Origin of the sequence: Achromobacter sp. RTa (genome assembly GCF_000757485.1) — a bacterium.
Taxonomy (GTDB): Bacteria; Pseudomonadota; Gammaproteobacteria; order Burkholderiales; family Burkholderiaceae_B; genus Achromobacter.
This window is the reverse complement of sequence record NZ_JPYO01000007.1, coordinates 1-111,697: the sequence shown is the minus strand read 5'-3', so window position 1 is coordinate 111,697 and position 111,697 is coordinate 1. Positions and strand designations below refer to the sequence as shown.

Genomic DNA, 111,697 nt, shown 5'->3' with positions numbered 1-111,697 from the left:
TTGTTTGCCGGGACGGCCCGGCGGCATGAACCCGAACAGGACGATTCCCATGAACGGCGAACATAGCTACCACGTTACGGTGGAGTGGACCGGCAACACCGGCACCGGCACATCCAGCTACGCGGCGTATTCCCGCGATCACCTGATACGGGCGCAGGGCAAGCCCGACGTGGCGGGATCGTCCGATCCCGCGTTCCGGGGCGATCCCGCGCGCTGGAATCCCGAGGACATGCTGGTGGCGTCGCTGTCCGCCTGTCACAAGCTCTGGTACCTGCATCTCTGCGCGGTCGAGGGCGTGACCGTGCTGGCCTACCGGGACGAGGCCGAAGGCGTGATGGCCGAAGACCGCGAGCGCGGCGGAGCGTTCTCCCGGGTCACGCTGCGGCCGGTGGTGACCATCGCCGCTGGCGGCGACGCGGCGCTGGCCGAGGAACTGCACGGCCGCGCGCACCATTTCTGCTTCATCGCCAACTCGGTGAACTTCCCCGTGCTTTGCGAACCCCGCGTCGCTCACGCGGACTGAGGCGCGGCGGGGCTGCGCCTGATAAGCTGCGCGTAATGGCGGCGTTGCCGCCCTCTGCACTGAACCGCAATGTTGCCGACCTTTGCCGATTGGCCCCACGATTATCCCGCCCTGGACGCGCCAGGCATGCGCCTGCGCGCCATGCGCGACGAGGATGCCGCCGACTGGTACGCCTATCTGCGGCGCGAGGAAGTGACGCGCCACACCAGTTGGCGCCTGGAGGGGGTTGAAACCTTGGCCGGCCTGATCCGGGCCTATGCGCAACCTGGCCAGTCGCACTGCATGCGGCTCGCCATCGTCGGCCAGGATGACCGGCTCGTCGGCACCATCGGCCTGAACGAGATCGCGCTGCCGCAGCGCCGCGCCGAGATCGCCTACGACATCGCGCCGGCCTGCTGGCGCCAGGGGCTGGCCACGAAGGCCTGTGCGGCGTTGACGGGTTGGGCGCTCGAAACGCTGGGGTTTGCGCGTATCCAGGCCACCGTGCTGGATTCGAACGTGGCTTCGGCGGGCGTGCTGGAGCGCTGCGGTTTCCGCCGGGAAGGCCTGCTGCATGCGTACCGGACGGTGCGTGGCGAGCCGCGCCATTTCTGGATGTACGCCCGCATCTGGCCGCGAGGTGACAGGCATGGATTCTGAGCTGCTTTCCCTGCTGGTCACGCGCACGATGCCCTTCGGCAAATACCAGGGCCGCCTGATCGCGGACCTTCCCGGGCCGTACCTGGCCTGGTTCGCGCGCAAGGGCTTTCCGCCTGGCGAACTGGGCCGCTTGCTGGCCCTGATGCACGAGCTGGATCACAACGGCCTGTCATCGCTGCTGGCGCCGCTGCGGCAGCCCGCCGGCAAGCCTGCCAGCAAGCGCTGAAGCGGCCTGGCGAGAAACCCCACGAAACAACTGTGGCGGATTGTGTAGCGTCGCCCGGCGGTAGGCGAGGATACGATAGGGCGGCGCGCGCCGGGCCGGGCCGCCACCGGCTCCTGGGGCCGGCGCGCTTGCTCATTGAAGAGAGGTCGCCATGAAGAAACTCCACATTTCCGCATTTCTGCTTGCCGCCTTGTGCGCAGGGGGCGCCGCGCAGGCGCAGAACGCCGCGCCCGTCACGCAGGAATACCAATATCCCAGCGTGCGTTCGAAGGACGGCAGCCTTTCGCCGCCTTCCACGCTGCGCATGACGGTCACGCCGGACCCCAACGCCGCGCCGGCCATCATCCGGGATACGCCGGAAAGCCAGGCCGAATACGCGCGTTGCCGCGAAGTCTCGGACCGCGCTGCGGTGTCGAATGCGCAGATGCAGGCTGGCGTGGAGCAATGCCTCAAAGAATTGGAGCAGCGCCGCCAGCAACAGTAGGGGCGCGGTGCCGGCTTTCCGTTTTGGTCAAACGGTAATAATATTCAATCTCATCAACTAGGCGGGGCGCCCCTCGCCCGCGACCGTGACCGCCCTCCACCCCGAACCCGACTGGACCGTATCGGCAGCCATGCCCGCGATGTCGCTGGCGGGCGGCACGCTGCGTTTTTGCCGCGACGAACGGGTGCAGGAACGCCTGGAGCCGGGGCTCAAGCTGGTGCTGGTGCTGGACGGCGAGCTTCGCTATAGCGTGTGCGGCGCGCCGGCCAGGCGGGTGAGCGGCCCGCTGCTGCACATGAGCCTCTGCCAGGACGCCATGGGCATGGAGCATGAATTCGGCGCGCACAAGGCGCTGCGGTTCATCTCTTTGCGCACCGGCCTGGAACACCTGGGCGACGCGCTTCGCATGGCGCCGGAGGAATTGGCCGCGCTGCTGCGCGCGCCCGGCGGTCAGGCTTACGCCGACGCCAATCTGCGGGTGGCTCCCGCCATGCAGGCGCTGGGCAATCAGATGCTGGCCTGCCCGGTGCAGGGCGCGCTCAGGCGCATGTACCTGTCGGGCAAGGCGCTGGAGTTGACGGCGCTGGCGCTGGGCGCGTTGCAACCCGCGCCCAGCGTGGCGCCGGCCCATGGCATGACGCGCGGCGACGTCGAGCGCCTGCATCATGCGCGCGACCTGGTCGCCGGCAATCTGCAGGACCCTCCGTCGCTGCCGGAGCTGGCGCGGCTGGCGGGCGTCAACGTCAACAAGCTCACCACGGGCTTTCGCAAGCTGTTCGGCACGAGCGTCTATGCCTACGTGCGCGAGCGGCGGATGGAGCAGGCCCACGCGCTGCTGGCCGCGGGCGAGCTCTCGGTTTCGGAGGCCGCCTACGCCTGCGGCTACACCGACTCGCATTTCACCAAGGTCTTCCAGCGCCGCTACGGCACGCTGCCCAGCAGCTTCGCGCCGCGCGGCTGAGCCCGCGCGCCTGCCGCGCCGGCGAAACTTCCGCAATCGCCAGCAAGACTTCCGCGATCGCCAGCGGCCGCCAGCCGTCCTCTCTAGAATTATTTGAGAATAATTCTCAGTAACAAGAAAGAGGGATAGCGGTGCAGAAAAAGTTGAAACCCCGGGCGGGCAGGACGCTCAGGAATGCGGCGCGCGCATTGCAGTGGCCGCTATGGCTCGCGGCGGCGGCGGGGCCGGCGCACGCGCAGGAGGCGCAATCGCTGCCGGCGGTGACGGTCACCGGCGAGGGCATCGCGCCGGGCACGGCGACGCTGGGCAAGCTGCCTCTGTCTGTGCGAGAGATCCCGCAATCGGTCACGGTGATCGGGCTGGAGCGTATGCAGGAGCAGAACCTGCAAAGCCTGGACGAGGTCATGCAGCACGCCACCGGCATCACCGTGCAGCCGTACCAGCTGCTGACCACGGCGTACTACTCGCGCGGCTTCAAGGTCGATTCCTTCGAGCAGGACGGCGTGCCGGTCCTGATGGGCAACATGGCGGCGTCGCCGCAGGACATGGCCGTATACGAGCGCGTGGAAATCCTGCGCGGCGCCAACGGCCTGCTGCACGGCGCGGGCAACCCTGCGGCCACCGTTAACCTGGTGCGCAAGCGGCCGCAGCGCGAGTTCGCATTCAATGGCACGGTCAGCGCGGGCAGCTGGGACCGCTACCGCGCCGAGGCGGATCTGGGCGGTCCCTTGAACGCCAGCGGCAGCGTGCGCGGACGCATCGTCGGCGCGGTCGAAGACCGCGGCTATTTCTACGACGTGGCGGATCAGCAGTCGGCGCTCTTCTACGGCATAGGCGAGGTGGACCTGGGGCCGCGGACGGTGCTGTCCGCCGGGTTGCAATACCAGCGCATCCGTTCCACCACCAACATGGCGGGCGTGCCGCGCTACAAGGACGGCGGCGACATCGGGCTATCGCGCTCGACCTATCTGGATGCCGCGTGGGACCGCTTCAACTGGGACACGACGCGTGTGTTCGCCGACCTTGAACACGGTTTCGGCGAGGGCTGGACGGCCAAGATCAGTGCCAACTACCTGACGGCCGACAGCAATCTGAAGTACGCCGGCGCGTATGGCGCCATCGACCGCGAAACCGGCATGGGGTCGAGGCTGATGGGCGGCGCCTACAAATTCGACAACACGCAGGCCAGCGTGGACGCCTACGTGAGCGGGCCCGTGCAGTGGTTCGGCCGCCGCCATGAACTGCTGCTGGGCGGCAACGCGCAGCGCACTACGTCAGAGCAGTACACGGGCATGCTGAGGCCGGCGCTGAACGTGCCGGTGAACGTTTTCGACTGGGATCCGCATAGCGTGCCCGAACCCGGCGTGGGGCCTTATTCTTCGCCGGGCGAAACGCGGCTGAAGCAGCAAGGCGTCTATGCCATGGGCCGCTTCTCGCTGGCCGACCCGGTGACCCTGGTGCTGGGCGGCCGCGTGAGCTGGTGGAACCAGAGCGCGCCGTCTGCGCGCCAGCGTATCGACCCCGAGTTCACGCCCTACGGCGGGCTGATCGTCGACCTGGATAAGCAGTGGTCCGTCTATGGCAGCTATGCGCAGGTGTTCCAGCCGCAAAGCCAGCTGACCCGAGAGGGCAAGCCGCTGGATCCGGTCACCGGCACCAACTACGAGGCCGGCGTGAAGGGCGAGCTGGCGGACGGCGCTTTGAACGTGTCGCTGGCGGTGTTCCAGATCCAGCAGAAGAACCGCGCGCAGCAGGATCCCGATTGGCCTTGCGTGGGCAGCAACTGCTACTACATCTCGGGCGGCGAAGTCCGCAGCCGCGGCTTCGAGGCCGAGGCCAGCGGGCAGGTCACGCCGTATTGGACGGTGGCGGCGGGCTATACGTTCAACACCAGCAAATACCTGTCCGACTCGGTCTCCAACGGCCAGCCTTTCGCCAGCTTCACGCCCAAGCACATCTTCCGTCTCTGGACGAACTACGCGCTGCCCGTCATGGAGCGCCGGTTGAGCGTGGGCGGCGGCGTGCAGATGCAGTCGGGCTACTCGACGGTCTCGGGCCCCGTCACGCTGCGCCAGGGCGGCTACACGCTGGTGGACCTGCGCATGGCCTACCGGCTGGACAAGCACCTGACCGCGGCGCTGAACGTCAACAACCTGTTCGACCGCCGCTACTACCAGAGCCTGTCGGGCACGGCATGGAACAACCGCTACGGCGAACCCCGCAACGTCATGCTGACGCTGCGCGCCCAGTACTGAACGACAGCGGCGGGCGTGGCGCCCGCCGCCACCCCAAGGAGGCATTCCGATGAAGACAGAACACCATCCGATACCGCCGGTCTTCGACTGGCTCGACCATTTCATGGCGCTGGGCAACGACGGCGCCCTGCGCGAGATCGGCAGGCGCCGGAGCCTGTCGCCCGGCGAAGGCTGGCTGGTCGGCGTCAAGGCCGTGACCAGCGATGCCGACGTGCACGGCGACGTGTGGGAGCGCCACCCGGCCGGCGAGGAAATGCTGTGCGTGCTGGAAGGCCGCGTGGTGCTGACGCTCGCGGACGAGGGCGGGGCGGAAACCGACGTGTTGCTGGACACCCGGCGCTGCGCCGTGGTGCCGCGCGGCGTGTGGCACCGCCTGCACATTGCCTGTCCCGGAAAAATCCTGTTCGTGACGCCGGGCCACGGCAGCGAACATCGCCGCGCGGCGGCGCAACCGCAACTGGAATCCTGACGATGCACCCCAAGGCAAACGGACGCTTGTTCCTGATGATCACCGCCCTGTATTTTTCACAGGGCATTCCTCTGGGCGTTGCGATGGAGGCTTTGCCCACGCTGCTGCGCCGCGACGGCGCGGACCTGCATGCGCTGGCCTGGCTGCCGCTGGTGGGCCTGCCATGGGTCCTGAAGTTCCTGTGGGCGCCGGTGGTGGACAACCGCTGGAATCCGGCGATGGGGCGGCGGCGCAGCTGGATCGTTCCGCTGCAGACGGTCGTGCTGGCCTGCCTGTCGGGCTTGGCGCTGCTGGGCATCTCGTCGGCGAGCGCGGCCTGGGTGGTTGCCTTGATGGCCGTGGCTTCGCTGGCCAGCGCCACCCAGGACATCGCCACCGACGGCCTGACCGCGGAGCGTTTCGAAGGCCAGGCCCTGGCGCGGGCGAATGCGGCGCAAGTAGGCGGCACGATGATGGGCTTCTTCTTTGGCGGCCCGGGCTGCCTGATCATGACGGGCTACATCGGCCAGACGGGCGCCGTCGCCGTGCTCGCCGCCGCCGTCGCGTTCAGCCTGCTGCTGGCCTCGGCCTGGCGCGAGACGGAAGCCGCCGCGCCGTCCGCCCGGCCGCGCGCCACGCTGGCGGGATTCATCCGCCGGCCGGGCGCCTGGGCGCTGGCGGCGGCCGCTTTCCTGTCGGCCATGACGGCGGTGGCGGGCTACGGCCTGTCCAAGCTGTTCCTGGTGGACGCCGGCTGGCGGGTCGAAGACGTGGGCCGCATCGGCATGGCGGGCGGGGTCGTCACCGTGCTGCTGGGCTGCGGCGGGGGCGCGTGGCTGATCGGCAGACTGGGCGCGCGCGCCGCGTTGGCGCTGGGCCTGGCGGCCTCCGGCGCGGCCGCGCTGGGCTGGCTGGCGCAGGCGCAGGGCTGGGCGCCCGGGCAGGCGGGGCTGGCCTACGCGGCGCAGGCGCTGGGCTCTTTCGGCGCGGGGGCGGCGTCGGTGGCCTTGATGACGTTGGCCATGCGTTTCGCGCGCCGCGGGGAGCAGGCGGGAACCGACATGACCGCAGTCCAGAGCGCGCGGGACCTGGGCGAGATCCTGACTTCGTCCCTGATGACGGGGCTGGCGGCCTACGCGGGCTATGCCGGGGGCTTCGCGGCCGGCCTGGCGGTGGCGGCGCTGACCCTGGCCTTTACCGCCAAGGCGCTGGCGCGGCCCGCGGGGTAGGGGCGGCGGGGCCTCGCAAGGGGCGGGAGCCGAAGCGGGTACACTTGTGCGCCGTTTTGCTTCAGTTCCAGAGTTTCCATGATTTCCACCGCATGCGGCGTCGATTTCGGCACGTCCAATTCCACCGTGGGCTGGAGCCGTGCCGGCCAACCCGCGCTCCTCGCCCTGGAAGACGGCAAGACCACCTTGCCCTCGGCCATTTTCTTCCACGACGAAGACGCCGAGGTCAGCTATGGCCGCGCGGCCATCTCCGATTACCTGGCGGGTTACGACGGGCGCCTGATGCGTTCGATGAAAAGCCTGCTGGGCAGCTCGCTCATCGACGGCTCGACGGAAGTCCAGGGCCGTTCGATTCCATTCCGCGTCCTGTTGACCCGGTTCATCGCCGAACTGAAGCAACGCGCCGAGACCGCCGCGGGCCGGGGTTTCACCCGCGCGGTGCTGGGCCGGCCGGTGTTTTTCGTGGACGACAACCCCGCCGCCGACCAGACGGCGCAGGATACGCTGGGCGAGATCGCCCGCAGCGTCGGCTTCACCGACATCGAATTCCAGTTCGAGCCCCTGGCCGCGGCGTTCGATTATGAATCGCAGATCGACCGTGAAGAGCTGGTGCTGGTCATCGACATCGGCGGCGGCACCTCGGACTTCTCGTTGATCCGCCTGGGGCCCGGCCGGGCTGCCAAGGCCGACCGGCGCGACGATATCCTGGCCTATGGCGGCGTGCACATCGGCGGGGTGGATTTCGACAAGCAGCTCAGCCTGGGTCACGTGATGCCCTTGCTCGGGCTGGGCAGCCAGCTGCGCAGCGGCAAGGACGTGCCGTCCACGCAATATGGCAACCTGGCTTGCTGGCACACCATCAACCAGGCGTACACCCGCAAGGCGGCCGAGCACTTCGCCTTCATCCGGGCCGAGGCCGGCGACCGCGAGAAAATCGATCTGCTGCTCAATCTCGTCAAGGAGCGCGCCGGCCACTGGGTGGCGGTGCAGGTGGAAGAAGCCAAGATCGCTCTGTCGGAAACGTCCGCCGCGCGGATCGATCTGTCGCGCGTTGCGCCCGACCTGGGCGTGGATGTGACGCGGCCGTCGTTCGACGCCTGCGTGGGCCGCCTGATCGAGAAGGTCGAATCCACGGTGGGCGCGCTGATGCGCGACGCCGGCGTGGCGACGGCGGACGTGGACACCGTGTTCTTCACCGGGGGCTCGAGCCGCGTGCCGCGCCTGCGCGAGGCGGTGTCGGCGCTGGTGCCGGACGCGCGCAGCGTCGAGGGCGACCTGTTCGGCAGCATCGGGGCCGGCCTGGCGCTGGATGCCCGCCGCAAGTTCGGCTGAGGCGTCATCGCGGCGATGGTAAGCTGCATGATCCTCGCGGGCCCACGCGGCCCGCGCGTTGCGCCAGGCCCAGGAACCCGTCATGACCGACAAACCCGATTCCCATCTCGTTGAAAAACTCGTCGCCAGCGAGGCGCCTTACGACGGCAGCTTCCTGAAGGTCCGCCGCGACACGGTGAGCCTGCCCAATGGCAATACGGCAATACGCGAATACGTGGTGCATCCGGGGGCCGTCGTGGTGATCCCGCTGCTGGACGACGGCCGGGTCCTGCTCGAACGGCAATACCGCTACCCCATCGGACGCGTCATGACGGAGTTCCCCGCGGGCAAGCTCGACCCGGGCGAAGACCCGCTCGTGTGCGGCAAGCGCGAACTGCTCGAGGAAACGGGCTATACGGCCGGCCAGTGGGCGCATGCCGGCGTCTTGCACCTGGCCATCGCCTATTCCACGGAAATCATTCACATCTTTTTCGCGCGAGACTTGCGCCCCGGCCCCCGCCAGCTGGACCAGGACGAATTCCTGGACGTGGCCAGCGCGCGCCCCGAAGAGCTGGTCGAGGCGTGCCGCAAGGGCGAAGTCACCGACGCCAAGACCCTGACCTGCGTGCTGTGGATGCAGAACGTGCTGTCCGGCGCATGGCAGCTCGACTGGCAGGGCAACGCCGCCTGAGGCGCGCCGTCCTTTCGCCATGTCCAAGTCTTTTCCGGTCCTGCTGCAGCCTTCCGGCATGCGCTTCGATGCGCCAGCCGGCACGTCCGTGCTGTTGGCGGCGCAGGCCGCGGGCATCAAGCTGCCAAGCTCTTGCCGCAACGGCACCTGCCGCGCCTGCATGTGTCTGATGCTGGACGGATCCGTCGTGTACGGCATCGAATGGCCGGGGCTGTCACGCGACGAGAAGGAAGACGGCTGGATCCTGCCATGCGTGGCCCAGCCCGCTTCCGCGCTGGAAATCCAGGTCCCGCTGGCTGTGCCGCTCGAGCCCGCCGCGCCCGCGCCGCGCCCATTGACCGGCGCGCGGCGCTAACCCCGGCAGGCCCTAAGGCGAGCCTACCGCCGGCAGCGCGACGGCCATGCCGGCCGCCATTCCCGCCACCATGCCGGCAAACGGCGCAACGCCCAGCGGCAGGGCCGCCAGCATGCCCAGCTGCGCGCCGGCGAGCATGCCTACGCTCATGGATACCGCGCAGGCCAGGCGTGCCCCGAGCGCGGGAGCGCGCGGCCAGGGCGCCAGCGCCGCGGCCAGCATGGCGATGCTGCTTGCCGGCATCAGCGACGCATGCCGCCACGCCATTTCCGCCAGGCTGGCCGGGGCCGCGCATTCGCTCGCGAGCAAGGCGGCGGGCGTGCGCAGCGTGTCGATCCACAACCCCGCCGCCATCGCCGCCATGCAGGCCAGCCACAGGCCGGCCGCACCGGCGCCGGCGCGTGGCGCGGCGTCAGCCGCAGGCGTGGCAGGCCTGCCGCGCGTTGTCGTAGCGGTCATGGTGCCGGACCCAGTCGCCCAGGTTGAAGTGGGGGCCGTTTTCGTTGCGGCCCAGCGGCGCCAGCTCCAGGTAGTTGTACGCGCCCGCCAGCCGTTCGACGCCGCGTTCGAAGGTCGAATAGGTGTGGAAGATCTCGCCGTCCGGATCGCGGAAGAAGGCGCTGGCGCCCGAGCGTTCCTCGACGCCGCCGTCGGCCTTGGGCACCGAGGCCCGCAGGTCGAAATTGAAATCGCCGCCATGGGACGAATACCAATCGAAGCGCCAGCCCATCCGCCTCTTGAACGCGTCCAGCTTGACGTAGGGCGCGCGTGAAACGGCCGCCACCGTCACGTCGTGCCGGCGCAGGTGCATCAGGGCGCCCTCCATATGGTCCGCCAGGAACGAGCAACCCACGCAGCCTTCCTCCCAGTCCGGGTCGAACATGAAGTGGTAGACGATGAGTTGGCGCCGTCCCTGGAACAGGTCGGCCAGGGCGAGGGGACCGTCCGGGCCCTTGAAACGGTACGGCTTTTCCACCTTGACCCAGGGCAGGGCCAGCCGGTCGCGCGCCAGCGCGTCCTGGGCCCGGGTCAGTTCTTTCTCGCGGCGCAGGAACGCCTCGCGCGCGGCGTCCCATTGCGCCTGGGATACGACAGGATGATCGGTTTGCATCTGCGGCTCCTCTGGTGCGGGCCTGGCGGCCCGGTAGGGCGGACCGGCTCAAGCCGTGTCCGCCAGGTGGCCCGCCAGCCGCTCCATCGCGCCCGACCAGCCATGGTCGTGGCTGTCGCGGGTGGCCTGGTCGACGAACGGGGTCTGCAGGAAGGCAAGCTCGGTGCCGCCGCCCGCAGGGGTGAATTCCAGGGTGATCAGGGAAACCTCGGCGGGCGTGTCGCGCCAGGCCCAGGTGAAGACCAGCCGGCGTTGCGGCTCGACTTCGCGGTAGTGGCCGCTGGCGTGATGTTCCAGCCCGTCCTCGGTGGAGAATCCGACCACGTAGGCGCCGCCCACGCGCACGTCGGTTTCGGCCACCAGCACCCGCCGGGTCTCGGCGGGGCCGAACCAGCGCATCAGCGCTTGCGGGTCCGTCCAGGCGCGCCAGACGCGTTCGACGGGGGCGTCGAAGCGCCGCTTGAGCCGGAGCTCGATGGGGGCGGCTGCTTGCGGGGTGTGTCGGTCTTCCATGGATGGATCTCCTCCTCGTGGTACAGGTACCGCGCCAGCGAATCCAGCTGCCCGTTCCAGAACCTTTCGTAGCGGGCCAGCCAGTCGGACGCGGCCTGCATCGGTTCCGGCGACAGGGTGCAATTCACCACGCGGCCATCCTTGGCGCGCGCGATCAGGCCGGCGTCTTCCAGCACCCGCAGGTGTTTCATGAACGCGGGCAGGGACATGGCGTGCGGGCGGGCCAGCTCGCTGACCGAAGCCGCGCCTTGTTCCAGGTCGGCCAGCACCCGGCGCCGCGTGCCGTCGGCCAGCGCCGCGAAGATGCCGTCGAGCGTGTCGTCGTTAAAGTTAACCATATGGTTAAGTATTAAGCCGGCGCGGCTGGCGTGTCAAGCGAAAAATCAGCTGTTTCCCGTGGGCCTGCCGTTGGAGGGGGCGAGCGGCGGCCTTACTTTGCGCGCGGCTTGACGGCCTCGCAGGGCGCCGCGCCATCGGCCGTCCTGGCGTCTTCGCCCAGCAGCGCGCGCGCGCCGCAGACCGAGCCGAACATGCCTTTGTTGTCGTGTCCGACGCCCGTGACTTCGTAGGCGCGCCGGTGCAGCGGCACGGGCTTGGCGCCGCGTCCGGCCAGCAGGTATTCGTATTGCGCGTAGCCCACACCGCGGGCTAGCCGCGTCGCGCCCTGGGCTTCGGCCCCGCAGGTCTTGTCGAGCAGGCGATGCTCGGGGTTGTTGTCCGCGCCGCCCAGCAGATAGGTGACGTCGCGGGCCGCGTAGCGCACGAACAGGCGCGATTCGTCGGTTTCGCGCGTGTAGGAGGGCAGCTTGTCGGGGCCGTACTTGTACTGGTTGTACGTCGGGCAGATGCCGCGTTCGTAGGGCGCGTAACCCTTGCCGTCGGGGCGCGGACGTTCGTTGGTCAGGTACAGGTAGGACGAGGGATTGGCGATGACGTAGCGCAGCGCCAGCCCGTCGCGCCGCAGCGGCCCGTCGACATTGTTCAGCACGGCGTAGCGCTGCACCAGTTGCGCGCCGGCCGAATGCCCGGCCAGCACGATGCCCGCCAGGGCAGGCAGGCGCTTGCGGTCGTCCAGGCTGCGCAGCAGGTCGTCGAGCACCTGGAAGGAACTGACCGGCGCGGGCCGTCCGGCGGCCTGCACGCTGTCTTCGCCGTCTTCCCAGCTGGCCTTGCGCCATGCCGCCATGCCGCCGAAACCCGAGTCGATCGCGCCTGAATAGCGGGGCGCCAGGATCAGCGTGTCGCGCGCGCGCTGCGGATTGCGCCCGAGCAGTTCGTCGATGGTTTCGTAGTAGCGGTCGGCGTCGCGCTTGACGCCGTGGATCACGACGATGATGTGCTTGATGCCGCGCAGGTCGTCGCGGTCGAGCTTGCGGTTGGCGTAGACCGGCATCTTGTACCGGTGTCCGGCCTTGCCCAGCTCCACGGCCTGCCAGCGCAACGGCGCCGCGCGCTTGGGCGCGGGCACGGTTTCGTCGTAGTCGTACGGGTCGGGCAGGGGAGTCTGGGCGCGGGCCGCCATCGGGGCCAGCCAGGCCGCCAGGGCGAGCGTCGCGGCGAGGCGGCGCGCCGCGACGGCGGCCCGGCCCGGCCGCGCCTGGCGCATGGGGGAAGCGGGCGCGCGGCGCATGGCGCGGCGGGCGGTCAGCAGCCTTCTTGGCCCAGCAGCTGCTTGAGCGCGGGCAGATCCAGGATGCGAACTTCGCGCTGGTTGATCTTGATCAGGCCGTCGCGCGCGAAGCGCGAGAACAGCCGGCTGACCGTTTCCAGGGTCAGGCCGAGATAGTTGCCGATCTCTTCGCGGCTCATGCGCAGCACGAACTCGGTGGACGAATAGCCCAGCGAGGCGTAGCGCTGCGACAGATTGAGCAGGAACGCGGCCAGGCGCTGTTCAGAGCGCATGGAGCCCAGCGACGCCAGCATCTGGTGCGAGCGATTGATCTCGCGGCTCATCAGGCGGCGGAACTGCTGCTGCAGGGACGGCAGGTGCGTGGCGACGCGGTCGATGTCCGACAGGCGGATCACGCAAACCTCGGAATCTTCCAGCGCCACGGCGGTCGAGACGTGCTTGCCGTCGAGCATGCCGTCCATGCCGACGATTTCGCCGGGCAGGTGAAAGCCGGTGACCTGGATTTGGCCGGTGGCGTCTTCGAGCTGCGTCTTGAGGCTGCCGAACCGCACGCTGTAGACCGCGTCCAGCGGATGGTTCAGCGAATAGAGCGGCTTGCCTTTTTCAAGGCGCACGCGCTCCTTGACCAGTTCGTCGAGCTTTTCCACTTCAGCGGCAGCCATGCCGACGGGCACGCACACGTGGCCCAGCATGCATGTGGAACAGTGGGCGGCATCAGGGGCAACGGGAACCCGTTTTTGCATACGATGACCTTTATAGTGCCCATTGCTCGGACCAGCGCCGGAATGGGTGTAAAGCGGGAAGACAAATTCCATTGTAGTCTGTTGTTACTACGGGCGTCTTACCGGCCTGGCGGGGCCGGCCGCGCGCGCCGGTAACTGACCCAGTCGTCGGCTTCGATATCCACCGCCGCGCCGCGCAGGGCCGGATCTATTGGATAGTACTGGCAAGCGAGATATCGCGCCTCGGCGGCCGGCGCCCGCCCTTTTGCGGAGGCCTCCAGGCGGGCGGCGACCTCGCGCCGCACGAAGCAGCCGGGTTTTTCGGGGTCGTACTCCTCGATTTCATCCATCAGGGCGAGCAGCGCCGGTTCCACCCCGAAAACATCGCCCCGCACGCGCCGGCCATCCTCCACGGGAATCAGGCCCGGCCACTCGCCGAAGTCCACCAGGCGGCCCGGCACGCTGGCCGGGCCCACGTAGCGCGCGGCAGGGAGCCCCCGTCCGGCGGCGGCCCGGGCCAGGTCGTTGATTTCGCCGGCGCGTAGCGTGCCGTAGACAAAAACGTATATGCTCATGAATCAGATCGTTGCTGCACGTCGAAAAAACCATGGCGCGGGCAGGGTGTTGAAATTTTCTCATCCGGCCGCATATTCAGCTTATCGAGCCCGCCGGCACGTATCGGTCAGGCTCCTCAACAAGCCAAATGACCATTATGCGATTCGACAAACTGACAACCAAGTTCCAGCAAGCCCTGGCCGACGCTCAGAGTCTGGCCGCCCGCAATGATCACCCCTACATCGAGCCGCTCCACGTGCTCTCCGCCTTGCTGTCGGATCCCGACAGCGGCGCGGGCAGCCTGCTGGCGCGCGCCGGCGTGGCGGTCAACCGCCTGCAGCCGGCGATCGAAAGCGCGCTGAAGTCCTTGCCGCAGGTGCAGGGCGACGACAACGTGCAGGTCGGCCGCGACCTCCAGGGCGTGCTTACGCGCACCGACAAGGAAGCCGCGCGCCGCGGCGACACCTATATCGCCAGCGAGCTCTTCCTGCTGGCGCTGGCCGACGACAAGGGTCCGGCCGGCCGCATCCTGCAAGAGGCCGGCCTGCAGAAAAAGGCGCTGGAAGCCGCGATCGACGCCGTGCGCGGCGGCGAGAACGTGTCCGGCGCCGAAGGCGAATCCAACCGCGAAGCCCTGTCCAAATACACGATGGACCTGACCGAGCGCGCCCGCCAGGGCAAGCTCGACCCGGTGATCGGCCGCGACGATGAAATCCGCCGCACCATCCAGATCCTGCAGCGCCGCACGAAGAACAACCCGGTGCTGATCGGCGAACCCGGCGTGGGCAAGACCGCCATCGTCGAAGGCCTGGCGCAGCGCATCGTCAACGACGAAGTGCCCGAGACCCTGCGCGGCAAGCGCGTGCTGTCGCTGGACCTGGCGGCGCTGCTGGCCGGCGCCAAGTTCCGCGGCGAGTTCGAGGAACGCCTGAAAGCCGTGCTGAAGGAACTGTCCCAGGACGACGGCAGCAACATCGTCTTCATCGACGAACTGCACACCATGGTGGGCGCGGGCAAGGCCGAAGGCGCGATGGACGCCGGCAACATGCTCAAGCCGGCGCTGGCGCGCGGCGAGCTGCATTGCATCGGCGCGACCACGCTGGACGAATACCGCAAGTACATCGAGAAGGACGCCGCGCTGGAGCGCCGCTTCCAGAAGGTGCTGGTCGACGAACCCGACGTCGAGTCCACCATCGCCATCCTGCGCGGCCTGCAAGAGCGCTACGAGATCCACCACGGCGTCGAGATCACCGACCCGGCCATCGTGGCCGCGGCCGAGCTTTCGCACCGCTACATCACCGACCGCTTCCTGCCCGACAAGGCCATCGACCTGATCGACGAGGCGGGCGCGCGCATCCGCATGGAGATCGATTCCAAGCCGGAAGTGATGGACAAGCTGGATCGCCGCATCATCCAGCTCAAGATCGAGCGCGAGGCCGTCAAGAAAGAGTCCGACGATGCTTCGAAGCGCCGCCTGGGCGTGATCGAGGACGAGCTGGAAAAGCTGCAACGCGAGTACAACGATTTCGAGGAAATCTGGAAGGCGGAAAAGGCCGCCGTCCAGGGCACGCAGGCCATCAAGGAAGAGATCGACAGCGTGCGCGCCGAAATGGCTGAATTGCAGCGCAAGGGCCAGTTCGACAAGCTGGCCGAGCTGCAGTACGGCAAACTGCCGGACCTGGAGGCGCGCCTGAAGGCGGCCGAAGTCGGCGCGGCCGAAGCAGCCGAGGAAGCCGAGGGCGGCGAAGGGCGCCCGCGCCTGCTGCGCACCCGCGTGGGCGCCGAGGAAATCGCCGAAGTCGTGTCGCGCGCCACCGGCATCCCCGTATCGAAAATGATGCAGGGCGAACGCGACAAGCTGCTCCACATGGAGGAATACCTGCACAAGCGGGTGGTGGGCCAGGATGAGGCCGTGCGTCTCGTGTCCGACGCGATCCGGCGTTCGCGCGCGGGGCTGGCGGATCCCTCTCGCCCCTACGGGTCGTTCCTGTTCCTGGGCCCCACCGGCGTGGGCAAGACCGAACTCACGCGCGCGCTGGCGGAATTCCTGTTCGACTCCGAAGAGCACATGATCCGCATCGACATGAGCGAGTTCATGGAGAAGCATTCGGTGGCGCGGCTGATCGGCGCGCCGCCCGGATACGTGGGCTACGAAGAGGGCGGCTACCTGACCGAGGCTGTGCGCCGCAAGCCGTACAGCGTGGTGTTGCTGGACGAAGTGGAGAAAGCGCATCCGGACGTTTTCAACGTGCTGCTGCAAGTGCTGGACGACGGCCGCCTGACCGACGGCCAGGGCCGCACTGTGGACTTCCGCAACACGGTGATCGTAATGACTTCCAACCTGGGTTCGCAGCACATCCAGACCCTGGCCGGCAAACCGTACGAAGTGGTCAAGGAAGTGGTATGGGACGAGCTGAAGCAGACGCTGCGCCCCGAGTTCCTGAACCGCATCGACGAGGTCGTCGTGTTCCACGGCCTGGAAGCCCAGCACATCGAGTCGATCGCCCGCATCCAGCTGCGCCGCCTCGGCGAGCGCCTGGAACGGCAGGAGATGCGCCTCGAAGTGAGCGAGCCCGCGCTGGCGGAACTGGCCCGTTCCGGCTTCGATCCGGTGTTCGGCGCGCGCCCCTTGAAGCGCGCGATCCAGCAGCAGATCGAAAACCCGGTGGCGCGCCTCATCCTGGAGGGCCGTTTCGGCCCGAGGGACGTGGTGCCGGTGGATTGGCAGGACGGAGAGTTCGTCTTCACGCGAACGCTGCAGTAAGGCGATTATCGCTAAGCATCAAGCGCTGGCCGCACCGGAAAGCTCCTCGAATGTTCGAGGAGCTTTTTTTTGCCCGCGATTCCCGTTCCCGCATGCTTTTGTCAGCATTAATGTTTTTTTAATGTACTAAATTTTCATGAAACCTAGGGTTTATACGGGTAATTTACCGGGAAATTTCATTCTATAAACGCATCATTGTTTTTTTTATGTATTTATAGAAATGAAAATTGCGCTGTTGGGTTGTGGCGAGGTCGGTTCCTGCTACGCGCAGGCATGGGGCGCCGCCGGGCACATGGTGACCGGCATCTGCGAGCTGCGGCAAGACGAGGAAATGGCAGGGCGCGCGCGCAGCCATGGCGCCGTGCTGCATGCGGAGCCCGGCCCCTGGCTGGGCGAGGCAGACATCGTCGTTTCCGCCGTCTATGGCCACGCGGCGCTGGAGGTGGCGCGGCAGAGCTTTCCGCACATGCGCCAGGACGCGGTCTACGCCGACTTCACCACGGCCAGCGCGCCCGATATGCAGGCGGCCGCAGCGGCCGCCGCCGAGCGCAACATTGCTTTCACCGACGTGGCGATCATGGGCGCGATCGCCCTGCTGGCGGAGCGCACGCCGTTGCTCTGCGCGGGAAGCGGCACGGACGCGGTGCTGCGTTTGGCCGAGAGCGGCGGGGCGCCGGCACGCGTCATTCCGGGGGCGGCCGGAGACGCCGTGCGCCTGAAGCTGCTGCGCAGCATCATGACCAAAGGCATGGAAAGCCTGGCCGTCGAATGCCTGGTCGCGGCCGAGTCCATGGGCCTGCGCGCCCCGCTTTACGAAGTGCTGGCGGACATCGACAGGACGCCGCTCACGGCGTTCATGGATTCGTTCGTCCGTTCGCATGTGCTGCACGCCCAGCGCCGGCAGGCCGAAGTCTGCGAGGCCAGGGCACAACTGGTCGAGGCCGGGCTGGAACCGCTGGTTCTCGACGGCGTGGAACGGCTGTTCGACCGGACCAGCCGGGGTATCCAGGCGGCGCGGGCCGGCGGGGATTTCGACGTGCCCGATTCGGTCGACGCGCGCCTGGCCTGGCTGGCGTCATTGGCGCGCCGGCGCTGAGCGCGCCGCTGCGCCGCAATGTATCGCGTATCAAACAAAACCAACTGTGTGAGGAAGACGATGAAACTCTTGAAGAACCTCCTGGCCGCCACGCTCGTGCTGGGCTGCGCCGCGGCGCACGCGGCCGATCTGGGCAATGCGCCCATCACGCTTATTTCCCCGTTCCCGCCAGGAGGCGGCACCGACACGCTGACGCGCATGATCGGAAGCGCGGTCAGCCAGGACAAGGGCTGGAACATCGTGGTGGAAAACAAGCCGGGCGCCGGGGGGAACCTGGCGCTGGACGCCACCGCCCGAGCCCGGCCGGACGGCCACACGCTGGTGATGGCCCAGACCGACAACATCGTGCTGAATCCCTGGCTCTACAACAAGCTCAGCTACGACACGTTCAAGGATTTCAAGCCGGTCGGCCCGGTGGCGACTTCGCCGAGCGTCTTCGTGGTCTTGCCCGGGTCCCCGTTCAAGACGATCGACGACGTCGTCAAGGCGGCGCAGGCCCGTCCGGGCCAGGTCTCGCTGGGCATCCCGGGTATCGGCGGCACGGGCGACCTGACCGGCTACCTCTGGCGCAAGGCGGCGAACATGGAGTTGATGCACGTGCCGTACCGGGGCTGGGGCCAGGCCTTCCCGGACTTGGCCAGCGGCCGCATCGACATGTATGTGGGCTCCGTGGCCTCGCTGTTGCCGCAGATCCGCGGCGGCAAGGTCCGCGCGCTTGCCGTGGTCGCCAAGGAGCGCTCGCCCGCCTTGCCCGACGTGCCCACGTTCGCGGAAAACGGATTCAAGACGATCGACCAGTCGATCTGGTGGGGCCTGATGGCGCCCGCGAAGACGCCCGACGACGTGATCGCCACGTTGAATAAGGCGCTGCAGGATGTCCAGTCCAACCCCGAGTTGGTGAAAAAGCTGGAAGACGCCGGCTACAGCGTGCTCAAGGGCACGCCCGAGGATCTGGCCAGGCAGCACCGCTCGGACCACGACATCTTCGGCAAGGTCGTGCAGGAAGCCGGCATCCCCAAGCAGTAACGGCAAAGAACCCATTTTTCCGACAGGAGCAAAGATGATCGGCTTTCAGATCCACCCCCGGGCGCGCGCGGTAAGCAAGGAAACCGTCGACAAGTTCAACGGCATTCCGGTGGCCAACATCAGCGACTGCATGTCGCGCATGACGGCGGGCGGCGCGCACTTGCTGCCCATGCACGACGGCAGTCCGCTGGCCGGCCCGGCGCTGACCGTGCGCACCCGTCCCGGCGACAACCTGCTGGTGCACAAGGCGCTGGACCTGGCGCAGCCCGGCGATGTGATTGTGGTGGACGCGGGCGGCGACCTGACCAACGCCATCATCGGCGAGATCATGACCAGCTATGCGCAGTCGCGCGGCATCGCGGGCATCGTGATCAACGGCGCGATCCGCGATAGCGGCGCGATACGCAGCGGGTCGTTCCCCGTCTATGCGGCCGGCGTGACCCACCGGGGCCCATACAAGGACGGACCGGGCGAGATCAATTGCGTCATCGCCCTGGACGGCATGACGATTGCGCCGGGGGACCTGGTCCTGGGCGATGAAGACGGCCTGCTGTCGATCCCGTTCGAGCAAACGGAAGCGCTTTATCAGGCGGCTTCGTCCAAGCACGAGCTGGAAACCAGAATGCTGGCGGATATCGCGGCGGGCACGCTGGACACGTCCTGGGTCGATGCCAGGCTCAAGCTGCTGGGCTGCGTGGAGACGCAAGCGTGAACGCGGCGGTGCGGCTCCAGGACAAGATGCGCGTCGTCCGGCTGGGTCTCTGGATCGACCCCGTGTTCGACGCGAGCATCGAGCGCGAGCAGGCCTTGAGCCTGGAGGTGCTGCCCGTGCATGGCGACGCGGTCACGGCGGCTGGACTGGCTGGCGCGCAGGCCTATCACGTCAGCGCGGCCAAGGACGAGGTTCCGGCGCGCTGGTGGGTATCGGAGAGCCTGCTGGCCCAATGTCCGGAACTGCTTTGCGTGTCCTCGGGCGGGGCGGGCTACGACACGGTGGACGTGGCGGCCTGCACGCGGGCCGGGGTGGCCGTGGTGAACCAGGCCGGCGCCAATGCCGCGTCGGTGGCGGAAATGACCTTCGCTTTGCTGCTGTCGCTGGTCAAGCGCCTGCGTGAATCCCAGGCCGCCCTGCAAGCGGGAACCGCCGCATCGCGCGAGGCGCTGATGGGCCGCGAAATCGAAGGGCGCGTGCTCGGCATCGTGGGCATCGGCGAGATCGGGCGGAGAGTGGCCCGCGCTGCCGCGGGTTTCGGGATGCGGGTCATTGCCTTCGATCCGCTGTTGACGCCCGATGAAATCCGCGGCCGGGGAGCCGAGCCGGCCAGCTTCGCGGCGCTGCTCGAAGAGGCCGACGTGGTGAGCCTGCACTGCCCCTTGAATGGCGATACGCGAGGCATGCTGGGGGCCGAGGCGTTCGGCAGGATGAAACCCGGCGCGCTGTTCATCTCGACCGCGCGCGGCGGCATTCACGACGAGGATGCGCTGCTTTCCGCCCTGGAGCAGGGGCGGCTGGCGGGAGCCGGGCTGGACGTATGGAGCCAGGAGCCGCCGCCGCCCGGAAACGGGCTGTTGCTGCGCCCAGATGTTGTCGCGGCCTACCATACGGGCGGCGTCACGCACGAAGGCCGGCGCAAGGTGGCGCAGGGATCCGCCGCCCAGATCGCGGACATGCTGGCAGGCCGCCGTCCGCCGCGGTTGCTGAATCCGGAAGTCTGGCCCAGGTTCCTGGAACGGCTCGCGCAGCGCCGCCGTTGACGCCGCCATCGCCGCTACGCGGGGAAAGGCTTCCGGTATAGTTCGAAAACCCAAGTCTGGAGCCATGCGCCATCATGTCTAGCGCCCGCGATTACGTATATGGAGAGTTGCGCCGACGCCTGATGGCGGGCTCTTTCATGCCGGGCGAGCGGCTGCGCGAAGAGCACATCGCGGCCGAGCTTTCCGTGAGCCGCACGCCGGTGCGCAGCGCCATCGAACGCCTGGTGACGGACGGCCTGGTCAAGCACGAAGGCCGGCGTGGCGCCGTGGTGCTGGGCTGGCAGGACCGCGATATCGACGAAGCGTTCGAGCTGCGCATGCTGCTCGAACCGTATTCCGCCAAGGCGGCCGCCGAACGGGCCAGCCCGGAGCAGATACTCGAGCTCGAGCGCATCAACGAGAGCATGCTCGATGCGATCAACGCCGACGCTCCCGACAGCGTCGCGCGCGTGCAGCACTTCAATAATCAGTTCCACCACGCCTTGCTCGAGGCCGCGCAATCCGCGCGGGTGCGTTCCATGGTGGAAAGCCTGCTCGACATGCCCATCATCATCGGCTCGTTCTACTTCTACACCAAGGACGACATGCTGCGCAGCGTGGAGCATCATCGCCAGATCATCGCTGCCCTGAAGGCGCGCGACGCGGAGTGCGCCCAGATCGCGATGCGCTTCCATCTGGCGTCCACGCACCTGCTTTTTCGCAGCCACCGCAAGTCGGGAAAATAGCGGGGCGGCGCTATTCCTTTCCGGGCGCGGCCTCGGCCAGCGCCTGCTTGATGATGGCGTTGGCCGTCCAGCGCGCCACCTCGGTGAGTTCTGGAAGCTCCAGCTTCCAGATGTCCTTCAGGACCAGGAACACTTCGGTCCCGTAGACCAATGACAGGGCCTGCGCCACGCGGTCCAGCTGCGCAGGCGCGAGGTCGGCCGCCAGCGGCGCGATGGCGCGCCTCAGGATGTCGACCCGGTGGCCGCGCACCAGCCGCGGCTCGGCGCCTGCCTTGCCGGCGCTGGCTTCGGCGTGCTGCTGCAGGGACACCATGATGGCGGCGCGCAGCGGCGCTTCGTGCGATTCGAGCCTGGGATAGGCGAAGCGCAGCAGTTCATCGACCCGGGCGGAGGCGTCGGGGGCGCTTGAGTCCCACGCCAGGATCGGGCCCAGGCTTTCATCGACCACCGCCGCGATCAGGGCGCTCTGGCTGGGGAAGTAGCGATAGGCCGTCGCGCGCGAAACCTGGGCGTGCTCGGCCAGTTCAGCGACCGAGGGCGTAATGCCTTGCGCCATGAGGCGCTGGGCGGCGTCCAGCAGGGTTTTGCGCATGCGCGCCCGGGGGCCGTGCGGCGGCTCGCCGCTGGCCGCGGCCTGAGGGCTGGCGGGCGCGATGAGCCTCGCCGCGCCGGCGCTCGCCGGGGCGTTCTTGGCGGGGGAACGGGTTTGACGTGAGACAGGTGTCTCAGTATGATTCTTTCGTCTCATTTCTAGATTCTACAGGCCTCGCGGCCCCACATATCGAGGCGCGCACCGAGTGTAGCCGCCCGCGGAGGAGTCATGACGCATTCGAACCGGCGGGTCTACGTGGCCGCCACTTACGACACGAAGGGCCAGGAGGCCGAGTACGTGGTGGGCCTGCTCAAACGGGAAGGGCTGGACGCCGTTTCGGTGGACGTGTCCACCTCGGGCGCGGCCAGCGCGGCCCAGGTCCAGGCGCGCGAGGTGGCGGCATGCCATCCCCAGGGCGCGGATGCCGTCTTCACCGGCGACCGGGGCACCGCCATCGCCGCGATGGCGCAGGCCTTCGAACGCTACGCCGCGGGCAACGCGGGCATCGGCGCCTTGCTGGGCCTGGGCGGCTCGGGCGGCACCGCCCTGATCACCCCCGCGATGCGGGCGCTTCCGATCGGCACGCCCAAGCTGATGGTCTCCACGATGGCCTCGGGCAATGTCGCGCCCTATGTCGGGCCGTCAGATATCGCCATGATGTATTCGGTGACCGACGTCGCGGGCCTGAACCGCATTTCGCGCCGCGTGCTGGCCAATGCCGCCGGCATGATCGGCGGGGCCTTCCGGCAGGCCTCCAGCGCGGCCGAGGACGATGGCCGGCCCGCCGTGGGCATCACCATGTTCGGCGTCACCACGCCTTGCGTGCAGCAGGTCGCCCCGCTGCTCGAATCCCGCTACGACTGCCTGGTGTTCCACGCCACGGGCACGGGCGGCCAGTCGATGGAGAAGCTGCTGGACAGCCATCTGCTCGCCGGCGTGCTGGACCTGACCACCACCGAAGTCTGCGACTTTCTTTTCGGCGGCGTGCTGGCCTGCACGGAAGACCGCTTCGACGCCGTGGCCCGCACGGGCGCGCCTTACGTGGGTTCCTGCGGCGCGCTGGACATGGTGAATTTCGGCGCCATGGACACCATCCCGGAGCGCTATCGGGGCCGCAAGTTCTACCCGCACAACCCGCAGGTGACGCTGATGCGCACCACCGCTGAAGAGAATGCCCGGCAGGGCGAATGGATCGCCGCCAGGCTGAACCGCTGCCAGGGCCCGGTGCGCTTCCTGATCCCCGAAGGCGGCGTGTCCGCGCTGGATGCGCCAGACCAGGCGTTCTGGGATCCGGAGGCCGACGCCGCCCTGTACGCGGCATTGGAGGCGAATGTGCAGCAGACGGCCGACCGCCGCCTGGTGCGCGTGCCGTGCCACATCAACGATCCGCTGTTCGCCAAGACGGCGGTCGATCACTATCTTGAAATCGCTACACACTGAGGATTACCGCCATGCCGCGTTTTGACCGCAACGAGCTACTGGACAAGTTCCGCGCCATGGTGCGCGCGCGCACGCCGATCGTGGGCGGCGGCGCGGGCACGGGCCTGTCTGCCAAGTGCGAGGAAGCTGGCGGCATCGACCTGATCGTGATCTACAACTCGGGCCGCTACCGCATGGCGGGCCGCGGCTCGCTGGCCGGCCTGCTGGCCTACGGCAACGCCAACGAGATCGTGGTCGACATGGGCCGCGAAGTGCTGCCGGTGGTGAAGAGGACCCCCGTGTTGGCTGGTGTGAACGGCACCGATCCGTTCTGCGACTTCGACGTGTTCCTGGACGACCTCAAGCGCCAGGGCTTTGCCGGCGTGCAGAACTTCCCCACCGTGGGTCTCATCGACGGCAATTTCCGCGCCAACCTGGAAGAGACCGGCATGGGCTATGCCCTGGAAGTGGACATGATCCGCCTGGCGCACAAGAAGGGCATGCTGACCACGCCCTACGTGTTCAACGAGGATGATGCCGTGGCCATGGCGCGCGCCGGCGCCGACATCATCGTGGCCCACATGGGTCTGACCACCGGCGGCTCCATCGGCGCCGAAACGGCGCTGTCGCTGGACGATTGCGTGGCCGCCATCGACCGCATCGCCGAGGCGGCGCTGGCCGTGCGGCCGGACGTCATCGTGCTGTGCCACGGCGGCCCCATCGCCACGCCCGAGGACGCCGCGCACGTGTTGCGGGCATGCAAGCACTGCCACGGTTTCTACGGCGCCAGCTCGATGGAGCGCCTGCCCACCGAACAGGCCCTGACCGCCGCCACCCGCGAGTTCAAGAGCCTGACCTTCTGAATCCATTCCCGCCGTTTCCTTTTCCAGGGCCGCGCGCCCGCAGGAGTCCGTATGACGCACACCGTACATGTCAGCGCCGTCGTCCACGCCCCGCTGCAGGAAGTCTGGGCCCGGTTCCGCGATTTCGACGGGTTGGCGGGCTGGCATCCCGGCATTGAGCAGAGCCGCCTGGAAGAGGGCGGCCGCCATGACGCCGTGGGTTCGGTGCGTCACCTGACGCTCAAGCCCGCCGGATTCGTCCGCGAGCGCCTGCTGATGCTGGACGATCCGGGCACTGCGCTGCGCTATTCCATCATCGAGACCGACCTACCCATGCGCGACTACGTCGCCGGCGTGTCGCTGCACCCCATCACCGAAAGCGGCCATACGCTGGTGCAATGGTGGGCGGACTTCCGAGTCGAGGGCGCGGAACTCAGCGACGTGGCGAACGCCGTGGGCAAGGGCGTATTCGCCGCCGGCCTCGCGGCGCTGGACGAGAAGCTGCGCCGCGCCTGACCGCAAGCCGCGTAGGATGGGTAGAGCGCGAGAGTTCTTAAGCTAGAACGCCGCTGTCGAACGCGCGTAACCCATGCAGTCATGGGCAGATTGTTTTTCGGCCGATGCGGGACGCTGTCTGCCCACGGCCGCATGGGTTGCGCGCGCTGGGCAATTGCGTTCTTGGACAGAGGGTCTCGCGCTTTACCCATCCTACGCGGCTTGCGGCGTTGAGGGGAGGCGCTTGCAGCCGGGCGGCAGGTCCGCCGTGCGCAGGTAGCCGCGGATGGCGCCGATGAGCGCCTGGGCGGCGGGGCTTAGCGGGTATTCCTTGTGCCGGATGATGCAGACCGTGCGGACGACGGTCGGGCGTGCCAGCAGCGCGTAGCGCAGCCCCGGCTCCAGCACGCGTTGCGCGGCCAGCGCAGGCAGCAGCGCCACCCCCAGCCCCGCCTTCACCAGCGCGGCTTGCGACGTGGTGCTGGACGCTTCGTAGAAGGGCGCGGCGGCTTCGATCGGCAGGTCGGCGCGCGCGCGCAGCAGCGCCATGATGCCGGTCTCGTCCACGACGCCCACCAGCTTGCGCTGCGCCAGGTCCGACCAGCGCATCGCGCCGTCCCGGCCCGCGCGCAGGTCCGGGTCGTCTTCGCGGTACAGCACGCCGAATCGGTCTTCGAGCAAGGCGTCGAAACGCAGCCCCGGCGCGTCCGCCCAGCGGCTGGTCAGGCCGAAATCCACTTCGCGCGCCGCGACCTTGCGCTGGATGCGGCCGGAGTTGTCGTCGCTGAGATACAGCCGCACGCCCGGGTGTTGGGCCGAAAAGGCCGCGGCGGCGGGCGCGATGATCTGCGTGATGGCCGACGGCGCCGCCGCCACGCCCACGCGGCCCCGTTCCAGCGCGCCGAAGCGCACCACGTCCTCGATCACGCCGTCGAAGTCCGCCAGCAGCCGCATCACGCGGGGCAGGAATTCCTCGCCCGCGGCCGTCAGCAGCACGCGGCGGCTGGTGCGCGCGAACAGCTGGGTGGCAAGAGCGTCCTCCAGCTGGCGCACCAGGCTGGTCACGGACGATTGCGTCTGGAACAGGCGCTTGGCCGCATGCGTGAAACTGGATTCCTGGGCCACCGCCACGAAGGCGGTCAGGTGTTTCAGGGTAACGTGCTTGGGCAGCCGATTCATTTCAAATCACGATAGATAGATCAACAAAAACAATTTTCCCAGATTGATCGCCGCGACGATACTACGCCTTTTCAGCATCCTCCGGCCCCCGCGGCCGGATTTAGGCGGAAGCAATGCGGCAGCAAACTCTGGACCTCATCATTGAAGGCGGCTGGGTCGTCGACGGGCTGGGTGGCCCCCGGCGGCGCGCCGACGTGGGCGTGGCGGGCGAGCGCATCGCCGCCATCGGCGATCTGGCAGGCGCCGCCGCGGCGCGGCGCGTGGATGCCCGCGGCAAGATCGTGGCGCCGGGCTTTATCGACGTGCACGGCCATGACGACCTGATGTTCGTGGAGCGCCCCGGCCTGGAATGGAAGACCAGCCAGGGCATCACCTCGGTCGTGGTGGGCAATTGCGGCGTCAGCGGCGCGCCCGCGCCCCTGCCCGGCAATACGGCGGCGGCGCTGGCCCTGCTGGGGGAAACGCCGTTGTTCGCCGACATGGGCGCGTATTTCGACGAGCTGCGCGCCCAGCGGCCCATGATCAACGTGGCGGCCCTGGTGGGGCATGCCAACCTGCGCCTGGCAGCCATGCGCGACCCCGCCGCGCAGCCCTCGGACGAAGAGCAGGAGGCCATGCAGCGCATGCTGGACGACGCGCTGGCCGCCGGCGCGGTGGGGTTCAGCACGGGCCTGGCCTACCAGCCGGGCGGCGCAGCGCGGCCGGCGGAGCTGGAGGGCCTGGCGAAGGTGGCGGCGGCGCGCGGCGCCATGCACACCAGCCACATCCGCAACGAAGGCGACGACGTCGAGGCCGCGGTGGACGAGGTGCTGTCCGTGGGGCGCAATACCGGCTGCGCCACGGTGCTGTCGCACCACAAATGCATGTTGCCGCGCAATTGGGGCAAGAGCCGGGCCACGCTGGCCGACATCGACCGCGCCCGCGCGCAGGGCGTGGACGTGGCCCTCGACATCTATCCGTATCCGGGCAGCTCCACCATCCTGATCCCGGAGCGCGCCGAGATCATCGACGATATCCGCATCACCTGGTCCACCCCGCACCCCGAATGCGGCGGCGAATACCTGAGCGATATCGCGGCGCGCTGGGGCTGCGACAAGACCACGGCGGCGCGCCGCCTGTGCCCGGCGGGCGCCATCTATTTCGCGATGGACGAGTCGGAGGTGCAGCGCATTTTCCAGCATGAGCGCTGCATGGTCGGCTCAGACGGGCTGCCCAACGACGCGCATCCCCACCCGCGCCTGTGGGGCAGCTTCACGCGCGTGCTGGGACGCTATGTGCGCGAGGCCCAGTTGCTTACGCTGGAGGCGGCGGTCGCCAAGATGACCGCCTTGCCGGCGCGCGTGTTCGGCCTGGCGGGACGCGGCCAGCTCACCGAAGGCGCGTGGGCGGATATCGTGGTGTTCGACGCCGACACCGTCGAGGACCGCGCCACCTGGGAAGCGCCGACCCTGGCCTCGGCGGGCGTCGAGCACGTGCTGGTCAACGGAAGCCAGGTATTCCCGGCGGCGGCGGGCATGCCGCGGCCCGGCAGGATCCTGCGGCGCGAGGCCATGGCGGCCGATGCCGCGGGCTCCATTCAATAAAACACATCCCATTCCTACAGGAGACAAACATCATGATGCGCAAGACTTGCATCGCCCTGGCGCTGGCCGCCGCGCTGCCCGCCGCCCACGCGGCCTTTCCGGACCGCCCCATCACCCTGATCGTGCCGTTCCCGGCGGGCGGCCCGACCGACATCGTCGGCCGCGTGGCCGCCGCCAAGGCAGGCGAGATCCTGGGCCAGCAGATCGTGGTCGAAAACCGCACGGGCGCGTCCGGCACGATCGGCATGACGGCCACGGCCCGCGCCAAGCCCGACGGCTACACCGTGGGACTGGCCACCGTCAGCACGCACGGCACGGCGCCGCACCTATTCCCCAACCTGGCCTACGATCCCGTCAAGGATTTCACGCCGGTCAGCAACCTCGTCACCAGCCCCAACATCCTCAGCGTGAATCCGCAGTTTCCCGCCAAGACGCTGGCGGAATTCGTGACGCACGTGCGCGCCAACCCCAACAAGGACGGCTACGCCAACGCGGGCGCGGGCGGCGTGAACGACCTGGGCATGATCTGGTTCCTGCAGCTCATCGGCGGCAAGATGAACAGCATTTCGTACCGGGGTTCGGCGCCCGCGCTGACCGACACGGTGGGCGGGGTGGTTCCGGTGATCTTCGACAACTTCCCGTCCTCGCTGCCCTACCTGAAGAGCAACCACTTGCGCGCCCTGGCCATCACGGGCACCGAGCGCAACCCGCGCCTGCCGGACGTGCCGACCTTCGCCGAGCAGGGCTACAAGGACTACGACGTGACGGCATGGTATGGCGTGGTGGGCCCGGCGGGCATGCCGGCCGATGTGCGCGACAAGCTGGCCCAGGCCTTCGCCCAGGCGGTGCGCGATCCGGCCACCGCCGCCAAGATGGAAGAGACCGGCGCCTTCCCCCTGGGCAACACGCCCGCCGAATTCGGCGAGCAGATCCGCGCCGAGCGCGACCGCTGGAAATCGGTGATCGACAAGGCGCAGATCAAGCTGCAGTGATGGCGGGGGCGGCGGCGCGGCCGCCCGCTCAGTACACGTCGCGGCGGTAGCGCCCCTCGTGCTGCATGACTTGCAGGCGCGCGTCGCCCAGGATGTCCTGCAGGGCGGCGTCGACGCCGCCCGCCATGCCTTGCAGGCTGCCGCAGACGTAGATGGCCGCGCCATCGTCGACCCAGGCGCGCACGGTATCCGCCTGTTCGCGCAAATGATGCTGTACGTAGCGGCGCTCGGGCTGGTCGCGCGAGAACACCGCGTCCAGGCGCTCCAGCGTGCCGTCGCCATGCCAGGCGGCGATGTCATTCTTGCAGAACCAATCGTGCGCCGCGTTGCGCTCGCCGAACACCAGCCAGTTGCGCCGGTGGCCGGCCGCGCGGCGCGCCTTGATCAGGGCGCGCAGGCCCGCCAGGCCCGTGCCGTTGCCCACCAGGATCAGCGGACGGCCGTCGGCCGGAGCATGGAAATTCCGGTTCACGCGCACGCGCAGGTCTATCGCGTCGCCGGGCTGCGCAATGTGGGTCAGCCAGCCGCTGCCCAGCCCCAGGGCGCCGTCCGCGCCGCGCATCTGGCGCACGAGCAGCTGGATGGCCCCGTCCGCGGGCAGCGAGGCGATGGAGTATTCGCGGTGCGCATGCAGCGGGCCGCCGGCTTCCCGGCGCGGGCCTATCTCGGCGATGTCGCCGGCCTGCCAGCCAGCGCCCGCGTCCGCGTCCGCGGGAGGCGTCAGGGTCAGCAGATAGCACGGGCCGCCCTGGCTGCCAGGGTTGAGCCGTTCGCGCGCGGCCAGGCGCCAGGATTGGTAAGCGGGCGCCTGCCAGTCGGGCAGGTCGCTGCGTCCAGCCAGCAGGCCCAGGTGGTGCTGCCAGTGCCGCAGCGCCGCGGGATCGCCATTGTCGACCTCCACCAGGTCGAATAGCGGCGCGGCGCCCTGCGCATGCAGCCATTCGCCGAGGCGGTGGCCGAAGCCGCAGAAGTTCGCGTATTCGCTGTCGCCCAGCGCGAGCACCGCGTATTGCGATCCGGCAAGCGGGGGCAGGCCGCGCCTGCCCGCATCCGGCGCGGCGGGAAGCATCTGGTCGGAGAACGCGGCGGCGGTGTCGGGCGGGTCGCCTTCGCCATAGGTGCTGGCCACGAACAGCATGCGGCGGTAGCCCGCCAGGCGCGCCAGGTCCAGCTGGCCCAGCGCGGCGACGCGCACCGTCAGACCGCCCGCCCGCAGCGATTCCGCGGTCTGTTCGGCCAGCGATTCGGCGTAGCCGGTTTGCGTCGCGTAGGCGACCAGCAAGGTGTCTTCGGGAACGGGGGCCTCCAGGGCCTGCTGTGCCAGCGCGAGCTGCGTTTCCTGGCGCTGGGCGCGGCGCCGGGCCCAGAGACACAGGAGCAGCCACAGGCCCACCACGCACGCCGCCGCGATCAACCGGGTAGGGGCCATGGTTTCAGCGGGGGAGGGCCAGCGCCTGGAACGCCGGGGTGGCGGCGACGCGGTAGGCGCCGGGGCCGCGAACGATGAACAGGGCCGCCAGGCCGTGCCGGCGGGCATAGGCCAGGCCGTCGTCCAGGCCCAGCACCGTCAGGGCGGTGGCCAGCGCGTCGGCCTGCATGCAGCCCGGGTGGACCACGGTGACCGAGGCCAGTTTGTTGCGCACGGGCTGGCCGCTGCGCGGATCGATGGTGTGGGCGTAGCGTTCGTCGCCGCGGCCCGCGTGGCGCCGGTAGTCGCCAGAGGTGGCGATGCTGCATTCCTCCAGCGGCAGCGCCAGCGCGTGGCCGTCGCTGGCGTCGGGCACTTCGACGGCCACGCGCCAGGGCTGGCCGTCGGGCCGCTTGCCGCGCGCGCGCAATTCGCCGCCCACTTCCACCAGGTACTGTGTGACGCCCAGGGCGTCGAGCGCCATCGCGGCGCAATCCACGCCATAGCCCTTGGCGATGGAGGACAGGTCCAGATAGGTGCCGCCTTCCTGCAGCGCCGCGCGCCTGGCGGCGTCGAGCCGGACGCGGCGCCAGCCGCAGCGCTTGCGGGCGGCTTCGATGGCGGCGGGCGAGGGCGGCTCGAACGCGCGCTGGTGCGGGCCGAAGCCCCAGGCGTTCACCAGCGGCCCTACGGTCGGGTCGTAGGCGCCGCCGGTATCCTCGGCCAGCGCCAGCGCATGGTCCAGCACGTGGAAGAATCCCGCGGGCAGGGTTTGCCAGCCGGGGCCGGCCTGGTTGTAGCGCGTGATGTCGGAGTCCGCTTCCCAGGTGCTCATCTGGGCCACCACTTCGTCCAGCGCGGCCTGGATGGCCTGCCGCGCGGCGGCTTCGGTGCGCCCGGCCGGCAGGGCCATGCGCGCCGACCAGGTGGTGCCCATGGTCGCTCCGGCCAGCGCCGCCGGCCGGGCCGGCATGGCGCCATAGGCGACGCGCGGCGCGGCGACCGCCGCGCCGCGCGGGGCGTAGGAAGGAGGATTCGCCATGCGGCCGCGCCGGCTTAGGGCTGCAGCACTTCGACCGTGCCCGCGTAGGACAGGCGGCGCTTCTTGGCCTGCGGCACGCTGACCTTGGCGTCTTCCATGCCGGCCTCGATCCAGTACAGGCCGGGCTGCGGCCATTTCACCGAGAACTTGCCGTCCTTGTCGGTCTTCAGCTGGATTTCGCCGACCTTGTCGCGATAGCGGCTGCCGCCGGGCACGACGTTGACTTCCAGTTCCGCAGCGGGCTTGCCGTCCAGCAGCATCTGGAAGGTGGCGGATTCGTCCGTGAACAGGTCGTTCGGATGGCTGACGGGAGCCAGCTCCAGGCCGCGGCCGACGGGCTTGACGGCCGAGGGCTTGCCGGCGGTGACGAAGGTTTCGATGCGGCCCAGGCTCTGGGAGATCTCCAGGCCCTCGGCCTTGGCGGGCACGGCCTGGGCCAGGCCTTCGGCCTTGCCGAAGTAGCGCTTGTTCTTGCCGTCTTCCTTCCAGCGAGCGAACACGCCGTCGTTGACGACGGCCACGCGATACGTGCCGCTCTGCTTGAGCTGCAGGTCGAAGGTGCTGCGCAGCTTGCCGCGGTTGAGGTTCTCGGCTTCGGCGGCGCTGCCGTCGGGCGCGGTCACGGCCAGGCCGTCCAGGCGCAGCGGCGCGTGGTTGAAATAGAACTTGTCGTTGCCCACGGCGGCGTCGACCGTGATCCAGCTGTCGGTGCCGGACAGCACCGTCGAGGACGGCACGATCCAGACGTCATGCGCGTGGGCGGCGAAAGGCAGGCAGAGCGCCAGGGCGGCGGCCAGTTTGGCGGCGGATTTCATCGTTGCGTTCCTAGTCAGGGTTTCAGGTCGAGCGCGACGGCGCCCAGTTCGTGTTCGCCGCGGGCCGTCAACTGCTCGGCCTTTTGCGGCGGCCATTGGAAGGGGATGCGCAGCAGTTCGCGGCCGCCGACTTCGCGCGCCGCTTCCACCACCACCGCGTACTGGCCGGGCTTGAGCTGCGACAGGGGCTTGCTGGCCGCGTCGAAGCTCAGCGCGTGCTTGCCCACGGGCTTGGTCGCGCCGCTCACGCCGTCCACCGGGAACTGCTGGTTGCGGCCGCTGCGGCGCCACCACTGGCGCATGTCCTTGAGCCATTCGGTGCCTTCGTTGTTCTTCTTGGCCACGTCGTACCAGACCGCGAGGTCGGTGGCGACGCTCTGGTCGGGATTCTCGATCCAGATCGCCACGTAGGGGCGGTGGTATTCCGCGACATCAAGGCGCGGGACCTCGATGGACAGGCCGATGTCGGCCGCTTGGGCCGTTCGGGCGATCAGGCCGGCCAACAGGGCCGACAGCAACAGCTTGCGCATGGAAGTCTCCAGGGCGGATCGATGGGATCAATGAATGAAGAGCAGGGCCAGCACGACCGGGATCACGACGCCGAGCCCGACCATGGGCCAGGTCGCGCTGCGGTTGCCGGCGTGCATTTTCAGCAGCACCAGCCCAGTCAGCGAAAAGACCAGACAGGCGGCGGCGAAAATGTCCAGGAACCAGCTCCAGGCCAGGCCGGTGTTGCGGCCCTTGTGCAGATCGTTCAGGTACGAGATCCAGCCGCGGTCTGTGCGTTCGTATTCGACGTCGCCGCTGGCCAGGTCTATGGACAGCCAGGCGTCGCCGCCAGCGCGCGGCAGCGACAGGTAGATCTCGTCGGCGGACCATTCGGCGGGCCTGCCGGCCGCCCCGGCGTCCAGCGTGTCGTCCAGCCACAGCGCGACGGAGGCCGGCAGCGGCGCTTTTTTCTGCGCGGGCGGAGGGGACAATTGCGCCAGAACGGCGGCGGGCAGCGTGGCTTCGCGGCTGGTCACCACCGCCTTGGCCTCGATGTGCGAGGCGTTGTTCAAGGTCAGCCCCGTAATGGCGAACAGCAACATTCCCAGCAGGCACAGCGCCGAGCTGATCCAGTGCCATTGGTGCAGCGTCTTGAGCCAATAGGCCCGGCGGCGAGGAGTGGGTTGACTGTCCATGGGGTATTGGGTGAAAGCCCGCGGATTCTAACACTTAATGAGAATGACTCTTATAAATGCCGCGATCGAGCCCGGAAGGAGATTTCAATCGATTTCGGGGCCAAGTCCCGGGCGGGCCGGGGCGCGGCGTGGCGCCTGCGCCCCGGCGGCGATAAGATAGGCCACCCGTTACAAACACCGGAGGTCGTCATGCTTGAACAGCAAGTCGCGGATCGCATCGGTCGTCATTGGGGGTGGGTGGCACTGCGCGGCGTCGTAGCCATCCTGTTCGGCCTCATGGCCATGTCCATGCCAGCCATCACACTGTCCGCCCTGGTGCTGGTGTGGGGCGCCTTCGCGCTGGCCGACGGCGTGCTGGCGCTGATCGCCGGCGTGCGCATCCGGGACAACGGCAAGCCGCTGTGGGCGCTCATCGTGGTGGGCCTGCTGGGCGTCGCGGCGGGGATCGTCACCTTTCTCTGGCCCGGCCTGACCGCGCTGATCCTGCTGTACATCATCGCGATCTGGGCGCTGGTGTCGGGCGTGTTCCAGATCATCGCCGCCATCCGCTTCCGCAAGGAAATCCGGAACGAGTGGCTGCTCGGCCTGTCGGGGCTGGTATCCGTGCTGTTCGGCGGCATGCTCATCATGCAGCCCGGCGCGGGCGCGCTGGCGCTGGTCTGGATCATTGGCATCTACGCCGTGTTTTTCGGCATACTTCTGCTGGTTTTCTCCTTCCGCCTCAGACAGCACAAGGCGTCCTGATTCCCGATGTCCGCATACCAGACCCTGATCCCCCTGAATTTCCTCGCCGTGGGCGTGGGCGCCGCGTTCGGCGCCTGGGTCCGGTGGCTGGTCGGCCTCTGGCTGAACGTCGAGTCCTGGCCGTGGGGGACTTTCGCGGTGAACCTCGCGGGGGGCTATCTGGTGGGGCTGGTGCTGGCCCTGGTGGCCGGCCATCCCGAGTGGCCGGCCTGGGTGCGGCTGGGCGCGATCACGGGTTTCATGGGCGGATTGACCACGTTTTCGACCTTCTCGGCGGAAACGGTGGCCATGCTGGAACGAGGCGCCTACGGCACCGCGATCGGCTACGCGGGCTTCAGCCTGGCGGGTTCGCTGCTGCTGACGGCGGCGGGCCTGGCCACAGCCAGCCTGCTGCGTTAGCCGGCCAGCGGGGCCAGCACCCGCGCGGCCTGTAGGCCGCTGCGCACCGCGCCTTCCAGCACGCCGGGGTAGCCGGTGTCGGTCCAGTCGCCGGCAAGCGCCAGCGTGGGCCAGGGCGTGGAATTAAGCGGGCGGGTCAGGCCCGGCACCGCGGCGAAGGTCGCGCGTTTCTCGATGAAGAGTTCCGCCGCCGTCACTTCCGGCATGGAGGGCAGGCGCGCGGGATGGCGCGAGGCCTGTTCGGCCACCTGGTCGATCAGTTCCTCGATGACCTGCTGGCGGTTGCGGTCCGCGATGCCGGCGGCGGCGCTGGCCACCACGGCCAGTTCGCCGGCCCGGGTGTCGCCGGCCAGTTGCGCGCGGTCGAACAGCCATTGGCCGATGTGGCCCCGGGCGGATTCCTCGCGCAGCATCATCATGGGCTCGGGCAGGCGCCAGGGCTCCGCCAGCCGCAGGTTGAGCGTGGCGATGGGCAGGTAGTCGAAGGCCTTCAGGGCTTCAAGCAGGCCGGCGGCGCCGGCCTCCCGCAGCGGGGCGTCCAGCAGCCGGGCGGCGAAGGTGGGCGGCACGGCCAGCACCGCCGCGTCGAAGCGTTCCTGGTTGATGTCGATGCCTTCGGCGGACGGGCGTATCTGGCGCACCGTGCTGCCATAACGCATGGTCACCTGGCGCGCGGCGGCGTCGGGCCACAGCGCCGAGAGGTCGGTGCAGGGCAGCAGCATGTCGCTGTCCTCGCGGCTGCCCGCCAGGCTGTCGCGCAGCACGCGGGCGAACAGCGCGGCGCTGGCCGTGGCCATCGGCGTGTTCAGCGCGGCCAGGCAGAGCGGTTCCCAGAGCTGGCGGATCAGCGCGTCGGATTGGCCGTGGTAGTGCAGCAGGTGCAGCACGGTCCAGTCGCGCGGAGGCGTCCAGGACATGGTTTTCAGCCCGCGCATGAGGCGCAGGGTGGCCAGCCGGTCGGCCCAGGACAGCCCGCGCGCGCGCAGGATGGCGATGGCCATGTGCAGCGGGGCCGGCAGGCGCGGGGCCGACAGGCGGAAACGGCCGTCCAGGCTGGCCAGTTGCAGGGGGCGCCGCATCAGCAGGGCGTCCGGATTGCGGCCCACCCGGCGCATCAGCGCCAGCGTGTGCTTATAGGCGCCCGAAAGCAGGTGCTGGCCGTTGTCCAGCGGCGCTTCGAATTCAGTGTGGAAGACACGGCGGGCGCGCCCGCCGGGGGTATGGCCGGCTTCGAACACGGTGACTTTCGCGCCCGCCTCGCGCAGGGCCACGCTGGCCGCCAGCCCGGCCCAGCCCGCGCCGATGACCGCGGCCTTCACCTCGCCAACCGGCGGACGAGTCCGCGTCCGCCGCCCACCCAGGTCTTCCAGGCCAGCCACAGCTTGCGCAGGGGCGTGAGCGAGATCCGCTGATGCAGCACCTGCCAGTTGTCGCGCTCGATCTCGTCGAGCAGCGCGTGGTAGATGGCGGCCATCATCAGCCCGGGCCGCTGCGAGCGGCGGTCGGCCTCGGGCAGGTTGCTCATCGCTTCGCGGTACAGGCCGCGCGCGCGGTCGGCCTGGAACTTCATCAGCGCGCTGAAGCGCTCGGAGTACTGGCCGTTCAGGATGTCCGAGGCCTTGACCTCGAATTGCTGCATATCGTTGACCGGCAGGTAGATGCGGCCGCGGCGGGCGTCGTCGCCCACGTCGCGGATGATGTTCGTCATCTGGAACGCCAGGCCCAGCTTTTCCGCGTAGACCAGGGTTTTGGGATCGGAGTAGCCGAAGATGCCGGCGGACAGCTCGCCCACCACGCCCGCGGCGTGCCAGCAATACTTGCGCAGGCCGGGCCAGTCCAGGTAGCGGGTCTGGTCCAGGTCCATTTCCATGCCGTCGACCACGGCCAGCAGGCGTTCGCGGGTGATCGAACAGCTTTCGAGGTGCGGCTGCAGGGCGCGCGTCACGGGGTGGTCCGGCGTGCCGTCGAACATCTGGTCGATCTGGGTGCGCCACCAGGCCAGCTTGACGCGGGCGAGCGACGGGTCGGTGCATTCGTCCACCACGTCGTCGACTTCGCGGCAATAGGCGTACAGCGCCGTGATGGCGCGCCGCCGCTCGGGCGGCAGGAACAGGAAGGCGTAGTAGAAGCTCGAACCGCTTTTGGCGGCCTTTTCCTGGCAATATTCGTCAGGGGTCATATCAGGTAATTGCGCGCCACAACATGATGGCCCAGTCCTTGGCGCCCAATTCGGGGCGATTCATGAATACATCGTAGCCGCTCGCCTCGATACGCTCCAGCACGCGCAGCCCGCCTTGCACCACCAGGCGCAGCTCCAGGCCCATGCGGCCCGGCAGGCGGCGCGCCAGCGGAGCGCCGAAGTGTAGCAGTGCGCGGGCGCGTTCCACCTCGAAAGCCATCAGGTCGCGCCATGCGGGCGTCAGCCGGCAGGCGGCCAGATCGTCGTCGGTCACGCCATGGCGGCGCAGGTCTTCCTGCGGCAGGTAGACGCGGTGCTTGCGCCAGTCCACCCGCACGTCCTGCCAGAAGTTCACGAGCTGCAGGCCGGTGCAGATCGCGTCCGCTTCGTCCACATTCTGCGGGTTGGTGGCTTCGAACAGGTGCAGCATCAGCCGGCCCACCGGATTGGCGGAGCGGGTGCAGTAGTCGGCCAGGGTGGCGTAGTCTTCGTAGCGCTTGACGCTGATGTCCTGCTCGAAGGCGGACAGCAGGTCGTAGAAAGGGGTGATCGGCAACTGGTGGCGGGCGATCGTGGCCGCCAGCGGCCTGAAAATGCCGGCCAGTTCGGGCGAGCCGGGTTCCGGCGTCGAGCCCGGCTCGGCGCCGATGCGATGCAGTTCGGCGCGGAACGCGGCCAGCTGATTCAGCCGTTCCTCGTCCGTGGCGCTGCCTTCGTCGGCGATGTCGTCCGCGGCGCGGGCGAACCGGTAGATATCGGTCACGGCGCCGCGCAGCCTGCGCGGCAGCAGCAGCGAGGCGACGGGGAAGTTCTCGTAGTGATCGATGGACATAAAGCGGGTTTGCGATGCGGCCCGGGGGCCCTGACGAACCCATTTTAAGGTGAACGAGCCCCGGCCGTTTTACCCGGGCATGGGGCGATGCCGCGGGGGCAAGGATCAGTTAGACTTAAGCGCCACAGGATTGCACACCATGCCGCGCCCAATTTCAGCCTCCGTCTCCGTTTCCGCCCTTGCGCACAACCTTGCCGCCGTGCGCCGCCATCTCGACCAGACCGCGGCCGCCGCGTCCGGCCTGCCGCCCTCGATCTGGGCGGTCATCAAGGCCAACGCCTACGGGCATGGCATCGAGCAGGCGGTGGCCGGTTTCTCCAAGGCGCAGGGCCTGGCGATGCTGGACCTGGACGAAGCCGTGCGCTGCCGCGAGGCGGGGTGGGGCGGGCCGATCCTGCTGCTGGAAGGGTTTTTCAACCCGTCCGACCTGGACATCGTCGACCGCTACCACCTGAGCTCCACGGTGCACAACCGCGAGCAGCTGGACATGCTGGCGCGGGCGCGCCTGTCGCGCCGGGTTGACATCATGCTCAAGCTCAACACCGGCATGAACCGCCTGGGCTTCAGCCCGGCCGCCTACGCCGCGGCGCACGAACGCGCCATGCTGCTGCAACAGCAGGGCACCCTGGGCTCGGTGGGCAAGATGACCCACTTCGCCTGCGCCGACGGCCCCCAGGGCGTGAATGAACAGCTGGGCCTCTTCAATTCGGTGACGCATAAGCTGCCCGGCGCCATCAGCGTCTGCAATTCGGCGGCCACGCTGCGCTTCGCCGAGATCGCGGTCGGCTCGGAAACGCAGTCGCACTGGGTGCGCCCCGGCATCTGCCTTTACGGGGCTTCGCCGTTCGCCGACGCCGAGGCCGTCTCCTTCGGCCTGAAGCCGGCCATGTCGCTGCGCTCGGAAATCATTGCCGTGCAGGACCTGAAGGCGGGCGATTCCGTCGGCTACGGCGCCATTTTCCGCGCGGAGCGCTCCATGCGCATCGGCATCGTGGCCTGCGGCTACGCCGACGGCTACCCGCGCCACGCCGCGACCGGCACGCCGGTGGTCGTGGCCGGCATCCGCACCCAGCTGGTGGGCCGCGTGTCCATGGACATGCTGATCGTCGACCTGGGCCCCATTCCCGCGGCCGGCGTGGGCACGCCCGTCTCGCTCTGGGGCGAGGACGGCCCTTCCGTGGACGAGGTCGCCCAGGCCGCCGGCACCATCGGCTACGAGCTTCTGTGCGCGCTCGCGCCGCGCGTCCCGGTTGCGCGGGACGCCTGAGCCGGCCGTCCGGCGTGCAAGAATTGCTACGCAATTTACAAGACAGGTGGCGCCGGATGGTGTCTACTTGGAAGACCGGGCGCTCAAGCGCCCGTTTTTGACCAAGAAAACAGACGACGAGGTTTCAATCCATGAAGGACAAATGCGTACTCATCACGGGCGCCACCAAAGGCATAGGCTGGGCCCTTACGCAGCGGCTGTCCGACATGGGCTGTCATGTGGTGGGCATTGCCCGCAACACCACCGACGTGGATTTTCCCGGCTATCTCTACGCCTGTGACCTGGCCGACGCCGGCCGCACCGAGGAAGTGCTGCGCGAAATCCGCGAGAAATTCCCCGTCGACGCCGTGGTCAACAACGTGGGCATCGTCTCGCCCCAGCCGCTGGGCGAAATCGATCTTGCCACCCTGTACAACGTGCTCGACCTGAACGTCCGCGTGGCGGTGCAGGTCACCCAGGCTTTCATCGAATCCATGAAGGTGCGCCGCGCCGGGCGCATCGTCAACGTGGTCAGCCGCGCCATCCATGGCGGCATGGAGCGCACTGCCTATTCGGCCGCCAAGAGCGCGCTGGTGGGCTGCACCCGCAGCTGGGCGCTGGAGTTGGCCGAATACGGCGTCACCGCCAACGCGGTCGCGCCCGGCCCGATCGAAACGGAAATGTTCCGCGCCACGCGTCCCGCAGGCAGCGAGGGCGAAAAGCGCGCCCTGGCTTCCGTGCCCATGAAGCGCCTGGGCACCCCCGCCGAGGTGGCGGCCGCCATCGCCTTCCTGCTGTCCGATGACGCCGGCTTCATTACCGGCCAGGTGCTGGGCGTGGACGGCGGCGGCAGCCTGGCCGGGCGTTCGTAACCCTTAAACGCCCTTAACGCGCGGCGTCAGCCGCGCACCGCGCTCCGGAAGGCCGCTGAAAGGGCAGTGAGCGCATCGCGAGCCCGGCCGTCCTTGACCCGGGTGTGCAGCAAGACCGGCAACTGCGGTATGGCCGGCAGCCCCAGTTTGGGGCCTGCATCCACCGCGCCGAACGGCAGCATGCGCGGCGATAGCGCCGCAACGCCGAGCCCCGCCATCACGGCGGCCGTGACGGCCATTACGCCGCCGCCGACGAATACTTCAGTCCAGGGTATGCCCGCCGCATCCAGCAGCTGGCCGGCGAGCGCGCGCACGCCGCAAGGCTGCGCCATAGTGGCCAGCGGCAGCGGTTCGCCTGCGCGGTGCTGCCAGCCCGGGGCCGCGAACCAGCCGAATTTCTCTTGGGTGATGATTTTCCCGTCGCTGCGGCCGGCATGCAGGCGGACGATCACCGTGTCCAGGTCCCGCCGGTCGAAGCTCTGGAGCAGGTCTGCCGACGAAGCAATCCGGATTTCGATCAACAGCTGGGGATTCTGGGCGTTCATGCGCGCGATCAGCGCCGGTAGCTCGGGGCCGGCGACATGGTCGCTGATGCCGATGGCGAGGCGCTGCCTGGCTTCGGCCACGGCGGACAGCGCGCGATCGTGCACGGCCAGGAGTTCGCGCGCGTGTTCCAGAAAGCCGGCGCCTCGCGCCGAAAGCTCCACATAACGGGGCGTCCGTTCGATCAGGCGGAAGCCGAGCCTTTCTTCCAGCCGCTTCAGTTTCAAGCTGACCGCGGCCTGAGTGGCGCCCGTGGCTTCCGCGGCCTGAGTGAAACTGCCTAGCTCGGCAATGCGGACGAAGGCCTTGACGGCATCGAGGTCCAGCGCGCGTTCAGTCATTTCAAATATTTATCTCTGATATATGCACAGATAGCGTATCAGAATAGATAACATGAAGCGGCATTCTATGGAGAACCCACCATGCCGCTCGTTCACATCTCATTGCGCGCCGGAAAGACGGAAGCCTATCGCCAGGCCATTTTCGATGGCGTCTACCAGGCGTTGCGCGAAACATTCAACGTACCCGACGACGACCAGTTCATGGCCATGACCGAGCATGACGCCGCGAACTTCCGTTATGGCGCAACCTATCTCGATGTTGCGCGCAGCGACGACCTCGTGTTCATCCAGATCACGGCGAGCAATACCCGCAGCGCGGAGCAGAAGAAGGCGCTGTTCCGGCGGATCGCCGAACGCCTGGGCGCCAGCCCGGGCATGCGCTCGGAGGACGTGTTCGTGAGTCTGGTGGAGGTGGCGAAAGAGAACTGGTCGCTCGGCCGCGGCCTCGCCCAGTATGCGTGAGGCCGCCAGGCGTAGGCTTTATTCGCCCAGCGCGCTGGCCTCCAGGCGCAACGCGTCCAGAAAGCGCAGCAGCGCCGGCGCCGCGTCGACCTGTGCCCGCTGCACCACGCCGACGGGCGGCAGGGTCCAGTCGGGGCGGAACCTCAGGATGGCCAGCACGCCCATGGCGGCATAGTGCTGGGCCACCGCGCGCGGCATGGCCGACAGCAAATCGCTGCTGCGCAACAGCACCTCGTTGGCAAGCAGCGATACCGATTCGGCCATGGGCGCGCGCAAGGTCAGCCCCTGTTCGGTGAAGTAGGCGTCGATGCGTTGGCGCAGCGGCGCTTGCGGCGGTGGCAGTATCCAGTCCTGCCGCGCCAGCGCGGCGGCGGTAATGCGGGTGGATGCCGCCAGCGGATGGCCGATGCGCGCCACCACGCATATCGGTTCTTCGTACAGCACCTCGGTGCGGAACACGGGCTGGGTCGCGTCCAGCATGAGCCGCCCCAGCACGCAGTCGAATTCGCCGCGGGCCAGGCCCGCCAGGAGCATGTCGTGCGCGCCTTCCTGCAGCATGACGGTGACGCCGGCATGATCGGCGCGCAAGCGCTGCAGGGCCCGCGGCACCAGGACGGGCAGCGCTACCTGTTGCACGCCGACTCGGATACGCCCGCTGGCGCCCGCGGCCAGGGCGGCGATCTCGTTGCGCGCGCCGGACAGGTCGGACCAGAGCACGTCCGCTTTGCGCGCCAGCGCGTGCCCGAATCCGGTGGGCGTGATGCCGCGGCGCGTGCGCTGGAACAGCGGCACGCCGAACATGTCTTCCAGTTCCAGCAGCTGCTTGCTGGCGGCGGGCTGGGTCATGCCGAGCTCGGCGGCGGCCTTGTGCACGCTGCCCTGCGCGTACAGCGCCCGCAGCAGGTCGAGATGGCGCATGCGCAAACGGCCGCCGATGTGGCGAAGCTCGGGAATCCGCGGCGTCGATGGCATGGTTTTTAAGATTCCGATTGGTTATCACAGCATTCTAATAATTGATTAGATTGTATGCACCCCGTACCTATACTGGATCGCAGTTCAACCGTGCTGCGAAAAAGGGGAAACCATGAAGATCACGATGCTGGGCACCGGCGCCGCGCTGCCCGATCCCGACCGGGGCCAATCCGCCATCCTGCTGACGCTGGATGACGATACGCACTACCTGTTCGATTGCGGCGAGGGCGCCACGCGCCAGATGGTGCGCGCCAATGTCGACCCTGCGAAGGTCGGCTTCGTGTTCCTGACGCACCTGCACCACGACCATATCTGCGACTACCCCTATTTCGTGATCTCCAGCTGGATGCTGAACAGGCAGGGCGCGCCGCTGGTGCTGGGGCCGAAGGGCACGCGCCACTTCGTCGACCACCTGTTCGAGAACGGCGCGTACCAGACGGATTTCCGGGCGCGCAGCGCCTATCCGGTGCGCCAGGCCAATATCGAGGCAGCCCGGCCCGAGGTGCGCGAAGTCAGCCCGGGCGTGGTCTTCGAGGACGGCAAGGTCCGCATTTCGGTGGACTGGGTCGAGCACATCCCGCGCGAGGTCTGTGAGTGCTTCGGCGTGCGCGTGGAGGCGGAAGGCAAGGTCATCGCGTTCAGCGGCGACACCGCGCCTTGCGAGGCCATGGTGCGCCTGGCCCGGGACGCGGACCTGCTCATCCACGAGTGCACGTTTCCCGAATCGTTCATCGCCCATCGCGCCAAGACTGGCGTGGGCACGTACGCGCACACGAGCCCGACCGATCTTGGCAAGATCGCGCGCGAGGCCAATGTGAAGAGCCTGGTGGCCACGCACTTCGGGCACTTCGATTCCACCAGCCCCGTGCTCAAGCGCGCCGCGGCCAAGCACCTGCCGGTGGACCTGATGGGCCCGCACCTGATGGACGAGATCGTGGCCGACATCCGCAAGAACTACTCCGGCCCGCTGCGGCTGGCCCACGACCTGATGCGCATCGATCTCTAGCCTGCGCGGGGAACAAGAACCGGCCTTCGGGACGGCGTGCCGCGGGCCCGCAGCCCGCCGGCCAGGGAGAACACCATGACGTACCGGACTTGCGCCGTATCCGTTTTGCTTGCCTTGGGCGCGGCGGTCTCGCCGCCCGCCGCCCGGGCGCAGTATCCCGATCATCCCATCCGCATCGTGCTGCCCTACGCGCCGGGCGCGGCGGGCGACGTCGCCATGCGGCAGATCCAGCCCTTGCTGGAGAAGCGCCTGGGCCAGCCCGTGGTGGTGGATTACAAGACGGGCGCCGGCGGCAATATCGGCGCGCAGGAAGTCGCGCGCGCGAAGCCGGACGGCTACACGCTGGTGCTGGGCGCGACCAACAATTTCGTCATCAACCAGTTCCTGTACCGGAAGCTGGGCTTCGATCCCCTGGCGGACCTGGAGCCCGTGGGCAAGCTGGCGGACGTGCCGGCCTTCGTCTACGTCGGCTCGCAGGTCCCGGCGGCGGACTACCCGCACTTCGAGCAGTATGCGCGCGCGCAGAAGGGCAAGCTGAACTACGGTTCGCCGGGCATGGGCACCACGCCCCACCTGTCGGCCTACCGCCTGTCCAAGGCGATGGGCGCCGGCATGACGCACATCGCCTACCGCGGTTCGACGCCGGGCGTGCAGGCCCTGCTGGCGAACGAGATCCAGATGTATGTCGGGGGCTACAGCATAGCGGCCGCCTACATGCCGCAGGGCAGGGTCCGGGCGTTGGCCGTGGCGGCGCCACAGCGCTTCGCCGGCTTGCCCGACGTGCCCACCGCCGCCGAGGCCGGCATGCCGGACGTGGTGCAGGGCAACTGGTGGGGGTTTGCCGCGCCCAAGGGCACGCCGGCCGACCGCGTCGCGCGTTTTGCCGGCGCCTTGCGCGAGGTGCTGGACCTGCCCGAGGTGCGCCAGGCCTATCTTGCCAACGGCTTCGTGCCCGGACGGGACTCGCCGGCGTCGTTCGCCGAGGAATGGCGGAACGAAGCCCGCCAATGGCAGGCCGTGGTGCGCGAGTCCGGCGTGGTGCTGGACAACTGAGGAGGGCGCCATGGAATTCGAACGCCGAGGCTCGGGCCGGCCGTTGTTCCTGCTGCATGGCTTCTGCTCGTCGTCCGCGATCTGGCGGGACCTGATGGCGGAGCTGGCGGACACGCGCGACGTGATCGCGCCGGATTGGCCCGGCTTCGGGCGCGCCTCGCGGGCGGAGCCGCTGCGGGGCTTGCCCGCCTATGCGCGGGCGCTGCTGGCGCTGGCCGACGATCTGGGCTTCTCCAGCTTCGACGTCCTGGGCCATTCATTCAGCGGCTTCGTCGTGCAGCAGCTGCTTTGCGATGCGCCGGCCCGGGTCGGGCGCGCGGTGCTGTACGGTTCGGGCTTGCGGATGGATCCCGCCGCGCGCTTCGAATCCATCGAGCAGACCCTGGCGCGTCTGCGCGCGGATGGCCCGGGGGCCACGGCCCGCCGCGTGCTGGCGACCTGGTTCAGGGAGGGAGAACGGCATCCGGCCTACGCAGCGTGCCTGGAGGACGGCGCGTCCATGAGCGCGGCAGGCGGGGCGGCGATGATCGAGGCCGCACAGGGCGTGGATTTCAGCCAGCGCCTGCGCATGGCCCAAGCGCCGGCGCTGGTGATCCTGGGCGAGCATGAGCGCAGCCATCCGCTGGCCTCGGCGCTGGCCCTGCGGGCGGCGCTGGACCAGGGCAGCCTGTGCGTCCTGCCGGACAGCGGACACGCCGCGCACCTGGAATGTCCGCTTCTGTTCAATGCGGCACTGCGGGCATTTCTCGGCGCGGCCAGGGCCGCGTAGCGCTCGGTACGCTCAGTAGGGGCCCTTCGAGGCGGCGGGCGCGGCGACGTTCTTGAACTGGCCCGCCAGTTGTTCGGCCGCGCGCGCCAGCAGGATGGCGTCCACGCCCACGGCGACGAAGGTGGCGCCCAACGACAGGTAGTGCCTGGCCTGTTCGATGCCGCTGTGCAGGATGCCGGCGGCCTTGCCGGAACGGACGATGCGCTTGATCACGTCGTCGATTGCCTTGGTGACTTCCGGGTGGTCCGGCTGGCCCAGGTATCCCATGCTGGCCGACAGGTCGGCCGGCCCGATGAAGGCGCCGTCCACCCCGTCCACGGCAAGGATTTCGTCGAGCGCTTCGACGCTGCGCGGGGTTTCGATCTGCACCAGCACGCACATTTCGTCGTTGGCGCGTTCCAGGTAGTTGGGGATGCGGTTCCAGCGCGACGAGCGGGCCAGCGCGCTGCCTACGCCGCGGATGCCTTGCGGCGGATAGCGCACCGCCGCGACGGCGGCCTCGGCTTCCTCGGCGGATTGCACCATGGGCACCAGCAGCGTCTGCGCGCCCGCGTCCAGGATCTGCTTGATCAGGACGGCATCGTTCCAGGCGGGCCGCACCACCGGGGCCGCCGGATAGGCCGCCATCGATTGCAGCTGCGCAAGCGTGGTCTGCAGCGTGTTGGGTGAATGCTCGCCGTCGATCACCAGCCAGTCGAAGCCGGCGCCCGCGACGATCTCGATGGAGTAGGCGTTGCACAGGCCGGCCCACAGGCCGATCTGGGGTTTGCCGTCTTGCAGGGCGCGCTTGAAGGTATTGGTCAGGATGTCCATGGGCGGCAGATCGCTCAAATGAAATGGCAGTTGACGGAGCCGAGCGCGCCGTAGTCGACGTTGAAGGTGTCGCCGGCGCGGGCGGCCACCGGCCGGGTGAAGGAGCCCGACAGGACGATCTCGCCCGCTTCCAGCGCCACGTCATGGGCGGCCAGCTTGTTAGCCAGCCATACTACGCCATTGGCGGGATGGTTCAAGACGCCGGCGGCCACGCCCGTTTCTTCGATCACGGCGTTGCGCGACAGGATGGCGCCGATCCAGCGCAGGTCCAGGTCGCCGATTTTCACGGGCCGTCCGCCCATCACCACGCCCGCGTTGGCCGCGTTGTCGGCGATGGTGTCGAACACCTTGCGGGGGCGCTTGGTGTCGGGATCGATGCCATGCGAGCGCGCGTCGATGATCTCCAGCGCGGGGATCACGTAGTCCACGGCGTCGTATACCTGGAACAGCGTGACGCCGGGGCCCTGCAGGCGCTTGCCCAGCACGAAGGCAAGTTCGACCTCCAGCCGCGGCAGAATGAACCGGCCGGCCGGTATGTCGGCGCCGTCGTCGAAGAACATATCGTCCAGCAGCATGCCGAAATCCGGCTCGTCGATCTGGGAGGCCTGCTGCATGGCGCGCGAGGTCAGCCCGATCTTGTGGCCCCGCTTGACGCGGCCTTCGACCAGCTTGATGTCCATCCAGGCGCGCTGGATGGCGTAGGCGTCGGCGATATCGATGTCGGGGTGTTCGAGCGAGACCTGGCGGATCTGCCGTCGGGCGCGTTCGGCGTCGTGCAGGCGCGCGGCGATGGCGCGCACGGTGTGGGTGTCCAGCATGCGGATTCCTGATGGGTGGGGATTCAAGTCGGGTAGGGGACCAGCGTGTTGACCAGCCGGCCGATGCCTTCGATTTCGGTCACGACCTCGTCGCCGGGCTGGACGTTGACGACGCCGTCGGGCGTGCCCGTCAGGATCAGGTCGCCGGGCGAGAGCGTCATGAAGCTGCTGAAGTACTCGATCAGCGCGGGCACGTCGAACACCATGTCGCGCGTGTTGCCGCGCTGCGTTTCGACGCCGTTGACGGTGGTGCGCAGGTTCAGGTTCATGGGGTCCGGGACGTCGTCCCGGTCCACCAGCCAAGGCCCCAGGGGCGTGCAGGTGTCGCGGCTTTTCACGCGTAGGTTGGGGCGGTACCAGTTTTCCAGGTAATCGCGCAGCGCGTAGTCGTTGGCCACCGTGTAGCCGGCCACGTAGCCGTAGGCCTGGTCGCGGCCGACCTTGCTGGCCGTCTTGCCGATCACCACGGCCAGCTCGCATTCATAGTGCATGAAGGCGACGTCGGCGGGGCGCAAGGTCTGCGAGCGGTGGCCGATGAACGTGTTGGCGGCCTTCAGGAAGCCCAGCGGCTCCTCGGGCGCCTTGAACGCCAGCTCCTTGGCGTGGTCGGCGTAATTGATGGCCAGCGTGAACGTCGTGCGGGGCTCGATGGGCGGCAGCCACGTCACCGCGTCTTCGGGCAGTTCGCGGCCATCGGCCAGCCGGACGCGACCCGGGCCGGCTTCGGTCGCGGCATGGATGGCGCCGTCCAGGGAAATGCGGGCATGTTTCATCGCGAGGCTCCTTCGGTCACAGGCCGGCGCGCTGCGCCGCCAGGGTATTGGCCAGCGTGCCGACCTGCGCGATGCGGATGTCGTAGCGCTGGCCGGCGCGCGCGCGCGGCGCGCCCGGCGGGGCGCCGACCAGCAGGATGTCGCCCGCCTCCAGGCTCATGAACCGGGTCACGTCGGCGATCAGGCGGGCCACCGGCCGGATCAGGCCCGCCGTGCTGGCGCGCTGCGCCACCACGCCGTCGATCCGCACCTCGATGTCCAGCGCGTCGGGATCGGCGATGGACGCGGCGGGCGCGAATTCCGCGCCGATGGGGCAGAAGCCGTCGCGGCACTTCTGCTTGAGCGCGGGGCGGAAGTAGCTGGCGTGCGGCACGGACAGGTCGGCGACGACGCGGTAGCCCGCCACGTAGTCCAGCGCCTCGGCTTCGTCGACGCGGGTGGCGCGGCGCGAGAACACGACGCCCAGGCAGGCCCCTATCTCCACTTCGTCCACGTCGGCAGGCAGCGTGATGGCGGCGCCATCGCGCGCATAAGTGTTGGCGGGCTTGATGTAGAGCACGGGCGCCTTGGGAGCGCCCTTGTAGGGCGCGGCGTCGATGGCCTCGCCCAGCGCGGCCAGCGCCTCGGGCGTATTGAGGGCCGCGCCCACCACCGTCCTGGGCATGGGCGTGGCCGCCCGAGCGGCGCGCGCCGCGAGGTAATCGCGGTAGTTGTTGAGCTTGTAGTTCAGCACCGGGTCGGCCTCTTCGATCTGCATCGAAATGCCGAGAGGGCGCGAGGCCATCGCCGGGGCCAGCTCCGCCGTCAGCGCCCGGAACACGCGCTCGCCCAGCGCGGCTTTCTGCGCATCGCTGCGGCCGTGGCCGATGCGCAGCACCACGTGGACAAAGGCGTTGTCGGGATGGCCGTCGACGATCAGGCAGTCGTCCACGCGCAGGGCCCGGGTGCGCGCGCCTGCCAGCGGGAACAGGCTGCCGTCGCCCACGGCGGCATCCTGCACCGTCCGCATCAGCTTGGCGGTATCCAGGGCCAGGTTGCCCGAATACTCAATCCAGATATGGGGCATGGCACGCTCCACACAAAGTAATTAGCATGTTAATTAGTTTAGCGAAAAGGGCCGGCAGTGACAATGCGCGGGTAGACCCGTCCGGTTCGGGGTTTCCCGCCGTTGACAGTGGGGGCGGGCCAGCATAATGTTAACGTGTTAATTATATCTGCCCGGACGGTTCCGGCGCAGACCCAGGCCAAGGAGCCGAGCGTGAGCATCAAACACTGGATCAACGGCAGGCAGGTCGACAGCCCGGACCGCTTCATCACCTACAACCCGGCCACGGGCGAGGCCATCGGCGAAGTGGCCGCGGGCGGCCAGGCGGAAATCGATGCGGCCGTAGCCGCCGCGGCCGAGGCCTTTCCCAAGTGGGCCGGCACTCCCGCAAAGGAACGCGCCCGCCTGATGCGCAGGCTGGGCGAGCTGATCGACCAGAACGTGCCGGCGCTGGCCGAACTGGAAACGCGCGATACCGGCCTTCCTATTTCACAGACCCGCAAGCAGCTGATCCCGCGCGCCTCCGAGAATTTCAATTTCTTCGCCGAGGTGTGCACCCGAATGAACGGCCACACCTATCCGGTGGACGACCAGATGCTCAACTACACGCTGTACCAGCCCGTGGGCGTGTGCGCGCTGGTATCGCCATGGAACGTTCCGTTCATGACGGCCACCTGGAAGACGGCCCCTTGCCTGGCGCTGGGCAACACCGCCGTGCTGAAAATGTCCGAGCTGTCGCCGCTGACGGCCGACCAACTGGGCATGCTGGCGCTGGAGGCCGGCATTCCGGCCGGCGTGCTGAACGTGGTGCAGGGCTATGGCGCCACGGCGGGCGACGCGCTGGTGCGGCATCCCGGCGTGCGCGCAATCTCGTTCACGGGCGGCACGGCCACGGGCAAGAAGATCCTGGCCAGCGCGGGCGGCGTCAAGAAGTACTCCATGGAGCTGGGCGGCAAGTCCCCCGTGCTGGTCTTCGACGATGCGGACGTGGAGCGCGCGCTGGACGCGGCCCTGTTCACCATCTTTTCGCTCAACGGCGAACGCTGCACCGCCGGTTCGCGGATTTTCGTGCAGCGGACCATCTATGACGATTTCGTGCGGAGGTTCGCGGAGCGGGCGCGCCGGCTGGCCGTGGGCGACCCGACCGACGAAAAGACCCACGTGGGCGCAATGATCTCGCGCGCGCACTGGGAAAAGGTCACGGGCTACATCCGCCTGGCCGAGCAGGAAGGCGCGCGCATCCTCGCGGGCGGCGCCGGCCGTCCCGCGGGCCTGCCGGCCAGTCTTGCGGGCGGAAACTTCGTCAGCCCCACGGTGCTGGCCGACGTCGACAACCGCATGCGCTGCGCGCAGGAAGAGATCTTCGGCCCCGTCGCCTGCCTGTTGCCGTTCGAGGACGAGGCCGAAGGCCTGGCGCTGGCCAACGACGTGAAGTACGGCCTGGCGTCGTATGTCTGGACCAGCGATATCGGCCGCGCGCATCGCCTTGCCCGTGGCATCGAAGCCGGCATGGTGTTCATCAACAGCCAGAACGTGCGCGACCTGCGCCAGCCCTTCGGCGGCACCAAGGAATCCGGCACGGGGCGCGAAGGCGGCGAATACAGCTACGAAGTCTTCGCCGAGATCAAGAACGTGTGCCTGTCGATGGGCAGCCACCACATTCCGAAATGGGGCGTCTGAGCCCGCTGCAATTCACGAGAACGAAGGAGACCAGATCATGGGCAAGCTCGCGCTGGCGGCCAAGGTGACGCATGTGCCGTCCATGTACCTGTCGGAGCTTCCCGGCAAACACCAGGGCTGCCGGGAAGCCGCGATCCAAGGGCACCGCATCATCGGCCAGCGGTGCCGGGACCTGGACGTGGACACCCTTGTCGTGCTGGACGTGCACTGGCTGGTCAACGCCGGCTACCACGTCAATTGCAATGCGGGTTTCAAAGGCCGCTACACCAGCAACGAACTGCCGCATTTCATCAAAGACATGGATTACGCCTATCGCGGCAATCCGCAACTGGGCCGCCGCATCGCCGAATGCGCGAACGCAGCCGGCGTGGGCGCCAGATCGCACGAAATCGACAGCCTGGAGCTGGAATACGGCACGCTGGTGCCGATGCGCTACATGAACGGGGACGGCCGCTTCAACGTGGTGTCCGTGGCGGCCTGGTGCGCCTGGCACGCGCTGGATGAAAGCCGGCGCTTCGGGGCCGCGCTGCGCCAGGCCATCGAAGAAAGCGACAGCCGCGTGGCGGTGCTGGCCAGCGGCTCGCTGTCGCACCGCTTCAACGACAACGGCAGCCCCGAAGCCGCGATGCATCAGATCAGCCGGGAGTTCTTCCGGCAGGTGGACCTGCGCGTGGTGGAGCTGTGGCGCCAGGGCGACTGGAAAGCCTTCTGCGCCATGCTGCCCGACTACGCCGAGCTGTGCGTGGGCGAGGGCGGCATGCACGACACGGCCATGCTGCTGGGCCTGCTGGGCTGGGATGGATACGACAAGCCGGTGGAGATCGTCACCGACTACTTCGCCAGTTCCGGAACGGGTCAGATCAACGCGATCTTCCCCGTGCCGGATTGATCAGGCCTCGTCGGGCGCGCGCGGCGCGTCGGAGTCGCGCTTGATCAGGTCGACCATCGTGTCCACGTCGCGGTAGAGCCGTTCCAGCAACTCCTTGCCGATCCTGGCCTCGATCTCCTGGTACTTCGCGTCTACTTGGGGGCGCATGCGGTCGATGAGCTTGTTGCTCTTGGGCGTAAGCGAGATTTCCTGGCGCCGCTGGTCGGCGCTGGAGCGCACGCGCTTGATCAAGCCCTGTTCCTCCATGCCGGCCAGCATGCGGGTCAGGCTGGGGCTGAGGATCTGACAGCTGCGCGCGATCTGGTTGGGTTCCATGGCGCCCACTTCGCTCAAGGTGCGCAAGACCCGCCATTGCTGTTCGGTGACGCCCGCCTCGTGCAGGATGGGGCGGAAATGCGCCATCAGCGTTTCGCGCGCGTACAGCAGCAGATGGGGAAGGTTGCGGTGGTGGAAGCTCGGGCTCATGCGGGTATGTTAGCAAGAAGCCGCGCGGTTCCTGCCCGGTGTGCCCAGTGCGCGGACACCGGACCCGCCGGGCAGGCGGGCTCCGATGCCGGGGCCGGATGGCGGGTTCAGGCGGGGTTCTGGTCGGCCAGTTCCTGCAGGTCGTCGGGCAGCGCCAGATCGGGGGCGCCCTCTTGCAATTCGCGCAGCGCCTGCACGGCGTCGTCCTGCTGGTCGGCCTGCATCAGGGAGCGGATATGGGCCACGCGGGCATCGATGTCCTGCTCGCTGAACGGGGCCGTTTGCTCGGCGGCGGCTTCGCCTTGCGGCGTTTCGGCCGCTTGCTGACCGGCGGCTGGCGCCGCTTCCTGAGCCGGCACGGCCTGGGGCGGAGACGCATCGCCCTGGGGGGCGGCTTCACGCAGGGCGGCGGGCGAGGGCTGCGCGGCGGGCGCTTCCGCCTGGACGGGCGGAGCGGCGGACCGATCCGGGCTCGACGCGGATTCGTGCGGGGCGATCAGTTGCGCGGCCTGGTCGGCCAGGTCCTGCTGTGCCTCGCGCATGTCGGTCCATGCGAACAGCCCGATGACCATCGCGGCGCAGGCGGCCGCGCCCCAGGCCGGATGCCAGCTATGGCCAGGATGCCAGCTGCGGCGCACCGCCGCGTCCAGTTCGGGGCTGGATCCGGGGCCGGGCCGACGGTACAGGGCGCGCAGATCCCGTTCATCGTCTTCGTCGAAAGGGGGGCGGTAGGTAATGCTCATGCGCGTACTCCTCGCGCATGCGCCTGGTGGCAGGGCGCATCCGCGTTTGACCTCCGCGTGCGCCGCGCCGGTTCGTCCGGCGGTCTCGTTGCAGCTCGGGTCCTGTTCCGGTTTAGGCGGCTTCCTGGAAAGCCGCGGGTGAATGCGCCGCGATTCCCACTGCTGCGCCCTGGCGGGCGTGCGGCTGCGGGTATGCCGCCCTGGACCGGGCGGTTCGACAATGCGCTGCACTTGTCGATTATGCGCGATTTGAAGAAATCCGGCAGGAAATTTCTTGAGTTTGCATCATGTAACTTCGCTGCGGCCCTTTTTCTGGAAGCAAAACGAAAGCCCGATGCGCCAAAGCGGTGCGTGAAGACGGAGCCAGCGCGCTCAATGGCCGCGCTCTTCCGGGCGGCCGCAAGTGGATGCCGGTAAACTTTCGCGCATGGCCAAATCCCGAACCGTATATGTCTGCGCCGATTGCGGCGGCACCACCCCGAAGTGGCAGGGCAAATGCCCGCATTGCAACGCCTGGAACACGCTGGAAGAAACGGTCGAGTCCTCGACTCCGGCCGCTTCCGCCCACCGCTACGCGCCGCTTGCCTCGAGCAGCCCGGTGCGCAGCCTGTCCGAAATCGAAGCCCGCGAAACGCCGCGCCAGCCCACCGGGCTGGACGAATTCGACCGCGTGCTCGGCGGGGGCTTGGTGGCAGGCGCCGTGGTGCTGATCGGGGGCGATCCCGGGATCGGCAAGTCGACGCTGCTGCTGCAGGCGCTGGCCTCCCTATCCACGACCACCAACGTGCTGTACGTCACCGGCGAGGAATCCGCCGAGCAGGTGGCGCTGCGCGCGCGCCGCCTGGGCCTGCAGACCGGCAACGTCAACCTGCTGGCGGAAATCCGGCTGGAAGCCATCCAGGCCGCCGTGTCCGAACAGAAGCCGACCGTGGCCGTGATCGACTCGATCCAGACGCTGTACAGCGGCGAGCTGAGCGCCGCGCCGGGCTCGGTGTCGCAGGTGCGGGAGTGCGCGGCGCAGCTTACCCGCCTGGCCAAGCAGACGGGCATCGCCATCGTCATGATCGGCCACGTCACCAAGGACGGCGCGCTGGCGGGGCCGCGCGTGCTCGAGCACATCGTGGATACCGTGCTGTATTTCGAGGGCGACACGCATTCGTCGTTCCGTCTGGTGCGCGCCTTCAAGAACCGCTTCGGCGCGGTCAACGAGCTGGGCGTCTTCGCCATGACGGACCGCGGGCTGCGCGGCGTGGCCAACCCTTCCGCCCTGTTCCTGTCGCAGCACGAGCAGCAGGTGGCCGGGTCCTGCGTGATGGCCACGCAAGAGGGCACGCGCCCGCTGCTGGTGGAAATCCAGGCCCTGGTGGATTCTTCGCACGCGCCCAATCCGCGCCGGCTGACGGTCGGCCTGGAAGGCAACCGGCTGGCGATGCTGCTGGCCGTGCTGCACCGGCATGCGGGCGTGTCTACGTTCGACCAGGACGTGTTCGTCAACGCGGTGGGCGGCGTGCGCATCACGGAGCCGGCGGCCGACCTGCCGGTGCTGCTGGCCATCATGTCCTCGCTGCGCGACAAGCCGCTGCCGCGCGGCCTGATCGCGTTCGGCGAAGTGGGGCTTGCCGGGGAGATCCGGCCCGCGCCGCGCGGCCAGGAACGCCTGCGCGAAGCGGCCAAGCTGGGATTCTCGATCGCCCTGATCCCGAAGGCCAACGCCCCGCGCCAAGCGATCGAAGGGCTGGAAATCTGGGCCGTGGACCGCCTGGACGCCGCGCTGGACAAACTGCGTTGACGCCGCCGCCCGGCATGGGCTGCGGCGGTTCGAACATCCGTATTCTGTTTGCCCGCCCATGATGGGCGGCGCCTGCTGGAGCAAGACTTGAGTCTGTTAGTTATCGCGGCCTGCCTGGCCGCCGGAGGCCTGATCGGTTTCATGGGGGGCGTGCTGGGCATCGGCGGCGGCCTGATCGCTATTCCCGCGCTGGTGCTGTTGATGGGCATGTCGCAGCAGCTGGCCCAGGGAACGGCGCTCATCATGGTCCTGCCCACCATCATGATGGCGGTGCGCAAGTACAACCAGCAGGTTCGCATCGACAAGCGCGTGGCGCTGGCGGGCGCGGCGGGCGCCGTCGTGTTCACCTGGGTGGGCGCGCGGCTGGCGCTGGGCATCGATTCCGGCATCCTGCGCCGCAGCTTCGCGGTCTTTCTGTTTTTCATCGCGCTTTTCTACGTATGGCAGACGTGGCGCGCATCGCGCCCCGCCGCCGCGCGCAAGCCGTCGGCCAAGGGCGAGGCGCCCGTCTTCACGCCGCGCCGCGCCAGCGTGCTGGGCATCCTGTGCGGCACCCTGGGAGGTTTCTTCGGCGTGGGCGGAGCGGTGCTGGCCGTGCCCATCATCACCACGGTGTTCCGCCTGTCCCAGACCACCGCGCAGGCGCTGGCCCTGAGCATGGTGATCCCCGGATCCACCATTGCGCTGATCACCTACACGTGGGCCGGGCAGGCCGACTGGCTGGTTGGGGCGCCCCTGGCGATAGGCAGCCTGTTGTTCGTGCCGGTGGGCGTCAAGCTTGCGTACCGGCTTCCTGAACGCAAGCTGAGAGCCTGCTTCGCGCTTATGCTCTTCGCCACCGTCGCGCTGCTGGCGTTCGAGAGCTGATTCTTGCGAAGTCATTTCGAACCCATTTCGAACCGTTAGCGGCAGAAATTTTCTGGTTCCGCGCTGAACCTTCCACGGGTGTCATGCTCCAACCCGATACGGGTTCAGCGGTGATGTTGCCGCCCCGTGTTGGAAAAGGCCCAGGCCTTTATACATTCTGGAGGTCATGAAATGACGACTCACTCCCGTATCGCTGCGTTCCTGTCCACCTCGGCCCTGTGCCTCGGTCTTGCCGCTGCGCCAAGCGCGTTTGCGGCTGGCGCCGATGCCTCGGCCAAGACGGGCGAAAGCAAGACCCAGGCGCAGCACAAGCATCACAAGTCCGACAAAACCTCCGCCAAGCACGAGGCGGGCAAGTCGGGCGGAGCCGCGAAGATGGACAAGTCCGGAGCCGCGACGCCGGCCAAGTAATCGCGGCGGGCCGCGAGGCCCGGGTTCCTTTGCGCAAACGACTTCCGATTCCCGCGGGGGCCGGAAAGTCGAAAGCCTCTCGGTATGGGCGCCGAGAGGCTTTTTCGTTTGGGTGTCCGGTTCGGGCGTCCGGTCGGGCCGCCCGCGGGCGGCGCGCTACTCCGCCGGCGTGATCACGCGGCCGGTCTCGAAGTACGCTTGCAGGTTCTCCAGCATGAGGTTCTCCATGCTCATGCGTGTCTCCAGCGTGGCGCTGCCGATATGCGGCAGGACCACGGCCTTGTCGCTGGTGATCAGCGCTTCGGGCACCTTGGGCTCGTGCTCGAACACATCCAGCGCGGCGCAGCCGAGCTTGCCGGCCTGCAGCGCGTCGACCAGCGCGGCTTCGTCGATGACGGGGCCGCGCGCGATGTTGACGATGATGCCGGTGGGGCCCAGCGCTTCCAGCACTTCGCGGTTCACCAAGTGGCGCGTGCCGGCGCCGCCGACCGTCGCCACGATGAGGAAATCCGCCCATTCGGCCAGGCCGGTGAGGGTGGCCTCGTAGCCGTACTGCACGTCGTCGCGCTTGCGGCGGTTGTGGTAGCGGACGTCCATGTCGAAGCCCGCGCCGCGGCGCGCGATGGCCTCGCCGATGCGGCCCAGGCCGACGATGCCCAGCTTCTTGCCGCTGACGCGCTGGCCCAGCGGGATGCTGCCGTGCACCTGGCCCCAGTGGCCCGCGCGGACGAATCGTTCGCCCTGGCCCATGCGGCGCGCGCCGGCGATCAGCAGGCCCCAGGCCAGGTCCGCCACGCAGTCGGTCAGCACGTCGGGGGTATTGCTGACTTGCACGCCGCGTTGCCTGGCGGCCTGGATGTCGATGGTTTCATAGCCGACGCCCCAGCTGCAGATGGCTTTCAGGTCCGGCAGGGCGTTGATCAGTTCGGCGTCGGCGCCGTAGTTGGCGGAGGTGACGACCGCGGTGATGCCTTTGCCGTGCTCGGCCAGCGCGGCCTTGCGGTCGGGGTATTTCCACAGCTCGACGACGTCGTAGCGCTCTGCGAGGCTCTGGTTGGCGGAAGGAGAACCGGCCAGCGAGCCGACCTGGATGATGCGATGCTTGGTGGTCATGTTGTCGTACAGGTGGGTGGCAAAATACCGATGCTACTTGATCCGGGCGCGGATAAGGCCGGGAATGCCCGCGAGGGGCATCCCGGCAAGGGCATTCCCGGAGTCACTCCAGCTGGATGTTGGCCTGCTTGATGACTTCCTTCCAGCGCTTGACCTCGGCCTGCTGGAACGCGGTGAACTGCTGCGGCGTGTTCGCCACGACCTCGAAGCCCAGCCCTTGCAGCGTTTTCTCGGTCTGGGGCTCGCGCAGGGCGGTCTGCAGCGCCTTCGACAATTGCTGGACGATGGGCGCCGGGGTGCCCTTGGGCACGGCGAAGCCTTGCCAGGAATACACCACCATGTCCTTGATGCCAGCTTCGGCCAGGGTCGGCACGTCCGGCAGGTCGGCGGCGCGCGCGTCGCCGGTGATCGCCAGCGCCTTGAGCTTGCCCGCCTTGATGTGGGTCTGGACGGCGCCCAGGTTCTGGAACGACACGTTGACCTGCCCGCCGATCAGGTCGGCGATGGCTGCGCCGCCGCCGCGGTAGGGCACGTCCACGCCCGTGCTTTGGGTGCGCTGGCGGAACAGCACGGCGGACAGGTGGTCGGAGGAGCCCGTGCCGGACGAGGCATACGACACCTTGCCCGGGTTCTTCTTCGCGTAGTCCACCAGTTCCGCGACGGTGGCGGCGGGGAAATTGGGCGCGGCGACGAGCACGTTGGGGTTGCGCACCGCCTGCGTCAGGTATTCGAAGTCCTTGCTGGGGTTGTAGGACAGGGTCTTGTAGAGAGCCTCGTTGATGGCGAATGTGCCGATCGAGCCCACCATCATGGTGTAGCCGTCGGGAGTGGAGCGGGCCAGCGCCTGGGCGCCGATCGCGCTGTTCGCTCCAGGCTTGTTCTCGACCACGAAGGTCTGTCCGAGGAGTTTCGTGAGCGCGGGGGTGACCGAACGCGCGGTGATGTCGGACGAGCCGCCCGGCACGAAGGGAACGATCATCGTGACGGGCTTGTCGGGATAGCCGGCCGCGTGCGCGGCCGGCGCGCCAAGCAGGACGGCGCCCGCCGCGGCAGCGGCCGCCGCGGCTACGGCGCTCAGTAGTTTGTTCATGGTGTCTCCAGGTTCGCGTGATGCTGTGATGAGCCCGCCGCCCACGCGTTGCGGACGGGCCCGGATCGGCGCAGGGTCAATCGACCTTGGCGCCGGATTTCTTCACGACCTCAGCCCATTTGGCGGATTCCTGCGCCATGAACTGCTTGAATTCGCTGGGGGTGTTGCCGGACGGCGTCGCGCCCTGGGCCTGCAGCTGCGCTCGCACGGCGGGCAGTCGCAGCGCGGCCGCCACGTCGCGCTGGACCTTGTCGACCACCGCCGCCGGCGTGCCGGCGGGCGCCAGCAGGCCGAACCAGCTGGACGCGTCGTAGCCCTTCACGCCGGCTTCCGCCATCGTGGGCACGTCGGGCAGGGCGGGGGAACGCTGGGCGCTCGTGACGGCCAGCGGGCGCAGCTTGCCGCTCTTGAGAAAGCCCATGGAAGAGGGCAGGTTGTCGAAAATCAGGTCCGCCGAGCCTGCCATCACGTCGGTCAGCGCGGGGCTGCTGCCCTTGTAGGGCACGTGCGTCATGCGCGTGCCCGTCATGTTCTGGAACAGCTCGCCGGACAAGTGCGTGGAGGTGCCGTTGCCGGTGGACGCCATGTTGACGCTGCCGGGGTTGGCCTTCAGGTACTTGATCAGGTCCGCGACGTTACGGATACCGTGCTTGTCGGCGAACTTGGGGTTCAGCTCGAGGATGTTGGGCACGGGGATGACGAGCGTCACCGGCACGAAATCCTTGACCGGATCGTAGGGCAGCTTGGCGTAGACGGACTGGTTGATCGCGTGGGTGCTGACGGTGCCCATCAGCAGGGTGTAGCCGTCCGGCGCGGCGCGCGCGGCCTCGGCCGTGCCGACGTTGCCGCCCGCGCCTGCCTTGTTGTCGACGACGACGGGCTTGTTCCAGGCCTTGCCGAGTTCCGCGGCGACCACGCGCGCCGCGATGTCGGTCGTGCCGCCGGCGGGGAAGGGCACGATGATCCGGACTTCGCGTTCCGGGTACTCGGCCAGGGCCGGGGCGGCCGGCAGGACGGCGGCGGCCAGGGTGGCGGCGAACAGGGCGGCCGTGACGGACCGGCCTCGCACGGGGGCTGCATGCATGGAATTCGTCTCCTCGGTGTGCGCGTGGCCGCGCATCGTTGATGGGGTATTCCGCCCCGGGCATCACCCGCGGCGCCTTGCATTTATGCTGCCGGTCTACTTGTAAAACAAATATATGTATTGAGGTTATGCTTGTCAACCAAGTATACTTTTTTCACCTAGTCATCCGACCGTCAGCCAGGAGCCCCATCCATGAAAACTTCCCCGGTCACCGCGCAGGATCTTCAGCGTTCGGTCATCGCCGTGCCGCCGCTGGCGCGCCACGACGATCTGTCCTTGAACGTGAAGGCCAACCAGGCCCTGCTCGGCCACCTGGAAGCGGGCGGCGTGCGCAACGTCATGTATGGCGGCAACGCCAACTTCTATAACGTGGGCGTGAGCGAGTACGCGCGCATCGTCGACATGCTGGCCGAGCTGGCCGGGGCCGATACCTGGATCCTCCCTTCGGTGGGGCCCGACTTCGGCAAGATGATGGACCAGGCCGCGATCCTGCGTTCGCGCGCGTTTCCCACGGCCATGCTGCTGCCCATGTCCTTCCCCTACACCGATGCGGGGCTGGCCGAAGGCGTGCGGCGCTTCACGGACGCCCTGGGCAAGCCCGCCGTGATCTATCTCAAATCGGCCGACTACCTGGCGCCCGCCACCGCGGCCAGGCTGATCGAGGAAGGCCGCATCGTGGCGTTCAAGTACGCGGTCGTGCGCGACGACCCCTCGCGGGACGCGTACCTGTCGTCCCTGTTGCAGGCCGTGGATTCGCGCTGGATCGTCAGCGGCATCGGCGAGCGTCCGGCCATCGTGCACTATCGCGACTTCGGGCTGAAGAGCTTTACTTCCGGATCGGTCTGCGTGGCGCCGCGCGGTTCCATGCGCCTGTTGCATCTGCTGCGCGACGGCCGCTACGAGGAGGCCGAGGCGGTGCGCGAAAACTACCTGGCGCTGGAAGACTGCCGCGACGGCATCAGCCCGATCCGGGTGCTGCACGATGCGGTGACGTTGTCGGGCGTTGCGGACATGGGGCCGATGCTGCCGCTGCTGACGGGGCTCTCCAGCGCCGAGCGCGAACGCGTGGCGCCGGCCGCGCGCGCCTTGGCCGCCTGGGATCGGGAAACCGCCCAAGCCTGATCATGCGCCGCAGGGTGGACGCGGGCAGGCGCATCGATCCGCGCATTGACGGTACGATGAGCGCTGTTCCGTAGTATCGAGGAGGTTCCGTGGCCCGACCCAAAGCTTCACCCCCGCCCGCGCCCCATGCGTCCGCCGAACCCGACGCGCATGGCGCGTTGGTGCTCGAGCGTGGGCACCGGGTGCGGCTGGCGGACCAGCTCTACGGGCAGATCTTCGAGCAGATCGTGTCCGGCGGGCTGAATGTCGGCGATAAGCTGCCCTCCGAAAATGAAATATCCGAACGCTTCGGCGTGTCGCGGCCCGTCGTGCGCGAAGCCCTGCTGCGCCTGCGCGCGGACGGCCTGATTACCGCGCACCAGGGCTTGGGCACTTTCGTCAGCCATCAGCCCGCGCCGCGCCTGAAGACCTTCAACGACGTGCAGAACGTCAGCGCCTACCTGCGGGCGCAGGAGGTCCGCGTGGCGCTGGAAGGCGATGCCGCGCGCCTGGCGGCGCTGCGCCGCACGGACGAGCAGCTCAGGAAGATCGAGGATGCGCACGCGGCCTTCACGGACAGCCTGGCGCGCGGCCAGGTATCCGCCGAGGCGGACCTGGCGTTTCACGCCAGCATCGCCGAGGCCAGCGGCAACGACTTCTATCTGGGCGTGCTGGAGAGCATCCACGAATCCATCAGCGGCTTCATGAGGCTGACCCTGAACCTCACCCGCACCGGCTCGCGCCAGCGCGCGCAGCGCGTCGTGGACGAGCACGCCGCCATCCTCGACGCCATCCGCGAGCAGGACAGCGAGCGCGCCCGCGTCGCCATGCAATTCCACCTGGGCCAGGCCCGCCACCGGCTGGTGGACCGGGATCGCGACTGATCCCGCCTTTCCGCCCGCCGCCACCCGCCAACGACAAGAGGAGACCAGAGAGTGCGAGGGAATGGAGCGACAGCAACGGACGTGCCGGTGGAGCAGGTCCGGGAACAGATACTGCGGGTGTTGCAGGCCTGGGGCATGGCGGAGGACCTGGCGCGCACCACGGCCGGGCTGATGGCCGGCACGGACCTGCTGGGCATCGATTCGCACGGCATCTCGATGCTGCCGGCCTATGAAGAAAAATGGCGCGCGGGATCCCTGCGGCTGGACGCGCGCGCCCGCATCGTGCGCGACGGCGGCGCCAGCGCGCTGATCGACGGCATGGGCGGGCTGGGCTACCCCGTTGCCGCGCAGGCCATGCACCTCGCCGTGGACAAGGCGCTGGAGCATGGCGTGGGCGCGGTGTCGGTCTGCAATTCCCATCACTTCGGCGCGGCCGGAATCTATGCGCGCATCGCTGTAGAGCGCGGCGTGGTCGGGCTGGCGACGAGCAGCGCCAACGGGGTGATCATGGTGCCCACGCGCGGCGCCATGCCCATGCTGGGCACGAACCCCATCGCCTTCGGCGCGCCAGCCGCCTACAACGAGCCCTTCCTGCTGGACATGGCCACCACCACCGTCGCGGCCAACAAGGTCAAGGTGTACGACTTCCTGGACAAGCCGCTGCCGCCAGGCTGGGCGGTGGATGGACAGGGCGGCGCGGTCACCGACGCGGACGCCGCCATGCAGTTCATCTTCAAGCACCCCGAGGGCGGGCTGACGCCGCTGGGCGGCACGGCCGCCATGAGCAGCCACAAGGGCTACGGGCTGGCGATGATGGCGCAGATACTGGGCGGCACGCTGAGCGGCAGCGCGTTCGCCGCGCGCCGCGCCCCGACGCGCCGGCCGGGCGAGCCCGACGACGTGGGGCATTTCTTCCTGGCGCTCAATCCCGACGCATTCCGCGCCGCCGGATCGTTCGAGTCCGACATGGACGACATGATCGACGCCATGCACGACACGCCGCCCGCCAACCCGGACGAACCGGTGCTGGTGGCGGGCGAGCCCGAAGCCGCCGAGCGCGCGCGCCGGCTGCGCGAGGGCATCCCCATACCCGCCGCGCTGGCCGAACGCCTGCGCGCCATCTGCGCGCGCGCAGGCACGCCTTACCTGCTGGACCCGGCGTAATTCCGTTTTCCCTATAAACCCTTGCCCAAGAGCACAGGAACAGAGACATGAGCAATTCAGACAAGCGCAAGAAGCCCGAAGAGCTGCGCAGCCATCGCTGGTATGGCGTGCGCGACCTGCGGTCTTTCGGGCATCGCTCGCGCACCGCGCAGATGGGCTATCACCGCTCGGACTACGCCGGCAAGCCGGTGATCGCCATCATCAATACCTGGAGCGACATCAACCCCTGTCACAGCCACTTCAAGCAGCGCGTGGAAGAGGTCAAGCGCGGCATCTGGCAGGCGGGCGGCTTTCCGGTGGAAATGCCGGCCATGAGCCTGTCCGAGCCCTTCCAGAAGCCCACCACCATGCTTTACCGGAACCTGCTGGCGATGGAAACGGAAGAGCTGCTGCGCTCCTATCCGGCGGACGGCTGTGTGCTGATGGGCGGCTGCGACAAGACCACGCCGGCGCTCATCATGGGCGCGGTATCCATGGACCTGCCGACGATCTTCGTTCCGGCCGGCCCGATGCTGCGCGGAAACTGGAACGGCAATACCCTGGGCTCGGGATCGGATACCTGGAAGTACTGGGCGGAATTGCGCGCCGGCAACATCACCGAGGAAGACTGGCAGGGCGTCGAGGACGGCATCGCGCGCTCGCCCGGGCACTGCATGACGATGGGCACCGCGTCCACCATGACGGGCGCGGTCGAGGCGCTGGGCCTGTGCCTGTCGGGCGCGTCGTCCATTCCGGCGCCCGATTCGCGGCACGCGCAGATGGCCAGCCTGACGGGCAAGCGCATCGTCGAGATGGTGTGGGAAGACCTGAAGCCGTCCGACCTGCTGACCGCGGCGTCCTACGACAACGCGGTGCGCGCGGTGCTGGCGCTGTCGGGCTCCACCAATTCCGTCGTGCACCTGATAGCCATGGCCCGCCGCAGCGGCTTCAACCTCGACCTGGACCGCTTCGATCACCTCGCGCGCACGACCCCGGTGCTGGCCAATCTGAGGCCCGCGGGCAAGTACCTGATGGAGGACTTCTACTACGCGGGCGGCCTGCGCGCGATGCTGGTGCAGCTGGGCGATCTGCTGGACACCACCCAGCGCACCGTGGACGGCCGCACGCTCGGCGAAAACATCGCCGGCGCGCGCATCTTCAATGAAGACGTCATCCGCACGCGCTCGCAGGCGCTGATCGAGCGCGACGGGCTGGCGGTGCTGCGCGGCAATCTGGCCCCGGACGGCGCGGTGATCAAGCCGCCCGCCATGGAAGAGCGCCTGCAGGTGCATACCGGCCGCGCCGTGGTCTTCAAGGACTACAACGATATGGCGGCGCGCATCGACGATCCGGACCTGGACGTGGATGCCGATAGCGTCATCGTGCTGCAGAACGCAGGGCCGCAGGGCGCGCCCGGCATGCCGGAGTGGGGCCAGTTGCCCATCCCGCAGAAGCTGCTCAAGCAGGGCGTGCGCGACATGGTGCGGATATCTGATGCGCGCATGAGCGGCACCAGCTACGGCGCCTGTGTGCTGCACGTGGCGCCCGAGGCCTACGTGGGCGGTCCGCTGGCCCTGGTGCGGGACGGCGACCGCATCGCGCTGGACGTGCCGGCGCGGCGGCTGGAGCTGCTGGTATCCGACGAGGAGCTGGCCGCGCGCCGCGCCGCCTGGCAGGCGCCGCCGCCGCGTTTCGAGCGCGGCTACGGCGTGCTCTACCTGAAGCACATCGGGCAGGCCGACACGGGCTGCGATTTTGATTTTCTTCAGACTGAAACGCGTGCTTCGGCCGCAGGCGAGCCTGAGATCCATTGATGTAAGTGTCTGACACCTCAGTGTCTGACACCCATGCGAAACGTTCTTGCGAGCCGAAGCAGGCCTTCCCGGGTGTCAGACACCAACCATCGCACAGGTGTCAGCCACCAATCGCCCCAGATGGTGTCTGACACCCGGGAAATGGCGAGGCAAATCGAAGAGCCGCTCGTACGGGTGTCAGTGTCTGACACCCGGGAAATGGCGAGGCAAATCGAAGAGGCGCTCGTACGGGTGTCAGACACAAGCCAGCGGTTGACACCAACCATACTCAAAAAAGCCACAGAGGAGACGACAACCATGCACCACCCCAACAAAACCCATGCGCGCAGACGCTTCTTCGCCCTGGCCGCCATGGCGGCAGGCGCGCTGACCTTCCTGCCCGTCGCCGCAATCGCGCAGTCCGATGCCTGGCCGGCCAGACAATTGAAGCTGGTGGTGCCGTTCCCGGCGGGCGGCAGCACCGACTCGGTGGGCAGGCTGCTCGCCGCCGAGCTGTCCAAGGAACTGGGGCAGACCGTCGTCGTCGAGAACAAGGGCGGCGCCAACGGCAACATCGGTTCCGACATGGTCGCCAAGGCGGAGCCCGACGGCTACACGCTGCTGCTCTCCGGCGTGGGGTCCAACGCCATCAGCTATGCGGTTTACCAGAACATGCCGTACCGCAACGGCGATTTCGCCCACATCTCGCTCCTGGCCACCGGGCCCAACGTGCTGGTGGCCAACAACGACTTTCCGGGCAAGACCTTCGCGGACTTCATCAAGCTGGCGCGCGAGAATCCCGGCAAGTACACGCACGCCAGTTCCGGCAGCGGTTCCTCGGGCCACCTGGCCATGGAAATGCTGAAACAGGACGCCAAGATCGATCTGGTGCATGTGCCCTACAAGGGCGGGGCGGCGGCCATCACGGACACCATCGGCGGGCGCGTGTCGGTACTGTTCCTGAACCAGGACGCGCTGCTGCCGCAGGTCAAGTCAGGCAAGGTCCGCGCCCTGGCCGTCGCCAGCGCCAAGCGCAATCCCGCCTATCCCGATACGCCCACGGTGGCCGAATCGGGCTTTCCGGGGTTCGCCGCGGAGTCCTGGTTCGGCCTGTCCGCGCCCGCCAAGACGCCGCCCGCGGTGATCCAGAAACTGAACCAGGCGACGGTGAAGGCCTTGTCCTCGCCCGAGATACGGCAGAAGCTGGAAAGCGTGGGATTCGTGGTGGTGGCGAACGATCCGAAGTCCTTCTCGGCTTTCGTCGACGCCGAGATCGCCAAGTGGGGCAAGGCGGCCAAGGCGTCCGGCGCGAAACTGGATTGATCTTCCGCGGACGGCTGGGCCGGGCATCGAGCCTGCGCGCACCCGTCCGCGGCGGCTGGCATGATTTCTATTTTTTTGAACAAGAAGGCAGCAATGAATTCACCCTTACCCAACCGCTTCCGGCAACGCATCCTGGCCCGTGAACGGCTCATCGGTTTCTGGATGTGCATGTCCAGCCATATCACGGCCGAGCTCGTGGGGCTGGCGGACTTCGACTGGCTGCTGCTGGACGGCGAACATTCGCCCAACGAGGTGCCGATGTTCCTGCAGCAGCTGCAGGCCCTGCAAGGCAGCGCCAGCGCCGCGGTGGGCCGGCCGTCCTGGAACGATCCGGTCGAGATCAAGCGCCTGCTCGATATCGGCTTCTACAACCTGCTGATTCCGTTCATCGAATCGGAGGAAGACGCGCGCCGCGCCGTGGCGGCCACGCGCTATCCGCCGCAGGGCATGCGCGGCGTGGCGGGCGCGCAGCGCAGCAACCGCTACGGCACGGTGCCGGACTACCTGCACACCATCAACGACAACATCTGCGTGCTGCTTCAGATCGAAAGCCGCCCCGGCATCGATGCCGTGGACGAGATCGCGTCGGTGGAGGGCGTGGACGGCGTGTTCATCGGCCCCTCCGACCTGGCCGCCGCGCTGGGCCACATCGGCAACCCCGGCCATCCCGAAGTCCAGGAAACCATCCGCCACCTGTACCAGCGCGTCTCGGCCCAGGGCAAGGCGGTGGGCATCCTGGCGCCGGTGCATGCCGACGCGCGGCGCTACCTGGACATGGGCATGCACTTCGTGGCCGTGGGCACCGACCTGGGGGTGTTCAAGCAGGCGGTGTTCGCCGCGAGGGAGGCGTTCCCCACGTGATCCGCCAGTGTCTGACACCCGTACGAAATGGACTTTGCGGTGAAACGATGGCCCCGGGTGTCTGACACTAATCGTGCGGGGACGGCCATTCAAAGTCAGCCGGTGTCAGACACCCGGGAGGGGGACTTTCAGTGGGACGGGTGTCTCGTAAGGGTGTCTGACACACGGGTATAGGGCAGGGTGTCTGACACACGGAGCATCGGCAGCCAGTGTCTGACACCCGTACGAAATGGACTTTGCGGTGAAACGATGGCCCCGGGTGTCTGACACTAATCTTGTAGGGACGGCCATTCAAAGTCAGCCGGTGTCAGACACCCGGGAGGGGGGCTTTCAGTGGGACGGGTGGCTCGTAAGGGTGTCTGACACACGGGGTATCGGGAAGGGTTACTCTTCCAGCGCCAGTAATTCCGCGATCGTCTGGCGCCGGCGGATGAGGCGGGCCTTGCCGTTGTCGAGCAGCACTTCGGGCGCCAGCGGGCGGCTGTTGTAGTTCGAGGACATGGACGAGCCGTACGCGCCCGCGCTGTGGAAGACGAGGAAATCGCCGATCCGCGGCCGGGGCAGCAACTGGTCGGACACGACGCCGCCCGCGTCCTGGGTGAAGACGTCGCCCGATTCGCAAAGCGGGCCGGCCACCGCGATGCGGGCTTCAGGCGTGCCCTGCGGCTGGCCGCCGTCCGGCGCATGCACCGAAATGCGGTGGTAGCTGCCGTACATGGCCGGACGCATCAGGTCGTTGAACCCCGCGTCCACCAGCGCGAAGTCGCGTTCGGGGCGGCGGTTGATGGAATGCACCTCGGCCACCAGCGCGCCGGCCTCGGCCACCAGAAAGCGGCCCGGCTCGATTTCCAGGCGGACTTCATGGCCCAGGCGTTCGGCAATGCGCTTGCGCGCCGCGTCCCATTGCTCGAAATAGTGGTCGCAGTCGATGCGCGGTTCGCCGTCGCGGTACGGAATGGACAGGCCGCCGCCCGCCGAAATGGCTTCGATGTCGTGATCCAGAGACGCCACGACGTCCACCATGGCGTTGCACACGCTCGACAAGTGCGCGTAGTCCACGCCCGAGCCGATGTGCATGTGGATGCCGACCAATTTCAGGCCGTGGCGGCGCACGATGGACATGGCTTCGGCGAGGTCGCCGATCCAGATGCCGTGCTTGCTTTGCGGGCCGCCGGTGTTGGTCTTGTTGCTGTGGCCGTGGCCGAATCCCGGATTGATGCGCAGCCAGACGCGATGGCCGGGCGAGGCCTGGCCGACGCGGGCCAGCATGTCCAGCGAGCCCGCGTTCACGGTGATGCCATGCTTGAGCACGGCGGCCAGCGTGGCGTGGTCGATCAGGTCCGCGGTGAACACGATGCCTTCCGGCTCGCCTTGCGGCTGGAAGCCGGCCGCGAGGCTGCGCTCGATCTCGCCGAGGGACACGGCATCCACTACCGCGCCCTCCGCCCGCATCAGTCGCAGGATGTGCAGGTTCGAGCAGGCTTTCTGCGCATAACGGATGGTGTCGAAGCGGCGCAGTTGCGCGATGCGTTCACGGATGATGGCGGCGTCGTAGACCCATAACGGCGTGCCGTGTTCGGCGGCGAGCTGGGTGAGTTGGCGCGGATCGAATGCCATGGCTGGCGTAACCTCAGGGGAGTGAAACCAGGCGGCATGATGCCCGGGTTCCGTCATCCAGTAAAATGCCTGGATTTCCTTCATCTATTCATTATGGATATGGGCCAGGCATGCTGACACATCGGCATATCGAAGTCTTCCGCGCCGTGATGATCGCCGGCAGCGTGACGAAGGCGGCCGAGCTGCTGGGTTCGTCCCAGCCCACGGTGAGCCGGGAGCTTGCGCGCATGGAGCAGGGCATCGGCTTTGCCCTGTTCGAGCGGGTAGGAGGGCGCCTGCGGCCCACCATGCCGGGCCTGGCGCTGTTCGACGAGGTCCGGCAGTCCTACGCCGGGCTGGAGCGGGTGGCGTCCGCCGCGGCGCGCCTGCGGGCGTTCAAGGGTGGGCAGTTGTCGGTCATCGCCTTGCCCGTGTTCTCCCATTCGATCCTGCCCGATGCGTTCCGGCGGTTCCATGAGCGGCATGAAGGCGTGAGCCTGGCCGTGGAAACGCAGGAGTCGCCCGTGCTGGAGGAATGGCTGACGGCGCAGCGCTACGATCTCGGCCTCACCGAGCACGACGCGGCGCCTGCCGGCACGCGCGTGGAGCTGTTGTTGCAAGTCGATGAAGTGTGCGTGTTGCCCGACAGCCACCCATTGCTGGCGCGCTCGCGGATCGAGCTGCCGGACTTCGAGGCGGAGACCTTCGTCAGCCTGTCTTCCAGCGATCCCTACCGGATCCTGATCGACGAGGCCTTTGCCGAGGCGGGCGTATTGCGGCGGTCCATCGTGGAGACGCCCGCTGCCGCATCCGTCTGCGCCTTCGTGCGCCAGGGGCTGGGCCTGGCCATCGTGAATCCGCTGACCGCTTTGGATTTCGTGGGCCGCGGGCTGCACATCCGTCCCTTGGCCCGCTCCTTTCCGTTCCGCGTCAGCGTCGTGTTTCCGGAGCACCGCCCGGGCAATCCGCTGGTGGGCGCGTTCATGGCGTCGCTGCGCGAAGCGGCCGGGGCGATCGAGATGCGTCTGGCGTCCGGCCTGGACTGAGGGGCACCGGGTCGGGAGCAGGCAAGTTTGCTGCCCTCCAGGGGGGCGTTTTTGTCTTGGGGCGGCCCGGCGACAAAAAAATGCCCCCACGCTGCACCCGCTTCGCGAGTTTGCTGCCCCCCAGGGGGGGCGTTTTTGTCTTGGGGCGGCCCGGCGACAAAAAAGAATGCCCGTGGGCATCCTTTTCTATTTGCCGTATTCGTGACGCCCCGGAAAACCGGGGCGGCAGAATGGCTTAGGCCAGCGCCTTGATGGCGGCAGCCAGGCGGCTCTTGTGGCGAGCGGCCTTGTTCTTGTGGATGATGTTCTTGTCAGCCACGCGATCGATCACGCTGGTGGCCTTCTGGAACACTTCGCCTGCCGCAGCCTTGTCGCCAGCGGCGATGGATTGGCGAACGCGCTTGATGGCGGTGCGCAGCATCGAGCGCAGGCTGGAGTTGTGCTTGTTGCGCTCAACGGATTGGCGAGCGCGCTTGCGGGCTTGGGCGGTATTGGCCATGTTGCTATATAAGTTGAATTCGGCAAAGTCGAACATTGTAGCAAGTCCCTATGGGATTGCAAGCTTTTAATGTCAAGTCTACCGATGGAGCGCCCGTCAACCGGGCGGGGGGCGCTAGGAGAAAAATTCCTGGGCTGGAGAACCCTTGCGGATGATCCTCGAAAAAGCCCGGAGGAAATCCGGCCTGAAGGAGAATCCGCGGCGCCTACTGGATAAAAACACCGTGATAAGTATACAACGAAGCGGGTCCGGCGGCACGGCGCGGACGCGAAGGCGTTGTCACGCGGCGACGTTGATCGACACGAACCAGGGCGTGAAGCGGCGGACCTGGATCGGCATCATGTCGCGGAGCGTGTCCAGCGCGGCGTCGGTATCGTCCAGCGGGAAATGGCCCGAGACGGGGAGGCCGCCGGCCGCCATGGAAACGCGCAGGGTGCCGCTGCGGTACGGGCGCAGGGCGGCGATCACCTCGGCCAGCGGACGGCCCCGGGCCTCGACCCAGCCCGCTTCCCAGGCGGCTTCGGCCATGAGCTCGGCGCGCGGGGTATCCATGCGGGACGCATCGAAACGGGCGCCGGTGCCGGCGCGGACGGCGCCGTGGGCGCCGGACATGGTTTCGACCTCGACCTCGTGTTCATGAACCACCACGACCGTGCGCTGGGCCTGCTGCCGCACCATGTAGCGAGTGCCCAGGGCGCGGACCGTGCCTTGGGCGGTCTGGACGAGGAAGGGGCGGCGGGCGTCGGGAGCGACCGATACCGTGACGGCGCCATCCAGCAGGCGGACCTGCCGGTAGGCCGGCGTGAAATCCAGGTTGACGCGGCTGCGGGCGTCAAGCAGGAGCTGGCTGCCGTCAGACAGGACGTAGCGGCGGCGTTCGCCGGTGGCCGTGGCGGCGTCCGCCGCGACGTTGCTCAAGGGATAGAATGCATTGCCCACATAGGCCGCGCAGGCGCCGGTACCCGCGAGCGCCAGCGCGCCGGTCAGGAAGCGGCGGCGGCCAGGCACGATGACCTGGGGCGGTGCGGACAGGGACTGCGGCGGCGGCGCCGAGCCGGCGGTGGCGTACCCCGCAGGGTAGGCGTCGCCCAGCCGGCCGAACGTCGACCCTTCCAATGAGCCTGTCAACTGTTGCCAGGCGTTCTCATGGGCAGGGTCGGCTGCGCGCCAAGCCAGAAAGTCGTTGTAGTCTTGCGCTGTTGCCTTGCCTGAGCGCAACAGCAGCAGCCAATTGATGACCTGGTCCGCCATGGGTTGTCCTTGGGCGTACTTCACTTCATGTCCCCGCATATGTTCCCGGGGGGGATCCTTTCGTTGGCAACTTGTAAATAATAAAGGTTTTTTACCAAAGATTACCGGGTTATTGTCAATTCTTGACGGATCTAGTGCAAAAAAAGCCAGCACTAGGCCGGCTTTCCGAGTGAATCCCGGCAGAATTGCCGAATTTAACGTGCGGGGCGTCGCCCGAAATCCCGAGGGCGGAAGCCAAACAGTAACAACATTCCGAAGTAGACCGCCCCGCTGGCGGCCAGCACGCCGGCCAGCCACGCCACGCGCAGGCCGGGATGGGCCTGCAGGGCGATCCAGTCGATCCGGCCGTCCACATACCAGAGCAGCGCGGCCAGCGCGGCCAGCGCGGGCAGCAGCCGCAGGGCGAACGCCGCCCAGCCCGGCCCGGGCTGGTAGACGCCGCGGCGCCGCAGTCCGAAGAGCAGCGCCAGCGCGTTCAGGCAGGCTCCCAGCCCGATGGCGAGCGCCAGGCCGGCATGCGCCATCAGGGGCACCAGCGCCAGGTTCAGCAGCTGCGTCACGATCAGCACGCCGATAGCGATTTTCACGGGGGTGCGGATATCCTGCTTGGCGTAGAAGCCGGGGGCCAGGATCTTGACCGCCAGCAGGCCGATCAGCCCCGCGGAGTAAGAGATGACGGCGAGCCGGGTCTGGGCGACGTCCTGCGCGCCGAAAGCGCCGTAGTGGAACAGCGTGGCGACCAGCCCGTCCGACAGCAGCGCCATGCCGACCGCGGCCGGCAGGCCCAGCAGCAGCACCAGGCGCAGGCCCCAGTCCAGCAGCGCGCTGTAGCCGCCGTGATCGTCGCTGGCATGCGCCGCCGACAGGCTGGGCAGGAGCACGGTGCCCAGCGCAACGCCCAGCAAGGCGGTGGGGAATTCCATCAGGCGGTCGGCAAAGGACAGCCAGGTCACGCTGCCCGGCGTAAGCCAGGTGGCGATATTGGTGTTGATCAGCAGGGAGAGCTGGGCCACGGACACGCCCAGCGTGGCGGGCGCCATCTGCCTGAGAATGCGCTGCACCGTCGGGTCGCGCCGGGCTTCGCCGAACCGGAGCGTGAGTCGCGGGGTCAGGCCCAGCCGCGCCAGGGCGGCCCATTGCACCGCCAATTGCGCCACGCCGCCGATCATTACGCCGATGGCCAGCGCATAGATGGGCACGTCCACGCGCGGGGCCAGCCAGAGGCAGGCGGCGATCATGGCAAGATTGAGCAGCACCGGCGTGAAGGCCGGCACGGCGAAACGGCGCCAGGTGTTGAGCACGCCCGAGGCGAAGGCCACCAGTGACATGCAGAAGATGTACGGGAACATCATCCGCGTCATCCAGACGGCGGCGCCGAATTCGGTGTCGCGGTCCGCGCCGCGCAGGCCGCTGGCCATGGCGGACACCACCCAGGGCGCCGCGACGATGCCTGCCAGCGTAATCAGCATCAGCGCCGCCGTCAGCAGCAACGCGACGCGGTCGAGCAGCGTGCGGACCTCTTCCGGCGAACGGTTGTTGCGCGCCGCGCCCAGGATGGGCACGAAGGCCTGCGCGAAGGCGCCCTCCGCGAACAGCCGGCGCAGCAGATTGGGAATGCGGAACGCGACCCAGAAGGCGTCAGTGATAGGGCCGGCGCCAAAGGCGCGGGCTACCAGGATGTCGCGGACCAGGCCGGAAATGCGGGACAGCAGCGTAAAACTGCTGACCGTGGCCGCCGAACGAAACAGGCTCATGGGAAGGCTATGTAATGAAAAAGGGGCCGACTGGCCCCGCAATGCAGGATATTCGCCCGAAAGGCGCCGCGCCCGCAAGAATGTCCGATACCTAGAACGGCCCGCGTCGAGGCTGCAAGAATAGACGCGGGCACCGATAGCTGTCTTGACGATCTACGCAAAAATAGCCGCGCCGCCGCCGCCGGGCCGCCCCAAGGCGGGCCAGCCCCCTCGGGGGGCAGCAAGCACACGAAGTGTGCGCGGCGTGGGGGCCCAATCACTTCGGAGGCATGCGGATCGCGCCATCGAGACGGATGGTTTCACCATTCAGCATATCGTTCGTGATGATGCTGTGGACCAGCTTGGCGTAGTCTTCCGGACGGCCGAGGCGGGCGGGGAAGGGGATGCTGGCGGCCAGGGAGTCCTGCACTTCCTGCGGCATGCCGAAAATCATGGGGGTGCCGAAGATGCCCGGGGCGATGGTCATGCAGCGGATGCCGGTCTTGGCCAGGTCGCGGGCGATCGGCAGGGTCATGCCGGCCACGCCCGCCTTGGAGGCGGCGTAGGCCGCCTGGCCGATCTGGCCGTCGAAGGCGGCGACGGAGGCGGTGTTGATCATCACGCCGCGCTCGCCGGTGGATTCCGGCGCGTTGGCGCTCATGGCCTCGGCGGCCAGGCGCATCATGTTGAAGCTGCCGATCAGGTTGATCGACACGACCTTCTGGAACAGGTCCAGCGGATGGGCGCCGTTCTTGCCGACGATCTTGGCGGCGGGAGCCACGCCGGCGCAGTTCACCAGGCCGAAGAGGGCGCCCAGTTCCTTGGCCGCGGCGACGGCGTTCTTGCCGTCGGTTTCTTGCGTCACGTCGCAATGCACGTAGCGCTGGCCCAGTTCCTTGGCCAAGGCTTCGCCCGGCTCGTCCTGGACGTCGGCGATGACGACCTTGGCGCCGTTCTGCACCAGCATGCGCACGGTGCCAGCGCCCAGTCCGGACGCGCCACCCGTAACGATGAATACCTTGTTCGCGATTTCCATGTCTCTGCCACCAGATAAATTCAAGGGATGAAAACGGCGCGGCAGGCGCCGAATATGACAAAGCCTTCGGGCCGGGACCGGAACGCGTTGCGTCCGGCCGGCGCCGAAGGCCTTCATTTAAGCCAAGGCGCCGGTCAGCTCTTGACGGCCTCGAACAGGCGCGACTTGATTTCGTCGACCGCGCCCACGCCCGAAATCTTGCGGTACTTCGGCGCGCCGGCCGCATCCTGCTGCGCCCAGGTCGAGTAGTAGTCGACCAGGGGGCGAGTCTGCTCGCGGTACACGGACAGGCGGTTGCGCACGGTTTCCTCGCGGTCGTCGTCGCGCTGGATCAGTTCTTCGCCGGTGATGTCGTCACGGCCTTCCACCTTGGGCGGGTTGAAGCGCACGTGGTAGCTGCGGCCGCTGGGCTGGTGCACGCGGCGTCCGCTCATGCGTTCGATGATGTCTTCTTCGGGGACTTCGATTTCCACCACGTAGTCCAGCTTGACCCCGGCGCTCTTCAGCGCGTCGGCCTGCGGGATGGTGCGGGGGAAGCCGTCGAAGAGGTAGCCATTGGCGCAGTCGGCCTGCTTCAGGCGGTCCTGCACGAGGCCAATGATGATCTCGTCGGAGACCAGGCCGCCGGCGTCCATGACCTTCTTGGCTTCGATACCTAGTGGCGTGCCCGCCTTCACCGCCGCGCGCAGCATGTCGCCGGTGGAGATCTGGGGAATGCCGAAGTGCTGGGTAAGAAACGCGGCCTGGGTGCCTTTGCCGGCGCCGGGGGGTCCGAGCAAGATGAGACGCATGAGTGCTCCTGAAGGGGTTTATTTTTTGTGATCCGGGGAATTATGCCGCAATGCAGCAGCCGATGCGGCGCCACGCTATAGGAAATAACCCTTATGTCTGTCTGGCGTAGACCTGCCGGACGCGTTCCAGGTCCGCGGGGGTATCTACGCCCGCGGCAGGAGGGTGGGAGGCCAGATGGACGACGATGACATGCCCATGCTCCATGGCCCGGAGCTGTTCCAAAGACTCGAAACGCTCCAGCGCGCCCTGGGGCAAGGCGGGGTAGCGGCGCAGGAACGACACGCGATAGGCGTAAAGGCCGATGTGGTGCCAGGCGGGCAGGCCGTCGGCCAGCACGCGCTCGCCGGCGGCAAGGGCGTCGCGGGCCCACGGGATGGGAGCGCGCGAGAAATACAGGGCGCGGTCGTCCGCGGCGCAGACCAGTTTCACCACGTTGGGGTTGAACAGCGCTTCGGCGTCGGCCAGAGGGCAGGCGCAGGTGGCGATGTCGGCTTCCGGGCAGGCCTGGAGCTTGGCGGCGACGGCGTCGATGAGGCCGGGCTCGATCAGCGGTTCGTCACCCTGGACGTTCACCACGATGGCGTCATCGGGCAGGCCGAGCTGGTCCACGGCTTCGGCGAGCCGGTCGGTGCCGGTGGGATGGTCGCCGCGGGTCATCAAGGCCTCCAGGCCATGGGCCTGCGCGGCCTGCTGGACGCGCACGTCGTCGGTGGCGACGTAGACGCGCTCGGCGCCGGACTGCGCGGCGCGCTCGGCCGTGCGCACCACCATGGGCTTGCCGGCGATGTCGGCCAGCGGCTTGTCGGGCAGCCGGGTCGAGGCCGTGCGCGCCGGAATCAGGGCGATGAAACTCATGCGGCGGCGGTTCAGTGGGAGGCGGGGGCGGCGTCGTCGAGCGCGCGGGCTTCCGACTCCAGCATGACGGGGATGCCGTCGCGCACGGGGAAGGCCAGGCGATCGGCGCGGCAAACCAGTTCGGCCTGCTGCCGGTCGTGTTCGAGGCGGCCCTTGCAAAGAGGGCAGACGAGGATGTCGAGAAGGCGGGATTCCATGAGCGGAATTCTAAAGCAGTTTGCCCCGTGCCGGACCGACCCTGGAGGCGCGTGCGGGAGGGCCGCGCAGTCGGGGACGGCCGTGATTTTTGTTCATTTGTTAATTAATGTCATGTTTTGAATTGTGTGTTGCGAATTGCGGGACGGATGGTCGCTATCATCCGCCGCGATTCCAAGCAGAGGAAAAACATGGATGCCAACACCCTCAAGCTGGGCCTGATGATCATCGTGTTGGTCTGGACGGTGGTCAGCGGGGTCACCTACATGGTCCGGCGCAGCGACAACAAGGGCGCGCTGCGGGACCTGAAGCGGGAAGGCCGGCCCTTGCGGCGAATGAGCGCGGCGGAACGCGAGATGCTGCAGCCCTTCCTGATCCATCCGGCAGGCCTCAAGAAGGCGGGGAAGCTGGTGAACGACGGAATTTTCCCGCTGCGCGGCGCATTCGTGCGCCACGGCATTTCGTCGAACCAGGGCGGCTCGACCATGCACGACACGCTGGGCGGGGTGGACGTGGTGCTGCCCTACGATGCCCGCGGCTTTCTGCGCGCAGACAACGTGGCGGAAGTGGCGATGACGGAGAAGTACGCCATCGTCGTCGCCCTGAACGGAGAGTTCGACCTGGCCGGCGGGCGCGAGCGCGAGCAGCGCCGCCACCGGAAGGACCAGCAATGGACCGCCGGCAAGGCCGGGGCCATGCAGAATGTGGTCGATCCGCAGACGCAGGCGTCCGACGCATCGGATGCCGGGCAGCGGGAGCAGAGCGAGCGCGAGCTGGCCGAGGCGATGCGCGTCGAGATCCTGGGCCAGCGCGATGAAACGCCCGCGGAGGTCGCGGCCCGCCAGCATCCGGGCATCGGGTTCTGGATCTCGGTGCTGTGGGCGCTGGCCTTCACGGGCCTGGCCGCGGCGGGGGTGGGCGGCGGCGCGGCATTCGCCGGCGGGGCCGCCGCGCTGGCCGCGTTGGCGCTGTGGCTGACCTGGGGCAGGCGCGGATCGCGCGCGCCCTGGAAAGTGAACCGCGCCAGGGGCGAGCTCCACGCCATCGTGCTGACCAATCCGGACAATGCGCAGGCCGTGTCCACCCAGCTGTTCCTGGGCGACAAGCTGCCCGTCAAGCTGCCGGACCATTGGCGCTCCACGCTGGAGCTGCCGGAGGACGGGCGCGTCGATGTGGACGTGCGCGTGGAGGATTATTCGGTCGTCCGCCTGGGCGCGAGCCATTCGGTGGACGAAGAGCAGCGCCTGTACCCGCGCGTGTTCTGGGGGCGCCACGCCACGCTGGCGCTGGTCGGGGCGCTGGCCGGGTGGGCGCTTTGCGCATCCGCGGACAATCTCGAGGGCGATGCGGCGCTGGCAGGCGCCTGGCTGCGGGGCGCGCAGCCGCGCGTCTACGCCTCGGCCGCCGAACTGGCCCAGGATCCGCCGGGCTTCGGCGTTCCGGTTTCGCTGGAGGGCCGCGCGCGCTGCGAACTGCGGCGCGACGACGATGCCGGCCGGACGGCTTTCGATTGCAGCCGCCTGCGCTGGGGCGGCGAGGCGCCCCAGCCCGCCCGCCTGGAAGTGAACGAAGCGGTCCGGCAGCTGTATTCGGGCGATTTCCTGAAGACCCGGTCCAATCCGATGCTGGACGTGCTGGTGGCCAGCCAGGTCTACAGCCGCATGCGCGCCGATCCCATGGCGGCCTACAACGCGCGCGGCGTTTCGGCCAGTAGTGTGGTCGGCCTGAGCGAGACGGTTGCCACCATCGAGGAAGCCTGCGGACAGGCTTCGGGGGAATCGATTTCCCGGTGCGACCGGTTGAAGCGGGAATTCGCCTCCAATATCCTGCTGGCGCAGGAGCAGCCCGGCAGTTGGCTGGAGCTCTACAAGCTGGCGGAGGGCGGCGCGTTCAAGGCCAAGGGTCGCAACGACGAGGGCGTGATGTTCTCGCGCTATGTCGAAGACATGCGCAGGCTGGCCCGGTCCAGCATGAGCGGGGTGCTGGAGGCCGCCGTGGAGCGCGCTTCCCGCAGCACGATGGACACGCAGCGCGGCGGCGTGGTGCTGCAGGTGCTGCCCGGCCCGCGTACGGCGCTGCCCAGCGTGCCGGGCGTAGGGGCCGAAGGCCAATTGGCAGCGTGGAATCAACGGCTGAAGTACCTGTCGCCCGAGGGAGTGATGCCGTTCAAGGTCGGCGGCCTGGCCGCGGGCACGGGCAGCGATGCCTCCGGCGCGCCGGAGGTCGTCGTGGACGCGGAGCGCAGCCTGGACGAACCCCTTCCGTCGCTGGCGCGCATGGCCTGGCTGCTGCTGGCGGGCCTGCTGGTGCTGGCGCACCTGCCGCTGGCCGTCGTCCGCTGGCGCCAGGCCTCCGCCCGCAAGCGCGGACTGCGGGAGTACGACGCGCGCCGCGCCGCGGCCAAGCCAGCGTTTTTCTAGTTTCCGCTCGCGGCGGGCTGGCGCAGCGCCTGCGCCAGCCAATCGAACAGTTCCGGGTCGGAGAAGCCGGCGCGCACTGGCACCTCCCACAGGCGGACGTCGCCCAGGGCGGGGCACTTGATGGCGTCCTTGGAGGTGACCAGTATGGCGTCGGCCTTCAGCGCCCGGAAGGGCGATTCGGCGTAGTCGTGATGGTCCGGCAGGGCCAGCGTGGTTTCCGGCGCGATGCCGGCTGCCCGCAGCGTGGCGAAGAACCGCTCAGGATTGCCGATGCCGGCCGCCGCCGCGATGCGCGGCTGCCCGGCGAAGGCCGCCAGCGGACGCCTGCCCCCGCCTTCGATCTGCCGGGCGTCTCCGGGTTCCAGCCACATGCGCACCTGGCGCGGACGGCCCGCGGCGGCGTCCTGCGGCCGGCCGTCGGGCGCGCCGATATTCGTCACCACGGCGTCCACTTCGCGCAGCCGGCTGGCCGGCTCGCGCAGGGGGCCGGCCGGCAGCAGGCGGCCGTTGCCCACGCCGCGTTCATCCTGCACCACGATCTCGATATCCCGCGCCAGCGCCAGGTGCTGCAGGCCGTCGTCGGAGACGATCACGTCCACCTCGGGGTGCGCCTGCAGCAGGGCCTGGGCGGCCAGGGCGCGCCTGGGGTGGACCGATACCGGAGCGCCGGTTGCGCGCGCGATCAGCGCCGGCTCGTCGCCGTAGTGGGCCGCCTCCAGCGCGCCGGTCCCGACGCGGGCGTGCGGGCCGACCTTGACGCCGTAGCCGCGGCTGACCACCCCCGGCGTATAGCCGCGGGCGCGCAGGCTTTCCACTGTGGCGATGACCATCGGCGTCTTGCCGGTGCCGCCAACATAGACGTTGCCGATCACCACCACGGGCACGGGAGCCCGATAGGCCGGGCGCGAGCCGTCCAGATAGCGTGCGCGCTTGCGCGCCACCGCCCAGGCGGTCAGCGCGGACAAGGGGCAAAGCAGGGTGGACAGCCAGCCGCCGTGCTGCCATTGGCGCGCCAGCAGCGTCGAAGCGCGCTTCGCGGTCACCGGGCTGTCTGCGCGGCGAAGTTGACGCGGCCGATGCCGGCCAGCCGTGCGGCTTCCATGACGTTGATCACGGATTGGTGGGTGGCCTGGGCGTCGGCGTTGATGACGACGAGCGGTTCCGTCTTGCCCGCAGCGGCCTGGCGCAGGGCGTCGGCGATCTCGGGCGCGGTGGAGACGTCGATGAGCGTGCCGTTGAGCGCGTAGCGCCCGTCCTGGCTGATGGCCACTTCCAGGGCCGGCGGCGTGTCTTGTTCCATCGAGGCCTGGGGCAGGGTGACCTTAAGCTGGGTGAAGCGCGCGAACGAGGTGGTCGCGGCGAGGAAAATCAGGATGACCAGCAGGACGTCGATGAGCGGGATCAGGTTGATGTCCAGCTCATCGCGGTCGCCCCGGGATCCGCGGAAATTCATGAACGGCCCTCGCGGGAATGGACGGAGTGGGACGATACGGCGCGGACCAGGCGCGACGCGGCCTGTTCCATGGCGCTGAGGTAGCCGTCCACGCGGCCGCGCAGGTAGCGGTGGGCGATCATGGCGGGAATGGCGATGAGGATGCCGAAACCGGTGTTGTAGAGCGCGATCGAGATGCCGCGCGCCAGCTGCGCCGGGTCGCCGCCGCCGGGAGTGTAGGAGCCGAAGATCTCGATCATGCCGACCACCGTGCCGAACAGGCCCATCAAGGGCGCGATGACGGCGATGGTGCCGATGGCGGATATGTAGCGGCTGAGGTCATGGGCGACGGCGCGGCCGGCGTCCTCGACCACGTTGCGCAGCTCTTCGCGCGGCAGGTGGCGATGCCGCATCACCTCGGCCAGCACACGGCCCAGCGGCGAATTGCGTTCTAGGCGGTTGATCGATTCGGGGGTGTCCTGGCGGTTGCGCAGCATTTCCGCGACCTGTTCGTTCAGGCCGCGCGGCATGACCAGCCCGCGCCGCAGCGAGAGGAAGCGCTCGAAGATCAGCGCCAAGCCCAGGACAGATGTCGCCAGCAGGGGCCAGATAGGCCAGCCGGCCTCGCGCAAGATGGAAAGCAAAGCGTTCAACTCCCGGGGAGCGCCATGCGCGCAGGGGGCGGGCGCAGGGCAACTGATCAAGCCGAAACTGTAACGGGGCGGCCGGGGCGTGGCAAGTCGGAACGACCCCAAAGCTATCCACAGATCTTGTGGATAATTCTGTGTAAAACTTGGCCGGAATGCTTGTGGGCACAGGGCTTGCACTTGTTTGCTTCAATTTCGATCAGCCCGATTTTCATAAAAAATCCATATAAATCAATGGTTTGATTCGAATTTGCTGGCTATCGGGCCGATTGGGGCAAACAAGCGGGGACGCGGTATGATGGCGGCCCGCTACGCGTGCCCTGTGGACAGGTTATGCATCGGAAAGCCTCATGACAATTGAATTTGCAGTCACAAACAACGCATTTGCGCGGGATATCCTGACGGTTGCCCAGTTGAACCAAGCAGTAGGGCAGTTGTTGGAGCGCAGCATTCCGGCGCTATGGGTGCGCGGAGAGATTTCCAACTTCACGGCCGCGGCTTCCGGGCATTGGTATTTCACGCTCAAGGACAGCCGGGCTTCCGTGCGCGCCGTCATGTTCCGGAGCCGCGCCAGCGCGGTGGGGTTCATGCCCAGGGCGGGCGACCAGGTCGAGATCCGGGCGCGGGTATCCCTGTACGAGCCCCGCGGCGACTACCAGTTGCAGGCCGACGCCATGCGCCGCGCCGGGGTCGGCAATCTTTATGAAGCGTTCCTGCGGCTGAAGGAGCAGCTGGCCTCCGAGGGCCTGTTCGATCCTGCCCGCAAGCGCGAACCCGTGCGCCTGCCCCGAGCGATCGGCGTCATCACCTCCCTGCATGCCGCGGCGTTGCGGGATGTGCTTTCGGCCCTGGCCCGGCGCGCCCCGCAAGTGCCCGTGATCATCTATCCGGCTCCCGTCCAGGGGGCGGATGCGGCCGGGCGCCTGGCGGCCCAGTTGCGGCTGGCCAATGAACGCGCCGAAGTGGACACCTTGCTGCTGGTGCGGGGCGGGGGCAGCATCGAGGATCTGTGGAGCTTCAACGACGAGGGCCTGGCGCGCCTGGTCGCGGCCAGCGAGATTCCGGTCATCAGCGGCGTGGGGCACGAAACGGATTTCACGATCGCCGACTTCGTGGCCGACGTGCGCGCGCCCACGCCGACGGCGGCCGCCGAACTGGCTTGCGTGCCGCGTTCCGAACTGCTGGGCCGCGTCATGCATGCGGGCCAGGCGATGGCGCGGGGGCAGCAGCGCAGGCTCGAACGCGCGGCCCAGAGGCTGGACCGCGCCGCCGCGCAGCTCGTGTCTCCGGCGCAGCGGCTGGAGCACCAGCGCGAACGTCTCAACAGCCTGCGCTTCCGCCTGGCGTCCGCCTGGGCGGGGCCGCAGGCCCGCCGCTCGGCGCGGGTCAACCTGCTGACGCAGCGGCTGGCGCACCGCGTGCCCGACACCGGCCGCGCCGCCGACCGCCTGAACGGCGCGCTGCGCCAGCTGGGCCAGGCGCATGCGCGGATGCTGGCGCAGCGTCGCGACAGGCTGGCGGCCGCAACGGCGCAACTGCGCGCGCTGGATCCCGGCAATACGCTGGCCCGCGGCTATTCCATCGCCCGCGATGCGGAAGGCCGCATCGTGCGCGACGCGGCGGCGTTGGCGGCGGGGCAGGCGCTGGATCTCAGCTTTGCGCAAGGCGGCGCCCGCGTCGAGGTCACGCATACGCGCAACACGCGCGACGCCGCCTGAGCCGCGTTTCGCGGCCGGCGCGCTTGAGGCGCGGCGCAAGCGTCCGTTAACCCCGCGCCAGGGCGGGGTTAACGCGGTATCCTCATGAGTTGCCGATACAATTGAACGGCTTGATCGTGCACTCAACAGAAGGAACTTTCACATGGCACATACTCTTCCCCCCCTGCCTTACGAACTGGACGCGCTGGCGCCGCACATCTCCAAGGAAACGCTGGAGTTCCACTACGGCAAGCATCATCAGACCTACGTCACGAACCTGAACAACCTGATCCCGGGCACGGAATTCGAATCGCTGTCGCTGGAAGACATCGTGAAGAAGTCCTCGGGTGGCATCTTCAACAACGCCGCCCAGATCTGGAACCACACGTTCTACTGGAACAGCCTGGCCCCCAAGGCGGGCGGAGCTCCCACCGGCAAGCTGGCTGACGCCATCAACGCCAAGTGGGGCAGCTTCGACGCTTTCAAGGAAGCGTTCAACAAGTCGGCCGCCGGCAACTTCGGTTCGGGCTGGACCTGGCTGGTCAAGAAGGCCGACGGCTCGGTCGACATCGTCAACACCAGCAACGCCGCCACCCCCCTGACCACGGCCGACAAGCCGCTGCTCACCTGTGATGTGTGGGAACACGCCTACTACATCGACTACCGCAACGCCCGTCCCAAGTACCTGGAGAACTTCTGGGCGCTGGTGAACTGGGAATTCGCGGCCAAGAACTTCGCCTGATCCGCAAGGCCAGGCTGACGGGCCGGCCCGTGCCGGCTCCGAAGAAACCCCTCGCCAATCCGAGGGGTTTTTTTTCGTCTTCAGCCGGTATTTTTCTTGTCGATTGTCGACTTCATTGCGGCGAAATGACGCGCAAACAGCCTTTTTCTCAGGGTTATCCCTAGGAAATCCAACCGCTATCGTTGCCCCCGGTCTGCGACTGAACCACGGGGCCCATGACCGCGGCACGCCCGCCATAAACCGGGGTAATCACAGGGAAGGGAAGCATGTTGCGGTTTTTTTCGGGAATGCGCATCGGCACGCGCCTGTCGGGCGCGTTTTTGCTGGTCGCGGTAGTAGGCGGCGCGATCGGCGCTTTCGGGGTTTGGGGCCTCGCGCGCATCGACGCAATGAATGACCGGCTTTACGACACCGAGCTGCGAGGCATCTCGGATCTCAAGGAAGCCAATATCAACCTGATTTACGCGGGCCGGGCCCGCAACGCGTATCTGGCCGTCTCGAGCGAGCAGGAGCGCCAGGCCCTGCGCAAGCAGTTCGACGACGCCATCAGGAACATGGATGCGCTGCGCGAGAAGGCCAGCGCCAACTTCTACTCGGAAGACAACAAGCGCCTGCTCGCGCAGTTCGCGGAGATCGAGCAGGTCTGGAAGCGCGAATCGGCGGCATTCTTCGCCGCGGCCCAGTCGCAGCCGCTGACCCAGGCCGATCCGCGCGTGGCCGAGATCGAGGCGCGCGTGATCTCGGCGTCGGAGAAGCTGGACGACCTGATGACGACGCTGGCGCAGGGCAAGGAGGGCGCTGCCGCGCAAACGGTGAAGGACGGTACGGAACTGTACGGCACGGTGCGCGCCGTCATGATCGCCCTGGCGGTCATGGGCGTGGCGATCGGCATGCTGCTGGGCTGGCTGGTCACACGCGGCATCGTGCGTCCGCTGGAGCAGGCCGTGAAGGCCGCGCGGCAGGTGGCGGCGGGCGATCTGACGACCGATATCCAGGTGGCCTCGCGCGACGAGACCGGAGAGCTGATGGGCGCGCTCAAGGCCATGAACGAAAGCCTGGCCCGGATAGTGAAGGACGTGCGCGACGGCTGTGAGAACATCGCCTCGGCGTCCTCGCAGATCGCGCAGGGCAACGCCGACCTGTCGCAGCGCACCGAAGAGCAGGCTTCCTCGCTGGAGGAGACCGCCGCGTCGATGGAGGAGCTGACCAGCACCGTGCAGCAGAATGCGAACAATGCCGGCGAAGCGGACCGGCTGGTCGGCCTGGCCTCCCGCGTGGCCGTCCGGGGCGGAGAGGTGGTCGATGGCGTGGTCCAGACCATGGGCGCCATTTCCGACAGTTCGCGCCGCATCGCCGAGATCACGGGCGTGATCGATGGGATCGCCTTCCAGACCAACATCCTGGCGCTCAACGCGGCGGTGGAGGCGGCCCGGGCGGGCGAGCAGGGCCGCGGCTTCGCGGTGGTGGCGGGCGAGGTGCGCACGCTGGCGCAGCGGTCGGCGGTGGCGGCCAAGGAGATTAAGGCCTTGATCGACGAATCCGCGGCTCGCGTGGAAGGCGGGACGCGCCAGGTCGACGAGGCCGGCCGCACGATGCGTGAAGTCGTGGACAGCGTCGGCCAGGTCGCGGCCTTGGTGCGCGAAATCGCCAGCGCTTCCGAGGAGCAGTCCGCGGGCATCGGCCAGGTCAACCAGGCCGTGGCGCAGATGGATACCGTGACTCAGCAGAACGCGGCCCTGGTGGAAGAGGCCGCGGCCGCCGCGGCCAGCATGCAGGAGCAGGCCGGACGCCTGGCGCAGGAAGTGCGCCGTTTCAAGGTCGAGGCGGGCGGCTCGTCATTCTGACCCCATGGCGCGGGCGGCAGTGGTAAGGTGGGCGGCTTTCCATCCCCGCTCGCCACGCCCATGACCCAGCCCGATTCCTTGCGCCGGATACTGGCCGCTCCCCGCCATTGGGCGCACCGCAAGGTGCGCCAGATCAATCGCCTATCGCGCAAGAGCGTGCAGATGGGGTTGCTGCTGGGCGGCGCGGGCCTGGTGGCGCTGATGTCGCTGGGCTTTGCATACCTGGCCGACAAGGCGCTGGAATGGAACCGCGCCTGGGTGTCCCACAACGGCTGGCTGGCCGTGCTGGTGCTGCCGCTGGGCCTGGCCGCTTTGCGCTGGCTTACGCTGCGCTACGCGCCCAACGCCTCCGGCAGCGGCATTCCCCAAGTCATCGGCGCCTTGTCGCTGCCGCCCGGAGCCAGCCAGAACAGCCTGGTGTCGCTCGGGCAGACGCTCTGGAAGATTCCCCTGGCGTTTTTCGGCATGCTGGCCGGCGCCTCGATCGGCCGCGAGGGCCCCTCGGTGCAGGTCGGCGCGGCGCTCATGCTGGCCTGGGGGGACTTCTGGAAGCGGCGCGGCGTGCAGCTGCGTGGGTTCCATGCCAACGAACTGATCGCCGCCGGCGCCGCGGGCGGCCTCGCCGCCGCCTTCAATGCGCCGCTGGCCGGCGTCATTTTCGCCATCGAGGAACTCGGGCGCGGCACGGTGCTGCGCTGGCAGCGCCTGGTGCTGATCGGCGTGCTGGCCTCCGGCTTCCTGGTCGTGGCCGTGGTGGGCAACAACCCGTATTTCGGCGTCTTCGGCGGCGCGCCGCTGGCGCATGGCATGGTGACCTGGGTGGTCATCTGCGCCGCGCTCAACGGCGCGCTGGGCGGTATTTTCGCGCGCCTGCTCGGCAAGGGCGTCACGGGCTGCGCGCCGCGCCCCTGGCGCGCGTGGATCCGCGCGCATCCGATCTGGGTGGCCTTCGCGATGGGGCTGCTCCTGGCGGCCATCGGCCTCGCGACGGCCGGCAGCGTGTACGGCACGGGGTATGGCGTGGCGGCGGACCTGCTGTCGGGCCACGACACCGCGCCGGCGAGTTTCGGCCTGGCCAAGCTGTCGGCCACCGTCGTTTCGTACTGGGCGGGCATACCGGGCGGCATTTTCACGCCGGCGCTGACCACGGGGGCGGGCATCGGCCACCATATCTGGCAGCTGGCGGGCGAGGGCGTGGACCACCGCGTGCTGGTGCTGATCTCCATGGCCGCCTTCCTGGCCGCCGCCACCCAGGCGCCGCTGACCGCCAGCGTGGTGGTGATGGAAATGACCGGCAGCCAGCCCATGCTGTTCTGGCTGCTGGTGGCGTCATTGCTGGCTTCGGTCGTGTCGCGCCAGTTCTGCCCGCAACCGTTCTATCACCTGGCCGCGGGGCGTTTCCGCCGGCAGGCGATTGTGGAGACGGCGCGCGCGGCCCGGCCGCCCGCGGCATGAGCGGCGCCGCTCCGTGTCCGCGCGCCGGCGCCGAGGTGAACATCCATTGGACACTGTCCGTGCAGCGGACATCCCGCCTATGCGCCAGTATGGTGCGAGGGGCCTGCGTTAAGATCGTCCGATCCGGTTTTTTCTCACTTACTTCGAGCCTCCCATGACCGTGCATGCTTATATCTGTGATGCGATTCGCACCCCCTTCGGCCGCTATGGCGGCGCGCTGGCTTCCGTGCGCCCCGACGATCTTGCAGCCGTAGCCATCAAGGCGCTCGTGGCGCGCAACCCCGGCGTGCGCTGGGAAGAACTGGACGACGCCATCATGGGCTGCGCGAACCAGGCAGGCGAAGACAACCGCAACGTGGCGCGCATGGCCACCCTGCTGGCCGGCCTGCCGATCGAAGTGCCCGGCGCCACCCTCAACCGCCTGTGCGGCTCGGGCCTGGACGCCATCGGCACCGCCGCCCGCGCCATCCGCGCCGGCGAAGCCGGCCTGATGCTGGCCGGCGGCGTGGAAAGCATGAGCCGCGCCCCGTTCGTCATGGGCAAGGCAGACAGCGCCTTCTCGCGCAGCGCCGCCATCTACGACACCACCATCGGCTGGCGTTTCATCAACAAGCTGATGAAGGCGCAGTACGGGGTGGATTCGATGCCCGAAACGGCCGAGAACGTCGCGGACGACTTCAAGATCAACCGCGAAGACCAGGATCTGTTCGCGCTGGCCAGCCAGCAGAAGACCGCGCGTGCGCAGAAGGAAGGCTTCTTCGACGCCGAGATCGTGCCGGTGTCGATTGCCCAGAAGAAGGGCGATCCCATCGTCGTGAGCAAGGACGAGCACCCGCGTGAAACCAGCCTGGAATCGCTGGCCAAGCTGAAGGGCGTGGTCCGCGAAGGGGGCACCGTCACCGCCGGCAACGCGTCGGGTGTGAACGACGGCGCCGCCGCGCTGCTGCTGGCCGACGAAAAGGCCGCCGCCCGCCACGGCCTGACCCCGCGCGCCCGCGTGGTCGGCATGGCCACGGCCGGCGTGGCCCCGCGCATCATGGGCATCGGCCCGGCGCCGGCCACCCAGAAGGTTCTGGCGCAGACCGGCCTCACGCTGGACCAGATGGACGTGATCGAACTGAACGAGGCGTTCGCCGCCCAGGGCCTGGCCGTGCTGCGCCAGCTGGGCATCGCCGACAACGATCCGCGTGTGAACCCGAACGGCGGCGCGATCGCCCTGGGCCACCCGCTGGGCGCCAGCGGCGCCCGCCTGGCCACCACCGCGATCAACCAGCTGCACCGCACCGGCGGCCGCTATGCGCTGTGCACGATGTGCATCGGCGTGGGCCAGGGCATCGCGGTGATCATCGAACGGGTGTAAGCGCCGTCCGCCAGTTCCGCCGCCAGCCGGGGGCGGGAACGAAAAGGGAGCCCCTGGGGCTCCCTTTCCTATTGCGTCTGGCGCGGCGCCGGCCGCGCCTCAGGGCAGGCCGTCCAGTTTCTTGCCGGCCTTGATGCCGTGCTGCTCGTACCAGCCTTGGGCCATCTCGAGCGCGTAGCGCACCGGCTTCTTGGCGCAATGCGGGTCTTCGGTCTGGGGCGCCATGTCTTCAATGTTGACGATCGTGCCGTCGTCGGCGATAAAGGCAATCGAGAGCGGCAGAAGGGTGTTGCGCATCCAGAAGCACTGTACGTCCGGCTGCTCGAAGACGAACAGCATGCCGTCGTTGCCCGGCAGTTCGCGGCGGAACATGAGGCCGTTGCGGCGGGTTTCGTCCGAATCGGCGACTTCCGCGCGGATAATATGTATGCCGGCGGACAACTGCACGGTGGGCAGCGGAGGCTGCGGGCCGGATTGCTGGGCGGCCGCGGGCAGGGCGAACGCCGCGGTCGCGGCCACCAAAAAGGCCGTGGCGGATGGCCGGATTGCCTTGAAGAACGGTAACTTGAACAATGTACGGCTGATGGAAAACAAAACGGCGTTCTTGGACATGGCCCTGGCAGCGGAAGAAAATAACAAGGCGGGGCCCGAGAGCCCCGCCTGATAATGGCGCAACCCTGCGGTTGCGCTTTAATGGTAAATCAGGCAGCAGTGATATTCAGCGCCTGTTTGCCTTTGGGCCCCTGAATAATCTCGAAGGCCACTTTCTGGCCTTCTTTCAGGGTTTTAAAACCATTCATTTGGATGGACGAAAAATGGGCGAACAGATCTTCACCGCCGTCGTCGGGCGTAATGAAGCCAAACCCCTTTGCATCGTTGAACCATTTGACGGTGCCCGTCGATTTGGGATTGTCCCCTTGGACGGCGGTTGCGGTCGTATCAGACATGCGGACTGCCTCATTGAATCGTATGTTGACAGAAGGGCACGCGGCCTAGACCCCTGGTCCCCCTTCGGCTTCCTGGCAGATTTTCGATGAGTTGAAAACCCCAGAATGCGTGGATAATGCGCCGCTTTTCTTTACGGCGTCAAGTATGGAAACTACGCATTTCTACGTGTAATTTTCCGTAAGTTACATGCTAGCCGTCCCCAGTTTAAATAGAATAGCGGCCCTATGAGTTCTACCTTGGATACCCAGCATGATTTGGCCGTCGAGAAGGCGCCGGCACGCGTCGCGCCGCCTCCGATGTATCAGGTCCTGCTGTTGAATGACGACTACACCCCGATGGAGTTCGTCGTGAAAGTCCTGCAGAAGTTCTTCAATAAGAATCATGAAGAAGCGACGCGGATCATGCTGCAGGTGCACCACGAAGGGCGTGGCGTGTGCGGGGTCTATCCCCGCGACCTGGCCGCCACGCGGATCGCGCAGGTCGCGCAATATGCGCGCGCGCGGCAGCATCCCCTGCAATGCGTCATGGAACCGGTCTGAAACCCAGAATCCGATACGCCGCCTGTCATGGCGGCGTTGTGTTGTACGGATAGTTTGAAAGCAGTGCCCGCGCACCGGAGAAGCGCGCGGGATGGCCGGTCGGCAGTTCCGCCGCAAAAAGGAACTGCGCAATATTAAGAGTAAGCGGGAGATGTGCCGTGAGTGGAAAGATCAGCAAGACCTGGCTGGCGACAGCCGGCGTCGTCGTATTGGCGGGCGCCATCGGCCTGGGCTGGTGGATGGGGAAAGAACGCCAGGCGGCCCCTCCGGCACCCGTTGCAACGTCGCAGCAGGCCAGCCCGCCGGCTGCGGCTGGCGCGGGCGGCAATGACGCCACGCCGGCCTTGCCCGCCACGGCGGTGGTCGGCGCGGCCGATCCCTTCGCGGCGCTGACCTGCCAGCCGCGCCAATATAACGACGCCCTGGCGCTGGCCGTGACATTCACCCAGCCGGTGGACGCCAAGGCCCAGCTGGACACGTTCCTCCAGGTGACCGACACGGGTTCCACGTCCGGAGCCGCGGACGAGGATTCCGAGTCCGCCGCCAATGCCGGCGATCAGCCCGCCTCGGTCCAGCCGGGCGACTCCGCGCCCAAGGGCAAGATCCTCAAGGGCAACTGGGTGGTGGGCGACAATCCCCGCATCGTCTATTTCCCCTATGTCCAGCCGCAGCGTTCCTACGCGATCACGATGCGCGCCGGGCTGCCGGGCGCCGGCGCCTCGGGCAAGCTGGCGCAGGTTGCGCACTGCGAAGTGAAGACGCAGGCCATGCCGCCGTCGTTCTATTTCGCCAGCCGCGGCGTGGTGCTGCCGGCCGGCCAGAATGGCGGCCTGCCCGTGGCCACCGTGAACACCCCCGAGGTGGACGTGCAGTTCCTGCGCGTGTCGCCCGAGCGCGTGCCTGAGCTGTTCGATACCGTGCTGGGCATCGGCCGCAATGCCTCCGCCTCGTCCGGCGACGACGACGACGCGGGCAGCGACTATGAAGACGAGTGGCGCTATTCCGACAACCGCAGCCTCAAAGGCTCGGTCAGCAACTGGGACCTGGACCGCCTGAATTCGCTGACGACCAGCGTCTACCAGGGCCGTTTCGTTACCGACGACAAGCCCAACCGCCGCCACGTCACGTTCCTGCCGGTCGAAGGCATCAAGGAGCTGCAGGAACCCGGCATCTACGTCGCCGTGATGAGCCAGCCAGGCCGCTTCCGCTATGAGTACCAGGTGACGTATTTCTACGTCAGCGACATCGGCCTGCACGCGCGCCGCTATACCGACCGTATCGAGGCCTATTCCGTTTCCCTGAAGAGCGGAACCGCGATCTCGGGCGCCGTGTTCGAACTGGTGGACGGCGCAGGCAAGACGCTTGCCAAGGCGGCCGCCGACGGCCAGGGCCATGTCCGCTTCGACGGCAGCTTCGCCAACGCGCGCGTCATCCGCGCCTCGCGCGATAAGGAAATGACGGTCCTGGCCCTGGGCGAGCCGGCCCTGGACCTGTCCGAATTCGATACGGGCGGCCACACGGCCCGCCCCAATAACCTGTTCGTCTACGCCGGGCGCAACCTGTACCGCCCGGGCGAGACCTTCAACGTATCGGTGCTGCCGCGCGACCTCGACGGCCGCATGCTGGCGCCGTCTCCGCTGACCGCCACGCTCAAGCGCCCCGACGGCCGTACGGTGCTGACCACGCTGTGGCACCCCGCCAAGGACCTGCCGGGCTATGTCGAGCGCAGCGTCGACTTGCCGCAGGACGCGCAGACCGGCACCTGGCTGCTGGAACTGCGCGTGGACCCGGCGTCCCGCGCGCCCGACGCTTCCTGGAAATTCCAGGTCGAGGAATTCCTGCCAGAGCGCATGAAGATGGCGCTGACTTCCGAGCAGGAGGTGCTGAAGCCCGAGGAAACGCTGACCGTGGACGTGCAGGGCGACTATCTCTATGGCGCGCCCGCGGCCGGCAACCGGCTCCTGTCCAGTTTCCAGGTCAAGCGCGACCGCTACGCGCTGCCCCAGCAGTGGCCCGGCTTCATCTTCGGCGACGTGGCCGACGATACGCGCCGCCACTTCGAAGAGCTGCCCGAAGCGGCGCTGGACGACAAGGGCCGTGGCCAGCTCGAGGTCGATCCGCGCACCGGCGGCACCCATTCGCCGATGAAAGTGCGGGTCTCGGCCAGTCTGCTGGAATCTGGCGGCCGCCCCGTCGTGCGTTCCATCGAGCGCAGCGTCTGGCCCGCCGACCGGCTGATCGCCGTGCGCCCGCAGTTCGACAGCGACGTCGCCCGCGAAGGCGCGCCCGCCGGTTTTGAAGTGCTGCGCGTGGACGCGCAGGGCAAGTTTGCGCCGCTGGCGCAGGCGCAGGTGCGCCTGTTCCGTGAAGAACGCCAATACTACTGGCGCTTCGACGACCAGCGCGGCTGGAACAGCGGCTATACCGAAACCGAGGAGCTGGTCGACTCGCGCGAGATCGCGCTGAACGACCGCGCCCAGATGACGCTGCCCGTGAAGTGGGGCCGCTACCGCCTGGAAATCGCCGATCCCGAGACCGGCGAAACGATGCGCTACCGCTTCTACGCCGGTTGGAACGCGCAGGACGCCGACTCGATGGGCAACCGCCCCGACCGCGTCCAGATGAAGCTGGAAGGCGTGCCGGCCAAGCCGGGCGACAGCGTCAAGCTGACCTTGACCCCGCCGCATGACGGCCAGGCGCTCATTACCGTCGAAGGCGACCGTATGTTGTGGTCCACCTGGGTGGCGGTGAAGGCTACGGGCACTCAGGTCGAGATTCCGGTCGACAAGACCTGGAAGCGGCACGACCTGTATATCGCGGCGGCGGTGTTCCGCCCCGGCAGCGAAGGCGACCGCGTGACGCCGGCGCGCGCGCTGGGCCTGACTTTCCTGCCCATCGCCAGCGCCGATCGCAAACTGGACGTGCAGCTCACGGCCGCGCCCAAGGCGGTGCCCGAGACCAAGACGACGGTGCGCGTCAAGGTGGACGGCGCCCAGGGCAAGCAGGCCACGGTGACCGTGTCGGCCGTGGACGTGGGCATCCTGAACATCAACCAGTACAAGACGCCCGATCCGCTGGACTACTTCTTCGGCAAGCACCGCTACGCGCCCGAACTGCTGGACATGTACGGCAAGCTGATCGAGAAGATGGACGGCACCAAGGGCAAGCTGAAGTGGGGCGGCGACGCCGCCATGCGCGGCGACAGCAAGAGCCTGCCCAAGAAGGTCAAGCTCGTGGACCTGTTCTCGGGGCCGGTGAAGCTGAACGCGCAGGGCGAGGCGGACATCCCGCTGGACCTGCCTGATTTCAACGGCACGCTGCGCCTGATGGCCGTGGCCTTCACGCCCGACAACTACGGCAGCACCGACACCGAAATGGTGGTGGCGGCGCCGATCGTGGCCGAGCTGAACACCCCGCGCTTCATCACGCCGGGCGACCAGGCCGCGATCGCGCTGGACCTGACCAACCTGAGCGGCGCCGAGCAGAAGGTGACCGTGAAGCTGGAGGCGCTGGATCCGCTGGCCATCGTCGATGGCGTCAAGACCGTGACGCTGAAGGACAAACAGCGCGCCACGCTGCGCTTCAACGCGACCACCACCGGCTCGTACGGCCTGGGCCTGATGCGCCTGACCGTCGACGGGCAGGGGAGCGGCAAGCCCGTGCACATCGTGCGCGAATCCGTGCTTCAGGTGCAGCCCGCCCATGCGGCCGAGCGCCAGGTGCGGCGCCTGCGCCTGAACCCGGGCGAATCGAATGCGCCGCAGGCGTCGTGGGTGGCGTCGTATTACCCGGACTCCACCACCGTCAGCCTGACCGTGTCGAACCGTCCGCCGTTCAACGTCAACCGCCTGGTCGAGGGCCTGCTCAACTATCCCTACGGATGCACCGAGCAGACCATCAGCGCGACCTTGCCGTGGGTGATGATCGACGAGGATTCGGCCAAGCAGTTCGGCCTCAAGCCGCGCACCCAGGCCGAACGCGAGGCCAAGGTGGCTGGCGCGATCGGCCGCCTGGCCGGCATGCGCAACGCCGTCGGGTCCTACAACCTGTGGAGCAGCTCCTCGTCGCGCGACGTGTGGCTCACGGCCTATGCCGTCGGCTTCCTGCAAGACGCCCGCGACAAGGGCTTCGAAGTGCCCGAGGCGTCGTTGGACCGTTCGCGCCAGTGGCTGCTGGAGCAGGTGCAGCAGAGCACCGGCGCGTTCGGCACCTGGTCGGCCAACCTCAAGCGCAACCTCGAGTCCGGACGCTTCGACTCCAGCGACGCCAACATCCTGCGGGAAGACCATCGCCGCTTCGCCGGCCTAGCCACTGCGGCGCTGGCGCTGGCGCGCGACAAGAAGGCGCCGCTGTCCACCGTGCGCCAGCTGTTCGACAACTACCAGGAGCGCGCGCGTTCGCCGCTGCCGCTCATCCAGCTGGCGGCAGCCTTCAAGCTCATGGGCGACGAAGGGCGCATGAAGTCCGCGCTCGACCTGGCCGTGGCGCGCGAGTACGGTATCAACCAGCGCCGCAACAGCGCCTATTACGACGACTGGCTGGGCGACTACGGCAGCAGCGTGCGCGACTACGCGCTGGGCTATGCGCTGGTGGAGCAGTACGACCTGCATCACGAGCGCGCGGGGAACCTGCTGACGCAGCTGGCAAGCCGCCTGGGCAACCGTTCGTACCTGTCGACGCAGGAGCAGATGGCGCTGCTGCTGGCCGCGCGCGCGCTCGGCGGCGACAAGGCCACGCCTTGGGAAGCCGCGCTGACCGTGAACGGCGTGCGCAAGCCGCTGGTCGGAGGCAAGAGCGACCAGACGGTCTCGCTGTCGGCGGCCGAACTGGCCGGCACGCAGCTGCAGAATACGGGCACCCAATCCCTGTTCGTCGAGTACGACATCCAGGGCAGCCCGACCTCGGCGCCCACGCCCCGCAACGACGTGATCCAGCTCAAGCGCGGCTGGTATCGACCGGACGGCCGTCCGTGGGATGGCGGCACCCTGCAGACCGGCGACATGCTGGTGGTCTGGGTGCAGGCCAGCGCCAACCAGAACATCCCCGACGGGCTGCTGGTTGACCGCGTGCCGGCTGGCTTCGAGGTCGAGAACCTGAACCTGTCGCAAAGTCCCGAGATGCAGGACTGGACCATCGGCGGGCGCCGCGTGGCCGAAGCCATGGCCGATCCCAACATCAAGCACCGCGAATTCCGCGACGACCGCTATGTGGCCGCGGTGGCGCTGGGACGCGGCAAGGTGGATGTGTTCTACCTGGTGCGCGTCGTGACGCCGGGCCGCTACGCGGTGCCGTCGACGGTGGCCGAGGATATGTACCGGCCGGAAATCCGGGGCGTAGGCGAGCAATGGAGCACGGTAGAAATCCGCGACCGCGGCGCCAAGCGTCCTTGAACGCCGCCGTCACCCCGGCGTCGGGCGCCACGCGCGCCCGCCGCTGGCGGCGGCGGGGAATCTTCGCGGCCAGCGCGTTGTTTGCGCTGGCCGCGTTGTTATTCACGCTGGACCGCCTGTATCCCCTGCCGCCCGTGGACTCGGGCGGCGCGGCCGTGGTCGTGGCCGCCGACGGCACGCCCTTGCGCAACTATCCCAGCCGCGACGGGATCTGGCGCTACCCGGTCAAGCCGGGCCAGGTGTCCGAGCGCTACCTGGAAACGCTGCTGACCTACGAAGACCGCTGGTTCTACTGGCATCCCGGCGTGAACCCGGTGGCGCTGGCGCGCGCCGGATGGCAATGGGCCACGAACCGCCGCATTGTGTCGGGCGGGTCCACCCTGACCATGCAGGTCGCGCGGCTGATCGATCCGGAGCTGGCCGGCAAGCCCTCGCGCTCCATTTTCGCCAAGCTGCGCCAGGCCTGGCGCGCCGTCCAGCTGGAGATGCACTATAGCAAGGACGAGATCCTGTCGCTGTACCTGACCCACGCGCCGATGGGCGGGATCGTCGAGGGCGTCGAGATGGGCTCGCGCCTGTGGCTGGGCAAGCCCGCCCGCGACCTGAGCCCCGCCGAGGCAGCGATGCTGACCGCCTTGCCGCAGGCTCCGTCGCGGCTGCGGCCCGACCGCCATCCGGAGGCCGCGCAGGCCGCGCGCGACAAGGTGCTGGACCGCATGGTCGAGCTGGGCCGCTGGACGCCGGCCGAAGTGGCGGACGCCAAGATCGAGCACGTAGTGGCGCCGCCGCTGCGGGCCCGCTGGCTGGCGCCCCTGGCCGCGCAGCGGCTGTTGCAGGAGGCCGCCGTGAAGCGCCCCGGTTCCCGGCGCCCGGGCGAGCGGCCGGCCCTGGTGGCCTCCACGCTGGACGCGGACATGCAGGCCTCGGTGGAGCGCATGCTGCTGGACCGGGTGGACGGCCTGCCGCCCAAGGTGTCGATGGCCGTGCTGGTGATGGACAACGACACGCTGGAGGTCAAGGCATATGCCGGTTCCGCCGATTTTTCGGACGATAGCCGCTACTCCCACGTGGACATGGTGCGCGGCGTGCGTTCGCCGGGCTCGACGCTCAAGCCCTTCCTGTACGCGCAGGCGCTGGACGAGGGCCTGATCCATTCCGAAAGCCTGCTGATCGACGCGCCCATGTCTTTCGGCGGCTATGCGCCCGGCAATTTCCAGGCGACTTTCTCGGGCCCCGTCAGCGTCGCCCAGGCGCTGCAGCGGTCGCTCAACGTGCCCGCCGTGGACCTGCTGGACCGGGTCGGGCCCGCCCGGTTCGCCTCGGTCATGCTGGCCGGGGGAGTGTGGTTACGATTGCCTGCCGGCGCGCAGCCGAATTTGAGCTTGATTTTGGGCGGGGGCGGCACCACATTGGAAGAACTGGTGGGCGCTTACCGGGCCCTGGCCCGGGGCGGTGTTTCAGGGCGGCCCCGCCTGAGGGCGGAGCAGCCGATGGTCGAGTCCCGTATGATGAGCCCTGGGGCGGCCTGGATCGTCCGCGATATTCTCGAGGGCGGCGGCCACCCCGACCGGCCGTTCTACCAGTCGGGCAGCCCGGGCCGGCAACTTGCCTGGAAAACCGGGACGAGTTTCGGATTCCGGGACGCCTGGGCCGTCGGAGTGACCGACAGGTGGACGATAGGCGTCTGGGTCGGGCGTCCCGACGGCACGCCCAATCCGGGCTTTTTCGGGGCGAACGTGGCGGCGCCGCTGCTGCAGGATATCGTGGCGGCATTGCCGGAAGGCGTGCAGCAGGTCCGCGTCAGGCCCGAAACGGTGCAGGCGGCCGTGATTTGCTGGCCGCTGGGTTACAGGCTGGGCAGCGTGCCGTCCGGCGTCTGTCCGGAACAGCGCGCGGCGTGGATCTTGAACGAGACGGCGCCGCCGTCGTTCGCGGGCTATGCCGACGCCTCGCAGGGGCCATTGCGCCTGCAGGGCGTCGCGGTGGGTTCGGTGCTGAGGCCCGTGCCCGGCGCGCGCCAGGTGGCGCTGGACGTGGATGTGCAAGGAGCCGAAGGCGAAGTATGGTGGATGCTCGACGGGCGCGTCGTCAATCATGGCGCGCCGGATCATCCTTTCAAATTAGTGCTGGCCGGCGACGGCCGGTATACGCTTACAGTCATGGATGCGCAAGGGCGCCACGATAGCGTGGTTTTTGAAATCGCTGGCGTTACGCCATGATCGGCATAGAATATGAATCGTGTATTTGACCGCTTCGATGCGTCACGGAGGAAGCGTGATTTCTCAAGAGCTTGAAGTCAGCCTGCATATGGCTTTCGTCGAGGCCCGCTCGGCCCGGCACGAATTTATTACAGTCGAGCACCTGTTGTTGTCGCTGCTCGACAACGCTTCGGCTGTCGAGGTCCTGCGCGCCTGCGCTGCCAACCTGGATGAATTGCGCCGCAACCTGCGCCAGTTCGTCTCGGAAAACACGCCCGTGATTCCGAGCGGCGCCGAGGTCGACACCCAGCCCACGCTGGGATTCCAGCGCGTGATCCAGCGCGCGATCATGCACGTATCCGCGGGGGGCACCGGCAAGAAGCCGGTTACCGGCGCGAACGTGCTCGTGGCCATTTTTGGCGAAAAGGATTCGCATGCCGTGTACTACCTGCAGCAGCAGGGCGTCACGCGGCTGGACGTCGTCAACTTCCTTTCGCATGGCATTACCAAACAGCCACAGGTGGAGTCCGCCGCCGTGCAGAAAGAGCAGCAGACCAATGGTGAAGAGCAGGGCGAATCGCGCCAGTCGCCCCTTGATCAGTACGCCACCGACCTGAACGCGGCCGCGCTGGCCGGGCGCATCGATCCCCTGATCGGGCGCGAGCACGAGGTCGAGCGCGTGATCCAGGTGCTGTGCCGCCGCCGCAAGAACAATCCCCTGCTGGTCGGCGAGGCCGGCGTGGGCAAGACGGCGATCGCCGAAGGCCTGGCCTGGCGCATCACGCGTGGCGAGGTGCCCGAGGTCCTGCAGGCCGCCCAGGTCTATTCGCTGGACATGGGCGCGTTGCTGGCGGGCACCAAGTACCGCGGCGATTTCGAGCAGCGCCTGAAGGGCGTGCTCAAGCAGATCCGCGGCAACCCCGACGCCATCCTGTTCATCGACGAAATCCATACGCTGATCGGTGCCGGTTCGGCCTCGGGCGGCACGCTGGACGCGTCCAACCTCTTGAAGCCGGCCTTGTCGTCCGGGCAGCTCAAGTGCATCGGCGCAACCACCTACACGGAATACCGCGGCGTCTTCGAGAAAGACCACGCGCTGTCGCGCCGCTTCCAGAAGATCGACGTGCCCGAGCCCAGCGTCGAGCAGACCGTGCAGATCCTGCGCGGGCTGAAGAGCCGCTTCGAGGAGCACCACAGCGTCCGCTACTCGGCCGCCGCGCTGTCGGCCGCCGCGGAGCTGTCCGCGCGCTTCATCAATGACCGCCACCTGCCCGACAAGGCCATCGACGTGATCGACGAGGCCGGCGCCGCGCAGCGCTTGCTGCCGCGCTCGCGCCAGAAGAAGGTGATCGGCAAGGTGGATATCGAGAACATCGTGTCCAAGATCGCGCGCATTCCGCCGCAGTCCGTCTCCAACGACGACCGCAGCAAGCTCGCCACGCTGGATCGTGACCTGAAAACCGTGGTCTTCGGGCAGGACAACGCCATCGAGGCCTTGTCCGCCGCCATCAAGATGGCGCGTTCGGGCCTGGGCAAGCCGGAAAAACCCATCGGCGCCTTCCTGTTCTCCGGCCCCACCGGCGTGGGCAAGACGGAAGTGGCCCGCCAGCTGGCGTTTACGCTGGGCGTCGAGTTGCTGCGCTTCGACATGTCGGAATACATGGAGCGCCACGCCGTGTCGCGCCTGATCGGCGCGCCTCCGGGCTACGTCGGGTTCGACCAGGGCGGGCTGCTGACCGAAGCCATCACCAAGCAGCCGCACTGCGTGCTGTTGCTCGATGAAATCGAAAAGGCGCACCCGGACGTGTTCAACATCCTGCTGCAGGTGATGGACCACGGCACCTTGACCGACAACAACGGCCGCAAGGCGGACTTCCGCAACGTCATCCTCATCATGACGACGAACGCGGGCGCCGAGACCTTGAACCGTCCGTCCATCGGCTTCGCGAATTCGCGCGTGGTGGGCGATGAAATGGCCGAGATCCGTCGCATGTTCACGCCCGAGTTCCGCAACCGCCTGGACGCGATCATCCCGTTCGCGGCGCTGGACCGCGAAATCATCCTGCGCGTGGTGGACAAGTTCCTCATGCAACTGGAAGACCAACTGCACGAGCGCCGCGTGGAAGCGATCTTCACCACCCGACTGCGCGAGCATCTCGCGAAAGAGGGGTTCGATCCGCTCATGGGCGCGCGTCCCATGCAACGCCTCATCCAGGACACCATCCGCCGCGCGCTGGCCGACGAACTGCTGTTCGGCAAGCTGGTCGAGGGCGGCACGGTCACGGTGGACCTGGACGACGAAGGCAAGGTGACGCTGAGCTTCGATGACAGCGGCAAGCCGCCGTCCTCGGATGCGCCCGACAAGCAGGAAGTCGAATTGGTTGATTAGGCAAGGGCCTGCCTCCCTTATGACTGCGGACCGCCAGCCGCTGATCGAGTGCGAACACTGCGCAAGCATCTATCGCCGGCATCAGCTCGAACCTGGCGAGACCGCCAATTGCGCCCGCTGCGGCGCCATTCTGTGGCGCTACAGCGGGCTGACTTTGTCCAATTGGCTGGCGCTCGCCATCGCCGCCCTGATCATCTTCGGGGTGGCCAACGCCTATCCTGTCGCCTCCATGTCCGTGCAGGGCATGACGCAGCAGGCCTCGTTGCTGGACGCCATTTCCATCACGTGGCGCCAGGGGCATTGGGTGGTGGCGGTGATGACCGGCATGGCCGGCTTCGTGCTTCCGCTGCTGCAGCTGAGCGTCCTGCTCTGGGTGCTGGGCCCCCTGTCGCAGGGGCGCGAGCCCGTGGGGTTCCGGCCGGCGATGCGGCTACTGGGCTTTCTGCGGCCCTGGTGCATGGTGCCGGTGTTCCTGCTGGGCGTGCTGGTGGCCGTGGTGAAGCTGGCCGGCATGGCGGCGGTGTCGCCCGGCATCGGGCTGGGCGCGTTCGGCGTCCTCACCATTCTCCTGACCATGCTGGGCCGGCTGTCGCCGCACGTGGTGTGGCGCTATGCCGAAAGCGTAGGCGTGGCCCCGGTGCACGTGCCCGAGGCCGGGCCCGGCCAGATCCTGACGGGCTGCCACGTCTGCGGCCAGGTGCAGGCCCTGGCGCGCGAGGCCGATCCGGAGGCCGAGCACCATTGTGTGCGCTGCGACGCGCTGGTGCACTACCGTAAGCCCGACCACGTGGCGCGCACCTGGGCGCTGCTGCTGGCCGCCGTGGTGTTCTACATTCCTGCCAACGTGCTGCCGGTCATGAAGGTCAGTTCCGTGCTGGGCGACAGCGCCCATACGATTCTGGGCGGCGTGGTCGAGCTATGGGAGATGGGGTCCTGGGACATCGCCCTGATCGTCTTCATCGCCAGCGTGGCCGTGCCGCTCACCAAGCTGCTTGCGCTCATCCTGCTGCTGCTCACCGAGCAATGGCGCAGCACGACCAACCTGCGCCCGCGCACCCGGCTGTACCAGATGGTCGAGTTCATCGGCCAGTGGTCGATGCTGGACGTTTTTGTCGTTATATTGCTTGCGGCGCTGGCGGATTTCCAGGGCTTGATGGAAATCAGCGCCGGCGCGGGCGCGGCGGCTTTCGGGGTGGTCGTGATCCTGACGATGCTGTCCGCCATGAGCTTCGACCTGCGCCGCAGCTGGGACCTGGAAGGGCAAAGTGAAATAGAATCAGCGCCGGTCGAGGGCCGGCGCCAGCCGGCGCCCGGCGCTGGCCAGGAAATCAGCTAGGCTGCGGCGGGTCAGCCTACAAAAAAGGAAGAGTAGATGTCCGAGCAAGCACCCGGATCCGGCGAGGAGAAGTTCGCTTCGCCCTCGATCTCGCGCAAGCAGAAGAGCCGGATCTCATGGATTTGGCTGGTGCCCATCGTAGCGGCCCTGATGGGCCTGTCCCTGGTCGTGCGGACCTGGATGCAGGCGGGACCCGACATCTCCATTTCGTTCAATACCGCCGAAGGGCTGGAAGTCGGCAAGACCCAGCTGCGCTACAAGGACGTGACGATCGGCACTGTGAAGTCCATCGGCTTCAATTCCGACCGCACCAAAGTGGTGGTGCAGGCCGAGCTGGCCAAGGAAGTCTCCGACCTTGCCCGCGAGGGCACCAATTTCTGGGTGGTGCGTCCGCGCCTGGACGTGAGCGGCGTGTCCGGCCTGGGCACCTTGCTCTCGGGCGCCTACATCGGCGTGGACGCGGTCGAGGGCAAGAACGGCAACAAGGCCACCAAGCTGGAGTTCGAAGGCCTGGAAGTTCCGCCCGCCGTGACGCATGATCGCGCGGGCAAGCGATTCAAGCTGAAAGCATCGGACCTGGGCTCGCTGGACATCGGCTCGCCGGTGTATTTCCGCCGCATCAACGTCGGCCGCGTGATCGGCTATGCGCTGGATCAGACCGGCAAGGCCGTGAACGTCGAGGTGTTCGTGGACGCGCCCAACGACAAGTTCGTCACCAACGGCACGCGCTTCTGGAATGCCAGCGGGGTGGACTTCAGCGTCAATGCGGACGGCCTGAAGGTGCGCACGCAGTCGCTGGTGTCGATGGCGGTCGGCGGGGTGGCCTTCGAGCCGGTGCTGACCGCGCGCGATGCCGGCACGCCGGCGGCGGCGGACGCCCAGTTCGATCTCTATCCGACCGAGACGGCCGCCAAGGCGAATCCGGACGGCGAAGCCTTCCCGATCCGCATGCGTTTCGACCAATCGATCCGCGGCCTGGCCGTGGGCGCGCCGATCGACTTCAGCGGCATCACCCTGGGCAACGTCACGCAGATCAACCTGGATTTCGATCCTGTCGCCAAGCGCTTCTATTCCCTGGTGGACGCCACGCTGTATCCGGAGCGCCTGGGGCGCGTCTTCGACGAAGTGCGCGAACGCGCCCTCAAGGACGGCGACGTGGCGGGCGGCAGGCTGCTGGGCGGCATGATCAAGCACGGCCTGCGCGCCCAGCTGCGCACCGCCAACCTGCTGACGGGCCAGCTATACGTGGCGCTCGACATATTCCCGAACGCCAAGCCGGTCGAGTTCAAGATGTCCGAGCCCGCGTTCATCCCCACGGTGCCCGGCAACCTGGACCAGCTGCAGCAGCAGGTCAGCAACATCATCTCCAAGGTCGAGAAGATTCCGTTCGACAAGATCGGGGAGGACCTGCGCGCCACGCTGGCCAGCACTTCCAAGCTGATGGGCCGCCTGGACAAGCAGGTGGCGCCCGAAGCGCAGCGCATGCTGAAGCAGGCCAGGGAGTCGATGGCGCAGATCAACGCGCTGCTGGCCTCCGATTCGTCGCTGCCCGTCAATACGGAGCGGGCCATGCAGGAGCTGGGCCGCGCGGCCCGCTCGCTGCGAGCCCTGGCCGACTTCCTGCAATCCAACCCCGAGGCCTTGTTGCGCGGCCGCGGCCCAGACCCGATCCCCGGCGCCGGTCCTGTCAGGAACTGAAACCCATGAATAGACGCCCATCCCGCGCTCGCCCGGCGAGCCTGCCCTCCAAGCCCGCTGCCGCCTCCATCGGCCGGCAGGCGTCCCGCCTGCGCGCGGCCCTGGCCCTGGCGGCCTTGTCGGCCGTGCTGGCGGGCTGCGGCTCGTCGGCGCCGGTGAACTACTACACGCTGCAGGGGCCGTCGGCCCCCACGGCCGCCGGGGCCGGCGGCGCGTCCGCCGCCTATCTGGTCGACGTGCAGCCGGTCAGCATCTCGACCCAGGCCGACCAGCCGCAGCTGATGGTGCGCACCGGCGACGGCAGCCTGTCCGCGCTGTATTCCGAGCGCTGGAGCTCGCCGCTGGGAGACGAGCTGCGCGGCGCGCTGTCCGACGCGCTCAAGCGGGAACTGGGCGCGCTGGACGTGCAAATGGTCAAGCCCGGGCCCGGCGCCGCCGTCTGGCGCGTCCAGACGGACGTGCAGCGGTTCGAGCTGGTGTCGGGCAGCATGGCGCAGCTGGACGCTACCTGGCGCGTGCGGCCGGTCAACATGAAGGGCGCCGGCCTGCTGTGCCGCAGCGTGGTCACGGAGACCGTGGCCGAAGCCGGCGTGCCCGCGCTGATCTCCGCGCAGCAGCGCGCGGTTTCCGCCCTGGCGGCGACCATGGCCTCGGCCATCCGCGGCCAGGCGCCCGCCGGCTCCGCATCGGTCCAGATGCTGGGCTGCTCGCCCTTGAAAGACTAAAGCGCGTCCGGGCAAAACACGCCTGTTCTCAAGTGGTTAACCTAGGGTTAACCGCAATACAAACGCGGTTGCAACCTGTCTAGCATACGGTCCTACCCCATGCTGGGTTCCGGGTTTCGGTTCCGTGCCGGCCCAGCATCACCTCTGCCATGCGACAGGAAGCAATCTCTTATGGCCAGCACGACCCTAGGCGTCAAAGTCGATGACGCGCTCCGCGACCGGCTGAAGGCCGCCGCGCAAAAGCTCAATTGCACGCCGCACTGGCTGCACAAGCAGGCGATTCTTGCCTACCTGGACAAGATCGAGCGCGGCCACCTGCCCGCGGAGATGTCGCACCTGGGCTCGGACGCCGGCGCCGAGGACGAGGCGGGCGAGGGGCATTCGGCGCCCACGCCGCCGTTCTTCGAGTTTGGCCAGGACGTGCAGCCGCAGTCCGTGCTGCGCGCGGCCATTACCGCGGCCTACCGCCGTCCCGAGTCCGAGTGCGTGCCGCTGCTGCTCGGGCAGGCCCGCATGCCGAACCTGGAAAAGATCCACGCGCTGGCCAGCGGCCTGGTGCAGAAGCTGCGCGGCAAGCGCAGCGGCGGCGGCGTGGAAGGGCTGATCCAGGAGTTCTCGCTGTCCAGCCAGGAAGGCGTGGCGCTGATGTGCCTGGCCGAGGCCTTGCTGCGCATCCCCGACCGCGCCACTCGCGACGCGCTGATCCGCGACAAGGTGGCCCGGGGCGACTGGAAGTCCCACATGGGCGGTTCCCAGTCCCTGTTCGTCAACGCCGCCACCTGGGGCCTGATGATCACCGGCAAGCTGGTGGCGGTCAGCAGCGAGCAATCGCTGTCCAAGGCGCTGACCCGCCTGATCGGCAAGGGCGGCGAACCGCTGGTGCGCAAGGGCGTGAACATGGCCATGCGCATGATGGGCGAGCAATTCGTGTCGGGCCAGACCATTTCCGAGGCCCTGGCCAACAACCGCAAGATGGAATCCCGCGGCTTCCGCTATTCCTATGACATGCTGGGCGAGGCCGCGACCACGGCCGAGGACGCGGATCGCTATTACGCGTCGTACGAACAGGCCATCCACGCGATCGGCAAGGCGGCGGCAGGCCGGGGCATCTATGAAGGGCCGGGCATTTCGATCAAGTTGTCGGCCCTGCATCCCCGCTATTCCCGCGCCCAGCGCGAACGCGTGATGGCCGAATTGCTGCCGCGTGTGAAGGCCCTGACCGTGCTGGCCCGCAGCTACGACATCGGCCTGAACATCGACGCCGAAGAAGCCGACCGCCTGGAGATCTCGCTCGACCTGCTGGAGGCACTGTGCTTCGAGCCGGAGCTGGAGGGCTGGAACGGCATCGGCTTCGTCATCCAGGCCTACCAGAAGCGCGCGCCCTTCGTGATCGACTATGTGATCGACCTGGCCCGCCGCAGCCGCCATCGCGTGATGGTGCGCCTGGTGAAGGGCGCCTACTGGGACAGCGAGATCAAGCGCGCCCAGGTCGACGGCCTGGAAGGCTATCCCGTCTACACGCGCAAGGTCTACACGGACGTGGCGTATCTGGCCTGCGCGCGCAAGTTGCTGGGCGCGCCGGAGGCGGTGTACCCGCAATTCGCCACGCACAACGCCTATACCCTGTCCGCCATCTATCAGCTGGCCGGCCAGAACTATTACCCCGGCCAGTACGAGTTCCAGTGCCTGCACGGCATGGGCGAGCCGCTGTACGACGAAGTGGTGGGGCCGCTGGCGCAGGGCAAGCTGAATCGCCCTTGCCGCATCTACGCGCCGGTGGGCACGCATGAAACCCTGCTGGCCTATCTGGTGCGACGCCTGCTGGAGAACGGCGCCAACACCTCGTTCGTGAACCTGATCGGCGATGAGACCATTCCGGTCGAGCAATTGGTTGCGGACCCGGTCGAGGCCGCGTCTCGCATCGTGCCGTTGGGCGCGCCGCACGAAAAGATCCCGCTTCCGCGCGAACTCTATGGCGACCCGCAAGAGGGCGCGCGCTCCAATTCGGCGGGCCTGGACCTGAGCAACGAACATCGCCTGGGTTCGCTGTCCGCGGCCCTGCTGGCCAGCGCCGCGATGCCGTGGCGCGCCGCGCCGATGCTGGGCGAGGGAGGCGACGTCTGGGACGCCGGCCGCGCCGTCGAAGTGCGCAACCCCGCCAACCTGCGCGACGTGGTGGGCCACGTCATCGAGACGCAGCCGGAAGAGGCCGAGGCCGCGTTGCGCGCGGCCGCCAACGTCTCGCCCATCTGGCAGTCCACGCCGGTGGCCGAGCGCGCGCAATGCCTGCGCCGCGCCGCGCAATTGCTGGAAGAGCAGATGCAGACCCTGCTGGGCCTGATCGTGCGCGAGGCCGGCAAGTCGCTGCCCAACGCCATCGCCGAAGTCCGCGAGGCCGTGGATTTCCTGCGTTACTACGCGGACCAGGCGGAAACGGAGTTCAGCAACGACACGCACCGTCCGCTGGGCACCGTGCTGTGCATCAGCCCCTGGAATTTCCCGCTCGCCATTTTCACCGGGCAGGTCGCGGCCGCGCTCGCCGCCGGCAATACGGTGCTGGCCAAGCCGGCCGAACAGACCCCGTTGATCGCGGCTCAGGCCGTGGCCATCCTGCGCGCCGCGGGCGTGCCGGCCGGCGCCGTGCAGTTGCTGCCGGGCCGGGGCGAAACCGTGGGCGCCCAGCTGGTTTCCAGCCCTGGCGTGCGCGGCGTGATGTTCACCGGCTCCACCGATGTTGCGCGGATCATCGCGCGCACGCTGGCCGACCGGCTGGACGACGCGGGCCATACCATTCCGCTGATCGCGGAAACAGGCGGCCAGAATGCCATGGTGGTCGATTCCTCGGCCCTGGCCGAGCAAGTCGTGTTCGACGTGCTGACCTCCGCCTTCGATTCGGCGGGCCAGCGCTGCTCGGCCCTGCGCGTGCTGTGCGTGCAAGAGGACAGCGCCGACCACGTGCTGACCATGCTGCGCGGCGCGATGCGCGAACTGAGCGTGGGCAACCCGGACCGGCTGTCGGTGGACGTCGGCCCCGTCATCGACACGGAGGCCCGCAACGGCATCCAGCGTCACATCGAGGCCATGCGCACCGCCGGCCACCGGATCGACCAGGTGGAACTCAACGGCGAATGCCGCCACGGAACCTTCGTGCCGCCCACCATCATCGAGATCGACCACATCAGCGAACTGACGCGCGAAGTGTTCGGCCCGGTGCTGCACGTGGTGCGCTACAAGCGCGATGAGCTGGACGCCCTGCTCGACGCGGTCAACGGCACCGGCTACGGCCTCACGTTCGGCGTGCACACCCGCATCGACGAAACCATCGCGCACGTGACCGGCCAGGTCCATGCGGGCAACGTCTACGTCAACCGCAATATCGTCGGCGCGGTCGTGGGCGTGCAGCCGTTCGGCGGAGAGTGCCTGTCGGGCACCGGCCCCAAGGCCGGCGGCCCGCTGTACATGTACCGCCTGCTGGCCACCCGTCCGTCCGGCCTGCCGCCCGCGCTGGACGCATCGGCTCCGCTGCCGCAGCGCATCGCGCTGCCGGGGCCGACGGGCGAAACCAATACCTACGTGCTCGAGCCCCGCGGCGCCGTGTATTGCGTGGCGGCCACCGAGGCAGGCGCGCGGGCGCAGTGGTCGGCCGCCAGGCGGACCGGCAACCACGCCTGGTTCGCGGACACGCCCGCGGCGCAGGCGCTGCTGGCTACGCTCGACGCCGAGCAGGGCGGCCAGGCGGGGATCCTGGCCGACGACGAAGTCGACCAGGCGGATTACCAGGCCGTGCTTTTCGAGGGCGACGGCGACGCGCTGCTGGCGCTGAACCAGCGCATTGCCCAGCGCCCCGGACCCATCCTGTCCGTGCACGGACTGACGCCGGACGCGATCGCAGCCGGAGCCGGCTACGTGCCGGACCGCCTGCTGGCCGAGCGCTCCATCAGCGTCAATACGGCGGCGGCAGGCGGCAACGCCAGTCTCATGACCATCGGCTGACGGCGCCGGGGGCAACCCTTTGGTATCTGAGGGTTATCTCCAATATCGGGCAAGGTTGCACTGGAAGCAAAATCCGGTCGCACCTCTAGTCCGGATGTCGCAACCCGGCATCCGGACTCTGCAGAACATGCATGCGCAAGACCCCGGCAACATCGGGGCTTACGGTAGTAAAAAACCAGAAGCCTGGCTAAAAGCTCAGGTATAACAAGGTCTTAAGTCCGACACCTCGGAGGATACCCATGAAGTTCCGCACCACTTTGAAGCTTGTCGCCGCCAGCCTCGCCGCCGCAGGCGTGGCCGCCGCCGCGCAGGCCGCCGACATCAAGTTCGGGTTCGCCGCGCCGCTGACCGGCCCGCAATCGCACTATGGCGAAGACATGCAGAACGGTCTGAACCTGGCCCTGGAAGAAGCCAACAAGAAGGGCATCAAGGTCGACGGCAAGCCCGCCACCTTCGTGCTCGTCTCGCGCGATGACCAGGCCGATCCGCGGGTCGGCGTGCAGGTCGCCCAGCAACTGGTCGACCAGGACGTTGTCGGTATCCTGGGCCACTTCAATTCGGGCACGACGATCCCCGCTTCGCGCGTCTATCACGAAGCCGGCCTGCCGCAGATCGCGATGGCCACCTCGCCCGAATACACCAAGCAGGGCTACGAGACCACCTTCCGCATGATGACCAGCGACACCCAGCAGGGCGCCGCCGTCGGCAAGTTCATGGTCGAGAAGCTGAACGCCAAGAAGGTCGCGATCATCGACGACCGCACCGCCTACGGCCAAGGCCTGGCCGACGAGGTCGAGAAGGCCGTCAAGGCCGCGGGCGGCCAGGTCGTGCGCCGCGAGTACACGACCGACAAGGCGAACGACTTCACCGCCATCCTGACCAACATCAAGGGCGCCGCGCCCGATGCGATCTTCTACGGCGGCCTGGACGCGCAATCCGGTCCCATGAAGCGCCAGCTGGCGACGCTGGGCCTGAAGGCGCCGCTGGTCTCGGGCGAAATGACCCGCAGCGATACCTTCATCAAGCTGGCCGGCGACGCCGCCGACGGCACCTACGCCTCGCTGGCCGGCGTGCCGCTGGACAAGATGGCTGCGGGCAAGGACTTCGAGCAGCGCTACCAGGCGCGCTTCAAGAAGGCGCCGGGCGTCTACGCCCCGTACGCCTACGACGGCGCATGGAACATGATCACCGCCATCGAGCAGGCCGGCTCGGCCAAGCCCGAAAAGTACCTGCCGGCCCTGGCCAAGCTGAACCGCAAGGGCGCCACCAGCGAGCACATCTCGTACGACGCCAACGGCGACCTGAAGGAAATCTCGGTCACCATCTACGAAGTCAAGAACGGCAAGTGGGAGATGGTTGAAACGATGGTCAGCCAGGCCAACTAAGGCTGGCTGGTCCGGGCGGGAAGGCGGCATGGCCGCGCCCGCCCGCGAGTAAAAGCGCGCGCGCCGTCCGGCGTGCGCGATGCGCGGCGGCGCGGCAGGCCCGAGGGCCGCCGCAGCGCCATACGCGCGATTTTTCCAGGCTTATTCCGCGGCCCCTATGGATATCTTCATTCAACAACTGATTAACGGCGTCACGCTAGGCAGCGTGTACGCCCTGGTCGCCCTCGGCTACACCATGGTGTACGGCATCATCGGGCTGATCAACTTCGCGCACGGCGACGTCGTCATGATCGGCGCGATGGCGGCCACCACGGTCGCCATTTCGCTGGTCGGCGGCGACCCGGGCACGTCCGCTTTCGTGGTCCTGGGCGTGGGCCTGCTGGTCTCGGTGCCGCTGTGCATGGCGGTGGGCTGGACCGCCGAGCGCGTGGCCTACCGGCCGCTGCGCCGGGCGCCACGGCTGGCCGCGCTGATCACGGCCATCGGCGTATCCATCATTCTGCAGAACGTCGCGATGATGGCCTGGGGCCGCAATTACCTGAATTTCCCGCAAGTGCTGTCGCCCCAGGTGTTCGAGATCGGCGGCGCGCGCATGAGCACGCTGCAGGTCGCCATCGTGGTGATCGCGGCGCTCATCATGGGCGGCCTGCTGGCCGTGGTGCACAAGACCCGCCTGGGCACGGCCATGCGCGCCACCGCGCAGAACCGCGAAGTGGCCGGGCTGATGGGCGTGAACATCAACACCGTCATCTCCGCGGCTTTCCTGATCGGCTCGGCGCTGGCGGCGGTCGCGGGCATGATGGTCGCCACCTATTACGGCGTTTCGCAATACACCATGGGCTTCATGCTCGGCCTTAAGGCCTTCACGGCCGCGGTGCTGGGTGGCATCGGCAACCTGGTGGGCGCGATGGCCGGCGGCCTGTTGCTGGGCGTTATCGAATCCTTGGGCGCGGGCTATATCGGCGACCTGACCGGCGGCTTCCTCGGCAGCCACTACCAGGACGTGTTCGCGTTCTTCGTGCTGGTGCTGGTGCTGATCTTCCGTCCGTCGGGCCTGCTGGGCGAACGCGTGGGAGATCGCGCATGAGCGGAAACCTGAAAAGCAGCGGGTTCTCGGCCCGCAACCTGATCGGCATCGCGCTGATCGGCATCGTGCTCGCCGTTCTGCCCTTCGTGCTCGGCATGGCCGGGCAGAGCTGGGTGCGCATCCTGAACTTCGCCCTGCTGTACGTGATGCTGTCGCTGGGCCTGAATATCGTGGTGGGTTTCGCCGGGCTGCTGGACCTGGGCTACATCGCGTTCTACGCGGTGGGCGCCTACACCTGGGCGCTGCTGGCCTCGCCGCATTTCGGCCTGCACCTGCCTTTCTGGGCGATCCTGCCGATCGCCCTGGCCGTGGCTTGCCTGTTTGGCGTGCTGCTGGGCGCGCCCACGCTCAAGCTTCGAGGAGACTACCTGGCCATCGTCACCCTCGGTTTCGGGGAGATCATCCGCATCTTCCTCAACAACCTCAACGCCCCGGTGAACATCACCAACGGGCCGCAGGGCATCAACCGCATCGACACGTTCAAGGTGGGCGAGTTCGCGTTCGGCCGCACGGAAAGCCTCTTGGGCTTCCGCGTGACGGGCCCCGAAAAGTACTACTACCTGCTGCTGGCGCTGACCCTGGTCATCGTGGTGGTGTGCGTGCGCCTGCAGAATTCGCGCATCGGCCGCGCCTGGGAAGCCATACGCGAAGACGAGATCGCCGCCAAGGCGATGGGCATCAATACCCGCAACATCAAGCTGCTGGCCTTTGCGATGGGCGCGTCCTTCGGCGGCGTGGCGGGCGCGTTGTTCGCGTCGATGCAGGGCTTCGTCAGCCCCGAGAGCTTCTCGCTGATGGAATCCATCTCGATTCTCTGCATGGTGGTGCTGGGCGGCATGGGGCATATCCCGGGCGTGATCCTGGGCGCGCTGATCCTGGCCGCGCTCCCCGAGTTCCTGCGCGCCGTGGTCGAACCGTTCCAGCAGATGGTGTTCGGCGCCGTGGTGCTGGATCCCGAGGGCATACGCATGCTGCTCTTCGGCCTGGCCATGGTGTGCGTGATGCTGTTCCGCCCCGCCGGCCTGTGGCCGTCGGCCGTGCGCAAGCGCGAACTGGCCAGCAAGGCCCAAGGAGGCGCGGCATGAGCAAACTGCTGCAAGCCCAGGGACTGGGCAAGCGCTTCGGCGGCCTGCAGGCCTTGTCCGAAGTCAGCTTCGATATCGAGCAGGGCGAGATCTACGGCCTGATCGGCCCCAACGGCGCGGGCAAGACCACGCTGTTCAACGTGCTGACCGGACTGTACATCCCGGAAGAGGGTTCCTGCACCTTCGCGGGCGAATCCCTGTCCGGCAAGAAGCCGCACGAAGTCGCCTACGCGGGGCTGGCGCGCACGTTCCAGAACATCCGTCTGTTCGCCAACCTGAGCGCCATCGAGAACGTCATGATCGGCCGCCATATGCGGACGCGTTCCGGCGTATTCGGCGCGGTGCTGCGCACGCGTGCCACGCGCGCCGAAGAGGCCGCCACGGAAGCGCGGGCGCAGGAGCTGCTGGAATACGTGGGCATCGGCCACCGCGCCAACGACGTGGCCCGGTCGCTGCCCTACGGCGACCAGCGGCGCCTGGAGATCGCGCGCGCGCTGGCCACGGATCCCAAGCTGCTGGCGCTGGACGAGCCGGCGGCCGGCATGAACGCCTCCGAAACCGTGGTGTTGCGCAAGCTGATCGAGAAGATCCGCGGGGATGGCATCACGGTGCTGCTCATCGAGCACGACATGAAGCTGGTCATGGGACTGTGCGACCGCGTGCTGGTGCTGGAGTACGGCAAGGTGCTGGCGATGGGCAAGCCCGCCCAGGTGCAGCGCGATTCCAAGGTTATCGAAGCGTATCTGGGCGCGGGCGCTGCCCAGGATCCGCTGATTCATCAGGAGCGCCCGGCATGACGGCGGCATCCCAACCCTTACTGGAATTGCGCGGCCTGCAGGTCGCCTATGGCGGCATCCGCGCCGTGCGCGGCATCGACCTGCGCGTGGACGAGGGCGAACTGGTATGCCTGATCGGCGCCAACGGCGCGGGCAAGAGCACCACCTTGCGCTCCATCTGCGGCCTGGTGCCGCTGGCCGGCGGCGAAGTGGTCTACGGCGGCCAGTCCATCGGCGGCGAGAAATCGCACGAACTGGTGCGCCGCGGCCTGGTCATGGTGCCGGAAGGCCGGGGCATCTTCGGCCAGCTCACCATCGAGGAAAACCTCGCCATGGGCGGCTACGTGCGGCGCGACGCGGCGCAGGTCCGCCAGGACACGGACCGGGTCTTCACCCTGTTCCCACGCCTGGCCGAACGCCGCAAGCAGGCGGCCGGCACCTTGTCCGGCGGCGAACAGCAGATGGTGGCGATGGGCCGCGCGATGATCGCGCGCCCCAGGCTGCTGCTGCTGGATGAGCCCTCGATGGGGTTGGCGCCGCTGATGGTCGAGAAGGTGTTCGAGGTGGTCCGCACCATCGCCAGCGAAGGCGTCACGATCCTGCTGATCGAGCAGAACGCGCGCCTGGCGCTGGAGAACAGCCATCGCGGCTACGTGATGGAATCCGGCGAGATCATCCTGTCCGGCCCTGCCGGGGACATGCTGCACGACCCCAAGGTGCGCGCGGCCTATCTGGGCGAAACCGAGTAGAGCGCCTAGGGCAGGGCTTCGAGTTCGCGGATGCCGTGAGCCGGAGGCCGGGCGGAGGGATCCGAAGCGCAGCCCACTGGGCGAGCATCGGAATCCCGCAGTCCGGACGCCGGCGGCTCAAGAAACCCCGCCCTCACGTTCTAGGCCGGCGCGCGCTCCCGGTCCACGGCCGCGACCACGCCGGCCTCGATCAGCGCATCGATTTCCTGTACTCCGTAGCCGAACTCTCCCAGGATCGCGATCGTGTCCTCGCCCAGCCGCGGAGCCGCGCGATGGTACTGGGCGGGCGTGGCCGACAGCTTCACCGGCATGCCGACGGTGCGCACCTTGCCGGCCACCGGGTGATCCTGTTCCACCACCATGCCGCGCGCCAGCGTCTGCGGATGCGATAGCGCCTGCGCGACCGAATGCACCGGCCCTGCGGGCACGCCCGCAGCGTCGAAGATATCCAGCCATTCCTGCGCGCTGCGCGTCTCCAGGATGGTCGACATCTCCGCCACCAGTTCGTTGCGATTGTTCATGCGGTCACGATTGCGGGCGTAGCGCGGATCGTCCGCCCACTCGGGCTTGTCCAAGGCGTGCGCAATGCGCTGCCAGTTCTTCTCGTTCGCGCCGCCGATGATGATCCAGTCCGTGGCGGTGGGGAACGCCTGGTATGGCGCGCTGAGCACGTGCGCGGACCCGGTGGGGCCGGGCGAGACACCGCTGCCGAAATAGATCGCGGCATGCCAATACAGCTGCTGCAGGCTGGCTTCGAGCAGCGAGGTTTCCACGATCTGGCCTTCGCCGGTGCGCTGCTTGTGCTGGTACGCCGCCAGCACGCCGAACGCGGCCAGCAGGCCGGCGTTGATGTCAGCCACGGAATTGCCGGTGCGCAGCGGGGGGCCGCCGGGTTCGCCCGTGATCGCCATCAGCCCGGAAAAGCCCTGCGCCACCAGGTCGAAGCCGCCCTTGTCGGCATAGGGGCCGGTGGTGCCGTAACCCGACACCGCGCAATAGATCAGGCCGGGATTCTCGCGGCGCAGCGTGTCGTAGCCCAGGCCCAGTTTTTCCATCGTGCCCTTGCGGAAGTTCTCGGTCACGACGTCCGCGTCCCGGATCATGCGCAGCAGGACCTTCTTGCCTTCGGGGTGTTTCAGGTCCAGCGCGATGGCGCGCTTGTTGCGGTTGAGCATGAGGTACGGCGCCGAGATTCCGTTGATCTGGGGATCGCGGTACTGGCGCGAATCGTCCCCGCCGTCGAGCTTCTCGACCTTGATGACGTCGGCGCCCATGTCGGCCAGCATCATGCCGCAGGTCGGCCCGGCCATGATTTGCGAAAGCTCGATCACGCGCATGCCGGCCAGGGCGCCGGCGGGGCGGTGAGTGTCGTTATGCATGAGGACTCCTAGCGCCGCGTTCAGCGGCCGTTGAATTGCGGCTTGGCCTTGGCCAGGAAGGCGTGGTAGCCCGCGCGGAAATCTTCGGTGTCGAAGCAGTCGAACGCCTCGTCGCGGTCGGCGTCGGTCAAGGCCTTGCCGCCCACCAGGTTGCGGATGAATTTCTTGTGCCAGCGCGCAACCAGCGGCGCGCCGTCGGCGATGCGGCGCGCCGTCGCCCAGGCTTCTTCCGCGACCTTCCCGTCGGGCTCAACTCGGGTGACGACGCCCAGGCGCAAAGCCTGCGCCGCGTCGAAGATGCTGCCTTCCAGCAGCACCTGCAGCGCCACAGATGGCCCGACCAGCCGCACCAGCGGCGCCAGTTCCGAATACGACATCACCAGGCCGAGGTTCTTGATCGGCACGCCGAACCGGGAGCTTTCGCCGCAGATGCGGATGTCCGCCAAGCTGGCGATCTCCAGCCCGCCGCCCACGCAGATGCCGTGGATCTGCGCCACGACGGGATGCCGGCATCCGCCGATGGCCTCTATCGTCCGGCGCATGACGGCGCCATATTCCACGGCTTGCCGCTTGTTGCTGCGCGCGGTCTCGAATTCACCGATATCGTTGCCCGGCGAGAAGGCCTTCTCGCCGGCCCCGCGCAGCAGCACGCAACGCACGCTGTCGTCGGCGTCCAGCTCCAGGAAGGTGTCGCCCAGCAGGCGCCAGCCGTCGATGGTCAAGGCGTTGAGTTTTTCCGGGCGGTTC

At 68.0% G+C, this 111,697-nt stretch carries 104 protein-coding genes; 61 read left to right on the top strand and 43 right to left on the bottom strand.

Annotated features, from left to right (window positions below):
• Positions 1 to 49 precede the first annotated feature (49 nt).
• The 11 genes from JL37_RS04280 to JL37_RS04230 all read left to right on the top strand — a co-directional run bounded on the left by JL37_RS04280 (position 50) and on the right by JL37_RS04230 (position 9,122).
• Positions 50 to 523 carry an OsmC family protein gene (locus JL37_RS04280; protein ID WP_043542265.1) on the top strand — a complete coding sequence of 158 codons (474 nt, stop codon included), beginning with the start codon at positions 50 to 52 and terminating at the stop codon, positions 521 to 523.
• Between the two features lie 69 nt (positions 524 to 592).
• Complete coding sequence (locus tag JL37_RS04275) at positions 593 to 1,162, top strand: GNAT family N-acetyltransferase (protein ID WP_043542264.1); 570 nt, start codon at positions 593 to 595, stop codon at positions 1,160 to 1,162.
• A complete protein-coding gene (locus JL37_RS04270) occupies positions 1,152 to 1,388 on the top strand; it encodes a DUF3820 family protein (protein WP_043542263.1) in 237 nt (78 codons plus the stop codon). Before JL37_RS04275 ends, JL37_RS04270 begins: the two co-directional genes overlap by 11 nt.
• Positions 1,389 to 1,539: 151 nt before the next feature.
• Entirely contained in the window at positions 1,540 to 1,872 is a 333-nt protein-coding gene (locus JL37_RS04265; protein ID WP_043542261.1) for a hypothetical protein, read from the top strand.
• 85 nt (positions 1,873 to 1,957) lie between these two features.
• Positions 1,958 to 2,833: an AraC family transcriptional regulator gene (locus JL37_RS04260; RefSeq protein WP_231570286.1), complete on the top strand. Its 876-nt coding sequence runs from the start codon at positions 1,958 to 1,960 to the stop codon at positions 2,831 to 2,833.
• A 188-nt stretch (positions 2,834 to 3,021) separates the two neighbouring features.
• Positions 3,022 to 5,088 carry a TonB-dependent siderophore receptor gene (locus tag JL37_RS04255; RefSeq protein WP_043542259.1) on the top strand — a complete coding sequence of 689 codons (2,067 nt, stop codon included), beginning with the start codon at positions 3,022 to 3,024 and terminating at the stop codon, positions 5,086 to 5,088.
• A gap of 49 nt (positions 5,089 to 5,137) precedes the next feature.
• Complete coding sequence (locus JL37_RS04250) at positions 5,138 to 5,557, top strand: cupin domain-containing protein (RefSeq protein WP_043542257.1); 420 nt, start codon at positions 5,138 to 5,140, stop codon at positions 5,555 to 5,557.
• 2 nt (positions 5,558 to 5,559) lie between these two features.
• Complete coding sequence (locus tag JL37_RS04245) at positions 5,560 to 6,765, top strand: RhtX/FptX family siderophore transporter (RefSeq protein ID WP_043542256.1); 1,206 nt, start codon at positions 5,560 to 5,562, stop codon at positions 6,763 to 6,765.
• A gap of 78 nt (positions 6,766 to 6,843) precedes the next feature.
• Positions 6,844 to 8,097, top strand: coding sequence for an Hsp70 family protein (locus JL37_RS04240; protein WP_043542255.1), 1,254 nt, complete (start codon positions 6,844 to 6,846; stop codon positions 8,095 to 8,097).
• A gap of 82 nt (positions 8,098 to 8,179) precedes the next feature.
• Positions 8,180 to 8,767: an NUDIX domain-containing protein gene (locus JL37_RS04235; protein ID WP_043542253.1), complete on the top strand. Its 588-nt coding sequence runs from the start codon at positions 8,180 to 8,182 to the stop codon at positions 8,765 to 8,767.
• 19 nt (positions 8,768 to 8,786) lie between these two features.
• Positions 8,787 to 9,122: a 2Fe-2S iron-sulfur cluster-binding protein gene (locus JL37_RS04230; protein ID WP_043542252.1), complete on the top strand. Its 336-nt coding sequence runs from the start codon at positions 8,787 to 8,789 to the stop codon at positions 9,120 to 9,122.
• A 12-nt stretch (positions 9,123 to 9,134) separates the two neighbouring features.
• On the opposite strand, the gene JL37_RS04225 is transcribed toward JL37_RS04230, so the two are convergent.
• From JL37_RS04225 to JL37_RS04195, 7 genes are all read right to left on the bottom strand, one after another.
• Positions 9,135 to 9,581 carry a hypothetical protein gene (locus tag JL37_RS04225; protein WP_231570285.1) on the bottom strand — a complete coding sequence of 149 codons (447 nt, stop codon included), beginning with the start codon at positions 9,579 to 9,581 and terminating at the stop codon, positions 9,135 to 9,137.
• Positions 9,535 to 10,233 (bottom strand): DUF899 domain-containing protein, encoded by a 699-nt coding sequence (locus tag JL37_RS04220; RefSeq protein WP_043542251.1) that lies wholly within the window; start codon positions 10,231 to 10,233, stop codon positions 9,535 to 9,537. The genes JL37_RS04225 and JL37_RS04220 overlap by 47 nt, the downstream gene beginning before the upstream one ends.
• Positions 10,234 to 10,281: 48 nt before the next feature.
• Positions 10,282 to 10,746 (bottom strand): SRPBCC domain-containing protein, encoded by a 465-nt coding sequence (locus JL37_RS04215; protein WP_156124212.1) that lies wholly within the window; start codon positions 10,744 to 10,746, stop codon positions 10,282 to 10,284.
• Entirely contained in the window at positions 10,632 to 11,084 is a 453-nt protein-coding gene (locus JL37_RS04210; RefSeq protein ID WP_043542249.1) for a helix-turn-helix transcriptional regulator, read from the bottom strand. Before JL37_RS04210 ends, JL37_RS04215 begins: the two co-directional genes overlap by 115 nt.
• Before the next feature lie 92 nt (positions 11,085 to 11,176).
• Positions 11,177 to 12,268, bottom strand: coding sequence for a hypothetical protein (locus JL37_RS04205; protein ID WP_231570291.1), 1,092 nt, complete (start codon positions 12,266 to 12,268; stop codon positions 11,177 to 11,179).
• Between the two features lie 122 nt (positions 12,269 to 12,390).
• Complete coding sequence (locus tag JL37_RS04200; RefSeq protein WP_043542248.1) at positions 12,391 to 13,119, bottom strand: helix-turn-helix domain-containing protein; 729 nt, start codon at positions 13,117 to 13,119, stop codon at positions 12,391 to 12,393.
• 98 nt (positions 13,120 to 13,217) lie between these two features.
• Entirely contained in the window at positions 13,218 to 13,673 is a 456-nt protein-coding gene (locus tag JL37_RS04195; protein ID WP_043542246.1) for a gamma-glutamylcyclotransferase, read from the bottom strand.
• 137 nt (positions 13,674 to 13,810) lie between these two features.
• Between JL37_RS04195 and clpB the strand changes: the two genes are divergently transcribed.
• The 6 genes from clpB (at position 13,811) to JL37_RS04165 (ending at position 21,019) form a co-directional block, all read left to right on the top strand.
• The gene (gene clpB / locus JL37_RS04190; protein ID WP_043542317.1) at positions 13,811 to 16,417 is read left to right on the top strand and encodes an ATP-dependent chaperone ClpB; all 2,607 of its coding nucleotides are present in this window, start codon (positions 13,811 to 13,813) and stop codon (positions 16,415 to 16,417) included.
• A gap of 220 nt (positions 16,418 to 16,637) precedes the next feature.
• Positions 16,638 to 17,513, top strand: coding sequence for an NAD(P)-dependent oxidoreductase (locus tag JL37_RS04185; protein ID WP_043542245.1), 876 nt, complete (start codon positions 16,638 to 16,640; stop codon positions 17,511 to 17,513).
• Positions 17,514 to 17,573: 60 nt separating this feature from the next.
• Complete coding sequence (locus JL37_RS04180; RefSeq protein ID WP_043542243.1) at positions 17,574 to 18,539, top strand: tripartite tricarboxylate transporter substrate binding protein; 966 nt, start codon at positions 17,574 to 17,576, stop codon at positions 18,537 to 18,539.
• Between the two features lie 34 nt (positions 18,540 to 18,573).
• A complete protein-coding gene (locus JL37_RS04175) occupies positions 18,574 to 19,251 on the top strand; it encodes an RraA family protein (RefSeq protein ID WP_043542242.1) in 678 nt (225 codons plus the stop codon).
• 26 nt (positions 19,252 to 19,277) lie between these two features.
• Positions 19,278 to 20,294, top strand: coding sequence for a hydroxyacid dehydrogenase (locus tag JL37_RS04170; RefSeq protein WP_043542316.1), 1,017 nt, complete (start codon positions 19,278 to 19,280; stop codon positions 20,292 to 20,294).
• A 74-nt stretch (positions 20,295 to 20,368) separates the two neighbouring features.
• Positions 20,369 to 21,019 carry a GntR family transcriptional regulator gene (locus JL37_RS04165; RefSeq protein WP_043542240.1) on the top strand — a complete coding sequence of 217 codons (651 nt, stop codon included), beginning with the start codon at positions 20,369 to 20,371 and terminating at the stop codon, positions 21,017 to 21,019.
• 10 nt (positions 21,020 to 21,029) lie between these two features.
• Here JL37_RS04165 and JL37_RS04160 read toward each other — a convergent pair whose 3' ends face one another.
• Positions 21,030 to 21,611, bottom strand: coding sequence for a TetR/AcrR family transcriptional regulator (locus JL37_RS04160; RefSeq protein WP_156124210.1), 582 nt, complete (start codon positions 21,609 to 21,611; stop codon positions 21,030 to 21,032).
• 228 nt (positions 21,612 to 21,839) lie between these two features.
• On the opposite strand from JL37_RS04160, the gene JL37_RS04155 reads away from it, so the two are divergent.
• Genes JL37_RS04155 through JL37_RS04145 form a run of 3 tightly spaced genes read left to right on the top strand, consistent with a single transcriptional unit; the run spans position 21,840 to position 24,388 of the window.
• Positions 21,840 to 23,051, top strand: a complete 1,212-nt coding sequence (locus JL37_RS04155; protein WP_043542239.1) for a Tm-1-like ATP-binding domain-containing protein — start codon at positions 21,840 to 21,842, stop codon at positions 23,049 to 23,051.
• Positions 23,052 to 23,062: 11 nt separating this feature from the next.
• Positions 23,063 to 23,893 carry a phosphoenolpyruvate hydrolase family protein gene (locus JL37_RS04150; protein WP_043542238.1) on the top strand — a complete coding sequence of 277 codons (831 nt, stop codon included), beginning with the start codon at positions 23,063 to 23,065 and terminating at the stop codon, positions 23,891 to 23,893.
• 51 nt (positions 23,894 to 23,944) lie between these two features.
• Entirely contained in the window at positions 23,945 to 24,388 is a 444-nt protein-coding gene (locus tag JL37_RS04145) for an SRPBCC family protein (RefSeq protein ID WP_043542237.1), read from the top strand.
• Between the two features lie 192 nt (positions 24,389 to 24,580).
• Here JL37_RS04145 and JL37_RS04140 read toward each other — a convergent pair whose 3' ends face one another.
• Positions 24,581 to 25,546: a LysR family transcriptional regulator gene (locus JL37_RS04140; protein ID WP_043542235.1), complete on the bottom strand. Its 966-nt coding sequence runs from the start codon at positions 25,544 to 25,546 to the stop codon at positions 24,581 to 24,583.
• 113 nt (positions 25,547 to 25,659) lie between these two features.
• Here JL37_RS04140 and JL37_RS04135 point away from each other — a divergent pair, with 113 nt between their 5' ends.
• Positions 25,660 to 27,129, top strand: coding sequence for an amidohydrolase family protein (locus JL37_RS04135; RefSeq protein ID WP_043542233.1), 1,470 nt, complete (start codon positions 25,660 to 25,662; stop codon positions 27,127 to 27,129).
• Between the two features lie 32 nt (positions 27,130 to 27,161).
• On the top strand, positions 27,162 to 28,121 hold the full coding sequence (locus tag JL37_RS04130) for a tripartite tricarboxylate transporter substrate binding protein BugE (protein ID WP_043542232.1): 960 nt from the start codon (positions 27,162 to 27,164) through the stop codon (positions 28,119 to 28,121).
• 28 nt (positions 28,122 to 28,149) lie between these two features.
• Here the strand turns inward: JL37_RS04130 and JL37_RS04125 are convergent, their stop codons facing one another.
• Genes JL37_RS04125 through JL37_RS04105 form a run of 5 tightly spaced genes read right to left on the bottom strand, consistent with a single transcriptional unit; the run spans position 28,150 to position 32,570 of the window.
• Positions 28,150 to 29,550: a sulfite reductase subunit alpha gene (locus JL37_RS04125; protein ID WP_043542231.1), complete on the bottom strand. Its 1,401-nt coding sequence runs from the start codon at positions 29,548 to 29,550 to the stop codon at positions 28,150 to 28,152.
• A 4-nt stretch (positions 29,551 to 29,554) separates the two neighbouring features.
• Positions 29,555 to 30,571: an FAD:protein FMN transferase gene (locus JL37_RS04120; protein WP_043542230.1), complete on the bottom strand. Its 1,017-nt coding sequence runs from the start codon at positions 30,569 to 30,571 to the stop codon at positions 29,555 to 29,557.
• 14 nt (positions 30,572 to 30,585) lie between these two features.
• Positions 30,586 to 31,386: a DUF4198 domain-containing protein gene (locus JL37_RS04115; RefSeq protein WP_043542227.1), complete on the bottom strand. Its 801-nt coding sequence runs from the start codon at positions 31,384 to 31,386 to the stop codon at positions 30,586 to 30,588.
• Positions 31,387 to 31,400: 14 nt separating this feature from the next.
• Positions 31,401 to 31,916, bottom strand: coding sequence for a DUF2271 domain-containing protein (locus JL37_RS04110; RefSeq protein ID WP_043542224.1), 516 nt, complete (start codon positions 31,914 to 31,916; stop codon positions 31,401 to 31,403).
• A gap of 27 nt (positions 31,917 to 31,943) precedes the next feature.
• The gene (locus JL37_RS04105; RefSeq protein ID WP_043542222.1) at positions 31,944 to 32,570 is read right to left on the bottom strand and encodes a PepSY-associated TM helix domain-containing protein; all 627 of its coding nucleotides are present in this window, start codon (positions 32,568 to 32,570) and stop codon (positions 31,944 to 31,946) included.
• Between the two features lie 189 nt (positions 32,571 to 32,759).
• Here JL37_RS04105 and JL37_RS04100 point away from each other — a divergent pair, with 189 nt between their 5' ends.
• Positions 32,760 to 33,314, top strand: a complete 555-nt coding sequence (locus tag JL37_RS04100) for an HdeD family acid-resistance protein (protein ID WP_043542221.1) — start codon at positions 32,760 to 32,762, stop codon at positions 33,312 to 33,314.
• 6 nt (positions 33,315 to 33,320) lie between these two features.
• Complete coding sequence (locus JL37_RS04095) at positions 33,321 to 33,713, top strand: fluoride efflux transporter CrcB (protein ID WP_043542218.1); 393 nt, start codon at positions 33,321 to 33,323, stop codon at positions 33,711 to 33,713.
• Here JL37_RS04095 and hpnE read toward each other — a convergent pair.
• The 3 genes from hpnE to hpnC are packed head-to-tail and all read right to left on the bottom strand — an operon-like array spanning position 33,710 to position 36,724.
• Entirely contained in the window at positions 33,710 to 35,032 is a 1,323-nt protein-coding gene (gene hpnE, locus JL37_RS04090; protein WP_043542216.1) for a hydroxysqualene dehydroxylase HpnE, read from the bottom strand. The genes JL37_RS04095 and hpnE overlap by 4 nt on opposite strands.
• Positions 35,029 to 35,892, bottom strand: coding sequence for a presqualene diphosphate synthase HpnD (gene hpnD, locus JL37_RS04085; RefSeq protein ID WP_043542215.1), 864 nt, complete (start codon positions 35,890 to 35,892; stop codon positions 35,029 to 35,031). Before hpnD ends, hpnE begins: the two co-directional genes overlap by 4 nt.
• Before the next feature lies 1 nt (position 35,893).
• Positions 35,894 to 36,724: a squalene synthase HpnC gene (hpnC, locus tag JL37_RS04080; protein WP_043542212.1), complete on the bottom strand. Its 831-nt coding sequence runs from the start codon at positions 36,722 to 36,724 to the stop codon at positions 35,894 to 35,896.
• A 139-nt stretch (positions 36,725 to 36,863) separates the two neighbouring features.
• On the opposite strand from hpnC, the gene alr reads away from it, so the two are divergent.
• Both alr and JL37_RS04070 read left to right on the top strand, forming a co-directional pair.
• Complete coding sequence (alr, locus tag JL37_RS04075; protein WP_043542210.1) at positions 36,864 to 37,991, top strand: alanine racemase; 1,128 nt, start codon at positions 36,864 to 36,866, stop codon at positions 37,989 to 37,991.
• Positions 37,992 to 38,122: 131 nt separating this feature from the next.
• Positions 38,123 to 38,842, top strand: a complete 720-nt coding sequence (locus JL37_RS04070; RefSeq protein WP_043542208.1) for an SDR family oxidoreductase — start codon at positions 38,123 to 38,125, stop codon at positions 38,840 to 38,842.
• Positions 38,843 to 38,868: 26 nt separating this feature from the next.
• Here JL37_RS04070 and JL37_RS04065 read toward each other — a convergent pair whose 3' ends face one another.
• The gene (locus JL37_RS04065; RefSeq protein ID WP_043542206.1) at positions 38,869 to 39,726 is read right to left on the bottom strand and encodes a LysR substrate-binding domain-containing protein; all 858 of its coding nucleotides are present in this window, start codon (positions 39,724 to 39,726) and stop codon (positions 38,869 to 38,871) included.
• Positions 39,727 to 39,807: 81 nt separating this feature from the next.
• Between JL37_RS04065 and JL37_RS04060 the strand changes: the two genes are divergently transcribed.
• Complete coding sequence (locus tag JL37_RS04060; RefSeq protein WP_043542205.1) at positions 39,808 to 40,188, top strand: tautomerase family protein; 381 nt, start codon at positions 39,808 to 39,810, stop codon at positions 40,186 to 40,188.
• An 18-nt stretch (positions 40,189 to 40,206) separates the two neighbouring features.
• On the opposite strand, the gene JL37_RS04055 is transcribed toward JL37_RS04060, so the two are convergent.
• The gene (locus JL37_RS04055; RefSeq protein WP_043542203.1) at positions 40,207 to 41,160 is read right to left on the bottom strand and encodes a LysR substrate-binding domain-containing protein; all 954 of its coding nucleotides are present in this window, start codon (positions 41,158 to 41,160) and stop codon (positions 40,207 to 40,209) included.
• Positions 41,161 to 41,272: 112 nt separating this feature from the next.
• On the opposite strand from JL37_RS04055, the gene JL37_RS04050 reads away from it, so the two are divergent.
• The 3 genes from JL37_RS04050 (at position 41,273) to JL37_RS04040 (ending at position 43,988) form a co-directional block, all read left to right on the top strand.
• Positions 41,273 to 42,166, top strand: a complete 894-nt coding sequence (locus JL37_RS04050) for an MBL fold metallo-hydrolase (protein ID WP_043542202.1) — start codon at positions 41,273 to 41,275, stop codon at positions 42,164 to 42,166.
• 75 nt (positions 42,167 to 42,241) lie between these two features.
• On the top strand, positions 42,242 to 43,219 hold the full coding sequence (locus JL37_RS04045; RefSeq protein ID WP_043542200.1) for a tripartite tricarboxylate transporter substrate binding protein: 978 nt from the start codon (positions 42,242 to 42,244) through the stop codon (positions 43,217 to 43,219).
• Positions 43,220 to 43,229: 10 nt separating this feature from the next.
• Entirely contained in the window at positions 43,230 to 43,988 is a 759-nt protein-coding gene (locus JL37_RS04040) for an alpha/beta fold hydrolase (RefSeq protein WP_043542199.1), read from the top strand.
• A 12-nt stretch (positions 43,989 to 44,000) separates the two neighbouring features.
• Here JL37_RS04040 and hpaI read toward each other — a convergent pair whose 3' ends face one another.
• The 4 genes from hpaI to JL37_RS04020 are packed head-to-tail and all read right to left on the bottom strand — an operon-like array spanning position 44,001 to position 47,458.
• Positions 44,001 to 44,801 carry a 4-hydroxy-2-oxoheptanedioate aldolase gene (hpaI, locus tag JL37_RS04035; RefSeq protein WP_043542198.1) on the bottom strand — a complete coding sequence of 267 codons (801 nt, stop codon included), beginning with the start codon at positions 44,799 to 44,801 and terminating at the stop codon, positions 44,001 to 44,003.
• Between the two features lie 14 nt (positions 44,802 to 44,815).
• Complete coding sequence (hpaH, locus tag JL37_RS04030) at positions 44,816 to 45,619, bottom strand: 2-oxo-hept-4-ene-1,7-dioate hydratase (RefSeq protein ID WP_043542196.1); 804 nt, start codon at positions 45,617 to 45,619, stop codon at positions 44,816 to 44,818.
• Between the two features lie 23 nt (positions 45,620 to 45,642).
• On the bottom strand, positions 45,643 to 46,392 hold the full coding sequence (locus tag JL37_RS04025) for a fumarylacetoacetate hydrolase family protein (RefSeq protein ID WP_043542194.1): 750 nt from the start codon (positions 46,390 to 46,392) through the stop codon (positions 45,643 to 45,645).
• A 16-nt stretch (positions 46,393 to 46,408) separates the two neighbouring features.
• Positions 46,409 to 47,458 (bottom strand): fumarylacetoacetate hydrolase family protein, encoded by a 1,050-nt coding sequence (locus tag JL37_RS04020; protein ID WP_043542193.1) that lies wholly within the window; start codon positions 47,456 to 47,458, stop codon positions 46,409 to 46,411.
• A 192-nt stretch (positions 47,459 to 47,650) separates the two neighbouring features.
• Between JL37_RS04020 and hpaE the strand changes: the two genes are divergently transcribed.
• Positions 47,651 to 49,117, top strand: a complete 1,467-nt coding sequence (gene hpaE, locus JL37_RS04015; protein ID WP_043542192.1) for a 5-carboxymethyl-2-hydroxymuconate semialdehyde dehydrogenase — start codon at positions 47,651 to 47,653, stop codon at positions 49,115 to 49,117.
• Positions 49,118 to 49,154: 37 nt separating this feature from the next.
• On the top strand, positions 49,155 to 50,006 hold the full coding sequence (gene hpaD / locus JL37_RS04010) for a 3,4-dihydroxyphenylacetate 2,3-dioxygenase (protein WP_043542189.1): 852 nt from the start codon (positions 49,155 to 49,157) through the stop codon (positions 50,004 to 50,006).
• Here hpaD and hpaR read toward each other — a convergent pair whose 3' ends face one another.
• Together hpaR and JL37_RS04000 are read right to left on the bottom strand one after the other, a co-directional pair.
• On the bottom strand, positions 50,007 to 50,471 hold the full coding sequence (hpaR, locus tag JL37_RS04005; protein ID WP_043542188.1) for a homoprotocatechuate degradation operon regulator HpaR: 465 nt from the start codon (positions 50,469 to 50,471) through the stop codon (positions 50,007 to 50,009).
• A gap of 107 nt (positions 50,472 to 50,578) precedes the next feature.
• Positions 50,579 to 51,214, bottom strand: a complete 636-nt coding sequence (locus JL37_RS04000; RefSeq protein WP_043542186.1) for a hypothetical protein — start codon at positions 51,212 to 51,214, stop codon at positions 50,579 to 50,581.
• A 427-nt stretch (positions 51,215 to 51,641) separates the two neighbouring features.
• Here JL37_RS04000 and radA point away from each other — a divergent pair, with 427 nt between their 5' ends.
• The 3 genes from radA (at position 51,642) to JL37_RS03985 (ending at position 54,281) form a co-directional block, all read left to right on the top strand.
• The gene (radA, locus tag JL37_RS03995; RefSeq protein ID WP_043542184.1) at positions 51,642 to 53,003 is read left to right on the top strand and encodes a DNA repair protein RadA; all 1,362 of its coding nucleotides are present in this window, start codon (positions 51,642 to 51,644) and stop codon (positions 53,001 to 53,003) included.
• 87 nt (positions 53,004 to 53,090) lie between these two features.
• Positions 53,091 to 53,870 (top strand): sulfite exporter TauE/SafE family protein, encoded by a 780-nt coding sequence (locus JL37_RS03990; RefSeq protein ID WP_043542182.1) that lies wholly within the window; start codon positions 53,091 to 53,093, stop codon positions 53,868 to 53,870.
• A gap of 171 nt (positions 53,871 to 54,041) precedes the next feature.
• Positions 54,042 to 54,281 carry a hypothetical protein gene (locus JL37_RS03985; RefSeq protein WP_043542180.1) on the top strand — a complete coding sequence of 80 codons (240 nt, stop codon included), beginning with the start codon at positions 54,042 to 54,044 and terminating at the stop codon, positions 54,279 to 54,281.
• Between the two features lie 156 nt (positions 54,282 to 54,437).
• Here JL37_RS03985 and JL37_RS03980 read toward each other — a convergent pair whose 3' ends face one another.
• The 3 genes from JL37_RS03980 to JL37_RS03970 form a co-directional block, all read right to left on the bottom strand.
• The gene (locus JL37_RS03980; RefSeq protein WP_043542179.1) at positions 54,438 to 55,394 is read right to left on the bottom strand and encodes a 2-hydroxyacid dehydrogenase; all 957 of its coding nucleotides are present in this window, start codon (positions 55,392 to 55,394) and stop codon (positions 54,438 to 54,440) included.
• A 103-nt stretch (positions 55,395 to 55,497) separates the two neighbouring features.
• Complete coding sequence (locus tag JL37_RS03975) at positions 55,498 to 56,484, bottom strand: tripartite tricarboxylate transporter substrate binding protein (RefSeq protein WP_043542177.1); 987 nt, start codon at positions 56,482 to 56,484, stop codon at positions 55,498 to 55,500.
• 76 nt (positions 56,485 to 56,560) lie between these two features.
• Entirely contained in the window at positions 56,561 to 57,568 is a 1,008-nt protein-coding gene (locus JL37_RS03970; RefSeq protein WP_043542313.1) for a tripartite tricarboxylate transporter substrate binding protein, read from the bottom strand.
• 192 nt (positions 57,569 to 57,760) lie between these two features.
• On the opposite strand from JL37_RS03970, the gene JL37_RS03965 reads away from it, so the two are divergent.
• The 6 genes from JL37_RS03965 (at position 57,761) to garL (ending at position 64,673) form a co-directional block, all read left to right on the top strand.
• On the top strand, positions 57,761 to 58,690 hold the full coding sequence (locus tag JL37_RS03965; RefSeq protein WP_043542176.1) for a dihydrodipicolinate synthase family protein: 930 nt from the start codon (positions 57,761 to 57,763) through the stop codon (positions 58,688 to 58,690).
• A 158-nt stretch (positions 58,691 to 58,848) separates the two neighbouring features.
• The gene (locus JL37_RS03960) at positions 58,849 to 59,553 is read left to right on the top strand and encodes a FadR/GntR family transcriptional regulator (protein WP_043542175.1); all 705 of its coding nucleotides are present in this window, start codon (positions 58,849 to 58,851) and stop codon (positions 59,551 to 59,553) included.
• A gap of 51 nt (positions 59,554 to 59,604) precedes the next feature.
• A complete protein-coding gene (locus tag JL37_RS03955) occupies positions 59,605 to 60,717 on the top strand; it encodes an Ldh family oxidoreductase (protein WP_043542173.1) in 1,113 nt (370 codons plus the stop codon).
• Between the two features lie 47 nt (positions 60,718 to 60,764).
• Complete coding sequence (araD, locus tag JL37_RS03950) at positions 60,765 to 62,510, top strand: L-arabinonate dehydratase (protein ID WP_043542172.1); 1,746 nt, start codon at positions 60,765 to 60,767, stop codon at positions 62,508 to 62,510.
• A gap of 297 nt (positions 62,511 to 62,807) precedes the next feature.
• Positions 62,808 to 63,812 (top strand): tripartite tricarboxylate transporter substrate binding protein, encoded by a 1,005-nt coding sequence (locus tag JL37_RS03945; RefSeq protein WP_043542170.1) that lies wholly within the window; start codon positions 62,808 to 62,810, stop codon positions 63,810 to 63,812.
• Between the two features lie 93 nt (positions 63,813 to 63,905).
• Positions 63,906 to 64,673 (top strand): 2-dehydro-3-deoxyglucarate aldolase, encoded by a 768-nt coding sequence (gene garL / locus JL37_RS03940; protein ID WP_043542169.1) that lies wholly within the window; start codon positions 63,906 to 63,908, stop codon positions 64,671 to 64,673.
• A 384-nt stretch (positions 64,674 to 65,057) separates the two neighbouring features.
• On the opposite strand, the gene lysA is transcribed toward garL, so the two are convergent.
• Positions 65,058 to 66,290: a diaminopimelate decarboxylase gene (gene lysA, locus JL37_RS03935; RefSeq protein WP_043542311.1), complete on the bottom strand. Its 1,233-nt coding sequence runs from the start codon at positions 66,288 to 66,290 to the stop codon at positions 65,058 to 65,060.
• 110 nt (positions 66,291 to 66,400) lie between these two features.
• Here lysA and JL37_RS03930 point away from each other — a divergent pair, with 110 nt between their 5' ends.
• Positions 66,401 to 67,315 carry a LysR family transcriptional regulator gene (locus JL37_RS03930; protein ID WP_043542168.1) on the top strand — a complete coding sequence of 305 codons (915 nt, stop codon included), beginning with the start codon at positions 66,401 to 66,403 and terminating at the stop codon, positions 67,313 to 67,315.
• A 235-nt stretch (positions 67,316 to 67,550) separates the two neighbouring features.
• Here JL37_RS03930 and rpsT read toward each other — a convergent pair whose 3' ends face one another.
• The 7 genes from rpsT to JL37_RS03895 all read right to left on the bottom strand — a co-directional run bounded on the left by rpsT (position 67,551) and on the right by JL37_RS03895 (position 73,678).
• Entirely contained in the window at positions 67,551 to 67,814 is a 264-nt protein-coding gene (rpsT, locus tag JL37_RS03925) for a 30S ribosomal protein S20 (protein WP_043542310.1), read from the bottom strand.
• Between the two features lie 279 nt (positions 67,815 to 68,093).
• On the bottom strand, positions 68,094 to 69,065 hold the full coding sequence (locus tag JL37_RS03920) for a FecR domain-containing protein (RefSeq protein WP_043542167.1): 972 nt from the start codon (positions 69,063 to 69,065) through the stop codon (positions 68,094 to 68,096).
• A 194-nt stretch (positions 69,066 to 69,259) separates the two neighbouring features.
• Positions 69,260 to 70,819, bottom strand: coding sequence for a murein biosynthesis integral membrane protein MurJ (murJ, locus tag JL37_RS03915; RefSeq protein ID WP_043542166.1), 1,560 nt, complete (start codon positions 70,817 to 70,819; stop codon positions 69,260 to 69,262).
• A 256-nt stretch (positions 70,820 to 71,075) separates the two neighbouring features.
• A complete protein-coding gene (locus JL37_RS03910) occupies positions 71,076 to 71,834 on the bottom strand; it encodes a 3-hydroxyacyl-CoA dehydrogenase (protein ID WP_043542165.1) in 759 nt (252 codons plus the stop codon).
• 134 nt (positions 71,835 to 71,968) lie between these two features.
• Complete coding sequence (gene adk, locus JL37_RS03905; protein ID WP_043542164.1) at positions 71,969 to 72,625, bottom strand: adenylate kinase; 657 nt, start codon at positions 72,623 to 72,625, stop codon at positions 71,969 to 71,971.
• A 91-nt stretch (positions 72,626 to 72,716) separates the two neighbouring features.
• Positions 72,717 to 73,481, bottom strand: a complete 765-nt coding sequence (gene kdsB / locus JL37_RS03900; protein WP_043542162.1) for a 3-deoxy-manno-octulosonate cytidylyltransferase — start codon at positions 73,479 to 73,481, stop codon at positions 72,717 to 72,719.
• A gap of 11 nt (positions 73,482 to 73,492) precedes the next feature.
• Positions 73,493 to 73,678: a Trm112 family protein gene (locus tag JL37_RS03895; protein ID WP_043542160.1), complete on the bottom strand. Its 186-nt coding sequence runs from the start codon at positions 73,676 to 73,678 to the stop codon at positions 73,493 to 73,495.
• Positions 73,679 to 73,867: 189 nt separating this feature from the next.
• On the opposite strand from JL37_RS03895, the gene JL37_RS03890 reads away from it, so the two are divergent.
• Positions 73,868 to 76,096, top strand: a complete 2,229-nt coding sequence (locus JL37_RS03890) for an IgaA/UmoB family intracellular growth attenuator (RefSeq protein WP_043542309.1) — start codon at positions 73,868 to 73,870, stop codon at positions 76,094 to 76,096.
• Here the strand turns inward: JL37_RS03890 and lpxK are convergent.
• Genes lpxK through JL37_RS03875 form a run of 3 tightly spaced genes read right to left on the bottom strand, consistent with a single transcriptional unit; the run spans position 76,093 to position 78,172 of the window.
• Positions 76,093 to 77,139: a tetraacyldisaccharide 4'-kinase gene (gene lpxK, locus JL37_RS03885; protein ID WP_043542157.1), complete on the bottom strand. Its 1,047-nt coding sequence runs from the start codon at positions 77,137 to 77,139 to the stop codon at positions 76,093 to 76,095. The two genes, JL37_RS03890 and lpxK, sit on opposite strands and share 4 nt — an antisense overlap.
• On the bottom strand, positions 77,136 to 77,549 hold the full coding sequence (locus JL37_RS03880; RefSeq protein ID WP_043542156.1) for a biopolymer transporter ExbD: 414 nt from the start codon (positions 77,547 to 77,549) through the stop codon (positions 77,136 to 77,138). Before JL37_RS03880 ends, lpxK begins: the two co-directional genes overlap by 4 nt.
• Complete coding sequence (locus JL37_RS03875; protein ID WP_043542154.1) at positions 77,546 to 78,172, bottom strand: MotA/TolQ/ExbB proton channel family protein; 627 nt, start codon at positions 78,170 to 78,172, stop codon at positions 77,546 to 77,548. The genes JL37_RS03880 and JL37_RS03875 overlap by 4 nt, the downstream gene beginning before the upstream one ends.
• A gap of 353 nt (positions 78,173 to 78,525) precedes the next feature.
• Here JL37_RS03875 and xseA point away from each other — a divergent pair, with 353 nt between their 5' ends.
• The 5 genes from xseA to pcaF all read left to right on the top strand — a co-directional run bounded on the left by xseA (position 78,526) and on the right by pcaF (position 85,273).
• Entirely contained in the window at positions 78,526 to 79,893 is a 1,368-nt protein-coding gene (gene xseA, locus JL37_RS03870; RefSeq protein ID WP_043542153.1) for an exodeoxyribonuclease VII large subunit, read from the top strand.
• 142 nt (positions 79,894 to 80,035) lie between these two features.
• Positions 80,036 to 80,614, top strand: a complete 579-nt coding sequence (gene sodB / locus JL37_RS03865; protein WP_043542151.1) for a superoxide dismutase [Fe] — start codon at positions 80,036 to 80,038, stop codon at positions 80,612 to 80,614.
• Positions 80,615 to 80,880: 266 nt separating this feature from the next.
• Complete coding sequence (locus JL37_RS03860; protein WP_043542150.1) at positions 80,881 to 82,458, top strand: methyl-accepting chemotaxis protein; 1,578 nt, start codon at positions 80,881 to 80,883, stop codon at positions 82,456 to 82,458.
• Positions 82,459 to 82,518: 60 nt separating this feature from the next.
• Positions 82,519 to 83,913: a chloride channel protein gene (locus JL37_RS03855; protein WP_052096841.1), complete on the top strand. Its 1,395-nt coding sequence runs from the start codon at positions 82,519 to 82,521 to the stop codon at positions 83,911 to 83,913.
• A gap of 154 nt (positions 83,914 to 84,067) precedes the next feature.
• Positions 84,068 to 85,273, top strand: coding sequence for a 3-oxoadipyl-CoA thiolase (gene pcaF, locus JL37_RS03850; protein WP_043542149.1), 1,206 nt, complete (start codon positions 84,068 to 84,070; stop codon positions 85,271 to 85,273).
• A 99-nt stretch (positions 85,274 to 85,372) separates the two neighbouring features.
• Here the strand turns inward: pcaF and JL37_RS03845 are convergent, their stop codons facing one another.
• On the bottom strand, positions 85,373 to 85,885 hold the full coding sequence (locus JL37_RS03845) for a DUF192 domain-containing protein (protein WP_052096838.1): 513 nt from the start codon (positions 85,883 to 85,885) through the stop codon (positions 85,373 to 85,375).
• Positions 85,886 to 85,974: 89 nt separating this feature from the next.
• Positions 85,975 to 86,220, bottom strand: a complete 246-nt coding sequence (locus JL37_RS03840; RefSeq protein WP_006220277.1) for a cold-shock protein — start codon at positions 86,218 to 86,220, stop codon at positions 85,975 to 85,977.
• 225 nt (positions 86,221 to 86,445) lie between these two features.
• On the opposite strand from JL37_RS03840, the gene clpS reads away from it, so the two are divergent.
• From clpS to JL37_RS03775, 13 genes are all read left to right on the top strand, one after another.
• On the top strand, positions 86,446 to 86,760 hold the full coding sequence (gene clpS, locus JL37_RS03835) for an ATP-dependent Clp protease adapter ClpS (protein WP_025135841.1): 315 nt from the start codon (positions 86,446 to 86,448) through the stop codon (positions 86,758 to 86,760).
• Between the two features lie 158 nt (positions 86,761 to 86,918).
• Entirely contained in the window at positions 86,919 to 92,150 is a 5,232-nt protein-coding gene (locus JL37_RS03830) for an alpha-2-macroglobulin (RefSeq protein ID WP_156124208.1), read from the top strand.
• Positions 92,147 to 94,369, top strand: coding sequence for a penicillin-binding protein 1C (gene pbpC, locus JL37_RS03825; RefSeq protein WP_043542146.1), 2,223 nt, complete (start codon positions 92,147 to 92,149; stop codon positions 94,367 to 94,369). The genes JL37_RS03830 and pbpC overlap by 4 nt, the downstream gene beginning before the upstream one ends.
• Positions 94,370 to 94,424: 55 nt before the next feature.
• On the top strand, positions 94,425 to 96,737 hold the full coding sequence (gene clpA, locus JL37_RS03820) for an ATP-dependent Clp protease ATP-binding subunit ClpA (RefSeq protein ID WP_043542304.1): 2,313 nt from the start codon (positions 94,425 to 94,427) through the stop codon (positions 96,735 to 96,737).
• 19 nt (positions 96,738 to 96,756) lie between these two features.
• Positions 96,757 to 98,073 carry a paraquat-inducible protein A gene (locus JL37_RS03815; protein WP_043542145.1) on the top strand — a complete coding sequence of 439 codons (1,317 nt, stop codon included), beginning with the start codon at positions 96,757 to 96,759 and terminating at the stop codon, positions 98,071 to 98,073.
• Positions 98,074 to 98,109: 36 nt separating this feature from the next.
• Positions 98,110 to 99,771, top strand: coding sequence for an intermembrane transport protein PqiB (locus JL37_RS03810; protein ID WP_043542143.1), 1,662 nt, complete (start codon positions 98,110 to 98,112; stop codon positions 99,769 to 99,771).
• 5 nt (positions 99,772 to 99,776) lie between these two features.
• Complete coding sequence (locus JL37_RS03805; protein ID WP_081954972.1) at positions 99,777 to 100,496, top strand: PqiC family protein; 720 nt, start codon at positions 99,777 to 99,779, stop codon at positions 100,494 to 100,496.
• A gap of 171 nt (positions 100,497 to 100,667) precedes the next feature.
• A complete protein-coding gene (gene putA / locus JL37_RS03800; RefSeq protein ID WP_043542142.1) occupies positions 100,668 to 104,489 on the top strand; it encodes a trifunctional transcriptional regulator/proline dehydrogenase/L-glutamate gamma-semialdehyde dehydrogenase in 3,822 nt (1,273 codons plus the stop codon).
• 239 nt (positions 104,490 to 104,728) lie between these two features.
• The gene (locus JL37_RS03795) at positions 104,729 to 105,874 is read left to right on the top strand and encodes a branched-chain amino acid ABC transporter substrate-binding protein (protein ID WP_043542140.1); all 1,146 of its coding nucleotides are present in this window, start codon (positions 104,729 to 104,731) and stop codon (positions 105,872 to 105,874) included.
• A 79-nt stretch (positions 105,875 to 105,953) separates the two neighbouring features.
• The gene (locus JL37_RS03790; RefSeq protein WP_369798516.1) at positions 105,954 to 106,961 is read left to right on the top strand and encodes a branched-chain amino acid ABC transporter permease; all 1,008 of its coding nucleotides are present in this window, start codon (positions 105,954 to 105,956) and stop codon (positions 106,959 to 106,961) included.
• Positions 106,958 to 108,046, top strand: a complete 1,089-nt coding sequence (locus tag JL37_RS03785; RefSeq protein ID WP_043542137.1) for an ABC transporter ATP-binding protein — start codon at positions 106,958 to 106,960, stop codon at positions 108,044 to 108,046. Before JL37_RS03790 ends, JL37_RS03785 begins: the two co-directional genes overlap by 4 nt.
• Complete coding sequence (locus JL37_RS03780; RefSeq protein ID WP_043542136.1) at positions 108,043 to 108,843, top strand: ABC transporter ATP-binding protein; 801 nt, start codon at positions 108,043 to 108,045, stop codon at positions 108,841 to 108,843. The genes JL37_RS03785 and JL37_RS03780 overlap by 4 nt, the downstream gene beginning before the upstream one ends.
• Positions 108,840 to 109,571, top strand: a complete 732-nt coding sequence (locus tag JL37_RS03775; protein ID WP_043542132.1) for an ABC transporter ATP-binding protein — start codon at positions 108,840 to 108,842, stop codon at positions 109,569 to 109,571. The genes JL37_RS03780 and JL37_RS03775 overlap by 4 nt, the downstream gene beginning before the upstream one ends.
• 140 nt (positions 109,572 to 109,711) lie before the next feature.
• Here the strand turns inward: JL37_RS03775 and JL37_RS03770 are convergent, their stop codons facing one another.
• Together JL37_RS03770 and JL37_RS03765 are read right to left on the bottom strand one after the other, a co-directional pair.
• Positions 109,712 to 110,950 (bottom strand): CaiB/BaiF CoA-transferase family protein, encoded by a 1,239-nt coding sequence (locus JL37_RS03770; protein WP_043542130.1) that lies wholly within the window; start codon positions 110,948 to 110,950, stop codon positions 109,712 to 109,714.
• A 20-nt stretch (positions 110,951 to 110,970) separates the two neighbouring features.
• Positions 110,971 to 111,697, bottom strand: a 727-nt coding sequence (locus JL37_RS03765; protein WP_043542127.1) for an enoyl-CoA hydratase/isomerase family protein, incomplete at its 5' end; no start/stop codon positions are given.

What these genes read in the sequence shown, in the direction of transcription:
- JL37_RS04280 (WP_043542265.1), top strand. Translation starts at nt 50, where the DNA reads ATGAACGGCGAACATAGCTACCACGTTACGGTGGAGTGGACCGGCAAC.
- JL37_RS04275 (WP_043542264.1), top strand. Translation starts at nt 593, where the DNA reads ATGTTGCCGACCTTTGCCGATTGGCCCCACGATTATCCCGCCCTGGAC.
- JL37_RS04270 (WP_043542263.1), top strand. Translation starts at nt 1,152, where the DNA reads ATGGATTCTGAGCTGCTTTCCCTGCTGGTCACGCGCACGATGCCCTTC.
- JL37_RS04265 (WP_043542261.1), top strand. Translation starts at nt 1,540, where the DNA reads ATGAAGAAACTCCACATTTCCGCATTTCTGCTTGCCGCCTTGTGCGCA.
- JL37_RS04250 (WP_043542257.1), top strand. Translation starts at nt 5,138, where the DNA reads ATGAAGACAGAACACCATCCGATACCGCCGGTCTTCGACTGGCTCGAC.
- JL37_RS04245 (WP_043542256.1), top strand. Translation starts at nt 5,560, where the DNA reads ATGCACCCCAAGGCAAACGGACGCTTGTTCCTGATGATCACCGCCCTG.
- JL37_RS04240 (WP_043542255.1), top strand. Translation starts at nt 6,844, where the DNA reads ATGATTTCCACCGCATGCGGCGTCGATTTCGGCACGTCCAATTCCACC.
- JL37_RS04235 (WP_043542253.1), top strand. Translation starts at nt 8,180, where the DNA reads ATGACCGACAAACCCGATTCCCATCTCGTTGAAAAACTCGTCGCCAGC.
- JL37_RS04230 (WP_043542252.1), top strand. Translation starts at nt 8,787, where the DNA reads ATGTCCAAGTCTTTTCCGGTCCTGCTGCAGCCTTCCGGCATGCGCTTC.
- JL37_RS04225 (WP_231570285.1), bottom strand. Translation starts at nt 9,581, where the DNA reads ATGACCGCTACGACAACGCGCGGCAGGCCTGCCACGCCTGCGGCTGAC.
- JL37_RS04220 (WP_043542251.1), bottom strand. Translation starts at nt 10,233, where the DNA reads ATGCAAACCGATCATCCTGTCGTATCCCAGGCGCAATGGGACGCCGCG.
- JL37_RS04215 (WP_156124212.1), bottom strand. Translation starts at nt 10,746, where the DNA reads ATGGAAGACCGACACACCCCGCAAGCAGCCGCCCCCATCGAGCTCCGG.
- JL37_RS04210 (WP_043542249.1), bottom strand. Translation starts at nt 11,084, where the DNA reads ATGGTTAACTTTAACGACGACACGCTCGACGGCATCTTCGCGGCGCTG.
- JL37_RS04205 (WP_231570291.1), bottom strand. Translation starts at nt 12,268, where the DNA reads ATGGCGGCCCGCGCCCAGACTCCCCTGCCCGACCCGTACGACTACGAC.
- JL37_RS04200 (WP_043542248.1), bottom strand. Translation starts at nt 13,119, where the DNA reads ATGCAAAAACGGGTTCCCGTTGCCCCTGATGCCGCCCACTGTTCCACA.
- JL37_RS04195 (WP_043542246.1), bottom strand. Translation starts at nt 13,673, where the DNA reads ATGAGCATATACGTTTTTGTCTACGGCACGCTACGCGCCGGCGAAATC.
- clpB (WP_043542317.1), top strand. Translation starts at nt 13,811, where the DNA reads ATGCGATTCGACAAACTGACAACCAAGTTCCAGCAAGCCCTGGCCGAC.
- JL37_RS04185 (WP_043542245.1), top strand. Translation starts at nt 16,638, where the DNA reads ATGAAAATTGCGCTGTTGGGTTGTGGCGAGGTCGGTTCCTGCTACGCG.
- JL37_RS04180 (WP_043542243.1), top strand. Translation starts at nt 17,574, where the DNA reads ATGAAACTCTTGAAGAACCTCCTGGCCGCCACGCTCGTGCTGGGCTGC.
- JL37_RS04175 (WP_043542242.1), top strand. Translation starts at nt 18,574, where the DNA reads ATGATCGGCTTTCAGATCCACCCCCGGGCGCGCGCGGTAAGCAAGGAA.
- JL37_RS04170 (WP_043542316.1), top strand. Translation starts at nt 19,278, where the DNA reads ATGCGCGTCGTCCGGCTGGGTCTCTGGATCGACCCCGTGTTCGACGCG.
- JL37_RS04165 (WP_043542240.1), top strand. Translation starts at nt 20,369, where the DNA reads ATGTCTAGCGCCCGCGATTACGTATATGGAGAGTTGCGCCGACGCCTG.
- JL37_RS04160 (WP_156124210.1), bottom strand. Translation starts at nt 21,611, where the DNA reads ATGCGCAAAACCCTGCTGGACGCCGCCCAGCGCCTCATGGCGCAAGGC.
- JL37_RS04155 (WP_043542239.1), top strand. Translation starts at nt 21,840, where the DNA reads ATGACGCATTCGAACCGGCGGGTCTACGTGGCCGCCACTTACGACACG.
- JL37_RS04150 (WP_043542238.1), top strand. Translation starts at nt 23,063, where the DNA reads ATGCCGCGTTTTGACCGCAACGAGCTACTGGACAAGTTCCGCGCCATG.
- JL37_RS04145 (WP_043542237.1), top strand. Translation starts at nt 23,945, where the DNA reads ATGACGCACACCGTACATGTCAGCGCCGTCGTCCACGCCCCGCTGCAG.
- JL37_RS04140 (WP_043542235.1), bottom strand. Translation starts at nt 25,546, where the DNA reads ATGAATCGGCTGCCCAAGCACGTTACCCTGAAACACCTGACCGCCTTC.
- JL37_RS04135 (WP_043542233.1), top strand. Translation starts at nt 25,660, where the DNA reads ATGCGGCAGCAAACTCTGGACCTCATCATTGAAGGCGGCTGGGTCGTC.
- JL37_RS04130 (WP_043542232.1), top strand. Translation starts at nt 27,162, where the DNA reads ATGATGCGCAAGACTTGCATCGCCCTGGCGCTGGCCGCCGCGCTGCCC.
- JL37_RS04125 (WP_043542231.1), bottom strand. Translation starts at nt 29,550, where the DNA reads ATGGCCCCTACCCGGTTGATCGCGGCGGCGTGCGTGGTGGGCCTGTGG.
- JL37_RS04120 (WP_043542230.1), bottom strand. Translation starts at nt 30,571, where the DNA reads ATGGCGAATCCTCCTTCCTACGCCCCGCGCGGCGCGGCGGTCGCCGCG.
- JL37_RS04115 (WP_043542227.1), bottom strand. Translation starts at nt 31,386, where the DNA reads ATGAAATCCGCCGCCAAACTGGCCGCCGCCCTGGCGCTCTGCCTGCCT.
- JL37_RS04110 (WP_043542224.1), bottom strand. Translation starts at nt 31,916, where the DNA reads ATGCGCAAGCTGTTGCTGTCGGCCCTGTTGGCCGGCCTGATCGCCCGA.
- JL37_RS04105 (WP_043542222.1), bottom strand. Translation starts at nt 32,570, where the DNA reads ATGGACAGTCAACCCACTCCTCGCCGCCGGGCCTATTGGCTCAAGACG.
- JL37_RS04100 (WP_043542221.1), top strand. Translation starts at nt 32,760, where the DNA reads ATGCTTGAACAGCAAGTCGCGGATCGCATCGGTCGTCATTGGGGGTGG.
- JL37_RS04095 (WP_043542218.1), top strand. Translation starts at nt 33,321, where the DNA reads ATGTCCGCATACCAGACCCTGATCCCCCTGAATTTCCTCGCCGTGGGC.
- hpnD (WP_043542215.1), bottom strand. Translation starts at nt 35,892, where the DNA reads ATGACCCCTGACGAATATTGCCAGGAAAAGGCCGCCAAAAGCGGTTCG.
- hpnC (WP_043542212.1), bottom strand. Translation starts at nt 36,724, where the DNA reads ATGTCCATCGATCACTACGAGAACTTCCCCGTCGCCTCGCTGCTGCTG.
- alr (WP_043542210.1), top strand. Translation starts at nt 36,864, where the DNA reads ATGCCGCGCCCAATTTCAGCCTCCGTCTCCGTTTCCGCCCTTGCGCAC.
- JL37_RS04070 (WP_043542208.1), top strand. Translation starts at nt 38,123, where the DNA reads ATGAAGGACAAATGCGTACTCATCACGGGCGCCACCAAAGGCATAGGC.
- JL37_RS04065 (WP_043542206.1), bottom strand. Translation starts at nt 39,726, where the DNA reads ATGACTGAACGCGCGCTGGACCTCGATGCCGTCAAGGCCTTCGTCCGC.
- JL37_RS04060 (WP_043542205.1), top strand. Translation starts at nt 39,808, where the DNA reads ATGCCGCTCGTTCACATCTCATTGCGCGCCGGAAAGACGGAAGCCTAT.
- JL37_RS04055 (WP_043542203.1), bottom strand. Translation starts at nt 41,160, where the DNA reads ATGCCATCGACGCCGCGGATTCCCGAGCTTCGCCACATCGGCGGCCGT.
- JL37_RS04050 (WP_043542202.1), top strand. Translation starts at nt 41,273, where the DNA reads ATGAAGATCACGATGCTGGGCACCGGCGCCGCGCTGCCCGATCCCGAC.
- JL37_RS04045 (WP_043542200.1), top strand. Translation starts at nt 42,242, where the DNA reads ATGACGTACCGGACTTGCGCCGTATCCGTTTTGCTTGCCTTGGGCGCG.
- JL37_RS04040 (WP_043542199.1), top strand. Translation starts at nt 43,230, where the DNA reads ATGGAATTCGAACGCCGAGGCTCGGGCCGGCCGTTGTTCCTGCTGCAT.
- hpaI (WP_043542198.1), bottom strand. Translation starts at nt 44,801, where the DNA reads ATGGACATCCTGACCAATACCTTCAAGCGCGCCCTGCAAGACGGCAAA.
- hpaH (WP_043542196.1), bottom strand. Translation starts at nt 45,619, where the DNA reads ATGCTGGACACCCACACCGTGCGCGCCATCGCCGCGCGCCTGCACGAC.
- JL37_RS04025 (WP_043542194.1), bottom strand. Translation starts at nt 46,392, where the DNA reads ATGAAACATGCCCGCATTTCCCTGGACGGCGCCATCCATGCCGCGACC.
- JL37_RS04020 (WP_043542193.1), bottom strand. Translation starts at nt 47,458, where the DNA reads ATGCCCCATATCTGGATTGAGTATTCGGGCAACCTGGCCCTGGATACC.
- hpaD (WP_043542189.1), top strand. Translation starts at nt 49,155, where the DNA reads ATGGGCAAGCTCGCGCTGGCGGCCAAGGTGACGCATGTGCCGTCCATG.
- hpaR (WP_043542188.1), bottom strand. Translation starts at nt 50,471, where the DNA reads ATGAGCCCGAGCTTCCACCACCGCAACCTTCCCCATCTGCTGCTGTAC.
- JL37_RS04000 (WP_043542186.1), bottom strand. Translation starts at nt 51,214, where the DNA reads ATGAGCATTACCTACCGCCCCCCTTTCGACGAAGACGATGAACGGGAT.
- radA (WP_043542184.1), top strand. Translation starts at nt 51,642, where the DNA reads ATGGCCAAATCCCGAACCGTATATGTCTGCGCCGATTGCGGCGGCACC.
- JL37_RS03985 (WP_043542180.1), top strand. Translation starts at nt 54,042, where the DNA reads ATGACGACTCACTCCCGTATCGCTGCGTTCCTGTCCACCTCGGCCCTG.
- JL37_RS03980 (WP_043542179.1), bottom strand. Translation starts at nt 55,394, where the DNA reads ATGACCACCAAGCATCGCATCATCCAGGTCGGCTCGCTGGCCGGTTCT.
- JL37_RS03975 (WP_043542177.1), bottom strand. Translation starts at nt 56,484, where the DNA reads ATGAACAAACTACTGAGCGCCGTAGCCGCGGCGGCCGCTGCCGCGGCG.
- JL37_RS03970 (WP_043542313.1), bottom strand. Translation starts at nt 57,568, where the DNA reads ATGCATGCAGCCCCCGTGCGAGGCCGGTCCGTCACGGCCGCCCTGTTC.
- JL37_RS03965 (WP_043542176.1), top strand. Translation starts at nt 57,761, where the DNA reads ATGAAAACTTCCCCGGTCACCGCGCAGGATCTTCAGCGTTCGGTCATC.
- araD (WP_043542172.1), top strand. Translation starts at nt 60,765, where the DNA reads ATGAGCAATTCAGACAAGCGCAAGAAGCCCGAAGAGCTGCGCAGCCAT.
- JL37_RS03945 (WP_043542170.1), top strand. Translation starts at nt 62,808, where the DNA reads ATGCACCACCCCAACAAAACCCATGCGCGCAGACGCTTCTTCGCCCTG.
- garL (WP_043542169.1), top strand. Translation starts at nt 63,906, where the DNA reads ATGAATTCACCCTTACCCAACCGCTTCCGGCAACGCATCCTGGCCCGT.
- lysA (WP_043542311.1), bottom strand. Translation starts at nt 66,290, where the DNA reads ATGGCATTCGATCCGCGCCAACTCACCCAGCTCGCCGCCGAACACGGC.
- JL37_RS03930 (WP_043542168.1), top strand. Translation starts at nt 66,401, where the DNA reads ATGCTGACACATCGGCATATCGAAGTCTTCCGCGCCGTGATGATCGCC.
- rpsT (WP_043542310.1), bottom strand. Translation starts at nt 67,814, where the DNA reads ATGGCCAATACCGCCCAAGCCCGCAAGCGCGCTCGCCAATCCGTTGAG.
- JL37_RS03920 (WP_043542167.1), bottom strand. Translation starts at nt 69,065, where the DNA reads ATGGCGGACCAGGTCATCAATTGGCTGCTGCTGTTGCGCTCAGGCAAG.
- murJ (WP_043542166.1), bottom strand. Translation starts at nt 70,819, where the DNA reads ATGAGCCTGTTTCGTTCGGCGGCCACGGTCAGCAGTTTTACGCTGCTG.
- JL37_RS03910 (WP_043542165.1), bottom strand. Translation starts at nt 71,834, where the DNA reads ATGGAAATCGCGAACAAGGTATTCATCGTTACGGGTGGCGCGTCCGGA.
- adk (WP_043542164.1), bottom strand. Translation starts at nt 72,625, where the DNA reads ATGCGTCTCATCTTGCTCGGACCCCCCGGCGCCGGCAAAGGCACCCAG.
- kdsB (WP_043542162.1), bottom strand. Translation starts at nt 73,481, where the DNA reads ATGAGTTTCATCGCCCTGATTCCGGCGCGCACGGCCTCGACCCGGCTG.
- JL37_RS03895 (WP_043542160.1), bottom strand. Translation starts at nt 73,678, where the DNA reads ATGGAATCCCGCCTTCTCGACATCCTCGTCTGCCCTCTTTGCAAGGGC.
- JL37_RS03890 (WP_043542309.1), top strand. Translation starts at nt 73,868, where the DNA reads ATGGATGCCAACACCCTCAAGCTGGGCCTGATGATCATCGTGTTGGTC.
- JL37_RS03880 (WP_043542156.1), bottom strand. Translation starts at nt 77,549, where the DNA reads ATGAATTTCCGCGGATCCCGGGGCGACCGCGATGAGCTGGACATCAAC.
- xseA (WP_043542153.1), top strand. Translation starts at nt 78,526, where the DNA reads ATGACAATTGAATTTGCAGTCACAAACAACGCATTTGCGCGGGATATC.
- sodB (WP_043542151.1), top strand. Translation starts at nt 80,036, where the DNA reads ATGGCACATACTCTTCCCCCCCTGCCTTACGAACTGGACGCGCTGGCG.
- JL37_RS03860 (WP_043542150.1), top strand. Translation starts at nt 80,881, where the DNA reads ATGTTGCGGTTTTTTTCGGGAATGCGCATCGGCACGCGCCTGTCGGGC.
- JL37_RS03855 (WP_052096841.1), top strand. Translation starts at nt 82,519, where the DNA reads ATGACCCAGCCCGATTCCTTGCGCCGGATACTGGCCGCTCCCCGCCAT.
- pcaF (WP_043542149.1), top strand. Translation starts at nt 84,068, where the DNA reads ATGACCGTGCATGCTTATATCTGTGATGCGATTCGCACCCCCTTCGGC.
- JL37_RS03845 (WP_052096838.1), bottom strand. Translation starts at nt 85,885, where the DNA reads ATGTCCAAGAACGCCGTTTTGTTTTCCATCAGCCGTACATTGTTCAAG.
- JL37_RS03840 (WP_006220277.1), bottom strand. Translation starts at nt 86,220, where the DNA reads ATGTCTGATACGACCGCAACCGCCGTCCAAGGGGACAATCCCAAATCG.
- clpS (WP_025135841.1), top strand. Translation starts at nt 86,446, where the DNA reads ATGAGTTCTACCTTGGATACCCAGCATGATTTGGCCGTCGAGAAGGCG.
- JL37_RS03815 (WP_043542145.1), top strand. Translation starts at nt 96,757, where the DNA reads ATGACTGCGGACCGCCAGCCGCTGATCGAGTGCGAACACTGCGCAAGC.
- JL37_RS03810 (WP_043542143.1), top strand. Translation starts at nt 98,110, where the DNA reads ATGTCCGAGCAAGCACCCGGATCCGGCGAGGAGAAGTTCGCTTCGCCC.
- JL37_RS03805 (WP_081954972.1), top strand. Translation starts at nt 99,777, where the DNA reads ATGAATAGACGCCCATCCCGCGCTCGCCCGGCGAGCCTGCCCTCCAAG.
- putA (WP_043542142.1), top strand. Translation starts at nt 100,668, where the DNA reads ATGGCCAGCACGACCCTAGGCGTCAAAGTCGATGACGCGCTCCGCGAC.
- JL37_RS03795 (WP_043542140.1), top strand. Translation starts at nt 104,729, where the DNA reads ATGAAGTTCCGCACCACTTTGAAGCTTGTCGCCGCCAGCCTCGCCGCC.
- JL37_RS03790 (WP_369798516.1), top strand. Translation starts at nt 105,954, where the DNA reads ATGCGCGGCGGCGCGGCAGGCCCGAGGGCCGCCGCAGCGCCATACGCG.
- JL37_RS03785 (WP_043542137.1), top strand. Translation starts at nt 106,958, where the DNA reads ATGAGCGGAAACCTGAAAAGCAGCGGGTTCTCGGCCCGCAACCTGATC.
- JL37_RS03780 (WP_043542136.1), top strand. Translation starts at nt 108,043, where the DNA reads ATGAGCAAACTGCTGCAAGCCCAGGGACTGGGCAAGCGCTTCGGCGGC.
- JL37_RS03775 (WP_043542132.1), top strand. Translation starts at nt 108,840, where the DNA reads ATGACGGCGGCATCCCAACCCTTACTGGAATTGCGCGGCCTGCAGGTC.
- JL37_RS03770 (WP_043542130.1), bottom strand. Translation starts at nt 110,950, where the DNA reads ATGCATAACGACACTCACCGCCCCGCCGGCGCCCTGGCCGGCATGCGC.